This is a genomic window from Fulvivirga ligni (assembly GCF_021389935.1).
Lineage (GTDB): Bacteria > Bacteroidota > Bacteroidia > Cytophagales > Cyclobacteriaceae > Fulvivirga > Fulvivirga ligni.
Genome location: NZ_CP089979.1, coordinates 3,066,364 through 3,181,706 on the forward strand (window position 1 = coordinate 3,066,364; position 115,343 = coordinate 3,181,706).

The 115,343-nt window shown below is 39.4% G+C and carries 86 protein-coding genes and 1 tRNA gene (2 of these 87 only partly in view); 37 read left to right on the top strand and 50 right to left on the bottom strand.

The features are described 5' to 3' along the window. The 4 genes from LVD16_RS13105 to LVD16_RS13120 all read left to right on the top strand — a co-directional run. Nucleotides 1-289: the 3' portion of a DUF420 domain-containing protein gene (locus LVD16_RS13105; RefSeq protein ID WP_233774398.1), read on the top strand. Its footprint begins 242 nt before the window's first position; only the last 289 of its 531 coding nucleotides appear in the window; its start codon lies off the left edge, out of view; it ends in the stop codon at nt 287-289. Between the two features lie 36 nt (nt 290-325). Continuing rightward, nucleotides 326-595 carry a CAMCR motif-containing small membrane protein gene (locus LVD16_RS13110; protein WP_233774598.1) on the top strand — a complete coding sequence of 90 codons (270 nt, stop codon included), beginning with the start codon at nt 326-328 and terminating at the stop codon, nt 593-595. Between the two features lie 123 nt (nt 596-718). Further along, nucleotides 719-4,402 carry a sensor histidine kinase gene (locus tag LVD16_RS13115; protein ID WP_233774399.1) on the top strand — a complete coding sequence of 1,228 codons (3,684 nt, stop codon included), beginning with the start codon at nt 719-721 and terminating at the stop codon, nt 4,400-4,402. Beyond that, the gene (locus LVD16_RS13120) at nt 4,392-7,829 is read left to right on the top strand and encodes a DUF8818 domain-containing protein (RefSeq protein WP_233774400.1); all 3,438 of its coding nucleotides are present in this window, start codon (nt 4,392-4,394) and stop codon (nt 7,827-7,829) included. Before LVD16_RS13115 ends, LVD16_RS13120 begins: the two co-directional genes overlap by 11 nt. Here the strand turns inward: LVD16_RS13120 and LVD16_RS13125 are convergent. Together LVD16_RS13125 and LVD16_RS13130 are read right to left on the bottom strand one after the other, a co-directional pair. Beyond that, on the bottom strand, nt 7,826-8,578 hold the full coding sequence (locus LVD16_RS13125; protein WP_233774401.1) for an ABC transporter ATP-binding protein: 753 nt from the start codon (nt 8,576-8,578) through the stop codon (nt 7,826-7,828). The genes LVD16_RS13120 and LVD16_RS13125 overlap by 4 nt on opposite strands. A 1-nt stretch (nt 8,579) precedes the next feature. After that, a complete protein-coding gene (locus tag LVD16_RS13130) occupies nt 8,580-9,308 on the bottom strand; it encodes an MlaE family ABC transporter permease (RefSeq protein WP_233774402.1) in 729 nt (242 codons plus the stop codon). A 139-nt stretch (nt 9,309-9,447) separates the two neighbouring features. Here LVD16_RS13130 and LVD16_RS13135 point away from each other — a divergent pair, with 139 nt between their 5' ends. The 6 genes from LVD16_RS13135 (at nt 9,448) to LVD16_RS13160 (ending at nt 15,197) form a co-directional block, all read left to right on the top strand. Beyond that, nucleotides 9,448-10,152 (top strand): SDR family oxidoreductase, encoded by a 705-nt coding sequence (locus LVD16_RS13135; RefSeq protein WP_233774403.1) that lies wholly within the window; start codon nt 9,448-9,450, stop codon nt 10,150-10,152. Nucleotides 10,153-10,224: 72 nt separating this feature from the next. Next, the gene (gene ispG, locus LVD16_RS13140) at nt 10,225-12,213 is read left to right on the top strand and encodes a (E)-4-hydroxy-3-methylbut-2-enyl-diphosphate synthase (RefSeq protein ID WP_233774404.1); all 1,989 of its coding nucleotides are present in this window, start codon (nt 10,225-10,227) and stop codon (nt 12,211-12,213) included. Between the two features lie 19 nt (nt 12,214-12,232). After that, nucleotides 12,233-12,439, top strand: a complete 207-nt coding sequence (locus tag LVD16_RS27875) for a DUF6728 family protein (RefSeq protein ID WP_233774599.1) — start codon at nt 12,233-12,235, stop codon at nt 12,437-12,439. Nucleotides 12,440-12,442: 3 nt separating this feature from the next. Continuing rightward, nucleotides 12,443-12,799 carry an MmcQ/YjbR family DNA-binding protein gene (locus tag LVD16_RS13150; protein ID WP_233774405.1) on the top strand — a complete coding sequence of 119 codons (357 nt, stop codon included), beginning with the start codon at nt 12,443-12,445 and terminating at the stop codon, nt 12,797-12,799. Nucleotides 12,800-12,932: 133 nt separating this feature from the next. Continuing rightward, nucleotides 12,933-13,703 (top strand): hypothetical protein, encoded by a 771-nt coding sequence (locus tag LVD16_RS13155; protein ID WP_233774406.1) that lies wholly within the window; start codon nt 12,933-12,935, stop codon nt 13,701-13,703. Beyond that, the gene (locus tag LVD16_RS13160) at nt 13,704-15,197 is read left to right on the top strand and encodes a YfcC family protein (protein WP_233774407.1); all 1,494 of its coding nucleotides are present in this window, start codon (nt 13,704-13,706) and stop codon (nt 15,195-15,197) included. Here LVD16_RS13160 and guaC read toward each other — a convergent pair. Both guaC and LVD16_RS13170 read right to left on the bottom strand, forming a co-directional pair. Beyond that, entirely contained in the window at nt 15,194-16,234 is a 1,041-nt protein-coding gene (guaC, locus tag LVD16_RS13165; RefSeq protein ID WP_233774408.1) for a GMP reductase, read from the bottom strand. The genes LVD16_RS13160 and guaC overlap by 4 nt on opposite strands. A 90-nt stretch (nt 16,235-16,324) precedes the next feature. Continuing rightward, nucleotides 16,325-17,326 (bottom strand): substrate-binding domain-containing protein, encoded by a 1,002-nt coding sequence (locus LVD16_RS13170; protein WP_233774409.1) that lies wholly within the window; start codon nt 17,324-17,326, stop codon nt 16,325-16,327. A 176-nt stretch (nt 17,327-17,502) separates the two neighbouring features. Here LVD16_RS13170 and pyrR point away from each other — a divergent pair, with 176 nt between their 5' ends. Both pyrR and LVD16_RS13180 read left to right on the top strand, forming a co-directional pair. Beyond that, on the top strand, nt 17,503-18,045 hold the full coding sequence (pyrR, locus tag LVD16_RS13175; RefSeq protein ID WP_233774410.1) for a bifunctional pyr operon transcriptional regulator/uracil phosphoribosyltransferase PyrR: 543 nt from the start codon (nt 17,503-17,505) through the stop codon (nt 18,043-18,045). Beyond that, nucleotides 18,046-18,972, top strand: coding sequence for an aspartate carbamoyltransferase catalytic subunit (locus LVD16_RS13180; protein ID WP_233774411.1), 927 nt, complete (start codon nt 18,046-18,048; stop codon nt 18,970-18,972). It abuts the gene before it with no gap. Between the two features lie 51 nt (nt 18,973-19,023). Here LVD16_RS13180 and LVD16_RS13185 read toward each other — a convergent pair whose 3' ends face one another. From LVD16_RS13185 to LVD16_RS13205, 5 genes are all read right to left on the bottom strand, one after another. Then, a complete protein-coding gene (locus tag LVD16_RS13185; protein ID WP_233774412.1) occupies nt 19,024-25,644 on the bottom strand; it encodes a PKD domain-containing protein in 6,621 nt (2,206 codons plus the stop codon). 178 nt (nt 25,645-25,822) lie between these two features. Then, nucleotides 25,823-27,367, bottom strand: coding sequence for a RagB/SusD family nutrient uptake outer membrane protein (locus tag LVD16_RS13190; RefSeq protein ID WP_233774413.1), 1,545 nt, complete (start codon nt 27,365-27,367; stop codon nt 25,823-25,825). A 9-nt stretch (nt 27,368-27,376) separates the two neighbouring features. After that, nucleotides 27,377-30,814, bottom strand: coding sequence for a SusC/RagA family TonB-linked outer membrane protein (locus LVD16_RS13195; RefSeq protein WP_233774414.1), 3,438 nt, complete (start codon nt 30,812-30,814; stop codon nt 27,377-27,379). A 145-nt stretch (nt 30,815-30,959) separates the two neighbouring features. Further along, nucleotides 30,960-32,006, bottom strand: coding sequence for a FecR family protein (locus LVD16_RS13200; RefSeq protein WP_233774415.1), 1,047 nt, complete (start codon nt 32,004-32,006; stop codon nt 30,960-30,962). 99 nt (nt 32,007-32,105) lie between these two features. Continuing rightward, complete coding sequence (locus tag LVD16_RS13205) at nt 32,106-32,726, bottom strand: RNA polymerase sigma factor (protein WP_233774416.1); 621 nt, start codon at nt 32,724-32,726, stop codon at nt 32,106-32,108. Nucleotides 32,727-32,916: 190 nt separating this feature from the next. On the opposite strand from LVD16_RS13205, the gene LVD16_RS13210 reads away from it, so the two are divergent. Continuing rightward, entirely contained in the window at nt 32,917-33,240 is a 324-nt protein-coding gene (locus tag LVD16_RS13210; protein ID WP_233774417.1) for a DoxX family protein, read from the top strand. 17 nt (nt 33,241-33,257) lie between these two features. Here the strand turns inward: LVD16_RS13210 and LVD16_RS13215 are convergent, their stop codons facing one another. Then, nucleotides 33,258-33,503 (bottom strand): hypothetical protein, encoded by a 246-nt coding sequence (locus LVD16_RS13215; protein WP_233774418.1) that lies wholly within the window; start codon nt 33,501-33,503, stop codon nt 33,258-33,260. Between the two features lie 70 nt (nt 33,504-33,573). On the opposite strand from LVD16_RS13215, the gene LVD16_RS13220 reads away from it, so the two are divergent. Next, the gene (locus LVD16_RS13220) at nt 33,574-34,497 is read left to right on the top strand and encodes a cation diffusion facilitator family transporter (RefSeq protein ID WP_233774419.1); all 924 of its coding nucleotides are present in this window, start codon (nt 33,574-33,576) and stop codon (nt 34,495-34,497) included. Here LVD16_RS13220 and LVD16_RS13225 read toward each other — a convergent pair. Then, a complete protein-coding gene (locus LVD16_RS13225) occupies nt 34,487-35,047 on the bottom strand; it encodes a peroxiredoxin-like family protein (protein ID WP_233774420.1) in 561 nt (186 codons plus the stop codon). The two genes, LVD16_RS13220 and LVD16_RS13225, sit on opposite strands and share 11 nt — an antisense overlap. A 261-nt stretch (nt 35,048-35,308) precedes the next feature. Here LVD16_RS13225 and LVD16_RS13230 point away from each other — a divergent pair, with 261 nt between their 5' ends. Together LVD16_RS13230 and LVD16_RS13235 are read left to right on the top strand one after the other, a co-directional pair. Then, complete coding sequence (locus LVD16_RS13230; protein WP_233774421.1) at nt 35,309-37,225, top strand: transglutaminase-like domain-containing protein; 1,917 nt, start codon at nt 35,309-35,311, stop codon at nt 37,223-37,225. Next, a complete protein-coding gene (locus LVD16_RS13235) occupies nt 37,215-39,377 on the top strand; it encodes a DUF3858 domain-containing protein (RefSeq protein WP_233774422.1) in 2,163 nt (720 codons plus the stop codon). The genes LVD16_RS13230 and LVD16_RS13235 overlap by 11 nt, the downstream gene beginning before the upstream one ends. Before the next feature lie 57 nt (nt 39,378-39,434). Here LVD16_RS13235 and LVD16_RS13240 read toward each other — a convergent pair whose 3' ends face one another. The 3 genes from LVD16_RS13240 to LVD16_RS13250 form a co-directional block, all read right to left on the bottom strand. After that, nucleotides 39,435-41,438: a DUF3352 domain-containing protein gene (locus LVD16_RS13240; protein WP_233774423.1), complete on the bottom strand. Its 2,004-nt coding sequence runs from the start codon at nt 41,436-41,438 to the stop codon at nt 39,435-39,437. A gap of 119 nt (nt 41,439-41,557) precedes the next feature. Continuing rightward, entirely contained in the window at nt 41,558-41,998 is a 441-nt protein-coding gene (locus LVD16_RS13245) for a PepSY-like domain-containing protein (RefSeq protein ID WP_233774424.1), read from the bottom strand. Between the two features lie 138 nt (nt 41,999-42,136). Then, nucleotides 42,137-43,000, bottom strand: a complete 864-nt coding sequence (locus LVD16_RS13250) for a hypothetical protein (protein ID WP_233774425.1) — start codon at nt 42,998-43,000, stop codon at nt 42,137-42,139. 189 nt (nt 43,001-43,189) lie between these two features. Between LVD16_RS13250 and LVD16_RS13255 the strand changes: the two genes are divergently transcribed. Further along, complete coding sequence (locus LVD16_RS13255; RefSeq protein WP_233774426.1) at nt 43,190-43,531, top strand: hypothetical protein; 342 nt, start codon at nt 43,190-43,192, stop codon at nt 43,529-43,531. Here LVD16_RS13255 and LVD16_RS13260 read toward each other — a convergent pair. Continuing rightward, nucleotides 43,528-44,091: a hypothetical protein gene (locus LVD16_RS13260; RefSeq protein ID WP_233774427.1), complete on the bottom strand. Its 564-nt coding sequence runs from the start codon at nt 44,089-44,091 to the stop codon at nt 43,528-43,530. The genes LVD16_RS13255 and LVD16_RS13260 overlap by 4 nt on opposite strands. A 297-nt stretch (nt 44,092-44,388) precedes the next feature. Here LVD16_RS13260 and LVD16_RS13265 point away from each other — a divergent pair, with 297 nt between their 5' ends. Then, nucleotides 44,389-47,274: a T9SS type A sorting domain-containing protein gene (locus LVD16_RS13265; protein WP_233774428.1), complete on the top strand. Its 2,886-nt coding sequence runs from the start codon at nt 44,389-44,391 to the stop codon at nt 47,272-47,274. A gap of 295 nt (nt 47,275-47,569) precedes the next feature. On the opposite strand, the gene LVD16_RS13270 is transcribed toward LVD16_RS13265, so the two are convergent. The 5 genes from LVD16_RS13270 to LVD16_RS13290 all read right to left on the bottom strand — a co-directional run bounded on the left by LVD16_RS13270 (nt 47,570) and on the right by LVD16_RS13290 (nt 55,243). Beyond that, a complete protein-coding gene (locus LVD16_RS13270; protein ID WP_233774429.1) occupies nt 47,570-47,953 on the bottom strand; it encodes a response regulator in 384 nt (127 codons plus the stop codon). 133 nt (nt 47,954-48,086) lie between these two features. Continuing rightward, nucleotides 48,087-51,491 carry a CheR family methyltransferase gene (locus LVD16_RS13275; RefSeq protein WP_233774430.1) on the bottom strand — a complete coding sequence of 1,135 codons (3,405 nt, stop codon included), beginning with the start codon at nt 51,489-51,491 and terminating at the stop codon, nt 48,087-48,089. 18 nt (nt 51,492-51,509) lie between these two features. Then, a complete protein-coding gene (locus LVD16_RS13280) occupies nt 51,510-52,112 on the bottom strand; it encodes a response regulator (protein WP_233774431.1) in 603 nt (200 codons plus the stop codon). A gap of 2 nt (nt 52,113-52,114) precedes the next feature. Continuing rightward, nucleotides 52,115-52,552, bottom strand: coding sequence for a response regulator (locus LVD16_RS13285; protein WP_233774432.1), 438 nt, complete (start codon nt 52,550-52,552; stop codon nt 52,115-52,117). Between the two features lie 3 nt (nt 52,553-52,555). Next, nucleotides 52,556-55,243 carry a PAS domain-containing sensor histidine kinase gene (locus LVD16_RS13290; RefSeq protein ID WP_233774433.1) on the bottom strand — a complete coding sequence of 896 codons (2,688 nt, stop codon included), beginning with the start codon at nt 55,241-55,243 and terminating at the stop codon, nt 52,556-52,558. Between the two features lie 243 nt (nt 55,244-55,486). Between LVD16_RS13290 and LVD16_RS13295 the strand changes: the two genes are divergently transcribed. From LVD16_RS13295 to LVD16_RS13325, 7 genes are all read left to right on the top strand, one after another. Then, nucleotides 55,487-57,256 carry a sensor histidine kinase gene (locus LVD16_RS13295; protein WP_233774434.1) on the top strand — a complete coding sequence of 590 codons (1,770 nt, stop codon included), beginning with the start codon at nt 55,487-55,489 and terminating at the stop codon, nt 57,254-57,256. Further along, entirely contained in the window at nt 57,253-57,900 is a 648-nt protein-coding gene (locus tag LVD16_RS13300; protein WP_233774435.1) for a response regulator, read from the top strand. The genes LVD16_RS13295 and LVD16_RS13300 overlap by 4 nt, the downstream gene beginning before the upstream one ends. Nucleotides 57,901-58,016: 116 nt before the next feature. Next, nucleotides 58,017-59,522 (top strand): PAS domain-containing sensor histidine kinase, encoded by a 1,506-nt coding sequence (locus LVD16_RS13305; protein WP_233774436.1) that lies wholly within the window; start codon nt 58,017-58,019, stop codon nt 59,520-59,522. 198 nt (nt 59,523-59,720) lie between these two features. Continuing rightward, nucleotides 59,721-65,693 carry a putative Ig domain-containing protein gene (locus tag LVD16_RS13310; protein WP_233774437.1) on the top strand — a complete coding sequence of 1,991 codons (5,973 nt, stop codon included), beginning with the start codon at nt 59,721-59,723 and terminating at the stop codon, nt 65,691-65,693. Between the two features lie 77 nt (nt 65,694-65,770). Then, a complete protein-coding gene (locus LVD16_RS13315) occupies nt 65,771-66,694 on the top strand; it encodes a PorP/SprF family type IX secretion system membrane protein (RefSeq protein WP_233774438.1) in 924 nt (307 codons plus the stop codon). Nucleotides 66,695-66,716: 22 nt separating this feature from the next. Continuing rightward, nucleotides 66,717-69,029 carry an OmpA family protein gene (locus LVD16_RS13320; RefSeq protein ID WP_233774439.1) on the top strand — a complete coding sequence of 771 codons (2,313 nt, stop codon included), beginning with the start codon at nt 66,717-66,719 and terminating at the stop codon, nt 69,027-69,029. A 231-nt stretch (nt 69,030-69,260) separates the two neighbouring features. After that, nucleotides 69,261-71,648, top strand: coding sequence for an ABC transporter permease (locus tag LVD16_RS13325; RefSeq protein WP_233774440.1), 2,388 nt, complete (start codon nt 69,261-69,263; stop codon nt 71,646-71,648). Here the strand turns inward: LVD16_RS13325 and LVD16_RS13330 are convergent. Further along, a complete protein-coding gene (locus LVD16_RS13330) occupies nt 71,645-72,562 on the bottom strand; it encodes an AraC family transcriptional regulator (RefSeq protein WP_233774441.1) in 918 nt (305 codons plus the stop codon). The genes LVD16_RS13325 and LVD16_RS13330 overlap by 4 nt on opposite strands. A gap of 192 nt (nt 72,563-72,754) precedes the next feature. Between LVD16_RS13330 and LVD16_RS13335 the strand changes: the two genes are divergently transcribed. Together LVD16_RS13335 and LVD16_RS13340 are read left to right on the top strand one after the other, a co-directional pair. Next, entirely contained in the window at nt 72,755-74,278 is a 1,524-nt protein-coding gene (locus tag LVD16_RS13335; protein WP_233774442.1) for an aldehyde dehydrogenase family protein, read from the top strand. 114 nt (nt 74,279-74,392) lie between these two features. Beyond that, entirely contained in the window at nt 74,393-74,770 is a 378-nt protein-coding gene (locus LVD16_RS13340) for a DUF779 domain-containing protein (RefSeq protein WP_233774443.1), read from the top strand. Here the strand turns inward: LVD16_RS13340 and LVD16_RS13345 are convergent. Together LVD16_RS13345 and LVD16_RS13350 are read right to left on the bottom strand one after the other, a co-directional pair. After that, nucleotides 74,767-79,350, bottom strand: a complete 4,584-nt coding sequence (locus LVD16_RS13345) for an MG2 domain-containing protein (RefSeq protein ID WP_233774444.1) — start codon at nt 79,348-79,350, stop codon at nt 74,767-74,769. The two genes, LVD16_RS13340 and LVD16_RS13345, sit on opposite strands and share 4 nt — an antisense overlap. Nucleotides 79,351-79,355: 5 nt before the next feature. Continuing rightward, a complete protein-coding gene (locus tag LVD16_RS13350) occupies nt 79,356-82,181 on the bottom strand; it encodes a carboxypeptidase-like regulatory domain-containing protein (protein WP_233774445.1) in 2,826 nt (941 codons plus the stop codon). Between the two features lie 150 nt (nt 82,182-82,331). Between LVD16_RS13350 and LVD16_RS13355 the strand changes: the two genes are divergently transcribed. Continuing rightward, a complete protein-coding gene (locus LVD16_RS13355) occupies nt 82,332-82,778 on the top strand; it encodes an RDD family protein (protein WP_233774446.1) in 447 nt (148 codons plus the stop codon). Between the two features lie 170 nt (nt 82,779-82,948). On the opposite strand, the gene dapA is transcribed toward LVD16_RS13355, so the two are convergent. The 12 genes from dapA to LVD16_RS13415 all read right to left on the bottom strand — a co-directional run bounded on the left by dapA (nt 82,949) and on the right by LVD16_RS13415 (nt 94,538). Then, nucleotides 82,949-83,836: a 4-hydroxy-tetrahydrodipicolinate synthase gene (gene dapA, locus LVD16_RS13360; protein WP_233774447.1), complete on the bottom strand. Its 888-nt coding sequence runs from the start codon at nt 83,834-83,836 to the stop codon at nt 82,949-82,951. A 5-nt stretch (nt 83,837-83,841) separates the two neighbouring features. Further along, nucleotides 83,842-84,354, bottom strand: coding sequence for a DUF6913 domain-containing protein (locus tag LVD16_RS13365; protein ID WP_233774448.1), 513 nt, complete (start codon nt 84,352-84,354; stop codon nt 83,842-83,844). A gap of 2 nt (nt 84,355-84,356) precedes the next feature. Next, nucleotides 84,357-86,363, bottom strand: a complete 2,007-nt coding sequence (ligA, locus tag LVD16_RS13370) for an NAD-dependent DNA ligase LigA (RefSeq protein WP_233774449.1) — start codon at nt 86,361-86,363, stop codon at nt 84,357-84,359. 105 nt (nt 86,364-86,468) lie between these two features. Further along, nucleotides 86,469-88,340, bottom strand: a complete 1,872-nt coding sequence (locus LVD16_RS13375; protein WP_233774450.1) for a M1 family metallopeptidase — start codon at nt 88,338-88,340, stop codon at nt 86,469-86,471. 95 nt (nt 88,341-88,435) lie between these two features. Next, nucleotides 88,436-88,633: an exodeoxyribonuclease VII small subunit gene (gene xseB / locus LVD16_RS13380; RefSeq protein ID WP_233774451.1), complete on the bottom strand. Its 198-nt coding sequence runs from the start codon at nt 88,631-88,633 to the stop codon at nt 88,436-88,438. Continuing rightward, the gene (gene xseA, locus LVD16_RS13385) at nt 88,614-89,867 is read right to left on the bottom strand and encodes an exodeoxyribonuclease VII large subunit (protein ID WP_233774452.1); all 1,254 of its coding nucleotides are present in this window, start codon (nt 89,865-89,867) and stop codon (nt 88,614-88,616) included. Before xseA ends, xseB begins: the two co-directional genes overlap by 20 nt. A 39-nt stretch (nt 89,868-89,906) precedes the next feature. Continuing rightward, the gene (locus LVD16_RS13390) at nt 89,907-90,812 is read right to left on the bottom strand and encodes a hypothetical protein (RefSeq protein WP_233774453.1); all 906 of its coding nucleotides are present in this window, start codon (nt 90,810-90,812) and stop codon (nt 89,907-89,909) included. Continuing rightward, nucleotides 90,813-91,316: a hypothetical protein gene (locus LVD16_RS13395; protein ID WP_233774454.1), complete on the bottom strand. Its 504-nt coding sequence runs from the start codon at nt 91,314-91,316 to the stop codon at nt 90,813-90,815. It lies immediately after the preceding gene. Nucleotides 91,317-91,353: 37 nt separating this feature from the next. Then, entirely contained in the window at nt 91,354-91,821 is a 468-nt protein-coding gene (locus tag LVD16_RS13400; RefSeq protein ID WP_233774455.1) for a hypothetical protein, read from the bottom strand. 32 nt (nt 91,822-91,853) lie between these two features. Next, nucleotides 91,854-92,393, bottom strand: coding sequence for an RNA polymerase sigma factor (locus tag LVD16_RS13405; protein WP_233774456.1), 540 nt, complete (start codon nt 92,391-92,393; stop codon nt 91,854-91,856). Nucleotides 92,394-92,466: 73 nt separating this feature from the next. Continuing rightward, nucleotides 92,467-93,387: a universal stress protein gene (locus LVD16_RS13410; protein WP_233774457.1), complete on the bottom strand. Its 921-nt coding sequence runs from the start codon at nt 93,385-93,387 to the stop codon at nt 92,467-92,469. Nucleotides 93,388-93,455: 68 nt separating this feature from the next. Next, nucleotides 93,456-94,538 (bottom strand): aminotransferase class V-fold PLP-dependent enzyme, encoded by a 1,083-nt coding sequence (locus LVD16_RS13415; RefSeq protein WP_233774458.1) that lies wholly within the window; start codon nt 94,536-94,538, stop codon nt 93,456-93,458. Between the two features lie 210 nt (nt 94,539-94,748). On the opposite strand from LVD16_RS13415, the gene LVD16_RS13420 reads away from it, so the two are divergent. The 3 genes from LVD16_RS13420 to LVD16_RS13430 are packed head-to-tail and all read left to right on the top strand — an operon-like array spanning nt 94,749 to nt 97,284. Further along, entirely contained in the window at nt 94,749-95,606 is an 858-nt protein-coding gene (locus LVD16_RS13420) for a UDP-2,3-diacylglucosamine diphosphatase (RefSeq protein ID WP_233774459.1), read from the top strand. Continuing rightward, nucleotides 95,603-96,595 carry a glycosyltransferase family protein gene (locus LVD16_RS13425; protein WP_233774460.1) on the top strand — a complete coding sequence of 331 codons (993 nt, stop codon included), beginning with the start codon at nt 95,603-95,605 and terminating at the stop codon, nt 96,593-96,595. The genes LVD16_RS13420 and LVD16_RS13425 overlap by 4 nt, the downstream gene beginning before the upstream one ends. After that, on the top strand, nt 96,592-97,284 hold the full coding sequence (locus tag LVD16_RS13430) for a response regulator transcription factor (protein ID WP_233774461.1): 693 nt from the start codon (nt 96,592-96,594) through the stop codon (nt 97,282-97,284). The genes LVD16_RS13425 and LVD16_RS13430 overlap by 4 nt, the downstream gene beginning before the upstream one ends. Here the strand turns inward: LVD16_RS13430 and LVD16_RS13435 are convergent. From LVD16_RS13435 to pdxH, 3 genes are read right to left on the bottom strand one after another with little or no spacing between them, the layout of a single operon-like run. Continuing rightward, entirely contained in the window at nt 97,281-97,646 is a 366-nt protein-coding gene (locus tag LVD16_RS13435; protein ID WP_233774462.1) for a hypothetical protein, read from the bottom strand. The genes LVD16_RS13430 and LVD16_RS13435 overlap by 4 nt on opposite strands. Then, nucleotides 97,646-98,893 carry a glycosyltransferase family 2 protein gene (locus LVD16_RS13440; protein WP_233774463.1) on the bottom strand — a complete coding sequence of 416 codons (1,248 nt, stop codon included), beginning with the start codon at nt 98,891-98,893 and terminating at the stop codon, nt 97,646-97,648. The genes LVD16_RS13435 and LVD16_RS13440 overlap by 1 nt, the downstream gene beginning before the upstream one ends. Further along, nucleotides 98,893-99,537: a pyridoxamine 5'-phosphate oxidase gene (gene pdxH / locus LVD16_RS13445; protein WP_233774464.1), complete on the bottom strand. Its 645-nt coding sequence runs from the start codon at nt 99,535-99,537 to the stop codon at nt 98,893-98,895. Before pdxH ends, LVD16_RS13440 begins: the two co-directional genes overlap by 1 nt. Before the next feature lie 88 nt (nt 99,538-99,625). Here pdxH and LVD16_RS13450 point away from each other — a divergent pair, with 88 nt between their 5' ends. From LVD16_RS13450 to LVD16_RS13475, 6 genes are all read left to right on the top strand, one after another. Beyond that, on the top strand, nt 99,626-100,210 hold the full coding sequence (locus tag LVD16_RS13450; RefSeq protein WP_233774465.1) for a MiaE family protein: 585 nt from the start codon (nt 99,626-99,628) through the stop codon (nt 100,208-100,210). Continuing rightward, nucleotides 100,210-100,785, top strand: a complete 576-nt coding sequence (locus LVD16_RS13455) for a YqgE/AlgH family protein (RefSeq protein WP_233774466.1) — start codon at nt 100,210-100,212, stop codon at nt 100,783-100,785. The genes LVD16_RS13450 and LVD16_RS13455 overlap by 1 nt, the downstream gene beginning before the upstream one ends. A gap of 46 nt (nt 100,786-100,831) precedes the next feature. Next, nucleotides 100,832-102,892, top strand: a complete 2,061-nt coding sequence (locus tag LVD16_RS13460; RefSeq protein ID WP_233774467.1) for a DUF349 domain-containing protein — start codon at nt 100,832-100,834, stop codon at nt 102,890-102,892. A gap of 127 nt (nt 102,893-103,019) precedes the next feature. Continuing rightward, nucleotides 103,020-103,093 (top strand) — tRNA-Thr (locus tag LVD16_RS13465). 155 nt (nt 103,094-103,248) lie between these two features. Beyond that, nucleotides 103,249-103,473, top strand: coding sequence for a hypothetical protein (locus LVD16_RS13470; RefSeq protein WP_233774468.1), 225 nt, complete (start codon nt 103,249-103,251; stop codon nt 103,471-103,473). A 107-nt stretch (nt 103,474-103,580) separates the two neighbouring features. Beyond that, a complete protein-coding gene (locus LVD16_RS13475; protein WP_233774469.1) occupies nt 103,581-104,135 on the top strand; it encodes a hypothetical protein in 555 nt (184 codons plus the stop codon). 115 nt (nt 104,136-104,250) lie between these two features. Here LVD16_RS13475 and LVD16_RS13480 read toward each other — a convergent pair whose 3' ends face one another. The 12 genes from LVD16_RS13480 to aceA all read right to left on the bottom strand — a co-directional run. Continuing rightward, complete coding sequence (locus LVD16_RS13480) at nt 104,251-105,405, bottom strand: hypothetical protein (RefSeq protein ID WP_233774470.1); 1,155 nt, start codon at nt 105,403-105,405, stop codon at nt 104,251-104,253. A gap of 285 nt (nt 105,406-105,690) precedes the next feature. Beyond that, nucleotides 105,691-106,026, bottom strand: coding sequence for a DMP19 family protein (locus LVD16_RS13485; RefSeq protein ID WP_306309405.1), 336 nt, complete (start codon nt 106,024-106,026; stop codon nt 105,691-105,693). A 451-nt stretch (nt 106,027-106,477) separates the two neighbouring features. After that, entirely contained in the window at nt 106,478-106,843 is a 366-nt protein-coding gene (locus tag LVD16_RS13490) for a hypothetical protein (RefSeq protein WP_233774472.1), read from the bottom strand. 152 nt (nt 106,844-106,995) lie between these two features. Beyond that, entirely contained in the window at nt 106,996-107,433 is a 438-nt protein-coding gene (gene arr, locus LVD16_RS13495) for an NAD(+)--rifampin ADP-ribosyltransferase (protein ID WP_233774473.1), read from the bottom strand. A 590-nt stretch (nt 107,434-108,023) separates the two neighbouring features. Then, a complete protein-coding gene (locus LVD16_RS13500) occupies nt 108,024-108,263 on the bottom strand; it encodes a hypothetical protein (protein ID WP_233774474.1) in 240 nt (79 codons plus the stop codon). A gap of 953 nt (nt 108,264-109,216) precedes the next feature. Further along, nucleotides 109,217-109,705 carry a hypothetical protein gene (locus LVD16_RS13505; protein WP_233774475.1) on the bottom strand — a complete coding sequence of 163 codons (489 nt, stop codon included), beginning with the start codon at nt 109,703-109,705 and terminating at the stop codon, nt 109,217-109,219. A gap of 95 nt (nt 109,706-109,800) precedes the next feature. After that, the gene (locus LVD16_RS13510; protein WP_233774476.1) at nt 109,801-111,021 is read right to left on the bottom strand and encodes a tetratricopeptide repeat protein; all 1,221 of its coding nucleotides are present in this window, start codon (nt 111,019-111,021) and stop codon (nt 109,801-109,803) included. A 292-nt stretch (nt 111,022-111,313) separates the two neighbouring features. Then, a complete protein-coding gene (locus LVD16_RS13515) occupies nt 111,314-112,036 on the bottom strand; it encodes an SMI1/KNR4 family protein (RefSeq protein ID WP_233774477.1) in 723 nt (240 codons plus the stop codon). 800 nt (nt 112,037-112,836) lie between these two features. Further along, complete coding sequence (locus LVD16_RS13520) at nt 112,837-113,298, bottom strand: hypothetical protein (RefSeq protein WP_233774478.1); 462 nt, start codon at nt 113,296-113,298, stop codon at nt 112,837-112,839. 146 nt (nt 113,299-113,444) lie between these two features. Further along, nucleotides 113,445-113,876 carry a hypothetical protein gene (locus tag LVD16_RS13525; protein WP_233774479.1) on the bottom strand — a complete coding sequence of 144 codons (432 nt, stop codon included), beginning with the start codon at nt 113,874-113,876 and terminating at the stop codon, nt 113,445-113,447. Beyond that, nucleotides 113,869-114,096 (bottom strand): DUF7660 family protein, encoded by a 228-nt coding sequence (locus LVD16_RS13530; RefSeq protein WP_233774480.1) that lies wholly within the window; start codon nt 114,094-114,096, stop codon nt 113,869-113,871. Before LVD16_RS13530 ends, LVD16_RS13525 begins: the two co-directional genes overlap by 8 nt. A gap of 218 nt (nt 114,097-114,314) precedes the next feature. Next, nucleotides 114,315-115,343: the 3' portion of an isocitrate lyase gene (aceA, locus tag LVD16_RS13535; protein ID WP_233774481.1), read on the bottom strand. The gene runs 255 nt beyond the window's last position; only the last 1,029 of its 1,284 coding nucleotides appear in the window; the start codon falls outside the window, past its right edge; it ends in the stop codon at nt 114,315-114,317.

Here is a 115,343-nt window from a genome sequence, read left to right on the forward strand (position 1 = left end):
TGGCCTGTCGGCTGCTTTCTTGGTCATGTACGTGTTATATCACATGACCAGTGATTCTACTCACTTTGGTGGTGAGGGTTTCATTAAGTATCTCTATTACTTTATTCTGGTATCACATATTATCTTATCAGTAGCCGTAATTCCTATGGTGTTATTTACCTTTGTAAGAGCGCTTGCTGAGAGATTTGATAAACATAAAAAGTTAGCTAGAATCACGTTTCCCGTTTGGCTGTATGTGGCAATTACGGGAGTGATAGTGTACTTTATGATCAGTCCTTATTACGTATAAACTATTATTTTTCAATTCTTGTTTGTAAAAGTAATGATGAAAAAACTATTAGTATCTTCTTTTCTTATTGCCGCAATGGTGCTGGTAAATAGTGTGGGTGCATTCGCACAGTGTGCTATGTGTAGGGCTACTGTAGAGAATAATGTGAGCAATGGTGATGTTGGCATTGGAGCAGGACTTAATTTCGGCATTATGTACTTATTTGTAATGCCTTATTTGGCAGTGTCAGTGGTAGCTTACTTCTGGTATAAGAAAAGTAGAGCTAATGCCAAAGCCAAGCAAACCAGAAGCCGGGTAGCCTGGTAATTTATTGACCCTGATCATCTCTGGATAATATTTCATTCTTATATTAATGGTATAAATTTTGAGCCTTTGAGGGTAGTTGTATTAAATCACTATCTTTAGCCACCTAACTCTTGTATTATATCATTGCTTGCTAATTATAAAAAGATCCTCCTTGCCAGCTCACTGATTTGTTTTCTATCAGCTACGGCCTTATATTTTCTACATGAATCAGATTCTCCTTCTCAGGAAGAATTTACAGCTCATATTACCAGTAATATGCAGGAAGAAGCTCTGGAGCTTCAAAGGGAGGTGGTTCCGATACTTGAGAATTTAGAGCAAAGTAACGAACTTCTTTTTTCATCTATACCTCATCCTTCTCATCCGTTTTATGTGTATAAAAGTGGCCGCTTAGTATATTGGTCAGATTACCGGTTTGTACCTGAATACAGGTATCTGGCGGGTGACTATACTTATAAATTCGTAAAGTCTTTAAGAAAGGAATATTTAGTAAGAAAATGGTCTGTTGACGAGACTGATTACGAAGTGTATGGTGCCATAATGCTTCATAGTACTTATAAGATAGATAATAACTACGTGCACTCGGGGTATAATCCCAGTATTTTCTCCAGCCAATCATTGAAGCTTTTCTCCACAGATATGACTGTCGGGCAGCCTGTATGTATCGATAATGATAATTGCATATTCAGAGTGCTTTATGGTGAGAATTATACAGAGGCTCAAAGACATGTTAATTATATAATTGCAGCATTGTATGCTTTAAGTATAGTGTTTTTATTAGGCTACTGTATTTCATTTTTCTATTCAGAGAAGCCTGGATTTTTAAAGTTTGCTCTGCTGGTCATTATCCTAATAGGTCTTAGGGCTTTGATGTTATTGCTGAATTTTCCAAACGGTCTGGTAGATATAGGTCTTTTTGATTCGCGCTACTTTGCTTCTTCCAGCCTAAACCCATCTTTTGGTGACTTATTGATCAACCTGATTTTTGTGCTAATCATCTCGCTTTACTATTTTCTGAATAATGATAAGATGGTGCCTCAATATTGGCTTGATAAACTAAATGTGCAAAGCCGATTTATAATGCTGGTACTCATTTCCGGGATGATGTTGCTGGTATTTCACTTTCAGTACCTGGTGCTCCAAACCATTTATCATAACTCTCAGGTGAGCTATGATGTGAACAGAGGCCTTGAAGTTGACGGGCACAGATGGGTCGCGCTCATAATCTTTGTGTTAGGCTCTGCTATTACTTTCCTGCTCTTCCATATTGGATATAAGTGGCTTTTCGTACTTAGTGGAAAGCGTAGAAGGATATTACTTGCTTTCGGGGTGAGTAGCCTGCTGTTTATAATGATTAATTTTTTCGTGGGCCAGGTCTACGTGTATAGCTTCATAGTAGCCACCTCTTTGTTTATTGTACTGTTGCTGTCTGGCCTTCCTGATTATGTAATTAAGCTCAGTTATAATACCTTCCTTTATTTCTTTACTTTCCTGATAGCTTCAGCAGTAATTGGAGCATTGTCTATAGACCATTTTGAAAACGAGCAGGAGAGGGAGAAGAAACTTAAATTTGCCAATCAGTTCTTAATTGAGAACGATAACCTGGCTGAGTACCTGCTATCTGAGGTTAACCAGAACATAAAGCAAGATTTATTCATTCAGGGAAGGATGTCCAGTCCATTTTTCTCAAAAGATGTTATCAAGTCAAAGATTAAACAGGTTTATCTGGGGAGCTATTTTGATAAGTATGAAATCAAAATCTACCTGTATAATGCGAACGGCAAGTCTTTTGATAATACTGAGAATCAACTTTCTCCCGAGGAAATTAATGAATTTGATGTAGCAGAGTATAAGACCAATTATGACGGTATATACTTCATTAATAGGCTCGGTATCAATGCCTCAAAGAGGTATTTAGATTTCATTGAGATTAAAAGAAGGGGAGTACTGATGGGGTACGTGATTATGGATCTTAACCTGAAAAGAATCATTCCTGAAAATGTATATCCTGAGCTGTTAGTAGATAATAGATTTTTAACTCCTTATCAAAATGCCAATTACAGTTACGCTGTATATTCTCAAGGTGTAATCACTTATCATTCAGGTGATTATAATTACATTACGGATTTTGATAAGGAGCTGTTGAGCGAAAGCGAATTGTTTGCGGGCGCACTGAGTCATGGTGGTTATTTGCACTTAGCGGTAAAGGATAATCAGGGGAGGATCATTGTGATAAGCTCAAATAATCATCCTTTATCGGATATATTTAGTAATTTTTCATTTCTCTTTCTTACTCAGGTATTTGTTTTCCTAATCATAGTGGCATGTTTTGCTTTATACTACAGCTTCCAGAAAGTTACGCTTAACTACTCAGCCAGGATACAGCTCTACCTGAATGCAGCATTCTTTTTACCACTTATTGCGGTAAGCATCACTACCCTAAGTGTCATCAATTCGTCATTCCGAAAGGAGGTGAATGAGGAGTATTTCAAAAAAGCAGAGAGCATAAGTGCTAATCTGAGTGATCCATTAAAATCATTTATACAGCAAAACACCACGGATCATGATGAGCTAAGGAGCAAAATTGCTGAGGTGGCTAAATATGCTGGAGTAGATGTAAACTTGTTTAGTATACGTGGGCGGTTATTGGCCAGTAGCCAGCCTCTGATTTATGAGAATGATTTACTTTCTCAGTACATAAACCCAAGAGCGTTAGGTAAAATACGGGAGCAGGGAGAAAATGCTTATGTAACTACAGAGGCTGTTGGCAACTTGGATTTCTACAGCACCTTCTATGCCGTAAAGTCATTTGAAAGTGGCCAGTTAATTGGAATTTTGAGTATACCTTTCTTCCAATCAGAATATACCATTCAGCAAAATCAGGTAGAGGTATTGACAACGGTAACGAACATTTTCTCAGTGATCTTTTTGTTCTTTCTACTGGTATCTTATTTGGCCGCAAAGTGGTTAACCTTTCCATTGGTATTGATCACTCAGAAGCTGAAGAAAACAACACTTACAGGATTTAATGAACCGCTCACATGGAAAGCTGATGATGAAATAGGGCTAATGGTGAGTGAATATAATCGAATGCTTCTCAACCTTGAGGATAGTAAGAAGGCTCTGGCAAGGACTGAAAAGGAATCAGCATGGAGAGAGATTGCGCAGCAGGTAGCCCACGAAATCAAGAATCCTTTGACTCCGATGAAGTTGACTTTACAGCATTTAAGAAGGCGTATTCAAGGTACAGCTCAGGATGGAGACTTCGAAAAGCCGATAGATAGTTTGCTGGTTCAGGTGGATACTTTGAATGATATTGCCTCGTCATTCAGCTCCTTTGCTAAAATGCCTATTCCTGAAAATGAGGTGTATGAGCTTGGAGCTGTAGTGAAAAATACGGTAAGCCTGCTAGAGAATACCGAATTCACTGAGATTTTCTTAGAATTGCCAGCAGATCCGGTGTTTACCAGAGGTGATGAACAGCTTATGGGGCGAATAATTTCTAACATTATTATCAATGCTATTCAGGCAAGAGAAAAAGATAGCTTGACTGTTCATGTAAATCTTACTATTCTTAACAAACAGAAGCTGTTACTTGAAATTAGAGATAATGGCCCTGGAATAGACGAATCAATTCACAACAAGATTTTTATTCCTAATTTTAGTACAAAGGAAACTGGGTCTGGCATAGGCCTGGCAATAGCAAAGCACGGTGTAGAGCATGCAGGAGGAAAAATATGGTTTGAGACTGAGCAGGGAAGTGGCACCTCATTTTTTATTGAATTGCCCATTGTCCCTAATGAAGGCTAGTGCAGTAGCCTTTGCTATGCTGTTTTTACCATTTTTATCTCATGGTCAAGATATTGAGCCCAAAAGATGCAAATGGGTTAAAATTGCCAATCAGCCTTTCGTTTTAGATACTCTATCCATCACTCCGAATTCCATTGAGCTTTCGGTAGATACAGCATTAGTAAAACCTGTTTATAATTTTAGTACCGGAGAGCTGGAGCTGCAAACTACTGAGAATATTGATTCAGTGCAGGTGTGCTATTCTGTACTGCCATTTAATTTAGCTCAGAAATACTATCACCGTAGCCTGGATGTATATGACTCTAATGCTGTATTCAAAGATCCGGTGAAAGAGGAAAGTCTACTGCAGCGCGATCAATTATTTGCAACAGAAGGCATTAATAAAAGCGGGAGCATAAGTAGGGGGATTTCGTTTGGCAATAATCAGAACGTTTTTGTCAACTCTACACTTAACTTAAATTTAGATGGTAAGCTCACCGATGATCTGAATATCAGAGCGGCAATTACAGATCAGAATGTGCCTTTTCAACCCGAGGGCAACACGCAGCAGCTTCAGGATTTTGATAATGTATTCATTCAGGTCTATAATGATAAGTTCTCTCTTACCGGAGGTGATGTGGTACTTAAAAGCCGACCTTCTTACTTTTTAAAATACTATAAAAATGTACAGGGTGGCCTGGCAGAATTAAATTATAATGTAGGCAATTCAGAGATATCAAATACGTTAGGAATTTCGGTGGCTAAGGGAAAGTTTGCATCTGTACAAATTACACCCAAGGAAGGTATTCAGGGCCCCTACAGGGTGCCTGGAGTTTCAGGGCAGGGCTTTATCATCATACTGGCTAATTCTGAGAAAGTGTTTCTAGATGGTAAACAGCTGGTTAGAGGTTATAATAATGACTACACCATCGATTATAACAGCGCTGAGATTACTTTCACTAATAATATTCTGATTACCCAATTCTCACGCATCAGGGTAGATTATGAATATTCTGATCAGAACTACAGCCGTACTATTACTACAGCCAGTCACTATCAGAAAAGTGGTAAGCTGAGTCTGTTTGCCAATGTATACAGTGAAAAAGATAATAGAGACAGACCTTTGCTGGTTGACCTGTCAAATGAGGACAAGCTACTCCTAAGTGAGGTTGGAGATGATGTGAATGCAGCGGTAATTTCTGGAGTTGATAGTGTTGGCTATAATGCTGATCAGGTTCTGTATGCCCAGAAAGATACAGTGGATAACGATGGACTTACCCAACAGATTTATTTATATAGTAATAGTGCTCAGAATGCTTTTTACCAGGTTACATTTAGTGATGTAGGCTTGGGTAATGGTAATTATGTATTAGAAACTACCACTGCTAATGGCCGAGTATATGCCTGGGTTTCACCTGAAAATGGGCAACCACAAGGGCAGTACGAACCAGTGCAGCAAATACCAACGCCTACTAAAAAGCAAATGGCAAATGTGGGGGCGGAGTACGCAGTTTCAAAGCATGAGACAGTGTATGTAGAAACAGCTTTTTCCGATCAGGACCTTAACCTATATTCTGATGTTGACAATGAAGACAATACTGGTTTTGCTATAAAAACAGGCTTACACTCAGAAAAAAGGAAAATCAGCTTTATGAAGGATTATCTCTTTGAAAGTCATTTATCCTTTGAATATGATGATCAAAATTTTGCCCCAATAGATCGATTTAGGTATATAGAGTATGACAGAGACTGGGGTTATAACCCTAATATCCAAACAGATACTTATAGTGATTACATCTCAACAATATCTTTGGGTGTGAGGAAAAATGCTGATAATGGCTTGAATTACGAAGCTGTTCATAGGAAGAGAGGTCTACAAGTTGATGGTTTCCAACAAACTGCTCGTTTGGATAAGCAAATTGGAAATTTTCAGCTGCGAAGTGATCTGTTTTTAATGGATAGTGATCAGGACTCATTAGATATAACCTGGCAACGATTCAATGGCGATTTGTCTTACAAAACAAAGTGGTTAATTCCTGGGTATCAGTATAGTATAGACCATAACCTGGTGAATTACTCAGCTGCAGACTCATTAGTGAGCACAGCCATGTATTATGATGCACATACCTTTTATGTAAGAAGTGTAGCCGATAAGAAGTTGCAGTTTCTGGCTCAGCATAGTTATAGAACAGATAAAAATGTTCTGACAGGAAAATTAGAAGATTTCACCACTTCTAATACTAGTCGTTTTACGGTGAGCAGGGATTTTGAAAATCATCATCTCTCGGTTCTTTTTACCTACAGAGAGCTGGAGTATGCTGAAACAGATCAGCTAGAAGAAACTGTTTCAGGTCGTCTGGATTTGCAGAACAATCTCTTCAAGAGGCATGTTGTTTCTAACCTCACTTATACCATTGCCAATAGCCAGGAGCCAAGAAAGGAGTTTGTTTACATAAAAGTACCAACAGGAGAGGGTATTTACACTTGGAGAGACCTGAATAACGATGGCATAAAGGATCTGGATGAATTTTTTGAAGCCATTAATCAAGATGAAAAGAACTATGTGCGAATTTTCACACCTACCAATGAGTTTATTACAGCCTTCCAGAATACGCTGACGTATAGAATTAACCTTCAAATGCCGAGGACATGGAAAAAGGAGGGAGGCATAAAAGAGTTGCTCAGTCGGTTTTCAAATAATACCTCCTGGGTAGCAGATGTAAAGACTACAGATGAGTCTTTAGATAGTCGGTTACTAGGGTTTGTGAAAGAAGTGCCTGAAAATGATGTGATTGCAGAAAAAAATGTGCTACGATCCACTGTGTTTTATAACAGAGCCAGTGTGAAGTATGGTGCCGATTTTAGTTATTTCAGTGCTGATCAAAAGCAGCTATTGACAGGTGGCTTTCAAGGGAGAAATATCGATGAATATACTTTAAATGGAAGGGTGAATTTTTCCAGGCAATATAACCTGAGGGTTCAGGTGATAAAGGGAGATAAGCTTATCACTTCAGACTTTCTGGATGGCCGAAACTACAACATTGCTTCCAGAGGTATCAATCCGGAATTAGCCTGGCAGCCTAGAGGCAATTTTAGGTTTTCTGTTCAGTACAATTACCAGGAAAAGAGAAATACATTCAGTGCGGAAAGCAGTGAAAGTGCCTTTATTAAAGAAGGCGGTATGGATTTTAAGTTTAATAAAGCAACCAATAGAACTTTTAGTGCTCAGTTTAGGTGGGTACAGATAGATTTTACCGGAGAGGAAAATTCACCCATCGGCTATGATATGCTCAATGCTTTGAAACCTGGCAGAAACCTGACCTGGAATATCAACTGGCAGCAGAAGATAGCTTCTGGATTGCAGTTGAATATCAGTTATAATGGGCGTAAATCAGAAGATACTGATATTGTGCACGTAGGTAGAGTGCAAATAAGTGCACTCTTTTAACGTTCTGCTTTCAGCTTACTCATCACCTTGTTAGCAAATACGAAATCATCAAATTCCTTCACATTGGAATACATGATATCATTCTTATTGCCTTCCCAGAGCTTGTGCCCTTTGTATAAGAACATAATCTTCTCTCCAATACCAAGTACCGAATTCATATCGTGAGTTACCACTACGGTAGTGATATTAGATTCCTCGGTGATTTCTAAAATAAGGTCATCTATAAGGATGGATGTTTGTGGATCAAGGCCTGAGTTAGGTTCATCACAAAATAGATAGCTGGAGTCGTTTACAATAGCCCTGGCTATACCTACACGCTTTTGCATACCACCACTTATTTCAGATGGCATCTTACCATTCTGGCCTTCCAATCCCACTCTTTCAAGCGCGAAATTTACACGATCGATCTTTTCACCACGAGGCATCTTAGTCAAAACATCCAGTGGAAACATCACATTTTGCTCTACCGTTTTAGAGTCGAATAACGCTCCACCCTGGAAAAGCATGCCTATTTCACGTCTGATTTCTGTTTTTGTATCTCGGTCAGCGTTGGTAAACTCTTTGTCATCATAAAAAACATGACCTTCATCAGGAGCCACCAGGCCTACGATAGTTTTTAAAAGCACACTTTTTCCTGTACCACTGGAGCCAATGATCAAATTAGGTTTTCCCCTCTCAAATACACCACTTATGCCTTTGAGTATCTCCTTATCTCCAAATGACTTTCTTATATTTTCTATTCTGATCATATTACAATAATAATTGAGCTAATAGATAATCGGCCAGAAGTATAGCTATAACACTTTGGGTTACAGCAGCAGTACTGGCTTGTCCTACCTCTACAGCTCCTCCCGTAGTAAAATAGCCCTTGAATGCTGATATGGAGGATACTAAAAATGCAAATGCAAATGATTTTATTAAGGCAAAGGTTACTGTGTATTCGTTAAAATCGAATCTTATTCCCTGAATGTATTCTGTTGGTGTAATTACATTGGTAAGTACTCCTGCCAGGTAGCCACCTACTATGGCCAATAAGCCTGCAATAATTACAAGCATGGGGTACATAAGCACTGAGGCTGTAATTTTAGGTAATACCAGGTAAGAAGCAGAATTAATTCCCATTACTTCAAGGGCATCTATCTGCTCAGAAATACGCATAGTTCCTAATCCACTGGCCATACTTGACCCTACTTTACCCGCGTAGATAACACCGATAATGGTAGGAGCCAATTCCAATATGGTCATGTCTCTTACTACAAGAGCTATTACATAGTCTGGTATTAAAGGACTTACCAGGTTATAAGCCGTTTGAATAGTAGTTACAGCACCAATGAAAAAAGCTACCAGAGCCACCAGAAAGACAGAGTTAATGCCTATACTGATACACTCCTCCATAGTGAGTTTGAAATATGTTCTAAACGTTTCTCTGTTTACGAAAAGTGAGCCTAAAAAAATAAAATACCTGCCTAGTGTTTCCATTAAATATGATAAATTCTCGCCATCAAGGTGTTTAAATTTTATACCTTTAAGCGTCAATGCCGAAAAGATACTAATATTATCATTAATGATATGGCTTTGAAAATGTTTTGGTAAAAATAAGTAAAGATTTAGAAGTAGTATGAGCAAAACAGCAATAATCACAGGTGGGACCAAGGGAATAGGCAAATCGCTGGTGAAATTATTTTCTTCCAAAGGCTTTAATATAGGCGTTTGTTCCAGAAATCTGGAAGAGCTTCACAGTCTAAAAGATGAGATTACCGAAGCCTATGGCAATGAGGTATTTGTGATGAGAGCAGACTTATCAGAGCGTACAGAGGTAGAGTACTTTGTTAAATATATCAAAGAGCATACTAAAGAAGTAGACGTGCTGGTGAATAATGCAGGTCTTTATATTCCTGGTCAGGTTCATAATGAAAAGGATGGTGCGCTCGAAGAGATGATTAATACTAACCTTTACAGTGCATATCATCTAACCAGAGGTTTCATTGGTGATATGAAAAAGAGAAAGAAAGGGCATGTGTTTAATATGTGTTCTACAGCTTCTATCATGCCTTATGTAAATGGAGGTTCATATTGCATATCTAAATATGCTATGCTAGGTATGACCAAGGTTTTGCGTGAAGAAATGAAGGAGTTTGGAGTGAGAGTAACAGCCGTAATGCCTGGCGCAACACTTACTGCCAGCTGGGAAGGTACTGATTTGCCAGAATCACGCTTCATGGATCCGGATGATGTAGCTGATGCCGTTTGGAACGCCTATGAGATGTCTGACAGAACGGTTATCGAAGAGATTCTGATGAGACCGCAACTTGGTGATCTTTAACAGAATTATAATTAAAGCTGGCCATTAATATCTATACATATCCGCTAACTTTGCGGGTAGAATTTTGAGCATATGTTAGATTCGACATTTATAAAAACTAAGAAATATTGTAATAGTCTGGTATCCTATTCACGCAGAATTACGCGTGAGGTGAAAATTGGTGATCTACCAATGGGAGCGCATAATCCTATTAGGGTGCAATCTATGACTACAGTAGACACCATGGACACCATGGGCAGCGTAGAGCAGGTGATAAGAATGGTCGAGGCTGGCTGTGAGTATGTGCGAATCACAGCACCTAGCATCAAAGAGGCTCAAAATCTGGAAAATATTAAAAAAGAGCTAAGAAGCAGAGGCTACTCTGTTCCGCTTATTGCTGATATACACTTTACACCAAATGCGGCTGAGTTAGCGGCTCGTATTGTAGAAAAGGTGCGTGTAAACCCAGGCAATTATGCAGATAAGAAAAAGTTTGAGCAGATAGAGTATACTGACAGCTCTTATAACGCAGAGCTGGAAAGGATAAGAGAGAAATTCACTCCTTTAGTAAATATCTGTAAAGAGTATGGCACTGCCATGAGAATTGGTACTAACCACGGTTCTCTTTCTGATAGGATCATGAGCCGCTATGGTGATACGCCATACGGTATGGTAGAGTCAGCTCTGGAGTTTTTGCGTATATGTGATGATCTTAATTATCATGACATTGTACTATCTATGAAAGCCAGCAATACGCAGGTGATGGTAGAGGCTTACAGGCTGTTAGTGAATAAGTTAGGAGAAGAAGGGTTGCAGCCATATCCGTTACACTTAGGGGTTACTGAAGCTGGTGAAGGTGAAGACGGCAGAATTAAAAGTGCGGTAGGTATAGGCTTACTTCTGGAAGATGGGCTGGGTGACACGGTAAGAGTGTCTTTAACCGAAGAGCCAGAAGCCGAGGCCCCAGTGGCACAGGTGATGGTAGACCGTTACCAGGACAGGCAGCCACATAGTGCTATTCCTGAGGTAGATGAGAATCCAATTGATCCTTTTCAATATAGCAGAAGAAGCACTGAAGAGGTGATTAATATAGGTGGGCAGAACGTGCCAAGGGTAATTGCTGACCTTAGTGCAGTTTCTATAGATGATTATAAAGACCTCAAGGCTATCGGACATTTTTACTTGCCGGAACCGGATAAATGGAGAATGAACGATCTGGGCGCTGATTATATTTACTCAGGCAGCAATGCTATTCCTTTCATGCTACCTAACGGATTAAAGGAAATTCTGGATTTTGAAACCTGGAAGAGTGTAAGTGGAGATGTGAATAAGGTGCCTCTTTATAAAGTGTCTGAATACGTTGACACGACTGATCGTCATACAAGTATTAATTTCGTAGAAGTAACTATTGATGACTTAACTGCTTCGTTTACAGAGCTACTAACTACAGATTCATCGGTAGTGTTAATTCTAAAAACTGAAAATAAGCATGGCCTTGCAGAGCAAAGAAGGGCTATTTTTAAGTTGATAGAGCAAAATGTAAAGACTCCGGTAATTCTAAAAAGGAGTTATGGAGAATTAACTGAAGATCAACTTCAGATCTATTCAGCTACAGATATTGGAGGCCTATTGGTTGACGGGCTGGGAGATGGTGCTATGCTTGGCATGGATAAGTTATCAGATCAGTCGGAAAAAACAGCTCAGTTGGAGTTAGTAGAAAGGTATAATAATATTGCCTTTGGTATTTTACAGGCGGCCAGAACCCGTATGACTAAAACGGAGTATATCTCATGTCCATCATGCGGTAGAACGCTTTTCGATTTGCAGGAAACCACCGCCATGATCAGAAAGAGAACTGATCATTTGAAAGGTGTGAAAATCGGTATTATGGGCTGTATTGTAAACGGACCTGGAGAGATGGCTGATGCTGATTACGGTTATGTGGGTTCAGGAAAAGGTAAGATTACCCTTTACCGAGGCCAAGAGGTGGTAAAGAGAGCTGTGCCTTCAGAAAATGCTGTGGATGAATTGATTGAAATTATCCGTGAAGATGGGAACTGGATTGAGAAAGAACAGGGTTAATGCCTAAATAATGAATAACATGACAACAGAATCTAACGATAAGAGGAGCCGAAATACATTTAAAGAGTATTTCCAACTAGGAGAGGTGTTTGGTTATTTTTTTAGAGGAAAAGACCCCAACAGGCCTAGAAGTTTCAGCCTTAGAATGATGCATGGAATCAACAAAATATCTTTGTTAATCTTTCTTATAGCCCTCATAATACTGATATCACGCCATATTTTTTAAAAAATGAATATAGAATGGTTCCGTGATTATTGTATATCCTTGAAAGGCGTTACTGAAGAGTTTCCTTTCGGTGAAGAAACTTTGGTTTTCAAGGTAATGGGTAAAATGTTTGCGTTAACAGATGTGGACCTATTTACAAGCGTGAACCTAAAGTGCGACCCGGAAAAGGCGGTGCAGCTTCGAGAGCAGCATGCAGCCATTCAGCCGGGCTATCATATGAATAAAAATCATTGGAATACTGTGCTCATGGATGGCACGCTTTCTGATAAGTTTGTGAAAGAACTGATCAATGATTCATATACGCTGGTTGTAAGCGGGTTAACTAAAAAACTGAAAGGCGAACTTGAAAAGTTGCCTTAATTATATTCATTAATCAGTAATTTTGTAAATTACTTTAAGTTACGATTTTTTAAAACTACCTTAGAAGTTTGATAAGACGTATGCGAAGTGAGCTAAAAAAGCGTTAAACTGACCTGGTCACTTTATTGTTTGCATGGTAAAAATCTATCACCTCATCATAGGTTTATTTCTTTTCTGTTGTATACAGGGCTGCACTGAGCGAGCTATATGCCCCGCTTACCAAAGCGCGTTTATATATGACGAAGAGGCATTACAAAGACGTTTCAGTTACTTTGAAGAGGATTCTACACCCAAAATTTTAGAGGCAGATAAGGATAAATTCCTGGTGATAAAGCCTATGTCATACCGCAAGAAGATGCGTAGTATGCGTACGGTACCTATGGTGGACGTTTACCCTGTTAAAGAAGATTCTCTGGAGTATAATGATGAATTTTACCTGGCCGAAAGAGATGGCTATGATTCTACAGCAGTAATTTCGGTAGACACACTGGCCGCGCTGACTCCTTTAGATATTGCCTATAAGATATCGATCAAGAAGGAGACTTTTAATACTGAACAAGAGCTCTACTTATATTATCTGAAAGATTATATAGTTTATCCAGACACTCGTTTGCAGATGGAAGGCAGTGCTGAAATGCAGGGTGGTAAAAAGAAAAAAGAAGGCTTCTTTAAGAGACTGTTTGGTAAGAAAAAGAACAAATCTGATAGCAGCCAATTTGATGTAGAGACCTCCGCTACTGAGCTGGATGATAGTGGTAAGAAGAAGAAAGGCGGCTTCTTTAAAAACCTGTTTAAGAAGAAAAATAAAGAGGGTACGCCATCCGAGGGTGTGAAAGAAGATGAAGGGGTGGAAGAAGATGAGGACCTTGAGCCTGAGATAGGTATAGATGAGGGCGAATTCTAAATGAAAACCTCATTTCGTTTTCCAACCCCTTACACCGTCTTATTTATTGTAATAGCTATCTGTGCTGTAGCCACTTGGTTATTGCCGGCAGGTAGTTATGATTATCTAAGCTATAATTCTGATAAAGATCACTTTACTGTCACTACTGAGGATAGTACCTATGCTTTGCCAGCAACAGACAGTACCTTAAAAGCTTTAGCCATTACTATAAAGCTGGAGAAGTTTAAGGATGGCAGCATTAGAAAGCCCATTTCTGTTCCTAATACTTTTAAAAGCAGTGAAAAAAGACCTCAAGGAGTAAAGGAAATTCTTTTTGCCCCCATTAAAGGGATTTATGAAACAGTAGACATTATGCTGTTTGTCCTGGTTTTGGGTGGTTTCATTGGTGTATTTAACAAATCAGGCGCCTTTGATGATGGCATTGCCATGCTAGCTTATCGATTGAAAGGGCGCGAAGGAATATTGATTATCATAGTCACATCATTGGTGGCAGTAGGAGGGACTACTTTCGGTATGGCGGAAGAAACCTTTGCTTTCTACCCCTTTTTGATACCCGTATTCCTGGCCGCTGGTTATGATTTGTTAGTGCCTGTAGCTGTAATTTATGTGGGCTCTTCCATTGGTACGATGGGCGCTTTAATCAACCCTTTCGGAACCATCATTGCCTCAGACGCAGCCGGTGTGAGCTGGACTATTGGTTTTTATAGCCGATTAGCCATGTTACTTCTGGGTACTACCATTTGCGTTCTGTACATACTTAGGTATGCAAATAAAGTGAAGAAGAATCCTTCGGCCTCTTTAGTGAAAAATAATCTAAAGGATGCCCCGGCTGATGTGTCTGAAAAGAAAATAGTAACAACGCTTAAACCTGTTACAAAGCTTCTGTTTGTGATTTTTGCCCTCAGCTTTGCTGTAATGATTTATGGAGTTTCTCGATTAGGCTGGTGGTTTGAAGAGATGACTGCTCTTTTTCTGGTGGCTTCATTAGTTATAGGGCTGATACAGAGAATTAATGAAAGAGATTTTGTGAAAGTATTCATTGCTGGCGCTCAGGAGCTTTTAGGTGTATCATTTATTGTGGGTGTGGCTCGTGGAGTTACTTTTATCTTAAATGAAGGCCATATTAGCGACACTATTCTTTATTATGCCACCGGTGTGGTGGAAGGTATGCCAGCTATGGCTTTCATACCAGCATTGATGGGTGTTTTTGCTGTAATGACCTTATTTATTAGTTCTACATCTGGTCTGGCGGTGGTGAGTATGCCAATACTTAGTGCATTAGGCCCGGTGGTGGGAGTGCCTCAGGAAGAAATAGTAAATGCCTATTTATTTGGTTGCGGGCTTATGACCTTTGTAACACCTACAGGACTTATTTTGCCTTCATTGGCTATGGTAAATGTTAACTACAACACGTGGCTAAAATTTATATGGCCACTACTACTCATGTTAGCAATAGTGGCCATAGGAATACTCTGGATCGGAGTGTTATTTTAATCCTCCAACCACTGGTTATGCTGCTCTTCCACACGTATGAATGTGGTTCTTTTTGTTAGCTCCTTAAGCTGTTGAGCGCCTACATAAGTACAAGTAGATCTTATTCCACCCAAAATATCAGTTACGGTAGCTTTTACATCTCCTTTGTAAGGGATTTTTACGGTTTTACCTTCTGATGCACGATATTCTGCAACACCACCTACGTGTTTGTTCATGGCCGTTTCAGAGCTCATACCGTAAAACAGCTTGTATTGCTTGCCATTCTCTTCAATAAGATCACCGCCACTTTCAGAGTGGCCAGCCAGCATTCCACCTAACATTACAAAATCAGCGCCGGCACCAAAAGCCTTAGCTACATCACCAGGAGCCTTGCAGCCACCATCAGATATAACGTGTCCACCAAGTCCGTGAGCTGCATCTGCGCATTCTATGATGGCAGACAGTTGAGGGTAGCCTACACCTGTTTTTATTCTTGTAGTACATACAGAGCCAGGGCCAATACCTACCTTCACTATGTCTGCACCCGAAAGCAGTAGTTCCTCTACCATTTCACCTGTAACCACATTTCCAGCCATGATGATCTTGTCAGGATATTGATCTCTGGTTTGCTTTACAAAGTCTACAAAATGCTCTGAGTAGCCGTTAGCCACATCTATACAGATAAACCTTAGGTCTGGAAATTCAGAAAGGATGGTATTTAACTTTTTAGCATCCTCTTTTCCGGTACCAGTACTAATGGCTATTCTGTCATATATTTTACTCTCAGCTTGGTTAAGAAATGCTCTCCACTCATCGTTAGAGTAGTGCTTATGGATGGCTGTAAGCAGATCGTGCTCAGCCAGTGCTGTGGCCATTTCAAAGGTGCCCACGGTGTCCATATTTGCAGCGATTACAGGAATGCCTTCCCATTCGCCATTACCATGAAGAAATTTATATTTTCTGGATAATGAAACCTCAGATCTGGACTTCAATGTAGACCTTTTAGGCCTTATCATCACATCTTTGAAACCCAACTTAACATCCAGTTCTATTCGCATATTGATTATGATTTTATTATTTCAAAACCAGTAAAATAGACCAGAAGCGTTGCTTTAGCAACTAAAAGATCATAAATAAATTGGCTTGAACTATTTTTTTTCCATCACCTCCGAAAGCGAGATGTGACCATCCTGAACTACCGTTTCTCTGTAGTTTGTTTTGTCCACCAAAACAGGAGTCAGAAGGATGGCATTTACAGTGATATCACCATTTTTGAGTGGCACAATATCTTCGTTAGTCGGTTGCTCATCTTTACCTAACATCATGGCAATTTCAGCTGCTTTGAAAGCTAATGGCTGAATTGGCTTATAAATAGTCATACTCTGTTTACCACTGATGATGTTCTTAATGGCTTCTAATTCAGCATCTTGTCCTGTAATAATAACGTGTTTTAACATTTCTGGCGGCAAAGCCTGCATGGTTCCTCGTGCCAGGGCGTCATTGGCAGCTATGATCGCATCTGGCTTTTTATTGAGGTTGGCGAATATCTCATCTATCTTGATCAAAGCCTCTAGCTCACTCCAGTTATCCAGCACTACATCAGAGATTACTTTTACCTTGCCAACTTTTATGTATGGTTGTAGCGCCTCCAACTGCCCTTCTCTAAACAGAATGGCATTGTTATCTGAGGTAGGCCCGTTGATCAATAGGTAATTTCCACCTTTGGCGTGATCTACAGCATACTGTGCTTGCATTTTACCTACTGTGAGGTTATCATAAGAAATATAATAATCTATCTTATCTGAGAGCACTAGCCTGTCATAGGAGATTACAGGCACGCCGGCACTTTTTGCATAACCAACAATCTCTACGGCTTTCTTGGCATCTGTTGGTACCATAACCAATACATCTATTCCTTCATCAACCAGCTTTTTTCCTAATTTCACCTGTTCATCTGCATCACCATAAGGTACTTCTACAAGGCACTGGCCGCCTAGCTCTTCTATTTTCTTTTGAAATAATCGCTGATCTAAGTACCATCTGTCTATAACGTAACTATCCATGAGCAGCCCCACTTTTTGTGACCATGCGGGAATACTTAAGGATGAGATAAATAGTAGAAATAGAGCGAGTTTGATTGACTTATTCATGAGTAGTAGCGTTTTAAATTGATGACATTAACATTTTAATATACTTAAATATCGGAATCTTTGGAAGTTTCTAATATGAATATTGATGCTGTAGATATGAGTTATTCTTATGGAAAGAATGAGGCAATCTTTTCACCTCCATTAAAACTTTTATATATATTTGCATGAGTTTGGCCATGCAAAAAAAACTAATACTCGATACTCACCTCCTGCACATCACAGTGGACAGGCTTTGCCAGCAGCTGATTGAAGCTCATGGTAATTTCGATGGTACTGCTATTATAGGCATGCAGCCTCGCGGTATTCACTTAGCAGAAATGATTCACCAAAAATTAGAAGAGGATCTAAAGACCAAGATTGATCTGGGTTATTTAGATACTACCTTTTATCGTGATGACTTTAGAAGAAGAGATACGCCCGTAAAGGCCAATGCTACCAAGGTGCCTTTTATTATTGAAAATAGAAATGTAGTGCTTATTGATGATGTGCTTTTTACAGGTAGATCAGTGAGAGCAGCATTAGATGCTATGATAGCATTTGGAAGGCCCAAAAAAGTAGAATTACTAGTTCTTGTAAATAGAAAATATTCCAGAGACCTGCCTATTGAACCCGATTATATAGGGAAGGACGTAAATACCCTTGAATCTCAACGTGTTTTAGTAGAGTTAGAGGGCGGAAAGCATAATAAAATTTGGTTGATAAATAAGGAAGAAAAATAGATGTCACAATTAAGTCAAAAACACCTTCTTGGCATTAAAAATTTAACAGAAAAAGACATTCAACTTATTTATGAGACCGCTAAGACCTTTAAAGATGTAATTAACAGACCTATTAAAAAGGTCCCATCTTTAAGAGACATTACCATTGCTAACATCTTTTTTGAAAACTCTACCAGAACCAGACTTTCGTTTGAGCTGGCTGAAAAGCGTTTGTCGGCTGATGTTGTAAACTTCTCTTCATCAAATAGTTCTGTGAAAAAAGGGGAGACCTTGCTGGATACCGTGAATAACATCCTTGCCATGAAAGTAGATATGGTAGTGATGAGGCACAGCAGCCCTGGAGCGCCACATTTTCTTTCAAAACATATAGACGCTAACATTGTAAACGCTGGAGACGGTACTCATGAGCACCCAACGCAAGCGTTATTAGATACCTATTCTATCTTAGAAAAGCATGGTAAGCTGCAAGGTCTTAAAGTGGCTATCATCGGAGATATTTTACATTCCAGAGTGGCCATATCTAATATATTTGCCCTACAGAAAATGGGAGCAGAGGTGATGGTTTGCGGACCTAATACATTATTACCTAAATACATCAGTTCACTAGGTGTGAAAGTAGAGCTAGATGTAATGAAAGCACTACAGTGGTGTGATGTAGCTAACGTATTAAGGATTCAGCTGGAAAGACAGCAGATCAAGTATTTCCCTTCTTTAAGAGAGTATTCACTTTACTACGGCATCGATAGAAAAATGCTGGATAAGCTAGATAAGAAGATCACGATTATGCACCCAGGGCCAATAAACAGAGGTGTGGAATTGAATAGTGATGTGGCTGATTCTGAGCATGCTATTATCCTTGATCAGGTTGAAAATGGTGTGGCTGTGAGAATGGCTGTGCTTTACCTTTTAGCTGGCGTACATAATTAAAAGAGATTGCTCCAGAGGCGAACCCCTGAAGCAATCCTCCTAACTTAAACCCTACTTAATAGAGATTTTTGAATGCATGATACTATCTCCTGAAATTACTTTCAGTAGATAGATTCCTGCCGTCATATTATCTGTGTCCACCTGAGTGTGACTTCCCGTTAAGGCACCTTCTTTTACTGATGTGCCTGATAGGTTATAGATTACAAATGATGCATCATCACGGATATCACTATCTACGGCTATGGTAAACTCATTTTCTGCCGGATTAGGATATACATTGAAAGCCTCAGAAAGCATGCTATCTGATGAGCCAACTCTGGCTGATATGCTTACAGGTTCCAATACCCACTGAGCGCTTTCCCACTGAGGATAGATAGTGCCATGTTGAGCATTTCCTTGAAGGTTCTCTACATTAATGTATTGATTACCCTGCCATACATTTCTGATTCTTACAAATCCGCCACCTGCGTCTTCCATAGCCCATCTTGAGCTCTGCCATCCGAAAGTTCTTGGCGTACATTGCACCTGTCCTGTCAGATTCTCAATATGCATGTAATGACCTGTAGCCACATTTCTGATTTCCTGACCGTTATTTACATCTTCAAGCACCCATAGATAAGAATCACCAGATGAAGAATTAGTGTACTGTACTCTATCACCACCATCTCTCAGGTAAGTGTTCTGCCATCTGTTCTTAATTCTATAGGCAGTAGAGCCGGTGTTGTCAGGAGTTACAGTAATAGTTACATCATCAGTGCTGCTTAGAGAACCATCGCTCACCGTTAACCTGAATACATAGCTGTTTCCGCTGGCCAGGCCATTCACGGAAGTGCTTGCTGCGTTAGCATTGCTGATAGATACAGAAGGTCCATTGATTTGGCTCCAGCTGTAAGTTAAGCTGTTGCCATCAGGGTCAGTACCTGAACCAGATAAATTCGCACTTCCTGTACCGGCAGGTAGATTTTGATCATTTCCTGCATTAGCAGTAGGAGCCTGGTTCGTATTGCCTTGCTGCACTGTGATAGAAACATCATCGCTGCTGCTCAATACTCCGTCACTCACGGTTAGACTGAATACATAAGTGTTGCCGTTTGATAAACCGGAAGCGGAAGCATTTGCTGCCTGAGCATTATTTAAGGTAGCCGCAGGACCACTAATCTGACTCCAGCTGAAAGAAACATTATCTCCGTCAGGGTCTGTTCCAGAACCACTTAAGTTGGCTGTGGTTGTTCCTGAAGATAATGATTGATCGCTGCCAGCATTAGCCGTAGGAGCCTGATTAGATGGATTACCATCAATTCTCACTTCAAAATCACCATTGTTGTTGAAGAAAGCGATGTCTTCACCCGCAATGTTGGTGAAAGTGGTGTTTGACAATTCCATCCATCCGTCAAAGGTATTAGTAGGAGAGAAGTTCGCTACATAAATTCCATGACCTCCTGATTCTCCTGAGCCTGTGGTGTACTGAGGTCCGTTGTTTACATCTAGGGCAACTCCGGTTCCATCAATATGTACATTGTTGAAAAAGATATTATCAATCACTCGGTCATTGTTAGAAGGCATGTAAGAGTGTACAAAAACAGCATCATGCTGAGAGTTGATTACATCTATATTGGTAAAATTGGCATATTGAAGATCATAAGCCTGACCTTGTGTAGGTTCAGGTAGTTCCAGCTCAATGGCTCCAAATCTGTACGTCCAGATGTTCTTGGTGGTACCGCAACCAATAACGGTAACATCATGAATGTTTATGGCTTCAGAAGCATTTGATCCAAACGGGTAAGCCGGGAACTGGGTGTTTAACCTAATACCAGGGCCGGCGAAGTTATCCTTAATGATCAGGTGATGTGCCTCATGGCTATGACCACCGAAGAAGCCTAAACCAGCTGCTCTTAAGTTATTCTCAACAGTGTTATATCTGAAAATATTACCATAACTAGGAGTTGGAGGTACAGCTTCAAGATAATTTACTGACCATGTCGCCATGGCATCATCAATACAGTTTCTAAAACTGGTATGCTCTACCACAGTGTTACGGGTTCCTTTGGCCAGATTCACACCATCGGCATATACGTTTCTGATTCGGCAGTTACTGATGACCAATCCATCAGTCACATTCCATCCTCCAGACTGCATGGAAGATATCCAGAAGCCTGTTTCAAAGTGCTCAGCCCAGACATTTGTAATGGTAGAACCAGATCCTACACTTCCGTTCACTGCTTTGTTACCAGGTATACGAGAGTTGGTAGCACTGTTCATATAGAAGTCTTGAAGGTGGATGTTATTCGCATCGAACAAGAATCCTGCACCATTTTGCGAGGTGCTGCTGAAGTATATTTCAGTATGCCACATACCAGCTCCCTGGATGGTTAGACCATCGTTAGGGACCCACATGTTACCAGAAGGAGAACCGTTTCCTTGACCATTAATAAATCTACCTGCTGGAATATAAATACCTTGAATGCTAGGATCACCATTGGCTAAATCAAGACACGTTCTAAAGGCTGCCGCATCATTGGTTTCATCATTTGGTGTGGCTCCATAGTCCATAATATTAAGATATCCGGCTGGTTGACTGATTGGTGCGGGCACATTTTCAAGTTCAATGAAGTCGATGCCATAAGCGCCGCCACCACCATCTTTCTGCAATCTGATCACATCTCCTGAATTCAGAGCATTTGCTAGTACCACGTGCACTTCATCAAACCTCATTCTTGGCTCAGGGTTTGATCCTTGAGGAGTATTTGACGGGGTTCCTGTAGTAGATGGGCTGATATCAAAATATTGCCATGCCCAGTATGAGCTTAAGCTAATATCTCTTACCTTACTTCCATTTACATAAACGCCCATAGTTCCGGTGCTATTGTCTGATAATGAGAATCTTAAGTTAAGTCCATTAAGGCCTGAGCTAGAAACAGTCCACTCTACATAGCTGCCATTTGAAGGTAAGCTTACAAACTTTCTGTCGCTGGCTTCTGAGGCTAGCTGTGCCATATCATAAGTAGGTCCTTGTACAGAAGCACCATTACCAAGTGTGGCATTTTCTGACTCATAGCGAGTATAAGGAGCATCATAGTCACCACGGTCAGTTGGGTAAACTGGCTCTGAGCTCACTGTAAGCAGTACTTCATCACTAGCGGATGCGTTGTTATTATCCGTGGCTGTTAACCTGAATACATAACTACCTTCTACAAGATTGGAAGCGTTCAATACTGCTGTGTTTTGTCCGGTTAAGCTGGCGTTTGAAGGGCCGCTCACCTGTGTCCATGCGTAAGAACTGATGGTGCCATCACTGTCAGTGGCAGATCCGCTCAAAGTGGCGCTGTTGGTAGGTAGCTGAATGCTTAGGTTATTACCGGCATTTACCACCGGTGGCTGATTAGAGCCAATGCTTATAGCTACCACATCTGTGGCAGTGGTTCCGTTGCTACTCACCGCTAGTTGGAAAGTGTAGCTATTGCCATCACTTAGACCACTAACGGTTGTATTTACAGCATTAGCATTTGCAATACTTACCGAAGGACCATTTACCTGAGTCCATGCATAGCTTAAAGTGCCAGGACCAGAGCTTCCTGCACCTGATAAATTAGCTGAGGTTGTACCTTTTGGAAGAGACTGATCTGTTCCGGCGTTGGCCACCACTACATCACCACACGTGGTTAAGTAAACAGTACCAAACAAACTAGGGTTTGACCAGGCCATCTCAGAGGTAGAGAAGGCTGCGATCTGCGCATCTCTGGCGCCACCGCCATCATCGTCATCAATTTGCACATCTATACCAATTTGGTTACCGATGGCTGGTGTTACGCCAATGGTAGACCATGGAATAGAAACTTCCATAGCATATCCATTACCGGTACTGTACATCGAGTGGTTAATGCCTGAAGCGTTTTGAACAGAGTTGCCACCCAGGTGAACAGTGCCATCATTCCAACGGAAACCTAACTGGAAGTCATTCTGCCCGTCATAACTGGAACCTTTGCTGTTATCGCCATCAATGAAGATGTTCATAACGTCGTCATTCCACCATTCACCACCAGAATCATTGTTAAGTGAATTGTCAGTAGACTGGACTAATAGATACAGGTTATTGTTGTCGTAAAGTGCTTTATAGCTTCCGCTGAAATCTCCAGGCATGCCGCCCAAAGTCACATTTGAAATGTTCACAGCACCTACATTATTCCAAACAGCATCTACATTTTGATCGATGGTTGGAGGCGTACTGGTAAGTCCAATATTCGGAGCAGAACAAGGTGCATTATCATTATCGGTAATGGAAATGGATGCGGATGTACTTCCTCCTAACTGATACCCAGAACCAGATTGAAGCGTAAGGGTAAGTGTTTCAGTATCTTCAAAGTCAGAATCATCTAAAGGGGTTATAATAATGATTCTGGATGTATTTGAAGGTGTTAAAGTAATCGATCCACTTAGTGAAGGATTGGCCGAATAATCTGATGGTGAGGCTGTTCCACTGACAGAATAGTTCACCGTTACATTCTGGCTGGTTTCTGAAATACTGATGGTAAACTGTCCTGTGTCACCGTTTTCGTCTGCTTGATCGTCATTAGCCACAATGTTTACTGCAGAAACTACCGTTACCGTAATCTGTGCGGTATGTCCACCATCAGCAGAGGTTACAGTTAAAGTCGCTGTACCTGTGCCATGCGCTACCACCTTACTTTCTACCTCATCATAAGTGGCTACTGAGGCATTAGAAGAGCTCCATGATACGGCCTTGTTAGTGGCGTTGGTAGGGCTATAAATAACCGATAGCGAAGCACTTTGTCCCGCAGCTAGATTAAGGTTGTTTTCCGAAAGTGAAATACCTGTTAGTGGTACATTGATATTTTGTAGTATCAGATTAAAATTTTGGTTAGCCTGGAAAATTGGAGGATCCCTTTCAATATTTTCCATACTGAGGTTATTGAAAACTGCTGTTCCCGAACCTCCAAAGGTAAGAATAGCGGCTCCTTCTGAGGCTACTGTGTATAAGGATGCCGTGTAAGGATCTAAACCAGTGCCATTGACACTTATATTGTCAAAATGAAGGTCAGAGCCATTTCCACCAATTTGTATACCATGGCGCTGAGCATCAATTACATTGATATTTTCAAAATAAACACCTCTCACAGCTCCACCTGTAGAATTAACTTCGATAGCACCACGATGGAAGTTCCAAAGGTCATTACTGGTTCCGCAGGCTATGATAGTGTTTTCATAAAAGCGAATCTGATTTGTATTGTCAAAGTGATATCCTGGGAAATCAGTAGTAAGCCTAATACCTGATCCTGCCATGTTATCTTTGATAATACAATGGTGTACTTCATGACCATCACCACCAAAAATGGCAGCTCCACCGGCTCTGTATGTGTGCTCTACAGTGTTGTATCTGAAGATGTTGTTCACTGCCATAGGTGCTCCAAAGTCACTATTTGGCCACACAGCCATGGCGTCATCACCATTACTTCGGAAGTTGTTCTGAGCCACAATAGTGTTAGAAGTTCCCTGACATAAATTGATTCCGTCAGCATAGTTATTCCTGATCCTGTTGTTGGAAAAGTTCAGATTCTGAGTGATATCAATAGGGTAGGGAGGATCATATCCTGCTATCCAGGCACCACACTCAAAGTGAGTAACCCATACATCATGGATGCTGGAATTATTACCATAAGTTCCCATGAAGCCTTTGTAAGTAACATATTGGCCGTTAAGGAAACGCTGATTGTTAACCGTGTTTAGGTAGAAATGTGAGAACTCTACATTTGAGCAACGAGCCAAAATACCTCCGCTAAATACAGCTTCAGTGGAAAAATAAAGTTCCGTGTGCCACATGCCAGCACCAGTTACGCCGATATTGTTTTCATTTACGATCAACTTCTGACTAAGCATAAAGCGGCCTTGAGGAATGTAAACCCCTGTACCTGCATTCTGCGCAGCTGTTAAAGCAGACTGGAAAGCAGCTAAATCATCAGTTCCATCATTAGGAGTAGCTCCATAATCGGTTACAGAGACATAACCAGAAGGCTTTTGACGTGGCGCGGCTACATTTTCAATTTCAACGAAATCCACTCCATATTCAAATCCATCTCCATTGTTTTTCTGGATACGTAGCACGTCTCCTGGAGATAGTGGATTGTTAAGTAAGAAATGAACTTCATCAAATCTCATTCTAGGCCTGTTTCCCGGATGATCTTCAGGTTCTGAGCCAGGGAAATATTGCCAGGCCCAGTAAGAAGTGAGGTTTACAGTCTGTGATAATGATCCGTTTACGTAAACATCTAACGAACCATTGTTTCCTTCACCGCCCGGTGCATCCGGCATGGTGAATCGCATAGTTACACCATTGGCGTTTTGGTTTACGGTCCATTCTACGTAAGCTCCGTTATTAGGTAAGCCTACATACTTTTGATCAGAGGCTTCTGCTGCAATCTGATCTTGCAGAAAAGTGGGGTTTTGATAGTAATTAGCTCCACCACCTCTACTTCCAGCTTCCGATTCATACCTTACATAAGGCATTTGAAAAGCGCCTCGTGGTAAGCCGTCGCTTTGCGCGAATGATAGTAAAGGGCTGAAAATCAGGGATAATAGCAGAATGTTGAGTATGCCTGGTGGTGAAAAAGTAAAAAGGTCTCCCCAGACCCTTTTGCAGGGTAGTTTTAGTTTTTCCATGAGTAATAGGTTTAATGAACAAATTGATAAAAGCCAACTCATCAACTTGGGTGGTACAGTAGTGTCTCTAAATTTTGAGCATATTTATCCTTCCAATTAATGAGAATATTAAAAGTTAAAGCTCAGACAAGAAGTAAGATCTGCCTGAAAGCGTTAATTCAGGCAGACCTTTGTGGTATTATTTAGCCATAGTGGCTGCGTCGAAATATTGCTGCAATTTTGGGTTTAGCGATATCTCTTGTTGTGGTATTGGGAATGTCCAGTTAGCAGGATCATTAGGATCACCTAAAGGCATGATGTCATTGGCATCTTTAAGGTTGCTGGCATTAGCCACGCCTAACATTTCTCTTCGCTGTAAATCCCAGAATCTTGGACCTTCACCAGCTAGCTCTAGCATTCTTTCATTCAGAACGGCGTCTATGAATTCAGCTTTGCCCAAGCCAGGAGTTAGATCCGCAACTCCAGCTCGTGATCTCACCATGTTTACGGCATCATAGGCAGCGGCTCCAGGTCCATTTACTTCAGCTTCCGCCTCAGCGTATAAGAGAAGCAAATCGGCATATCTGAAAACCATCAGATTTCTAAACATCACGTTTTGATCTCCTACTTTTTGTGCAATGGAAGTCCATTTTTTATAAGTAGGTTTTTTATAACGAGAGTTTTCGAATGAAACCACATTACCATTGTTATCGGCACTAGGCCATTCTGTAAGGAATGTGATTTCCTTTCTAGGGTCAGTGTCAGGATATCTATTGTAAAATCCTATCTCTGCATTATGATCTTGCCAGCCAGGAGCATTATCTCCTGTTGATAAATCTTCAGGGAACATTCCTTGGGCTAGCATTGGCCCTAATGAGGATACCCCAGATTCAACTTCTGCCGCGGAGAACATGAATTCAAAGATTGATTCGCCATTGGCATCATACATCTCGTTGTTATTCCAAAGCGCTGCAAAGTCATCAGTATCTTCGTCACCATCAGCGTCTACATCCAGGCTGAACGGACCATTTACGATTTCCTGAGCATATTGTCTGGCTAACTCATATTTGCTGTTATCCTTTACTGGCCAGCCAGCCCAGGATATATACAAATAAGTTAGGCCGGCCTTACCAGCCCATGTAGTTGGTCTACCGATATCCGCCCCATAATTATCTCTAGAGTGCTCTACTACATATTGAAAATCTTCTTCAATGAGTTTGTAAATATCTACTGTAGAAGCTCTTAAGTCACTTCCGTCGGTTTGAGGGGTGGTAATTAATGGCACAGAACCAAAATTTCTGGCTAATACCAGGTAAGCATAACCTCTTAAGAATCTCATCTGTGCTGTTTTCTCCATGAGCATTTCAGGGCTCACTTCAGCATCAGCAGATTCGGCCAGGAAGGTATTCACGTTGTAAATAGCATGCCAATACTCACGCCATGTTTTCTTATAGAAAGCATCAGCTTCGTCAGTAGGTGCATTGAAGGCATCTACATTAATTCTGAAGGTTTTCCCTGTTCGGGTAGATAGATCATCACCCATCAGAAACTGATAGAAGTAGTGATTCATCATGGTGTGATAAGTGAAATCTTTATAAGCACCACTAATGGCAGCATCCAGATCTTCTTCGGTTTCGTAGAAGTAGGCTGTAACCATGTCATACTCAGGCTCATAGTCCATGTCGCATGATGTAGTGGTGATTGTTAGTGCTGTAAGAAGGTATATATATATCTTTTTCATCATTCATCCATTTTAAAATGTAGCAACTAAACCGAAGATAAACGCCTTAGGCAGTGGTACTAGGCCGGTGGCGTGAATGCCCTGATCAATATCGCTAGGATTTGAAGGGTTAATCTGAGAAGAGATCTCAGGATCGTAGCCTTTAAAGCCAGTAAGCGTCACCAGATTGTTGGCTGATACATAAAATCTCAGTTGTGAGATCCTGGCCTTAGAGATGATGCCTTCTGGAATAGTGTATCCTAATGTGATATCTTTAATTCTTGTAAAGCTGGCATCTTCAACATATTGGCTGGATAAAAGCTTGTTAGCATTGGCTGAAGTAGCTGTATAACCTGAGGTGGTATTGCTTGGGTTGGTCTCTGTCCAGCGGTCAAGAATGGATCTGTCTACTGGTTGTAATGTTTCAGGGAACCATCCTTGTCTTATGCCTTTTGAAAGATTATAGATCTGACCACCCACTTTACCATAGATAACTATGTTTAAATCGAAGTTTTTGTAAGTCAATCCTCCTGTCAAGCCCCAGGTGAAATCAGGGTTAGCCGAGCCAATAATCGTTTTGTCATTGGCATCTATACCATTCTGCCCATCAATATCTACATAACGAGGATCTCCTGGGTTTAACCCGTACTGAGCAGCCTCATCAGCTTCGTCTGACTGATAGATTCCATCAAATTGATAGCCATAGAACTGACCTAGAGGCTTACCAACTTCCAGGATAGTGGCTACACCACCACCAGAACCAGGGTAGAACTCACTGCCCAAAGACAGGCTTCTTTCTACGGGTATAAGGTTGCCATTTTCATCTACAATAGATCCCAGGTCTAATACCTTATTTCTGTTGACAGATATGTTTCCATTAACATTCCAGCTAAGTGCATGTGATGCATCACTTCTTACACCCAGGGCAATTTCAAAACCTTCATTTTGAATAGAACCAATGTTATCAGTGATATTAGCTACGCCCGCGTAGGAGGGAAGCTGTCTGGTAAGAATGAGGTCTTCTGATTTTTTGCGATAGTAATCAATACTAGCCGTAAATCTGCTGTTGAAGAATTCTGCATCTAAGCCAATATCGAACTGCTTGTTAGATTCCCAGGTTAAACCATTGGCCCCGGCAGTAAGTGTAGGTACAAATCCTCTGATAGGTACACCATTCGAAATAGGATAGCTGTAGCTGGTTTCTGGCCAATCGGCTTTTACATCACCCCAGCCTGGGAATTCACTATAAAATGTAGTGTATAGCTGATTGGGATTACCCACGTTTTGATTACCTGTAACACCATATGAAGCCCTTAGTTTTAAGAAGTCCAGGCTCTGAACTGATTGCAGAAAGCTTTCTTCTGAAATAACCCACGAAGCACCGATAGAAGGGAAGAATCCCCATCGGTCTGACGGAGCAAAATTAGAAGAACCATCATATCTGCCAGTAGCAGTAAGGCTGTACTTGTTTTTGAATGAATAATTCATCCTAAACATAAAGGAAGTAATCATTTCTTCCCATCCACCAGGGGTTGCGGTGATGCTTTTCGCGTATTTAAGACCATTCTCTTGCAATTTCTCTGAGATTAAGTCAGATCCGTTGGTATTTAAAGTCTCGATTTTGAGCTTCTGATATTCCTGAACGGCATCTACCTTCAGGCGATGATCATCATTAAGAGATAAGTCATAAGTTAGCTGATTAGTAATGTTGAATCTCGTATTTTGCCCATCAAACCATCTTATTGCTATTGATCCAGGCAGAATGCTTGGTGTAAAAGTCTTATTCTGACCGTTGTATAACTCGGTTCCTCCGGTTGTTCTCCAGGTAAGATTCTCAAGTAAGTTCACCTCAAAATAGGCGTTAGCGAATATTTTTCTCTGATCCGCAGTATAAACAGTCTTGTCTGCAATGATTAGCTCATTGGGGTTGATGTTCCCAACACTTTTTGGACTACCTAGGCTGGTATTTAATGACTCCTGATAGGTAGTAGTAGGGTCAAATGTTAATGCATTATCCATTTGAACCAATGTGCCGTCTACCAGCTCTCTGTTGATAGAGATATTAGTACCAATTTTAACCGCATCGCTCATTTGTGAAGCTACATTGGCTCTCAGGCCATAGCGATCATAAGTTCTGTTTTTTACTACACCCTCTTTATCCAGGTAATTAGCGGATACAAAATAAGTAGTTTTAGAGGATCCTCCGCTCACTGATAAGTTAAAGTTCTTATTCCAAACATCATGGTTAAGCGCATCGTCTTGCCAGTCAGTACCACCGCCGTTTCTTAAAGCTTGTATTTCAGCATCAGAATAGATTGCGTTGGCACCCAGAGCCTGGTTTTTGGTGTTAGCCTGCTCTGCAAATTCTGATGGAGAAAGCAAATCCACTGTACGGCCGGGGTTAGTTACACTGTAAAATCCTCTGAAATTGATGTTGAAGCTATCTTCTTTCCCTTTTTTAGTGGTAATGAGTATAACACCATTGGCACCACGAGATCCATAAATGGCTGTGGCAGAGGCGTCTTTAAGAATCTCCATAGATTCAATGTCGTTAGGGTTAAGCACATTGATATCTCCGATCACCACACCATCCAAAACATAGAGAGGGCCATTGGAGAAGTTTATGGAGTTGTTACCTCTTATTCTTATTTTCATGCCAGCAGCAGGATCTCCTGTAGTTTGGGTAAGCTCTAAACCAGGAGTTCTACCTTGAAGTGCATTATCCACATTTGTAACAGGTAAGTTTTCATAACTTTCGCTGCTTACAGAGACGATTGAGCCAGAAATATCACTCTTTTCCTGTGATCCGTAACCTACAATTACTACTTCATTCAGGCTTGTGATGTCGGCCTCAAGCGTGATGTCAATGCGTGCCCTACCAACGATAGACACTTCCTTTGAGGAGTATCCAACATAGGATATGACCAATGTCTCTGCATCATCCGGCACGTTGATGCTAAAATCTCCCATGGCATCTGTTACCGCACCAATGGATGTGCCTTTCAGCATAATAGTGGCTCCAGGAAGTCCTTCACCAGCTTCATCTTTTACTGATCCGGTAATAGTTCTTTCAGGTTGAAGGCTCACAGTCACTTTTTCGGCCTCCTTCTTCAATCCTTTTTTTACACTTATGCTTTTATTGACCTGCCTAAACTCCAAATTGGTTTGCTTGGCAATTTCAAGCAGAATATCTCCGACACTTTGCGTAGAGGTGGAGAGCTTCACCTTGGTGTGATTGTCAATTTCTTTAGAATAGAAAAAGCTATAATAGGTCTGACCTTCAATGTCAGAAAATATTTCTTTTATAGTAGCATCTGTAACGTTTAGCTTTATACTTACCTCCTGTACGCTCTTTACTTGAGCAGTAGTACCCTCAGCTAACACGGAGGATAGCGTGAGGTAGATAAGGGAAAGGCTATACAGAAAATATTTTGTTACCATTATAATGGTCTGTAAAATTTGATATTTCATATATTTATAGTTGAGTAAAACATATATACTGGGGCATTATACAGGTGGCGGCCTGGGAAAATGCCTTTAAAATTATGTTCACCGGGGGCCTTGCTCCCGGTTTTTTGTTTATAAGAGGGTTTTAAGTAATCATGTTAAGCCAGTTTTAAGGGTTAAAGTGTATGTTAACTACATTGTTATCTATAGTGTAAGTAAAGTCTAAGGAGAAGCCGATGCTATGTAAAACATTGCTGAGATACTCATTTTTGAACCTCCCGGAGCATATCAGCTCTCTGTCAGGCATATTTTCCACCTGAATATCTACATCATACCACCTCTCCAGTGTATGTATAACTTTCTTAAAATCAGTATCCTTGAAATACAGTATTCCATCTTTCCATAGAATGGCCTCAGGTTCATTAAATTTTGATTTCTCAAAGTGATTGTCACTCTTCAGTTCTACCTGGAATCCGGGCTCAAGTAAAATTTTGCTGGCATTAGTGTTGTTTACTACTTCCACACTGCCATTGATCAATGTAACCTGAGTGGGAACATCTTCATAAGATCTTACATTAAAGGCTGTACCCAGCGCGGTAGTACTAATCTTACCCGACCTTACTGTAAAAGGGCGTGACTTATCATGAGCTACTTCAAAGAAAGCCTCTCCTGCTAGCTCTACTTCGCGGAAAGTTTTACCAAAATCTTTATTGTAGGCGATTGAACTTTCGGAGTTGAGGTTAACCACAGTGCCATCTGGAAGGATAACTTTTGATTTTTGACCCTTTGGATTTTGCTTAGTAATAAATTGAATGGTGGAGGCAGGTGTTGGCTCATCATTTAAGTTGAAATATATTGCAGAGCCTGAAATTACGAGCAATACGATGACACTCGCCACCTTGAGTAAAGTAGTAGGACGTTTCTTAGTAGCCACATCTTCTTGTAGCGGTAATACTTTTTGTTGAGGTTTAGTAGAATCAATTTCATTGGAAATTCTATTCCATAACTGATTCTCTTGTTCAGTAGTGAATGGCGCCTCAGAAAAGCGAATGTTCTGAAGGATCAATTTGGCCTCTTTAATGGTCTCGGATTTTTCCGGATTCTGTAAAAGCCATTTTTCCCAAAAGAAATTCGTTTCAGGATCAGTGTTTAAAACCCATTTCCTGAAGCGCTCATCATGTATAAATTCTTCTGTAGTAAAGTCTTTGTAACTCATAACCAATAGTTGGTAACGATTGCAGTTTTAATAATAGAGACAGAGACTTATTTGATCTTATCAAAAAGAGGAGAAAAAATTAAAATAAATTTCAAAAACTTAGCTGAAGCAGTAGAAAAGGCCAATTAAAAGAATAATATAAGGTAAAATTTCCTTCAAACTTTTGATCGACTTGGAGGTGAGTACATAAATAGAATCAACAGAAATTTCCATGATAGAGGCTATTTCTTCGTATTCAAGTCCTTGGAAAAATCGCAGATAAATGACTTCTCGCTGTCTTTTGGTGAGTTTTTTTAAAGCGTTTTGAACCCGCTTCTTGAGAGCAGCGTTTTCATTTTCATTTATGATCACATCTTCTCTGCTTTCACACTGGAATTCAAAGTTATGAAGTGATTCAGGGATTTTCTTTCTGGTATTGGTAATGACCCGAAAAAGACGCCTTCTAAATGAGGATATGAGGTAAAATCTGAGAGAGGAGGTTATTTCAATGTGATTTTTCTTGTTCCATAAATCCACAAATAGATCATGGATATTATCTTCCACCAAAAGCTTATCCTGAGATAGCTTCATCCCATATTGATATAGGATTTTTACATATTTCTTATAAATATCAGAGAAAGCCTTTCTATCTCCACTAGTTACTTTCTGCCATAGAAGTAACTCAGGAGAATCATTCTCCTTAGCGTTGGAAAGGTTGCTATGAGATAAGTATAGGTTCACGTTGAGGTTGGTCGATTTTATAAATTTATTAAAATAAATAGCAGTATTCCAAATTCATTGAGTTTTAAAGTGTTAAATCAATGTCAATATTGTAATTATCAATCGTTTTCAGGTTTTATATTCACTCCGTGCGAATGGCGAGTGTGACATTCATCAGATAATCTGTTAGCTTTGATATATGTTATATCTCATGGCTTCCTTATACTGCATTGCAGGAGTGCTGCATTTTATAAAACCTAAAATGTATAGAGGAATTATTCCTCCGTATTTTCCTTCGAAACAACTGTTGGTTTATCTCAGTGGTGTGGCTGAAATTGTGCTTGGTGCGGGCCTGTTTTTTGAGGCGACTCGTTCTATTTCTGCCTGGGGAATTATACTTATGTTGCTAGCTTTTATGCCCGTTCACATCTACATGTTAAGGTCTGATAAGTTTGCTCACCTTCCACAATGGCTTTTATGGCTGAGACTGCCAATTCAGCTTATTTTGATGTATTGGGCGTATTTATATGTATAAATTAACTCGAGTAAAGTTTATTTTTTGAATTTATCTTCCCAATAACTGGCTTCTTGCCCTAACTTTATTTTGCTTTTGTTATCAGATGACTTTAGGCTATTGTGCACATCACCTTTAGAGGTAAGATGGTAAGCATGGCAGTAGTCACATCTATAAAAATTCACTGGACCTTGATGGTGTTGATACTGCATGTGTGATCTTAGCAAGGCATCTTCTGCCTGCTCCGCAGTGTCGTAACATCTTTTGTTTGAAATACAGTCCATCCGTTTAAATTTTACTGTGAAATAATAAACAAATCAAATTCATTAGAGTTAGTGGATATAAATTCGATTTATGAATACAGGTTCTTCAAAGTTACCCATTTATGGCGCATTAGCAGCCAATTTACTTATTGCCATAACAAAATTTGTAGCTGCAGGATTCACTGGTAGTTCGGCTATGATATCTGAGGGTATACATTCAGTGGTAGATACTGGTAATCAATTGCTTATACTGTTAGGCCTGAGTAAGTCGCAGAAGCCAGCAGATAAGAAACATCCCTTTGGGTATGGGAAAGAACTTTATTTTTGGTCATTAATAGTAGCAATATTGCTGTTTGCCATAGGAGGAGGAATGTCACTATATGAAGGTATACATCATATGGGGCAGCCAACAGAGCAGACAGACCCCACCTGGAATTATGGTGTGCTGGCTGCCGCTTTTTTGTTTGAAGGTACATCGTGGGTAATAGCCATGAAGAACTTTTTAAAGAAGAAGTCTAAGCTAAGCTTCTGGAGGCGAATACAAAACAGTAAGGACCCTTCAATCTTCGTAATCATTCTAGAAGATTCAGCCGCGTTGTTAGGTATAATTGTGGCCTTTGCTGGTGTTTATTTAGGACACACCTACGAAAATCCGATGTGGGATGGTATTGCTTCAATAACCATCGGTGGTATACTTGCTCTTGTGGCTATATTCTTAGTTATAGAAAGTAAGGGCCTTCTTTTGGGAGAGGGAGCCAGTCCGCTAGTGATTGATGGTGTGAAGAAAATATTTCAGGAGAATGCATCAGTAGATAGTTTGGAAGAGCCACTTACCATGCACTTTGGGCCTCATGAAGTTTTGCTGGCCGTGAACGTTCAGTTTAAAACTGGCCTTTCAGCAGAAGAGATTGAGCACAGTGTAGATGATTTAGAGACCACCATAAAGAAGGAATTCCCCATTATTAGAAGAATATTTATTGAAGCGGAGTCAATATCCAGAAGTATTAAGAAATAACGGGATTTAGTAATCCAAAACTTTTCACTTCTTCAATATCCAATCTTTCATTAAGTCTTTTCGAATAGAGAACCTTTTCTATTTTAAGATCATAACCTATTAAAAACTCGGCGGGCATAGTTTTTATAGACTCGTCAGCTGCCATCATGTGTATAGGAACGTTCGCCTTTCTTGCTTCCCAGGCGGTCTTGACAAATGATGATAAGTGGCTTATAGCAGATTGTGAACCAGATTCTTCCAATCCATACCTCTTATACCATATCTTTTCAGGATCTGCAATTAATGGAATAGGAGATACTTCCTGGTGAAAACTACTGCGCAATAAAACTCTTTCAGGAGATTCAAAGAAGAAAATCATTTCAGTGCCAGCTTCTTTTAATTCTTCATGAATCTTCGTTAATGCATGCACCCTAAGATTGCAAAATGGGCAGCCGGCATGTCTAAAGAAACCAATGAATAATTTTTTATTCCTGTAGTCATTAAGATCTATCTGGCGGCCAAAAATATCTTTGAGTTGAAAAATCGGAGCTTCTATATTGGTTGATAACATATCTTTTTTGTTTATACCAAATACGAATTCTAACCAATCCCCGGATTTATAGGTACTTATTCCTCTCCCGTTGGTGCTTAATCTTAATCAGCTTAATTACCAATATGGCTTGATTATTTGCTGGAGATTAGTAAGACTTAGCTCAACGTTCGGCTTTTTAAAAGTTTAAATAAGTAAAGTTTTTCAGGTCACATATTTGAATTATCTTGTATATAATTCAGGTTCTGGTTCAATTAAACTTACTTTTTTTAACTTTTTATTGTGTTTTACACTTGTTTGGCTTTCCGAATTAAAGCAATATTTCTTCTTTTTATTGCTTCTACCGCTTGCTTAGCTCAGAAGATAGATCCTGAGAGAATAAAGCAGGCTAAAGATATTGCTGTAGATTATGAAGATGCGTCTGTCGCAGCAATCACATCATTTCAAAATTTCACCTTTTTTCTGGATAAGAGAGAAAATAGTCTCAGAGTAAAAAATGAAGAGCTTGAGCGCCTTATTGCTTTGAAAGATGGTGAAAAGTTCATTAAGCGCATTTTTTACAATGATAAAATTGAATTAAATCACAGCGCGGTTTTAAATGAAAAAGGCAGATCATATGACCATAATAAATTCTGTGGGCATTATCAGTCAGGAGATATATTTTACTCAGATGCTCAGATTTGTGCCTTCCGAATGCACATGGGGCAGCAAGGTCAGATTGTTGATTTTGAGGCCACCACTACCTATCTGGATCCTAAATACCTCACTTACGTTTTCTTTCATGAAGAAACTCCTGTATTAAAAAAGGAGATTGTTTTTGAAATCCCGGTAGGGGTGGATGTAGAGCTTAAAGAGATGAACTTTGAGGGGTACAACATCACCAAAAAGACGGTAGGAAATAAATACATATTTACAGTCAATCAATTAGAACCAATTAAAGAGAATTCAAATGATCCTGGTCATTTACATTATCTGCCTCATATCCTGATCTTAACAAAGAGCTTTAAGGCATCAGATGGCTCTAAAGTGCCAGTGCTTGCTTCTACCAATGATTTGTATAAATGGTATCACCATCTCACATTGAATCTTGACAATAAACCATCGGAGCTAAAACAGAAGGTGGCTGAAATAATTCAGGATAAGCAAACTGACGATGAGAAAATAAAGGCCATATATTATTGGGTGCAGGATAATATTAAATACATAGCCTTTGAGAATGGTCTTGCAGGATTTCAGCCAGACCCTGCCAGTAAAGTATTTTATAATAAGTATGGTGATTGTAAAGGAATGGCCAACCTTACCAAGGAAATGCTCAAATTGGCCGGTTATGATGCCAGGCTTACCTGGATAGGTACTAACAAAATTCCTTATACCTATGATATTCCTACCTTAGCTGTTGATAATCATATGGTTTGTACCGTCTTTTTGAATGGAAAGAAATTCATTTTAGATTCAACAGAAAAGTACAATCCTATGGGGTTCAATGCTGAGCGCATACAAGGAAAACAGGTTTTGATAGAGGATGGTGACAATTATATTATTGAAAAAGTAGATGAGCAACCTATTGAAGATTATCTGGTTGAGAACAGCTGGGATTATACAGTGAATGAAAATCAACTACAAGGTAGTGGTTCTGTAAAAGTGCGTGGCGAATACAAAAAGGTGCTTTTAAATTATATCAATACCGTTGATAAAAGTGATAAAGATAAGTTTTTGAAGGCAGTAGTCTCAGGTGATAGTGAGCCTGATTATTTCTCAATAAGTGACTATACCGGATTAGATAGGAAGAGTCCTACCTTGGTGAATTATGATATGAATCTGGCGAATCAAGTAAGCAGTTTCGGTGCTGAAATGTATTTGGATATAGATTTCAATGACGACTATAAAGGATCCTTGATAGAGGATGATCGTAAGGTGCCATATTCCTTTGGAAGTAAAAAATTCAGTAAGACAACCGCTAAGTTGTCCATACCGGATGGGTACAAGGTAGAGTACCTTCCAGAGCCATTTCAAATGGCAAATGATTATTACTCATTTACCGCAAAATACGAGGTGCAACAGGGTAGAATACTTTACACAAAGGAAATCAAATTATTCAAGACCATTCTGCCTACAGATGGTTTCGGTCAATGGAACGAGACTATCAAAGACCTAACTAAATTTTATGATGACCAAATAATTCTTAAACGTGAGAACTAAATTTTTTAAATCATTATTACTTCTAGCATTTTTTTTAACCACTAATCTTTCTTCCCTTTATGCAGTAAATGATAACCCAAAGCGATCAGCTGAGGTAAGGGAATCTATGTGGAATGGAAAAGACGAATCTTTTTATGTAACTGATATTCCTGACAAATGGAAGGATGAGTCAGCTGTGATTATCGCCAAGCTTAATTTACTCAGTTACAAGAAATCTGTTATGGTGTCTAACTTAAGTTATGATAATTATAGTCATTACAGAATCAAACTTTTAGATAAAAAGGCAGTAGAAGAGTATTCTCAATTCACTATACCAGAAAGTAGTTCGGAATTAGGTAAGAGATCTGAAATATATGTAGGGTTTAAGGTGATTAAGGCTGATGGCACTGAAATGATTATCCCTATGTCACAAGCGGTGAAAGAGGAGGCTAACCTGGATAAGAAAGGCTATAATAGCCTGAAGTTGGCCATACCTAACCTGGAAGTAGGTGACATTATTGATTACTATATGGGAGAAGATTTGAATTTTAACCCTTATTCTCAATACTACAGCTTTGACCCAGTGATATTTCAGCTACATGATAGTTATCCCATTATGAAGCAAAAGATCTCGTTTGATGTAATGAGAAGGTGTTTCATTAATCTACGCACGCTAAATGGAGCCCCATCTTTCGAGTTTGTTGAAGACGAAGAAAACGACAAGAACTATTACCTACTTGAGGATGGAAATAGGGAAAGTGTTGATGGTTTGAGATGGTTCTATCCATACAGACAGCTGCCAGCAGTGAAATTCAAGGTTATATATGCAGGCCCAAAAGCAGATTCGGGTCCTATGTTTTTGGGTAAACCAGGGGTTTTAAAATCTGAGATTTCTGAAATGGAAGTTTCTAAACTATGTAAGTACCTCTACAATAGTATGTACCTCACAGGAGACTTTGCGGGTTATATGAAGGAGCATTTTAGAGATGAGAAGGATAAAGATAAACTGGCTAGAGAAGCCTATTATGTCTTACGAGGCTTGAGGTATATCAATTATGAAGAAGATCGTACCATTCATAGGTTACGTTTTCCGAAGCAGGGTAGCCTAACAGAACATATTTTCATGTTGTCCAGATATTATAAAAGAGCGGGTATAAAACACGAAATGCTCATTGGCATTCCAAGAAGCATTTCCGCTATTGATGATTTAATATTAGAAAATGAGTTGGTCTTCATGCTTAAGGTGAATACTGAAAATCCCTTCTATGTGAGTGAATTTGGAGTGAATAGAAGTTTAGGCAACATCAATCCTATGATGGAAGGAACTAAGGTATATACTTGGGATATGAATGATGAATACTCGGATTTTGGCTTTTTTAATGTTCCTGTAGCTCCATCTAGTGCTAATTTGACGAAATCTGAGACCAATGTACAAATAATGGACTTCGATGAAGACAAAGTTCAGTTCCAGCTGAAAAGATCCGTCAGAGGAGAAAATAAATCCTATTATCAGGACTTACTGATGGACTTTTATACTTATAAAAAGGAAGAAGCTAAGCGCTTTGAAATAAAAGATATTTATGATACCAAGAAGAAAGAGGCAGAACGATTAAAAGCAAAGAAGTCGAAGTATATGGAGGATCGTGAAGCCGAGCTTAATGAGGCCTTAAAAACTGCGATGGGCTATGATTATGACATGGAGCTGCTTACGGTGGATAGCCTTGAAGTACTTAAAACCGGTAGATATGGAAGCGATCAGGACTTTGTATACACCTGTAACGTAGAAGCAAAAGGTGCCGTGAAAAAAGCCGGTAGAAATTATCTTTTTGATATCGGTAAGTTCATTGATATGCAGATTAAACTCACTGACGAGGATAGAAGTAGATTTTATGATATATACATGCCATACGCCAGGTCATTTGAGTATACTATCACTTTTGATATTCCTGAAGGCTATTCTGTGGAAGGTGTTGAAGACCTTAATGTAGATGTTAACAATGAAGCTGGAGGATATTACAGCAAGGCCGAAGTAAAGGGTAATAAGTTGATCATCGATACTAAGAAATATTATAACCATAATTTCGAAAAAGCTGATCAGTGGGGAAATATGGTGGCATTTCTTGATGAAGCTTATAACTTCACTCAAAAGAAAGTATTGCTAAAGAAGCTTTAAAACAAAAAAGAGCAGCCCGATTCAGGCTGCTCTTTTTGCTTAATATTCATATAATTATTATTCTTCCTCTAACTTTCCTTCATCATATCTGAGCTTGGCTATGATGTCTCCCTCTTCATTATAAACCCTCCAGGTACCGTCTTTCTTATCATCTTTATATCGGCCTTTAAACTGGGTTTCACCATTCTCGAAATAGCTTTCAAATTTGCCATGTTTCCAGCCATTTTTAATGCTGAAGTCATACTGTAATTTTCCATTTTCATAGTGAGATTGATATTTATCCTCAGAAAGATTGGGGATTACGATCTTATCAATCTCTTCAAGTGCTTTCATATACCTCTTATCCCAAGGGAGTTCTTCCTCAGGTATTCTTTGAATTTTGACTTTATAGGGTTGTGGACTGGGTTTAACTACTTTTCCATCAGCGGTTAATTCGGCTGGATTTTGAAACTGAGCCTGGAAGGTGGTTTCAAAAATATTATCTTCTTCTGGTGAAAGTTGTAAACTTAATTTTGAAAAGCATTTAATGTACTCCTGATTCTTCTGCATGCTTTTCCACTCCTGTATTTCCATTAAAGGTTTTAGATCGTTAAAGATCTCTATCATATTTACATAGGCATAAACAGCACTTTTATTACTAATCCTATCATAATGATCTCTAAATAAATCATCGTAATACAACGTGTGTTCTTCCTCTTTGGCATCTATAATGTTCTTAATGGTTTGAGGGTGATTTGAAAATACCACCCAATCATCTATTATGCTATAATATGGTTTGTCAAATTTATCGAACAGCTTTCCTAGAAAGACTTTAAAGAAGCCTTTCATAGCCATGTAGTGAATAGGATGACCTTTGTAATCAATACTTCTGATTTTAACAGGGGTCCTTTTTTTGATTTGCTCTCGTATAATGTCCAGACCTTCAGTGGCTTCACCTGCATCTTTAGCCTTGATTAATAATGCATATTCCTGGAAACCAGACGAGCTGCTAGGCTCCGTTTGCAGCATTACTATTTCATTATCCACCCACTTTACGAAAGTCTCATCCAAATCAATTTTTAAGAATTTCTCAGTGAGATCTTTGTTTTCGGTGTAACTCTCTTTCTGTTCCGGATTGCTGCTCAGGGCGCCCTCCAGGTTCTCTACGAACTCAGGAAAGCTCTTAAACCCTAAAGAAATGAAATAAGGCGATTGTGTGGGTACCATTTCCAGGAAATCATGAGAGCCGTTGCCTGATGTGTACAAAGCTTTTAAGTAGGAATTTACAGTATCATTGATGTTAGTATAGCCTTTCAGGTTAATGCCATCATTCTTTATTTCACCTTTGAAGCCGCTGTACCTTAATGACTGTTTTAGCATATCTATGCCAGCATTATCCAGCGCAAACTGACCCAGGTAATCCATAAAGCTGCTATAATTAATGTAAGCCCTGATCATACCGCCATAGCCCAGCTCATTAGTCACTTCGCTGAGATAAAGATCTTCCGGCTCAGGAGCAACATACTGATCTACAATGTGCTCGATGGGGGTAGAACCCATGCTCATCACCAACAGGTTTTCTAAAAAGCATAAATGAATAGTTTGCTTGTAATAGCTATCATAAATTTCAGTGATGTCAGTGCCTTTGTAATTTCTATAAGTCACCTTATAGCCATCGTCAAGAATACTCTCTAAATAAAACTGGACACTTTTAAGACGTGATACCCGGCTGAGGTCCATGATGTACGCGTAATCATAGGTGTTTTGTACCGGTAGCGCCGCAATAAGCAATTCTTTATTACCCACATAATCAAGCCAGTCATTACTCTGCACCAGCGAATCCATATAGTTCGCATAGTCAGTGATTAAGGCAAATTCAGGGTTTTTCTTAAGATGCTTCCATACCTGACTGTTACTAATATCTTTCCAGCTTTTTATGGGTTGATCACTGGCAAGAACAAAGGCAGCGTTAGAAGGGAGTACCTTCATGGGTTTAAGCCTGTAAACGGGTGACCAGTATAGATAATAAAATAATGCGCCGGCTACGATAACCAGAACGAGAGCAATAATGACTTTCTTCATGTAAATGGTGTACTTATTCTATTAATATGAATAGTAACGGCCAATTTATCCTCATATTTTGGAAAATAAAAACCCGAAGACTAAAAGCCCTCGGGTTCTTTATTTAATGCTATTAAATCTTAAGGATTCTTAATCAGATTTCCTGATTTGTCGAATCTCATAGGATCTTGACCATCTACGTTTACATCATAATATGTTTCATTATTGGTCTCTATCTTATGTATCCCTGAAATGGAGCTTGATTCGTACTCCCCTAAATTGTTTTTTAAATTTGTTGGCACAGTGGTCATATTCATGGGCTCTGAGGTTTGCATCCAGTTTCCATTTTCATCAAACTGGGTGGTTAGCTCTCTTCCCTGATAATTAAAGGATCCTTCATAATAACCATCAGTGGTACTTTGCCATTTGATGTTATTGAAATCAACCCCATTGTATCTGGTATTGATAGTGGTTTTCATTCTGCTGTTTTGCTTTTCATTAATAGTGGAGGTCTGAGCCATTGAAAGGTTGACCATTAAAAAGCAAAAGGTTCCGGTTATTAAAATATTGCGAAGCTTCATGTGTTTAGTTGGTTTAGTTTAACATAAACTAAAGCAGGCAAATAACATGACAAACTTCAGAATGCTATTTAAAGCATTTCTATAGCAATATATTAAGAAGTGATGGGGTGTTTTTGTGAAAGGTGTGGAAAAACGAGTTTAATCGTATACACCATTCAGCCATGCCCAAAATCTTTTAATTGGATTTTTATGCTTTATAACTTCCTTTTTACTCTTTGCGAGCTGCTTTTTCTTTTTGGCTTTCTTTTTTCCTGCACTATTATTGGTGTTAACTTGAAGTTTTTCTTCGTAGTGCTTCTTTTTCTTCGCTTTCTCTTTTCTCTCTTTTTGCTTTTTCTTTCGAGCCTCTTCTCTAGCTAACTTTTTCTGCTTCTGTTCGTAAGTTTCGGGTCGTTTTCCTCTTCTGCTGTTTCCATTACGATTATCATAAGGTCGTTTTTTACGATCTCGGGATGTTTCGTTTTTTTCTTTTTCTTCGGCAGTCTTCTCTCTGACTACAGGTTCTGGCAACTCTATTTTACCGAGAACTTTAATACCTTCTAATTTTACCTTTTTAGCCCTGATAATCTTTACATTCGGCTTTTCTGCCTCTACTTCAGGATCATCTATTTGGTCTGGATCTAAATGTTCGATAGGCTCCGGTGCTGGAGGAGGCGTGATTTCAGCTTCTATGCTGGTGCTTTCTGAAACTTCCAGTTCTACTTCCACAACAGTTTCTTGTTCTGCTTCCTCTTCTACGATCACATTGGCGGTAGCCATTATTGTTTCGGTAGTATCAGATTCAGGTTGAACATCTTCTACTGCGGGTTCTATTGTTTCAATTTCCAACTCAGCAGGGGTAGGGCTATCCTGATAATCGAAATGCTGATAAATGGAGGGAAGGGAGTCATCAGGAATTTTAGTGTTGCCGTGCAACTTTACTTCGATTCCCTGATCAGATAGAAAGTCTACAATTTCCTGCTGTGATTTCCCCAGCTTGCGTGAGAGCTGCATCAATCTCATACTTACAAATAATTTTTAAAACAAAAATAGAATGTTTAATTATTTGATGCTACCATCCGGTTAATAAATTATCATTTTTTTTGATCTTTTCCGTTCTGATCTGTAATTAAAACGGAGGCTCATTATGTTTTTCTGAAAAAAAACTTATTATTGTTGAATTGTTGGCATTAAAAACCTTGTAAAATTAACATGTTAGACTCTATTCAACTTCAACATTTTAGAAACTTAGTTTCATTAGCAGCAGCAGACGGGAAGGTGCAGGAAATTGAAAGAATTACGTTATCAAAAATTGCTTATGACCAGGGAATACCGTTGGATAGGTTGAATATTATGTTGAAGAAGGCCGATGAGTACATCTACCTCATCCCTCAGAACAAGGAAGATAGAGAGAAGCAACTGAAGGATATGATAAAACTGGCCATGGTAGATGGTGACTTTGCCACAGCAGAGTATAATCTGATCCTTTTGGTGGGAAACCGCTTAGGTTATACTAAATCCGAAACGGAGTCCCTGATAGAAAAGTATCGTTAATAATTTCTGGAATATATTTTCACATCTTTTAGTATACTCTTACTAAAAGCATATGATAATCCTTTATTGGTAAAAGATCTTGATGGTTGTTTAGCAAAGAATGACGCTGAATTAGGAACTTTTAATCCCCATGATCCTGAAGGTTGTAATGTGCCTGGCAGTATCATTACTACGTGGCCTACACCCTCTTGATTTACATACACCGCTACAACGGCCTTATTGCTGTTAGCATGCTGCTGTGCCTTGCTCAGCACATCCTGGCTGTAGGCAGGCCCCAGGTTAGTCCATGATTTGTCAGATGCTAATAAATCATTAATTTCTCCCACACCCATATACTCTTTGGCGGCGTTATCATAAAAATCATTCAGTTGATAAACCGTATTGAGTGATTTCCCCATATACTGATGACAATCCTCACTTGCTGATTCACAAGTTTGGAATGATGAAAAGTCTTTTTGTAAATCACTCTTCCAATTCTTGTTCACAGATTGGCCATAAGTGAATGAAATGCTAAAAATGAATAGAACAGGTAAGACTACCCCACGTTTTAATCTGCACATATAAAAAAGGTTTCTTTCAAGTTAATACGATCTACGCCAAATTGGACACTCCCTTAATAACTGTTTTTTGAGGTTGATGTAAGAATCACAGTCTAATTGCAGTATGTGGCGATGAATGGTAGTATATCACCGATGAAATAACTGTTAAATAATGGCTCATGTAAGTTTATAAATATTTATTATTCTTTAATAAATGTAATTTTGGGTATATATTGTGTTGAATTCTTTAGAATACGTATTTCTATAGTGGATGTAAAGGATTCTAATTATTTAAATCTTAATCTGAACCAACAAATTATGAAACGGCTGGCTTTAATTATCCTCATGAGTATTCCCTTGTGGGCTAATGCTCAAATTATTTATAATCAAGAGTTTAATGATGAAACTGGGTGGGGTGTGCTAACAGAACCTTCCTCATATGATTACTTTTACATAAAAAATTTCGGAGGTGCATTGGGTAAAGTTTTCTATGTCAATGACACCAATGGCGAGGAAGGAGTCTGGCGATCTTCTGTTATAGATATTAGTAGTTATTCAGAGGTGGCGATTAGCATAGGGCTTTTAGGTGTCTACTATACAGATCCGAATACCGATTACATACGTAGTTATTATGTGCTTAATAGCTCGGATACAGTGCTTTTTGATGAACAAGTTGGCCAAACCGATTTGCAGTATAATTCGGCAGCTAGTGCCATAGTTTCGGGCTCCACCTTGCAGATCATGATTGCAGTGAATGATGAATCTACCGGAGTGGGAGGGCCATTCAACTTTGCCCGCTCTTTTGGTTTCGATAAAATTACAGTTTCCCCCATCACCTATCTGTATTCCCGTAATTCTGGTAACTGGAATAATGGTAACACCTGGTCTTATGAAAGCCATTCTGGAGTATCTTGTGGTTGTACACCAGATGAGGATACGCATGTTTTTGTAGGCGGTAATGATATAGTAAATCTAAATACCAACGCTACCAGTGCAGGTGTAACTATTGAAAATACGGGTAGAATTAATTATACCGCTAATGCCCAGTTAAATATCGTACGAAGTGGAGTGCTGGAAATAGAATTTGGTGCAGAACTCAATAAAAATGGTAAAAATGGTTCATCTCTTCGTTTCTCCGATTACAGCTATCATGTAGAAATAGATGGTGCGCTAAGCGTAGGTACCATCACAGTAGATGCGGCTGATTTGACTATTGAGGGAACAGGAACATTAACCACTAATGGAAATTTCACATTTAATAATTTATCATCTAATAATATTCTCTTCGCAAGTGCTGGTGTAGCCATTGGGGGAGAGCTTATTTTTAGTTCTTCATCTAGTGATGTAGACTTTAACATTAATACTCAGCTTGCTATAAGTAATAGACTTAGGTTGGATGCTGAAGATGTAGTCATTTATAATTCTGGGCTTCTTCAATCCATCAATAATGGCATCTATGTTTCAGGTTCAGGTAACTCTATAACGAATGCAAGTACCTTTAATTTCAGCACGCTTAACCTTAATAATCAGGACTTTGCGTTGAATAATCTTGATGAGATAAGTCAGACAGGTAATTTTTCTAACATGGGAGGCGCAGTGTCCTTAATAAATGGAGATGGGGCTGCCTGGTCTTACGGAGGTGCTTCTACACCTTCTCAGTTTGACCTTTCGGCTACAGGAAATACCTTCACTTATAACGGTACAGATCAATCTGTATTTACGCCAGCCAATGGATCATATGAGAATTTGACCATACAAAATACAGGCACCAAGACCTTGCTAGCGCCTCTAGATATCAATGGCAACTTTAATATTAATGGTACTACCAATTTAGATGTTTCAGCTAATAATTATTCAATTAATTTAGGAGGCAACTGGACAGTAAGCTCAGTTCTGGATAGATTCATAGAGAGATCGGGTAGCATTACATTTGATGGCACCGCTGACCAAACCATAATTGTGGCCAAGGGAAATGAGACTTTCTATGATTTGGTAGTGAATAAAGCTTCAGGAAGATTACTTCTCGATGGTGCTACTACAAATCTGATTATTGGCAATAGTTTGAGCCTTGAAAATGGAGAGTTAAATAGTAATGGAAGAGATATAACCCTCAATAATGGCAGTCATTCCGCACTAAGTAGAACCAATGGTTATATAAAGAGTGAAAGTACTATATTTCCCTACAGTCCATTTAACTGGGTGGTGGGTAGTGGTACTGGTAACTTTGTTTTTCCTTTTGGAAAATCGGATTCCGAATATATCCCTTTCAGTTTTAATATTTCCGTACCCGGTGCAGTCGATACTCAAGTATCTGTGGCCACTTATGGAACGGGCTCTGATAATAATCCTTATCCGAATGGCGTAAGCAACCTTAATAGTTCTGATGGGGTGAATAATAGCTCCAATGTGGCTGACAGATTCTGGCAAATAGATGTGGCTAGTTCGGGAGCTACTCCTACAGCTGACATTGTTTTTACAGCTACAGCCGGTGAAGTTGGAAGTTTGTCAGGCCTAAAAGCACAGCGATATAATGATTCTGGAGGCTATTGGGATCAGCCTTTAGGTGGGCAGAGTAACCCTACGCCGTATTCTGTTATGGTGCCTAATGTCACTCACTTTTCTCCCTGGACATTAGTGGATAGCAATAGTCCGCTGCCGGTTGAGCTTGTATACTTCAATGCTGAATTAGAAAGGGGAGGAGTGAACATCGAGTGGAAAACTGCCTCTGAGATTAACAATGATAAGTTTATAGTTGAAAAAACCATTGATTTTAAAAATTATGTAGAGGTTGGGATCGAGAAAGGAAACGGTACCTCAGAGCAAGAACACAACTATCGTATTGTCGATTCTAAACCTTTTACAGGAGAATCTTTCTATAGGCTTAAGCAGGTAGATTTTGATGGTACAATAACTATTTATAAGCCTGTGAGAGTGAAGAATCTTAATTCCTTTGATGAACTAAGAGTATTTCCAAACCCTAATGATGGCGATAGCTTTACTATAGAAATGCCTGCCAATAATAGGGGTGAGGAAGTTAAAATTCAAATATTTACCTTAGCAGGGAAGTTGGTTGAAGGTAGGTCATTAGTTTCTAACTCAGATGAGCTGATCCAGTATACAATCGATTTTAAAGATACTTTGAGCCAGGGAGTTTATATGATAAAAGTAGGCTCGTATGCAATGCAAAAAATGGTAGTTCATTAAAATTTCTATGCTTTTTCACATCTTATAACCTTTTTTAACATTGTTAACTTTCATTCCAAACCATTAAGCATTAGCATTGTGAAGATGATTTCTTCAAATGTTTTGTTAAGGTTTCTAAGTTTTAGAAACCGGTTTGGTGTTAACGAATTATACGTTAGCACAAAGTTGATAAATTGGTTTTGAATCAGGATTACAGCCATATTTACAGTAAGTAGCTTTAGCTTTTACTATAAATATGGTTCTGTCCTGATGTCATCAAAAACAATTGAATACCTAATAGCTTCTCAAGTAGAATTTAGGCAAATGTAAAATATTGATTTATTATTCTATTAGAGAGAGGTTTTTCGATGTAAGCCACTACATCTTCGAACATTCCAGCTCTATCTTTTTCCTTTTTACGGATAGAGGTGGTAAACATCATGATCTTTGAGGTTCCTTTGTATACACTGCTTTCATACCAGCTCAGAAACTCAAAACCATTCATCAGCGGCATGTTGATGTCTAAGAGTACATAGTCGGGTGATTCATTCGGATGTTTCTTGAAAAACTCTATTGCTTCCATGCCATTAGATACAGTCATTACCCTAACGTCACCGAAGCGAGCTTTAAGTGCTTGACTGGCAACATAATTACTCGTTTCGTCATCATCAATAATTAAAATGTTGCTTTTCTCCTTCATACGCTTTTTCCATTTGATTTTAGTATCATATATTAAGTAAGCAAAAATAACTGTATAATGCTATACCTTAATCTACGTATTTTTGAAAGAAAAGTGCTGTTTTATTAGTTAGAAGTATGATTTCATGTAAGTATTAACGCTCTTTTAAATAAATTTGGAATGTCGTTCCTTTACCTTCTATACTAGAGACTTCAATTTTTCCTCCATATTTTTCAATGATTGACTTGGTGATGTGAAGGCCTATTCCTTTGCCTTCAATATCGAGGTGAAATCTTTGGAATAACCCAAAGAGTTTATTGCCATAGTTTTCCAGATTAATACCACGACCATTATCCTGAATACTAATGCAACAGTAGCCAGCTTCCTTGCTACTAATGATATCTATTTCGGGTTTCACCCCTAATTTTTTGTATTTGATGGCATTGGTAATCAGATTCTGCAAAATGTTATGCAAATGAACAGGAGGAAATAGGGCGGTGCTGCATTGATCCAGGTTAATGTTAATATGGGCCTTGCTGCTTTTTATCTCTTCTTCTACATCTTCAAGAACATCATCTAGTAGCTTTTTCAGTTCTACCTTTTCCGATTTCAAGTCCAGATTTTTTTTAACCGCAATTACCTCATTAAGTGTAGAGATAGTTTTTTGCATCCTCTGAACTGCATTTTTTAGTTTAGAAAACACATCATAACCATCTTTCTTCATAAAATCATTTTCCTCAATGATTTTCATTAAAGAATCCAGATTGGTAATGGGTGCTTTTAAGTCATGTGAAGCCAGGTAGGCAAACTGTTCAAGTTCTATATTGCTGCGCTCCAGCTCTTCCGCTTTGAGCATGAGTTGAGACTCTATTTTCTTTAATTGGTTAACATCTACAAATGTGAATACAACGCCTTTGATTTCTTTCTTTGATGTTACATAGGGTAATGCCTGCATCAAGAATACTTCATCTTTTTTAGTGACCACTTCTTTCTCTATAGCGGTGAAGTTTCTGAGTACTGATTGAGATATTTCAGATAAATTGAAATCTTTAAATTCATTGCTAAAATCACCAACGTATCTGCCTATATCGTTGCTGTTTAATTTGATTAAGCTAGTTATGGCATTAGTGAATCTCTTAATATTCAGATCGTTATCAAGGAAGAGGGTGGCGATGTGTGTACTTTGCAGGAAGTTTTTCAAGTCATCATTGAGCTCTGTCATCTCAATGAGTTTATTTTCAAACTCATTATTCACCGTATATAACTCTTCATTAACACTTTGCAGCTCCTCATTACTACTTTGCAGCTCTTCATTGGCGGCCATTAATTCTTCATTGGTGGCTTGAAGTTCTTCGTTAGAGGTTTCCAGTTCTTCAATGGTGGATTGCAAATATTCTTTGGTTTCTTTTAGTTCTTCCTCAAGTCTTCTAATGTGAGCGTCCTTTTCCTTTGACTGGTCGGATTTTACACTTTTTGAATCACTGCTGGTGGAAATGGTAGTGGTGTGCTCTAACTCATTAAAGCTGACTATGATATATGAGTTTTTAGAATTTGGTTCGGTATAAGGTTTGGATACAATTTTAATGTATTTCTTTTCATCATTATAGTTGTACTCAACTAATGGTGAGATGAATTTTTTCTTATGTGATTTTACTTTTGAGATGGCATTGCTAAGACTCACATAGATCTGCTCGTCTACCATTTTTAATACATTCAGTGTAAGTTGTTTACGAGGTAGTTTTATGTATTTGTCTACATCTCCGGCCACGTGAACGACATCCATACTCTCGTTTATAAAAACTGTGGCAGGAATCATGTCTTCCAAAAGAGCGTCTTTAAAGTTTGATACTATTTTGGTTTCATTCAGTAATCTGGGAGAGGTTTTCTTTATAGGCTCAAGAGTTGGTTTTTTACTCTTCTCAAAAGGATTAAGACGATGGACATCTATAATCCTTGTGGTCATACAGTTTTTATAGATTTTATACTTTTTGTTAACCTCTTCAAAAGCGTTTGATAACATTCCGGGAGTTTCGCTACTGCCCAGGAATAAGTAGCTGTTGGCATTGAGAGAGAAATGGATATAGGTTAAAATTTTCTCTTGCAGTGGTGGTTCAATGTAGATTAGTAGGTTTCTGCAGCAAGCAAGATCAATGTTATTAAATGGAGGATCTTTGGAAATATCATGTCTGGCAAAGATCACCATTTGTCGGAGCTCTTTTTTTACATGGTATGTTTCATTCACTTTTGTGAAGTATTTGAGTAACAGTGGTTTGGGTATTTCTTCTATCACTGTTTCTGCATATATCCCTTTGCTGGCTCTATCTATGGCTCGCTGATCAATATCTGTGGCAAATATTTTTACGCTTGGCGATTTTCGCTGTTTCCTAAACTGCTCTTTCAAAAGCATAGCAAGAGAGTAAACCTCCTGTCCGGTTGAGCAGCCTACTACCCAAATTCTGATGTCTTTGTCTACGGCATCTTTTACAAGCTGGTATAAAACCAGTTTATCCAAAGATTCAAAGGCTTTGGTGTCTCTGAAAAACCCTGTAACACCTATCAGAATGTCGTTACCAAGTAGATCGAGTTCATCAGGGTCATCTTTCAGGTAGCGCAGGTATAAATCCTTATTGAGTATATTTCTAATGCTCATACGGCGCTCTATGCGGCGTATTACAGTAGCTTTTTTGTACAATCTGAAGTCTAACCTTGTTTTTTGATGTAGTAAGGTTAATATCTGATGTAAAATATCTCCTTTGTCTCCATCATCACCACTAAGATGTTTTAATTCCTTAATGTAGGGATGTTTTACGTACTTAATAATGGCATCTGGCATTCTGCTGGGGTGGAGAATAAAATCCACCAGGCCAGTGGCTATGGCACTTTTAGGCATGTTGTCAAAAGCTGCACTGTTGGGGTCTTGGGCCATTACCATGCCGCCATTTTCCTTTACAGATTCTATTCCTAAAGTACCATCACTGCCGGTCCCGGAAAGTACTACTGCAATGGCTCGTTCTTTTTGATCTTCTGCCAGAGACTTTAGAAAGTTGTTAATAGGAAGGTTTAATGATTTTGGGTTGCCTCTGGCTTCAAGATAAAGCCTGCCTTTATTTATGAATATGTTATTATCAGGAGGTAAAGTGTATATGCAGTTTTGTTCTACTTGCATATTATTCACCACCTTGGAAATTTTCAATTTGGTATGCTTGGCCAGAAGCTCAGGCATCATTGATTTATAGTCTGGACTAAGATGTTGTACCAAAACAAAACTTAAACCGGGGTTATCAGGAACTTTATCAAAAAAAGCATTGATGGCCTCTAATCCTCCAGCGGAGGCTCCTATACATACTACATTTAGCTTTTCTGTGTTGCTGCTGCTTCTTTTTGATTTCTTTGTAGGTAATTTTTGACCGTTTTCTGTTCCATCATCAGCTTTTGTATCATTATCGTCTGCTACATCTAAATGATCCTCATTAATGGCAACTTTAGCTTCATTAGGTTCAACGGTTTTTTCTATTTTTTTATCCTCAGTTTTTGTTTGTTTTGGGGCTTTTTCTTTCATGGTCAATCGATTTTAAGATTAAGCATTGTCGTCGTCTTCCGAGATGAAATCTTCATGAAGATCTCGGAGATCATTTAGTGTGGTAGTTAAATCATCGGAAATTTCCAGAGGTGTGGTTTCATGAACTTTTAAAAAGTCCTGAATTCGATCCAGGGCTTCAATGTTTTTCTGTATCCTTTTGTGAATTCTTCTGCTTACCCATTCCAGGCGTTTGCTATACCATTTTCCCCTCTCATCTAGTATGCTTTGTACCACGGCAGGAAGCTTGTTTAAATTAGATTTTAATACTAGACCTGAGGCGCCATTAAGAATGGTTTCAGCGGCTATTTCTTCACCTATGGTTCCGGTTACGAATACAAAGGGGATGTCAGGATATTCCTCTTTTACAATAGCAAGGGCTTCAATTCCGTTAATTTCAGGTAAACTGTAATCTGCCAGGACTATATCAGGGCTAAAATGTATGAGTTTATCTGTAAAGCTGGGTCGATTGTCCGTGATTTCAGCTTCTATGTGCATACCTACTCTATCTAATTCATCGAGAATTAATTCTGCATCTTCTGGAGAGTCTTCTAACACTAGCACCCTCAAATTCTTGTACTCATCAAAAGCATTTACTTTCATAATTAGTTTTTTACAGGTTTATTCAGTAGTAGCCAGTATAAGGCCATTTTGCTTATTGTTTCTGTGAATTGCATGAAGTTCACAGGTTTTACTACATAACTATTGGCGCCAAATCTATAAGCGTCTACTATATCAGAGTTTTCGTTAGATGAAGTGAGTATTATTACTGGTACATCTTTATATTTCTCTGATTTTTTCAGTTCTCTTAGTACTTCAAGACCATTTACTTTTGGAAGCTTGAGGTCTAAGACAATAAATTTAGGATTTGGTCTGTTGTTCTCAGGTTGATTGAAGAAGTAGTCCAGGGCTTGTTGGCCATCTTCCAGCACATGAATTGGACCCTGAACCTTGTTGATCTCTAATAACGAATCAATAGTCAGCTCCATATCTGTGGGGTTGTCTTCAATAAGGATTATTTCATTGTATTCTTGTTCTCTCACGGTTTAAGTGTTAATGGTGAAATAAAAGGTGGCACCTTTGCCAGGCTCACCTATGCCCCAAATCCTCCCGTCATGTTTATTTATTATAAGCTGAGCAATGGCTAGGCCTACGCCTGTACCCTCAAATTGGCTGTCACTATGTAATCTTTGGAATACTCCAAACAGCTTATCTTTATGTCTCATGTCGAAGCCTACGCCATTATCCTTGACATAGAAGGCATTTTTTGCCTCAATGCTATTATAACCTACTTCTATAATGCTGTATTCTCTTGTCTTGGTGTATTTTAAGGCATTAGAGATTAGATTACTTATTACTTGTCTTAACATTACCTCATCACCTATGATCTCAGGTAATGGATCTATGAATATTTCAATGTTTCGGGTTGGTTTTTGAATCTGCTTCAGCTCATTATAAATATGAGAAAACAGCTGATGCATGTTTATTTTGGATAACGCAATATTTTCTCTAGTAATTCGCGAAAAGGCCAAAATATCATTGATAAGGTTGTCCATCTGTGTAGTGTTCTTGATGATGATATCAAGAAGTCTTTTACCTTCATCATTCAACTGATGACCCTCTTTCCTTAATAATTTATTACTAAATCCGGTTATGGCTCTTAATGGTGCCCGTAAATCATGTGATACTGAATAGCTAAAAGCTTCCAGTTCTTTGTTGGATTTTAGTAGATCATCATTCAGTTTGTTTATCTTCTTCTCATTATGTTTTTCCTGAGAAACATCTTGCTTTAAGCCAATAGCCTTTATGGCTCTGTTGTTTTTAAACTGGAAATAACAACTGTTTTTTATGTATAAAACTTTTTTGCTTATTGGATTATAGACACGGTATTCTGCAGTGAAGGAAACGTCCTTTCTTTGCGCTTGTTCAAACTTTCTTATTAGTTTAGAAACATCATCATTGTGAACATATTGAACCAATTCTGAAACTGGCATCTCTTTTTTCGAGATGCCAAACAGCCTCATGTAATTTTCAGAGAGATACATGATGTCCTTTTCTAAATCGGTTTCATAATACCCCATTTTTCCGATAACTTGAGACAGTTCTAAATTTCTGAGGTATTCGCGATTTTCCTCCTCTCTTTTTAATCGCTCTGTAATATCTCTTATAGCTGCTACTACTTCTGTTTGATCGGTATCTTCAATGGGCGCCAATGAAACTTCTACTGGAAACTCGACCTGATTTTTCCTAACACCTTTAAGAGGCAATCCATTGCCCATATTTCTTATTTGAGGGTCTTTTATGTACTTTTTCAGATGCTGCTGATGATTATATCTTAGCGGTTTAGGCAGTAGCATTTCCACAGGCGAGTTGATCAGTTCCTCTTTGTTATAGCCAAAAGTATTTTCAGACATATTATTCGCATAGGTTATTATACCATCTGCATTAGAAATGATCATAGCGTCTGGCGTAGAATTTAATAGTTTGCGAAATCTTTTTTCTGAAGTTGCCAGTTTTTCTTCTGTAGCCTTTTTCTCAGTCAGATCTTGAGTCACTTTCACAAAACCTGTAAGAATTTCATCGGCATCGTATAGAGGAACTATTGTCGTATGAACCCAATATTTTTCGCCATTCTTCTTGATCCGCCAGCCATCATCAGACGACCGGCCTTCTGCTAGCGCTTCGGTGAGTAATATTTGAGGTTTGGTTTTGTTATCTTCTGGATAAAATATCGAAAATGATTTTCCTACAATCTCTTTTTCCTGATAGCCTGTGATGGCTTCAGCACCTTTATTCCATACATCTATTTTTCCATTCAGATCGAGACGTATGATGGCGTAGTCTTCTATCTGATTTACCAGCTGATGATACTTTTTCTCTGAATCAGTTAGAGCCTTGATGAGACCTTCGTTCTTAATCTCCTGTATGCGGATAACCTTTACAGTGTAGGTTACAACCACCGTAGTCAGCGCGCTAAGAAGGGCGAATGAGGAAATGACCTTCAGAGCTATATTGGGAGTGTTGTCATGAAGATGAATCCCTATAAAGCCGCTAAAAGCCAAAGGAAGTAAAATGGTGAACGGGAGTAATATTCTCAGGATTTTTCCACCTAGAGATTGAGTTCTTAAAATAGAAATGACCCCCATGGTAGAGGTGCTATCGATAATGGCTAAAAAAATCATTAGAAAGGCAGCCATGGTAATAGGAGACATACCAATGCCTGATGAGGGGGCAAAAGAGTAAAAGGGTATAATTATTCCAAGGTAGCCATAAAGGGCAATCCATGGAATACATAATCCTGCAATACTTAAGATTATAGAGATTGTATTGAGCTTCTTATTACTAAAAGAAGATAGTACGAGTGCAATGGCTGCTAATGATAATGCTGCCAAAGTACGAGGAGAGGGGCGCCCAGGATATAATGCTAAATGCTTTTTGTTAAGAGGCCCAAAAATAAGATTTTCTAGTGCGGGAATCTTATCATAAACATACTCCAGGGAAATCCAAATGGTGAAAAGTAAAACTATAACACAGCAAATGGGAATATACTTCCTTTCCTTCAAAGTTAGGGATATGCCCAAAAATGAAATGAGCAATGCCGTCATAGGCACGGTTCTAGGATAGGCCTCACTAATACTAGTTAATGCACCTATATTGAAAACCCAACCGATCAATACCAATAGACTCAATGCGATCACAGACCAGCCGAGTATAAATATATGGTGAAATTTCATTGATATAGGTTAAGTATAATTAATGCATGAAGTTAATGATTTTTTCTCATATATGCTTCTATTTCATTAAGGTGAAATGTGAAGGTGTATTTTTTATATGAATTGTCACATGAGTGGATTTTACCAATAAAATTTTATAATTTATATAAAGATATACTTAAGTGAAAGGGGTGGACACTTACTGTATTATACTTAGAATGGTTGCTTGTACTAGTTAATCGATTAAGCATCAATTAATTGCATATGATAGTTGAAGATGAACGTATCCATGAGGAACACTCCTTGCTTAAAATGGTAGCAGACAATACTACTAATTTAATAATTTTTACAGATGCCGCTGGGTACATTACCTGGGTAAATAAAACTTTTGAAAAGGTAACAGAATATAGATCTGCAGAGGTTCTTGGGAAAAAACCAGGACATTTTTTGCAAGGACCATTAACGAACCCGGATACCCAAGACTACATAAGAAATAATTTACAAAGACAGGTTCGTTTCAAAGCAGATATTGTCAATTATACCAAGAGTGGTAAGGATTACTGGGTAGAACTAGACATAATGCCTTTAAAGACGGTTGAGAAGAAATTGATTGGTTACATGTCTGTACAGAGTAATGTTTCCAATGTAAAGATGATGATTGGAGAGATGCTTAGTGCAAAAGGCATTTTAAGAACCGTGCTGGATACGGTGCCATTTCATGTGTCAGTAAAAGACCCCCAAGGAAGATTTATATTTTATAATAAAGCTTTTAGTAAGGATTTTAGACATAATGAAAACGGGAATGATTATGCTAAGGGGTTGAACAAACAAGAGAAGGAAGTTCTTAAGGGAAGAAGGTTGGTGTTTGATCAAAGTATGAGAATTAACGATCAGGTACGTACATTTCTGACTTTAAAATTCCCAGTTGAAAATTCCGGAGGCCAAACCTATGCTGTAGGCAGGGTTTCTATTGATTTTACAGAGCTTAAACATGCCAGAGAGAATCTGCGAGAGCGAGAGCAACTATATTTCTCTACGGTAAAATCTATAAATGACGCTGCTATAACGGTGGGCAAAGATTTTAAGATCATCTTCCTGAATAATAGTGCTGAACGTCTCACCGGGTTTAATCTGAAGAACGCTAGATCAAAGCTTATTCATGATGTTTTTAAAGTACAGTCATTAGATCGAAATATAGCTATCAATCCCTTGCAATGTATGATTCAGGAGCACACGGACATTCTCAATGAAGAGTTGCTGATGATATCTAAAGATGGTAGAAAGATACCTATAGAAGGTAGCCTTACCGAAATGCAAGATTCAAATGATGATTTTGCAGGCATAGCTATTTTCTTCAAAGATGTATCAGACCGGTTTGAAAGGAGGAAGCTCGAACGAGATATGGAGGTAAGGCGTATCTCAGCTGTAATTGAGGGGCAGGAAAGCGAGAGAGATCGCATTTCTAAGGAGTTGCACGATGGGCTGGGGCAAATGCTTAACCTGGTGAAGATGAGGGTATATGTAAATCTTGAAGATAAAGAGCCAGAGCTTACAGAGTTAATGGATGAAGCTATCCAGGAGGTTAGACGCATGTCAGAAAACTTAATGCCTGCCAAACTCAGGGATTTTGATCTGCCTACGGCTTTAAATTCTTTAGTGAAGCAGCTCAAAAGAATTTATGATATAGATATATCCTTCTATTCTTATCTTTCAGAAGACCTCGATGATAGTAGAAAAATCAATCTCTACAGAATAGCACAAGAAGCCATTAATAACGCACTGAAACACGCAGAGGCCAATCATATTTCTGTATCACTTATAGAAGATGAAGATAAAATTAGATTAGCCATAGAAGATAATGGTATAGGGCTTAATAGTGAAGATAATAATAATACGTCGGCCAAAAGTACCAGACACGGACTAATAAATATGCGAGAGCGGGCCAATATTATGGATGGCTATCTCATTATTGAGTCCAACCCAGGATTAGGAACATTGATTATAGTTGAAATTCCCAAATACGATAGGAAATGAAAAGATATAAAGTGATAGTTGCTGATGATCATGATTTATTCAGAGAAGGGATAAAGACCCTGCTGAAAAAAATGAATAACATAGTGGTGGAAGGCGAAGCAAAAAAAGGCTCACAGGTAGTTGAGTTGTATAAGAAGGCGAGTCCGGATGTGGTGATTATGGATATTTCTATGCCTGGTCTCAATGGCATAGAGGCTACGAAGGAGATTTTGAAATACGATTCGACTGCAAAAATAATAATCCTGTCCATGCACGATGATGAAGAATATATTGGCCGATGTCTTGATGCGGGGGTGAAGGGGTATGTCATAAAAAGTGAAAGTGGAATGGAACTGAGGCATACTATAGAGCTGGTACTACAGGGTAAAAGTTACTTCAGTCATTACGCTCAGGATGTGGTGCTGAACCGCCTTAAAAATTTCAGAACACAGAAAAACACATCGGTGGATCATCCTCACATAACCAAAAGAGAGTATCAAATATTATCATTAATAGCACAAGGGCTTACTAGTAATGCCATTGCTGAAAAGCTTTTTATAAGCATAAGAACGGTGGAAACGCATAGGACCAACATTATGAGGAAGTTAGGGGTGAAGAATGTAGTGGAGCTTATTAATAAAGCCTCTGACCTGAAGTTAGTGTAAGAGTATACTCGTAGAGAATTTTAAGTAACATCACCCATAATAATATACAACCAATTTGCGATTGTCGGAATATAGATAGAGGTCTACCTTTATATAAGATATAATGGAAATTGTCTATGAATGTTCTGCCAAATAGTAATGAATTTCAGGGAAAGCAAGAAAAGGAGATCTTTCAAACGATTCTTCAAAACGAGAAATTTGGCGTTGTCATCCTTAAAGAAAACAGAGAAGTAATCGATTATAATGAACAGTTTTTCGAGCTTTTTGGGGAAATTGAAACCATCGATGAAATTTTGCACAACCCTTTTCAAAATCAGTCTTTAGAAAAAATAGAGGAGTTTTTCTTTGCCTCGGATCAAGGTAGGTCCAGAAGCTTCAATATCATCATTAACGGAGGTTATATAAAACTCAACCTGAGTTGCTTTAAAGATGATGAGGGCAAGGTTTTTATCGGGGTTACAGAGAAGGCGGAAAGCCATCCTATAAACAGTTTGGTGAAAGAATCTTTAGCCTTTTCCAAGCTGATAGCCAGTAGTACTTTTGAACTAATATTTCGTTGTGATGAACAAGGGAAGTTGATCTATTTTAACCGCCTTTTTGCCAGAAGTTTGAATTATCCCTCCTTATTGGCAGCGAGAAAAGATGGAATTAAAGATATTCTTAGTGGCGACTTTGAACGCATAAAAGGTGAGCTGGAGTCTATAGAGGGAAATATACTTACAGAACAAGTGTGGCTCAGGAAACATAGTGGAGGTTTAATGCGTGGACTGGCCAATATCAGTATCCATAGAAATCGACAAGGCGAATACATCTATAACTGGGTAGTGCTGGATTTAACACAGTATACAGAATATGAAAAGTATCTGAAAGCTACCAATACACAGTTAAAGCGTGTTAGTTTTCAATTAGAGCAATTTTTATACAGTACCTCGCATGATTTAAGGTCACCATTGACTTCAATCATGGGCTTAGTAAATTTGATTAAAGGCGAAGTGAAAAATGAGGTGGTAGAAAAATATGTTAATCTCATAGAACAGACAGCCCATGGACTGGACACGGTAATCAAGAATATTGCATACTTAACCAGAATCAATTACTACGAGTCTAACTACGAAAGAATTGACATGAGTCAACTGATCTGGAAGGTAATTAGTGAATACTCAAAGGACCCTACAACGCAGCATATTAAGTGGGAGGTAAACGTAGATGAGAGCTTCTACTTTTATTCTGATGAGGAGAAAGTTGAGATTGTGCTTGACCAGCTTATAAAAAATTCAATTGCCTTTAGAGATTCTACCAAAGATAAGTCTATCATAGAAATTACCGTGGCTGAGCAGAATGATAATGTCATCATCACGGTATATGATAACGGAATAGGGATAGATGACAAACACATTAAGCGCGTTTGTAATCTGTTTTATAAAGCTACACCAGTATCCTCAGGCTCAGGTTTAGGACTCTTCATAGTGAAGGAAGCTCTTGATAATCTGGATGGTCAACTCAATGTGGTTTCCAAGCTAGGAGTGGGTTGCTGGATAACTATGGAAATACCTAATCAGAAACGGAAACACCTTACAAATGATAGGCCTGATAGGCATCAGGCTGCTTACGCAAGAAAGTAAATTTCAAATCCGAATTCACACCTGGATTTTGCTATATGTAAATCTGTACTTCTTAAAAACTACGAGTTTTCTCTGACGCTACGTAGTTTCCACTAGTTCCAATATACACCCTTTTCTCGATTGAGAAGTAATGGGTTCATTGATAGATTTACTATATAACGAAGCACCTAAAACTCATTTTTTAAAAAAATTGATAGCATGGCTTTCTTTCTACATAACAAGATTTCTGGGATTTTTAACCTGCTGGTTATCATTCTGTTAGCTGCTAATTTTAGTTATGCTCAAAACCGACCCAACAGCACTATCAGTACTAACACCGGAGGAATTTGTGTGTTATGTGGTGTAAACAATCCTGATAGAGCCTGGGATACAGATGAAAATTCATTTGGTTCTATTCTATTCGGAGTTTTGGGTGTGGCTGGTTTTGGAGAAGTTACCTATGGCTTTGCTAGCCCAGTGGCGGATAATAATATTGTAGCTATAGATCTGGAGTTTGACGGTTCAGTTTTATCACTATTAGCTGCTGATGTATTTCAAAGGCTTCAAATAAATTTCTATGATAACTCTGGCGCCTTGTTAGAGTCTTTTGATGATGGTAATCTGCTAGACCTTCGGATAGATGTGCTCAGTGCTTCGGATAACCGTTTTAGACTATATATCCTCAACAATAATCCCACCATGCAGCGTATCCGCATCCGGTCAGGAGATTTGGTTTCTCTTGGTCTGGTGGCTCATGATCTTCGCATTTTCGATATTCAAACCTTTGGTGATCAGGAAGCAATATACAGTGTTGAGCCCTTCAAACCTGTAAATGATTATGTAGATAGTGAGGTAATTGCCACAGCCACTGATGCTGACGGTGATATTGTAGCCGCCACCGTTACTTCTGGCTCTTTACCGCCAGGCACCGTTTTAGAAAGTGACGGAACTATTCGTGTGAATGACGCTTCGTCACTAGTGGCCGGTTCTTACGCCTTCGAAGTAACTACTACAGATGAGCACGCCGGAACTACAGTTACTGAGCTTACCATCATTATTAATCCCACAGATATTGAAGCCATTTATATAGTAGCACGAGCTAAGCCGGTGAATGATTATACTAACGGGAATGTGCTGGCATCAGCTACAGATGCCAATGGAGATATCATATCAGCCAGTGTAAGTAGTGGTAGTTTGCCGCCAGGAACTACCATGCTTTCAGATGGCACTATTTCAGTGAGTAATGCCAATGCTCTGGTGGTGGGAAGCACTACCTTTCAGGTCACTACCACAGATGAAAACGGAGGCCAGACCGTAACAGAATTGACCATTATTATTAATTCTGCCGATATAGAAGCAGTATACGTTGTTGAGCCTGCAAAGCCTGTAAATGACTATGCTAATTCAGATATTTTGGCCACAGCTACAGATGCCAACGGGGATATTGTGGCGGCTTCTGTTACTAATGGAAGCCTTCCTCCGGGACTAACTTTAGCTTCGGATGGTACCATTTCCGTTTCTGATGCTAATGCTTTGGTGGCCGGAAGCTACACTTTTGAAGTGACCACTATTGATGAAAATGGAGGTGAAACAGCCACTGAACTTACGTTAATCATCAATCCTGCGGATATAGAGGCTGTATACACTATTGCGGACCCCAAGCCAGTGAATGACTATGCAAACTCAGATGTACTGGCTAGTGCTACAGATGCCAATGGAGACATCGTTTCGGCCACGGTAACTAATGGCTCTTTGCCTCCGGGTACATCGCTGGCTGCTGATGGAACGGTTACTGTTTCAAATGCTGGTAACTTATCTCCAGGAGATTATACATTTGAAGTAACCACGGTAGATGAAAACGGAGGCGAAACCAGCAGTGAACTTACCATAACCATTAATCCGGCAGACGTGGAGGCGGTTTATGTGGTAGAAGATCCAAAACCTGTGGATGAATATGCTGATAATGATGTATTGGCCACTGTTACAGATGCTAATGGAGATATTGTAGATGCCGTGGTAACAGGGGGTACTTTGCCTCTCGGTGTTGATTTGGCCACAGATGGCACCATTACCGTAGATGATGCTGATAATCTGGTAGATGGCAGCTATACTTTCGAGGTAACTACCACGGATGAGAATGGTGGGCAAACATCTACAGATGTTACGATTATCATCGGATCTCCTGATAATGAGGCTGTTTATGTGGTTATGGATGCGAAACCGGTAAACGATTATGCTAATTCTGATGTGGTGGCTACGGTCACTGATGCCGACGGAGCAATTGTTTCTGCTACCGTTACCTCAGGCTCATTGCCAGCAGGTTTAAGTATTGCTTCGGATGGTACAATAACAGCATCTAACTCAGGTAGCTTAGTTCCTGGATCTTATGCTCTGGGCATTACTACTGTAGATGAGAAAAATGGTACTACAGTGAGCAATATCACCATAGAGATTAATCCGGCAGATATTGAAGCAGTATATGTGGTAGAAGATGCTAAGCCGGTAAATGACTATGTGGCGGCCGAAGTGTTAGCCAGTGCCACTGATGCCAATGGTGATATAGTTTCCGCTACTGTTACTGACGGTTCATTGCCTCCCGGATTAGTGCTGGCTCCTGATGGAACAGTATCTGTCTCCAATCCGGGCCTTTTGGTGCCGGGTAGCTATACTTTCGAGGTGACTACAGTTGATGAATTTGGAGGGGAAACTACCACGGAATTAAATATTAATATCAATCCTGCTGATGCAGAGGCGGTTTATGTTGTCAATCCTTTCAAGCCCAGAAATGATTATAGCAATTCAGATATTCTGGCTACCGTGACAGATGCTGACGGGCCTATAGTTTCTGCAACCATTGTGTCTGGCACTTTGCCACCGGGTACCACCTTATTGGCGGATGGTACCATTCAGGTTACTAATGCCTCTTTGTTGGTGAGTGGTGTTTATAATGTAGATATAAGAACCACTGATGATAAGAATGGAACCACTCTCAGTAATCTGGTTCTCAAAATTAACCCGAACGATATAGAGGCCATTTATACGGTGGCCACTGCCAAACCAGTTAACAACTATACCGCGGGTGAATCCATCGCTACGGTTACTGATGCTAACGGAGCCATAGTATCTGCTACAGTAACTTCTGGTGTGCTGCCTCCGGGGACTATTTTGGCTTCAAATGGAGAAATTACAGTTAACAACACCGGCCTTTTAGCGGCTGGAACCTATAGCCTTCAAATAACAACTCAAGATATATTAGGGGGCGAAACTACCAGTAGTATTACCATTGTGTTCAATCCCTTCTCAGATCCTGATAATGAATCAGAGTATACGGTTTTTCCCTCAAAGCCTGCTAATGAGTATGAGAGTGATGATGTGCTAGCAGAAGCCTCGGATCCTGATGGCGATATTGTAAGCGCAGTGGTAACTACTGGTAGCCTTCCTAGCGGAGTAATTATTGAAAGTGACGGTACCATAGTGGTAGATGATCCTTCGCAGGTAGTGGAGGGGACATATCCTGTTACTATTACCACCACTGATGAGTTTGGTGGAGTAACTATCAGCAATGTAACATTGGTTATAGATGCTCCACATATTGATAATATCACCGTGGGTTTGGCCAAGTCTGTCAGTACTCCACAGTCGCAAAGCTCAGGTAATTATCGGGTCACAATTACTTTTGTGGTGGAGAATATGGGTGATGTTCTTATAGATAAGCTGAAACTCAATGATGACCTCTCGCAAACATTTCCATCTCCGGCTACTTTCCAGATTACCTCTTTGGTAACTACGGGTCAGTTAGTAGCTAATCCTGCTTATGATGGTTCTTCAGATGTTAATTTGTTGAGTAGCAGTAGTAAAATAGACGTTGGTCAGCAGAGAACGGTGGTATTAACACTACTTGTAAATGCTAATGGTGGCGATACCAGCTTTAGTAATTCAGCTACCATTGAGGCTGAAGACAGTAAAGGAAATACGTTTACTGACATTTCAGATGATGGTAATGAGCCAGATGCCAATAACAACGGAGATCCTACAGAAGTAGGTGAGAATGATCCTACCATAATTAACCTAAATGCTGTGCCTCAAATTGGAGCCGCCAAGAGCTCAGCAGCACCCCAGTTTCTGGATGATGGTAGTTATTTGGTGAACTACACAATTACAGTAGAGAATTTGGGTAACGTCAATCTGCAAAACGTTCAGGTTCAGGATAATCTGGAGCTTACTTATCCGGCACCTGTTTCTTTTGAAGTAAGTTCAATCTCAGCTACAGGATCATTAATAGTGAGCAATACCTACAATGGACACAGTGATATTGATCTGTTAGAGAATAACAGCACTTTAGGTATAGGAGATAAGGAAACCATAAGTCTGAGTCTTATAGTATTTCCAAATGGAGCAGTAGGACCTTTTGTAAATTCAGCCATAGCTAGTGGAAATGGTGCTGGTGGCACAGGAAGTACCACTGATACCTCAGCTCCCGGCAGTGATCCTGATCCGAATGGCAATGGATATCCTGGTGATCCTGGTGAAGATGGAGGAACAACTACTTACTTAAGCCTTTCACCAGTAATAGGTGTGGCAAAGGCTGCTGGAGCACCGCAGCCAATGGAAAACGGCCATTTTTCAGTGACTTACCTTATTAATGTGAAAAATCTGGGTAATACTTCACTTCATAATGTTTCGGTTTTCGATGCCTTAGCGTCCTTTACATTTCCACCTGATGTTCATTACAGTGTAACTGATCTGAAATCAGAGGGAACTTTGGTAGTGAATCCAAATTACAATGGAGATGATGATATCAACCTGTTAGATCCCCTGGTAAGTACTCTTGCGCTGGGGGCTGCGGATTTGATTACTCTGACCATTGATATTGATAATGGCAATAAGGTAGGGCCATTTCTAAATTCCGCCATAGCATTTGCCTACAATGCGGATAGAACAGTGAGCTACAGTGATGTGTCAGTAAACGGGATAAATCCTGATCCTAATGGTAATGGAAATCCGAATGATGAAAATGAAAGTACCCCAACACCAATACTATTAAAAGTGCTTCCTAACATAGGAATAGCCAATAATGCTGCAACGCCTGAATATCAAACGGATGGTACATATCTGATAGATTTCACTATTACAGTTCAGAACTATGGCAATGAGTCACTGCAGGATCTTGAAGTAATATCTGACCTGCGAAATGCTTTACCCGATCCTATGACTATAGCTATAGAAAGTGCTCCAACATCATCTTCTGATAATCTATCCATTAATCCAAGTTATGACGGAGTTACCAATAAGGTGCTCATTAGTGCTGGCACCCTGGATATAGATGAAAGTCAGGAGATCAGTTTTACGGTGAGGTTAGATGCAAAAGGTGCTTATGGCCTTTATCTACATCAATCATCAGTAGCAGCCACAGGTAGCATTAGTACCGAGAAGACCTCAGATCTATCGCAAGATGGTCTTGATCCTGATCCTGACGGAGATGAAAGGCCAGACGAAAATGAACCCACTCCAATAAGAATTGAACCTAATAATATACTTGGTATCGGTACATACATTGAATCTTCAGAATGGCTCTCCACATGTGAGCTAGAGTTGGAAATGGTAGTAGTTGTGAAGAATTTTGGTATCGACGTATTGGAGCACCTGCAGCTTACCACGGACCTGAGAAGCATATTCCCTTCACCAATAGAGTTCACTATCACCTCTTTAGAATCAGATGATGTTGCTGTTAATCCTGACTTTGATGGCGCCATAGATATAGAGCTTTTAGATAAGGTGATTGACCTGGAGAGTGGCGAAAGCTTTAGGATCTCTTATACCATTCAGGTAGCGCCATCAGGCTCATTTGGAGATTTCTTAAATGTGGTGAGAGGTTCGGCCAGCTATTTAGGTGACCCGGTTACTGCCGTGTCATTTCATATAGATCCTGATGAGGAGTTTAATGGAGTACCTGCCGAGAGAGATGTAACGGTAATTACGATCAATCCTCCAGAGCAATTCATTCCCGATGGATTTTCGCCCAATGGTGATGGTATTCAAGATGCTTTTGTCATTCAATTGGCATGCGGACTCACGGCACAGTTGGATATATTCAATAGATGGGGAGATGTGGTTTATCACAGTGAGACCTACAATAACGATTGGGAAGGGGGAGACCAACCAGGGTACGCTGATTGGGAATACTTTGCCTAACGGAGTGTATTACTACTCTATTAAGATTAGCAACGGTCAAACTCTAAAGAGCTTTTTAGTTATTAACCGATGAAATTATGTTAAAACTCTACAGACATATCTTACTGCTGACATGGTTACTCATCATGAGTGGCACCGCCGTTAATGCCCAGCAGGACCCAATATATTCACAGTATATGTTTAATATGCTCACCATAAATCCGGCTTATGCTGGTAATAGAGAGGTGCTGAGTGCTACTTGTCTATACCGCTCGCAGTGGAGGAAGATTGAGGGCGGTCCCAGCACCCAATTATTCACGGCAGATATGGAGCTGAGAAATAAGAGAGTAGGTCTGGGCGTGCAGATATTTAATGATAATGTGGAGGTGATTAACAATACCGGATTTTATGGAATGTACTCCTACAAGGTTTATTTCAATAAGGGAATATTAAGCCTGGGACTACAGGCCGGCCTTTTAAAATTTAAAGCTAATTACAGTCAGCTGGCCCTTTATGATTACAATGACCCTGCTTTTATGGCTAACCAAAATGAGTTTAGATTCAACTTTGGAGCGGGTGCTTTATATAACACAGATCGATTTTATATAGGATTTTCAGTGCCACATTTAGCCGGACAAGGTAAAGTAAATGCTGCGGAGGGTAATAAAAACCTCTATGAACAGAATAATCACTGGTTTCTTACATCCGGTTATGTGTTTGATGTAAGTCCTGATATTGACCTGAAGCCTTCCTTCTTGATGAGAGCGGTTAATGGTGCCCCTTTACATTACGATGTAAGTTTAAACGTATGGTTATTGAATCTGGCGGCGGTAGGAGTTTCGTATAGATCTAGTGAGGCGGTAGTAGGAATGCTAGAGTTACAGGTGCTTCCACAGCTAAGAATTGGTTACTCATATGATCTTACTTTATCAGAGCTGGGGCAGCAGAGTACTAATGAATTTATGTTACGCTACGAGTTTGGGTATTCTAAAAAGGACTTGGTATCGCCGAGGTATTTTTAATGAAGATTAAAAAGGAGGTAAAATGAAAAATTCAATTAGAATAACATGTACAGTGATACTAGCCATGTTGGCCTTCGAAACTGTTTGGGCACAATCGGTGGCTAAGAAAATAGCTAATAGAAAGTTCGAGCAGAAAGGATATGCCGAGGCAGCCTCTTTGTATGAAGATATAATTAAAAGTCATCCGGATGATCAAGAATCGTTGTTGAAATTAGCAGAATGCTATCGTGCTACAAATAATTCTGCTAAAGCATTAAGTCTGTATGCAAAATTGGCTAATGTGGAAAATCCTGAACCAGGTAATGTTTGGTACTATGCTTCCATGTTAGCAGAATCTGGAGATTATGAAAGTGCGAAGGAATGGTATTCTAAATACTCAGATCTTGTTCCTGAGGACACCCGGGGGCGGAAGTTTGCACGAGCTTATGCGTCTATGAACGAATTTTATAAGGATTCTACTAAATATTCCGTGAGATACCTGCACGGAGTTAATTCCTGGCAATCAGATTTCAGTCCATTCTTTTATGGAAAGGGGCTTGTGTTTTGCTCAAATAGAAGTGAAGATGTGGGGGTGAGAAAAGTATCAGGTTATGACAAAACCCCGATTGTAGAATGGTACATTATTCCAGATACCAGCGCATTGCATAATGATATATCTTCAGGCCTTCAGAGCGCACAGTATACTGTAGAAACGAAGAATGCTAAAAACGCCAATTTTACCAAAGCCAGCAGTGTGGAAGCAGACGTTATAGCTACCTACGGTTCTACTTTTATGCATGATAGCGTACGTTACAATATTCGCCCGTCGGCGAAGGTCAAAAAATTCGTGTCCCCTTCTAAAGGTATGCACATAGGACCCGCTTGCTATTCAGATGATCTGGAAAGACTCATATTCACCGCAAATGAGAGAGGAGAGAAGATCAAGAGGCTTCACTTGTTTTCGGCCAAAGTTAAAAACCATACATTGTCTGATGTTCAGGAGTTACCATTTAATAATCCAAACTATTCTGTCGGACACCCATCATTTACTCCTGACAGCAAGCGGTTATATTTTGCTTCTGATATGCCTGGTGGCATGGGTGGAGCGGATATTTATTATTCAGATTATACTAATGGTGCCTGGTCAGATCCTGTAAATGTTACAGAGATTAATACTGCCGGTGATGAGCTCTTCCCTTATGTAAGAGGAAATGGAGACCTTTATTTTTCATCAGACGGTCACCCCGGTCTTGGAGGTTTGGATGTATTCATGGCTAATTTTACTAATGACAAGATCACCGAATTCAAGAATGTAGGTGCTCCTATAAACTCCGAAAAGGATGACTTCGGTATCATCTATCTGAGTTCTACGCATGGATACTTCAGTTCAAACAGAAAAAGAGGACTATCAGATGATGATCTTTATTATTTTAAGAAACAATGTTTTCCTATAGAGCTTACCGTGTACAATGGTGAAAATAACCGAGTACTGGAAGACGCTTCAGTGAAGATCAATGATATTGAAACTCACAGGACTAATTATAACGGTAAGTTAGAGCTCTGTGTAGATGATGGTAATAATAGTTTTGTAGTAAGCAAAGAAGGGTTTGAGTTTCAGAATATTACCAGCAATGATTCTTATGTAAGCGTCATGCTAAAACCATTGGTGTTCAATGTTAGTGGCAATGTACTTAGCGATGCTACGCGACAAAATATGACAGGTGTGCAGGTGCAGCTCATAGAAAGTAACGGAAATGTGCTCAGAGAAGAGTTTACCACTGCGGAAGATGGTAAATACAATTTCTCCTTAGAGCCTCAGAAAGACTATGAAATAGTGGCCACTAAAAAAGATTGTGGCATAAACTCTATTAGAATTAGCACTAAAGGAGTGCATAAATCAACCAATTATAAGGAAGATTTAATTATGCTTTGTACTGGCGATGTGGTGCAGGTAAATAATATCTATTACGAATTGAATAAAGCGGAAATTACAGAGCAAGCAGCAGAAGAGCTGGATAAATTAGCAGACCTCATGTATAAGTATCCAGATATGAGAATAGAACTGAGAGCTCATACTGACAGCCGTGCAGACTCAGATTTTAATCTAAGACTATCTGCAATGAGGGCACAGGCAGTGGTGGACTACCTCACCGGAAAAGGTATTGTTCCCTACAGAATGAGAGCTTCCGGATATGGAGAATCCCAGCTGCTTAATGACTGTGGTGATAATGAAGATTGCTCAGAATTTGAACATCAACAAAATAGAAGAACCGAGTTTAAAGTGTTATCAATCAATCAGGGCATATTAGATGTAGACGGAAATCAAAACTTCCACATCGGTAAGTCCACTAATTAACATTTACGATGCTTGATAGTAGATGAATAGTAGTTTAAGTTAGATAACTGATTTTTTGCTGAAGAATAAGATCCCGGGCTTTTTGGCCGCGGGATTTTTTATGCCGTCCGATATCGGAATTGTGAATGTTCGAAAAGGAACGTCTATATCTCTCAGTTGCCTTATTTTGATGATTACTGAGATGGCATCTGCTTTGTAAACAGTTGATTACCTTTACAAAACAGAATGGATATGATCAAAAATTACCTGACCTCCGCACTTAGATATTTTCTTCGACATAAATTCTTTACCGTTATTAACATACTTGGCCTGGCTGTTGGCTTTGCCAGTGCTTTGCTGCTATCTATTTTCGTATGGCAGGAGACTAGCTATGATAAGTTTCACGAAAATAAGGAGCGAATAGCTCGCGTAGTGATGGAGTATTCATTCTCGGGAGAGAAAAGCAAGCATGCTGTAAATGGATCCATAGTAGGTCCCACTTTTTCCAGAGAATTTCCTGAAGTAAAAGCAGCTGTTAGGTTTGATGTATATCCGCGAACAGTTAAGTACAAGGACAAACTGTATGAGGAAACTAAATTTCTCCATGCAGATTCTACCTTTTTTGAGGCATTCTCTTTCGATCTGATTTCGGGTAATGAAAAAACTGCACTCGCTAGCCCTAATAAGGTGGTGCTCACACCTGAGTCTGCTAACAAATATTTCGGAACCACAGATGTGCTGGGCGAAACTATAAAGGTAGGAACCAAAGATTATGAAATCACTGGTGTTATTAAGCCAGCGCCAGCTACATCTCAAATAAAATATGATTTCATAGGCTCCTTTTCGTCATTATGGGCTTACCAAAACGAACAATGGAGCTCTGCTAATTATCCTACCTATCTATTGCTCAACCAGGCTGGGGACTTCGCAACCCTTCAACAAAAGATAGATGACTACATGCTGAGCAAGAGACAGGAAATGCGAATGGATGCTGAAAATCATTTGGGCTTTATATTAGAGCCGCTCATTGACGTGCATTTAAAGTCTGAAGTATCCGGTTTAGAGCCAAATGTAAATATCACGTATATCTACCTTTTCAGCGTAGTGGCTTTCCTTATCCTTTTAGTGGCCTGTGTCAACTATGTGAATCTGGCTACAGCCCGATCTGTTGAAAGAGGCACTGAAGTAGGCGTGAGGAAGGTGCTTGGAGCTAGTAAAGGGCAGTTGTTTGTTCAATATATCAATGAATCAGTACTCAGCGTATTTTCTGCCGCTGTGTTAGGTATAGCTTTAACCACGGCTGTTTTACCTTTCTTTAACCAAACGCTTAATAAAACCTATTCAATTGGGCTGATCATGGAGCCACAGGTGATAGCTGTTATCTTAGCTGTATTGGTGGTAGTGGCAATTTTAGCTGGAGTATACCCGGCATTTGTATTATCTAGGTTTGCCCCGGCTAAAACCCTGAAGGGAGCGGTAAAAAGTTCTAAAGGCGGTGTGGTTTTAAGACGTTCATTGATTGTTTTTCAATTCATTGTATCAGCCATGCTTATTATCTCTTCTTTAGGTATTTATAAGCAGCTTAACTATATCAAAACCACAGACCTGGGGTATCAAAGGGATCATGTCATCGCCTTGTCTATCAGTGGAAAGGATTCAAGGAAATTTCAGACGTTAAAATCACAGCTTATCCAATTTCCTCAGATTGAATCCATGACTATGGCCTATGAAACTCCTACCGAGATAGGCTGGGGAGATGGCATAGAAACCTCTGATGGTAACAGTCTCATGATTACCGCCAATCCGGTAGAATATAATTATCTCAAAACGCTTAATATCAAGCTATTGGCAGGCAGAGATTTTGATGAAAGAGATCAGAAACAGGCCTTTGCACCAAATTCAGATTCACTTCAGGCGCTTCATATGAATGTAATATTTAATGAGGAAGCAGTAAAGCAGCTTGGCTGGACAGCGGAGGAAGCCGTGGGGCAGGTGATCAATTATAAATCTGAAAACACTGAAATTATAGGAGTGATGGATGATTTTCATTTCGCTGCCTTACATGAGAAAGTGGGGCCACTGGCACTGTTTGTAGATGATATTTATGGACAGGTAATGATAAGAATTAATGGAGATGATGTGAGTGGTGCACTTGCCAATATCGGAAATGTTTGGTCACAGGTGTATCCAGACTTACCTTATAGTCCTATTTTCTTGAACGATGAATATAACGGACTCTATGAAACTGAGCAGCAATTAGGGAAGTTGTTCGTGTTTTTTACCTCATTAGCTATCTTTTTGGGCTGTATTGGTTTATTAGGCTTATCAGCGCTTATGATCAGTCATAGAATAAAAGAAATAGGTATAAGAAAGGTGTTGGGAGCGTCTTTAAGTAGCATTGTTACGCTTCTGTCAGCAGACTTTGCCAAGCTGATTTTGGTAGCTGTGGTAATAGCCGCACCGCTGAGCTGGTATATTATGAGCAGATGGCTTCAAGGCTTTGCTTATCACATAGATATGCCTTGGGAGGTGTTTATTATCTCGGGTGTGGTTTTGGTGGCTGTATCGTTACTTACCATTAGTACTCAAACTATTGGTGCTGCCATGCGAAACCCTTCAGATGTAATTCGCAATGATTAATTATTCTGCTGATAGCTTTTAGGGGTGCAACCCACTTCTTGCTTGAAGGCGCGAATAAAATGAGATAGATTTTCAAAGCCCGAAGAGAAGCATACTTCTGTTATATTCTTGTCAGAAGATTCTAAATCTCTTTGGGCTAGCTTTATTCTTTCTTTCAAAATGTACTGACTAGGTGTTTCACCCATGGTCTCTTTGAATTTCTGGAAAAAGCTGGTTCTGCTCATGCAAGCAATTTTGGCTACTTCATCCAAGCTTATTTTTCCTCTTAAATTCTGTTTCATATATTGGATGGCGGCAGCCAGAGGATTTTGGTTAGACCATAAAGAGTGAGAAGATTCAAACAAGGATCTGGCCTGGGTCTGCATCAGTCTGATCAGCATTTCCTGTAAGGTGAGCTGCACCATGATGTCCTTTACCTTTCCCTGCTCGCTCTTGGTTATCTTAATGATCCTGTCAATAGTGTCGGCCAATTCCTGGGTATTGTTTAGGTGTAACGAAGCTAAATTGATTTCCCACTCACCCCAACCATCAGCTTTTGGGTGATATTCTGCGAGACGGTTTACCGTGTTTTTTATAACATCCTGCGAAATGGTTAAAGCAATACATCGGGTAGGAGTATCCATTTCAGCATCTGGAAAATCTATATGCATATGTTCACCAGGAGGTAAAATCACTGACTCTCCGGGCAGATATTCAAAGGCTGGAGTTGAATCCAGCTTCATTATTTTTCTACCACTGAGCATACTTGTTAGTACAAAGTCATTGAACATAAGGTCCACATTATGAGCCGTTTGGTGCGTTTCAAACAAATTTAGCTCACATACATCGAAAGAATAAGAGCTGCGGTTTTCCACTAAAGTGAATAATGACTTCTCTTTTCTATCCGGGAGGGTGTTGATCAGGTTCTTGTTCATAGTGGTAGCAGTAGGGGAGTTTGTATGAAGTTAATCAATATTGGCATGATTTCGAACTCATTTCTATACTTTCAATCGTTTACGAAGCTTAAAAGTTTGGTTTTGTACACACAGCAAACTGGTTTGAACGCTCGGCAAAGATTTTTTGATATAAAATTAGCAGCTTGGACTTATTGAATAAACCCCGCTACTATGGATACTTTAACAAAAGAAAGTAAGGCCGTAAAATGGCCAGAATTTAAACCCCACTATGATCATTTCATTGGAGGCAAATGGGTTGCCCCCAGCAGTGGAGAGTATTTCGATAATATAAGTCCTATTAATGGACAACCATTTACAAGATCTGCCAGAGGTAATAAAGAAGATATTGAAAAGGCACTGGATGCCGCTCATAAGGCTTTTCCAAAATGGTCTAAAACAGCTGCTGCTGAAAGAAGCAGAGTACTACTGAGAATAGCAGATATCATAGAGGATAATCTTGAGTATTTGGCTCAGGTAGAAACCGTTGATAATGGTAAAGCCATCAGAGAAACACGTGCGGCCGACCTACCGTTATGCGTAGACCATTTCAGATACTTTGCCGGAGTAATCAGAGGTGATGAAAGCAGCATGTCTGAGCACGATGCCAATACAATAAGCATTAACCTTCAGGAGCCGCTAGGTGTGGTGGGTCAGATCATACCATGGAACTTCCCGCTACTGATGGCCACCTGGAAAATAGCTCCGGCTTTGGCCGCTGGATGTTGTACCGTGGTGAAACCAGCTGAGCAGACACCTACAAGTATTATGGTGCTGATGGAGCTCATTCAAGAAGTGGTGCCAGAAGGTGTAATCAATATAGTAACAGGCTATGGTCCAGAGGCAGGTAAGCCATTGGCAACATCACCAAGAGTGGCCAAAGTGGCATTTACCGGTGAAACTACTACTGGTAGACTGATCATGCAATATGCTTCAGAAAACCTCATTCCAGTGACCATGGAATTAGGAGGAAAATCACCTAATATATTCATGCCGAGCATTTTAGAAGCTGATGATGAGTTTTTTGATAAATGTATAGAAGGAGCTGTTATGTTCGCCCTAAATCAAGGTGAAGTATGTACTTGCCCTTCAAGAGTTTTAGTGCATGAATCTATCGCTGATCAGTTTTTAGAAAGAGTGATCGAGCGAACCAAGGCCATAAAAATGGGACATCCACTGGCTGATGATACTATGATGGGAGCGCAGGCTTCTAATGATCAGTTTGAAAAGATACTCTCGTACCTTGATATAGGTAAAAAAGAAGGTGCTGAGGTACTTTGTGGAGGTGAAGCAGCCAAGCTGAATTCCGGATTGGAAAATGGCTACTACGTACAGCCTACCATTTTCAAAGGCCATAATAAAATGAGGGTTTTTCAAGAAGAGATATTCGGACCGGTAACCTCTGTTACCACCTTTAAAGATGTAGATGAAGCATTGACCATAGCCAATGACACGCTGTATGGCCTGGGAGCTGGTTTGTGGACTCGCGATGCTCATGAAATATACCAAATGCCAAGAGCTATTAAGGCTGGCCGTGTATGGGTAAACTGTTATCACGCTTATCCGGCACATGCACCATTTGGAGGTTATAAAAAGTCAGGTTTTGGAAGAGAGAATCATAAAATGATGTTAAACCATTACAGGAACACCAAAAATATGCTGATCTCTTATGATAAGAAGAAGTTAGGCTTCTTTTAGTGTAGGGGTAAAATGATATGAGATTGTTCAGGCTCTATCATTAACGTAGATGGTATGCCGGTGAGGGTTGATCTGCAGGTCAATCCTGCACCGGTATATTTGATTTTAAAGGTTATGGAAGTTAAAAAAGTAAGTAGAATAGATATTACACCTACTGCCCTGGAGGTAGTAGATCAACTCAAGCATAAATACGGCCCCCTGATGTTTCATCAAAGTGGAGGCTGTTGTGACGGTTCGTCCCCCATGTGTTTTGAAGATGGAGAATTCAGAATAGGTGACAGCGATGTGAAGCTGGGAGAGGTGAGAGGCTGCCCATTCTATATGTCAAGAGATCAGTTTGAATACTGGAAGCACACCCACCTTACTTTAGATGTAACGCCTGGGCGTGGTTCCAGCTTTTCATTAGAGATACCGCTCGGTATCAGGTTCATTATCCGCTCTCGCCTTTTTACAGATGAGGAGTGGGAGGTGCTAGAAAAGAATCCGATTTAGTGAACTGTTACCGAACTCCCTTTCTCCCAATCTTTAAATTCTTCAGTATAATATAAATAGGCGGAGCTGGCAGGTGCAGTGAAAGTACCTTTCAGTTCGGCTTTTAAATCAAGGTCTACAGATTTGGTTTCAGCAGGTCCCATTTCTGTGTAGTAAAGAATCAGGTTGTCATTGATGATCTCATAAAAATCAAACACTTCTTTTTCCTGTAGTTCTTTCAGTTGCCATGGTTGCAAGCTCAACCCCGCCGGAATGCCGATGTTGGCAATAGTCATAGGTAGGCCATTTTGCTTTTTGTTTTTAATTTCGATGTGAAGCCTTACCGTCTCATTCATGTTCACATCATTCGCTTGAAGCTGTTGTTTTAGGGCTACGCTGCAGTTTTTATCAGATACCGGTGTTTTCGTATGCCATACAAAGTTTAAACCATATGGAATAGCCTTGCCGGTTTCACTAAACTTTACTCGTATCGGCGTTGCTCCTTTACTGGATAACTGATGCTGATCAATGTCAAAATGTACCAACTGCATGCTTTCTTCCTTATATTTTTGTGTATTAAGCAACTGATTCTGAGCATAAAGCTCAATCACGCCATCAGAATTCTGAGTGTTTAAGAGTTTCGCATATTGGGTAAAGGCCATTAATGTGAGGGTAGTAGCCTGTGTACTGCCATAGCCGTAATAACCTCTTTGAGATACTAAAAACTGAATACATTCATTGATCAGATTGAGATTGTGTTGATTGTTTTTGAGCAAAGCAACGGTCCAAAAAGCTACAGTTTCAACCTTCAGAGATTTGCCATAGCTTCTAACTATTGATTCATTTGCTTTGAGTTCGCCAATACCTTGAGTAGCCACTGCCTCTTGAAATTTATCCACCAGAAACTGATAGTCTTTCATTAGGTTAAAGTTGTAAGCTGCACTAGCTAGCAGCGCCATTTTATACATGTCCTTGCTTTTGAGAGCTTCTTTTAAGGCAGTATCATATTCATCCTTTACAGATTCAAGGCTCCCTGTTTCACTCATTACATATACGATGTAAGCGTTGTTCACTTCCTTGGAGGCGGCAGAAAAACCATATTTGCCATGCTTCTGTTTGAAGCCCCCTTTTCCATCTTTTCTGCTCATTAGCCAATCCTGGGTTCTCTTTATCATGCTGCTGCTAACTCCGGAATATACTTTAGCCATTTCATGAAATTCTAACAAACCATAGGCTGATAGGGCTTCATGGGCTGCCGGGTGACCGAACCACTCGAAACCACCACCTTTAATTTCATAAGCCATTAATCGCCTGTAACCATCTTGAATAAGTCGAGTGGCCCTATTCCTTACTTCCATATTAAAGCTACCCGTTTCTTCCATAAACTGTAATGCCAAGATATTGGGGAACGTGCTGGAGGAAACCTGTTCAAAACACCCATGTGGAGTTCTCAATATGGATTCAATGCCCTGGGAGATATCATTTAACAGGCTAGGGTAAGCATTTAATTCGGCCTTGAAAGTGCCTTTTTCTATTTCGCCTAAGTCTATCATGTATGTGCTGTCCATTACACTGGCTGCATGGCTAAGGTGTCTGGGGAATCCCACAGATTTAATGTTCAGCTTCTGATGGATTTTGTCTGAATAGCTACCACAATCTAGGGTTATGTCTATCAGGTATTGACCTTCCATTTGGTTGGTTAGCAAAGTGTACCACACTGTAACTACCTCATTTGGTGGAACATTGATCGACTGAGATGCATCTTCAAGTAAATGAAAACCATTCGACGCATTCACCTTTAATGTGGCTTCTTTTATCTTTTTGGTTTCATTTTTTACCTGCACAGGTATTCTTAGGGTATCTTCAAAACCTAAATATTGAGGAAGTTTCGCATATAATGACATGGGTAACTGAGTAAAATAGCTTTTCTCAGCTCTACCTATCTCACCTGTAGTGCTAAAACCTTCTGCGGTAATCTTAAAACTGCTCACCTCATCATTGTTGTAAAATGATACTTCAGCTTCACCTTTTGTATTGGTAATAATGTTGGGGTTCCAGTAAATGGTGCTTCTGAAATCACTTCTTTCTTCTTCTTTTGATGGGGGCGCTACATAAAACTCCCTTGAAGCGGAGAATTTTTTAGGTCCTATGCTGATATGATTGTAAACGGCCTTTTTCTTTTCTGACTTCAGGTTATAGTATGGGGTGGACTTCAATGTTATGAGAAGTGCCCCATTGGCTCCACGGCTACCATAAAGAGCTGAGGCCATTTGCGGACTCAATATCTCAACGCTCTGAATATCAGTGCTATTGATAAAGCTGCTATTAAGAAAATTTTGATTTGCACTAGAAGCCAATGGATGCCCATTAATAACATAAAGTGGCTCTGTTTCTCCAGAAATTGAGCCTACTCCTCTAATTCTTATATTCGGGGTGGGCATTGGTTCCTGCCTGGTTATCTGAACACCGGCTACCTGACCTTGCAGCGCCTGGGCTACATTGGTGATTTCAGGGTTAGTATAATTTACTACAGATACAGACCCCGTTAAACTGGATTTTGTCACTGTCGCATATCCAGTAACTACCACCTCGCTAAGCTGCTGTACATCAGAAGATAAACTAATATCTAATTGGTCAGATTGAGGTGTACCCACTACCTTATTCCTTTTTTTAGATTCTGGGGTTAAGATTTCTCTATCTTCATAGTCAAATTGGAAAGAGCTATTATCTGATGAGCCAAAATCATTGTTCTCTTGCTCATCTAATATTATCTTATTGGGCTGCTTGGTAAGGAGCATTTTTCTTACCGTAGCATCAGCATTCTTAAAAAGAAAGTGGCCTTCCGTGGTAGTAGTAACATTGATGATTCGATATGCGTTGCCCAGCTCCATAAGCGTTACCTCTCCATGGATAGGTTTGTCATGTTTATCCACAATCCTACCTGCAACATTCTTCGCTTTTTCAGGGATATAAGTGATGCTTTTATTAGGATTTTGAACCTCGGCCCACTTGAACCTTCTCCAGCCCTGTGTGAGTAAGAGGTAGTCCATGGCTTCCGTTGCTTTTGGTTCATCGGGGTCAAAATAGAAAGAGGGCTCCTGTATTTCTCCCTTTAGTTCTGAAGATAATAACAGTGACGAAAGGATGTTATCCTGCTTATCATCTGCAAAGGTCAGCAGCTTGTCGTCTACCACGGCTAACGAAAGCTTTCCCTGCACAGGCTGGTTGTCACTATCCAATGTTCTGATTTTGAGCTTAACTTTCTCCCGAGGCTGATAGTCATCATGATTGGTTTCCAGTTGTATTTTAAGGGTTTTGTGAGGGTTGATGAATACCAGGCGTTCGCACTGCTCCAGGTGTTTTTCATTAAACAGTGTGAATACTGCTATGCCTGCAGGAAAGTCTTCCGTGTTTACTTTTATACTATTTGAGCCAGCGGATAAGCTGATCATTTCTGAATAGTATAAAGCGCCATGTGCCTGACCTACCAAATATCCCTGGGTTTTGTCGGGAGAATAAATCTCCCACTGCAGCTGAGTATCATCATGATTTTTCAATTGCAGCGTGTACCCACCTGATTTGGTTGTTGGTAATGGTAAATGATCTTCATTACCACTTGGTGAGCTGATTTTAGCAAAGTATTGCTTTCCCGCTCTAGGAGTGAACTCAAAAGCGCCCATTCCCATATGAAAGCTTTGGAAACTAGTAACTAAAAGCCCATCATTATCAATGATTTCACCACTTATATCAGCTCCTTTATTCATTTCATTTAAAGCCTTGAAGCCCATCTTAGTCGGTTGATTGACTACCATGTCACCACCTTCCGGAAAGAACTGAACTGTCACCTTATTCAAAACAATGGGGATAGATCTTGAAATAGATTCTTCAATTCCTTCAGTGCGAACTATGGCATTAAAAAGACCGTCATTACTTGATAGACCATCAGGCAGCTGGAAGGTGATATTGGCTTCCCCATCCTGGTCAGTATAAGCGGTAGAATCCAGATGCTTACTTCCATTGAGTGAGATGGTGTATTTTATCTCAGCGTTTGATACTTTTTCATTCTTTAGGTTAGAAACTTTAAGTTCTGCTCTCACCATATCACCAGGTCCATAGGCTTCTTTTTCAAAGTCGAGCTTGAGCAGTAGTCTGGGAGTAATTATATGTTGAACTTGTAACTTCTTGCTGAAGACCATCTCTTCGCCGAAGTTTTTCATCCACTTGGTGTAGGCTTTCAAGGTGTATATGCCGCCCGGAGCCTGGTCAGAAAGCTCAAAATCACCTTTGCTTGTTCCTGACTGAATAAGAAGTTTTGAGGTATTTACCACGGTACCACGAGCATCAATAAGCTCTACATAGAGCACTTCACTTGTGGTGCTCGGCTTATGGTCTGTGCTGTTGAGAATAAAGGCATTATACCAGATAGATTCTCCAGGTTTGTAGAAAGGCTTATCGGTCTGCAGGTATATCTTTTCTTCAGGATATTGCTGATTGTAGAGATGTAATTGCTTTTTAAGATCATCCAGGAATCCATCTTTTATGAAGATGAAGGACGAAAAACAAAGTAAGCTGATGATGGATATTAGTAATGTCTTTTTCATGAGAATTAAAGGTTAGCCGTGATTTTCAAGTGATATGATCTGGTAGGAGGTGCGTTAAATACATCCAAACCAGCAGTTTGTCCATACAAATGAGATTGTGGATCAGAACCTTTATATGGAGCAAAAAGCAACAGGTTATGCCCGGTCAGGTGTAATTCGAGTCTTTTAATGAAAGAAGAATGATTATTAAAGGCTCTGTATGTAAATTGAAGAGAGCTTAAGCGCAAGGATGAGGCATCTTCTATATATGATTCTCCTACGCCGTCCCAGCCGTATCTCACCCAACGGTTTTCAGTTACTGGTAATTCGGGATTTGAAAAATTGACTGGTGTAATATTCTTAGAGCCATCCTCAGTGGCACCAGGAAATATGTAATTGCTTGTATTTCTGTCGTTACCACTAGTTTCTGACCTTCCCAGATAATCAAGAATAGCTTTTGTCCCATTGTATATATCTCCACCTTTACTCCATTCCCAAACCATAGAGCCGCTAAATTTGCCATAAGTGGCTGTAGTAGACCAACCTAAAATCCAGTCGGGTAGGGGATTACCTATTTTTTTGATTTGCTGATTTTCAATAGGAAAGCCATCATTGTTAATGAGTATTTCTCCATTATCATTTCTTAAGTAAGATGTGCCATAAATAGCTCCCAGCTGTTCTACTTCGGCTATCACAGATTGCACAGTTTTAAAACCACCTATGGGAATAGGTTTGTTGTCATAGACTTTTTTGGCAATAGTATTAAATGTGCTCCAATGCAATGTAGAACTCCAATCACCGCCGGCAAAGTAGCCAAAATAACCCAGGCTTGTATTTATACCCTTGTTAAGTAAATCAGCCACATTTTGGAGTTGGAAGTTGTCATTGCTATAGACCGGTGCTAAATAGTCTTTGGTCATATTTTGAAAGTAATCAAATGAAAAACTTATACCTCTCAGATAGAGTTGAGTCCCTGCTTCAAAGTTATGATGCCGCTGCGGCCTGGTAGAACTATCAAAAAACAGCTCTGAAGATTCATAGTAATGATTATAGTTTTGCAGCTCTAATATAGTAGACTGGTGGGCCCAACTTTGATAGACTAACGGCGATTCAGATACGTTTTGGTTATAGCTGCCGTAGAGGCTCAAATTATGGATTGAACCCAGATATAGTAACTCATTTAGTTTTATTTTAACAGAGGCCTGTGGCAACCAGAGTTCTCTTCCTGTGAGCGTGTTAGAAAAGTATAGGTTGTTACCCGCTTTTATATAGATTCCCTCATTACTATTTTCATAACTTAACTGTGCCCCAGGCTCGTGTGCTATTCTGTCTATTGATTGGTTCATGAAGGCCAGGGAATCAGCAGATTCGCCTTGAAAAATGGAGGATGACAATCCATACCCGTCAGTTCTATGGATGTCAGAGTTCCAATACTCATTGATATAGCTTAATCTGAGCTTGAGTGTGTTCCCATATTTTTTAATGAAATCATAGTAAGGTGATACATTCAGGTAAGAATAGGCCTGAGATGATTTTCTATTGGTAAATCGACCTTCGGTAAAAGAAGCATAGCCTAACGGTATTCCATAAGTCCTTTTTTCCGATTGAACGTCGAGGTTGACTTTAGCACTGACACCAAATTTTTTATCGTTAAAGCTGTAGCTTAATGAGCTTAATGTGCGGTTAATTTTCTCATTATCAGGTAATTGGTTGACGATTCCGTAAGGATTATCAACAAGGCCAGGAGCATGGTTGCGGAGCCGACCAATCTCAGTAAGGTAGCTTTCATGATGATCTTCTGGGTTATTAAGGCCGTTGGCATTGTCAAAAGTTACAGGTGTTCTATATATACTTCCTATGATATTACTCCAGTTGGATCCCCGCTGTAGCAGCTTGCCTTCAGAATGACTATAATGAAAGTCAGCGGAAAAGTGAGATTTCTTAGTCGATGCATCACTAATGCCTGTAGAGAATTGATAGGTCTGATTGCTATTATTCGGTAAGATTCCAGATTTAGTTTCCTGGCTTGCTTTAATGTCAAGTATACCCCCTAAAAAGGCTGGCAGGGAAAGACTTACATCATTCTTTAATGATACAGCATTTTTAAAGATCGAAGTAGGATCATACTTTCCAGCAGGTATGCCGTTGCCAGAGCCGCTTTTAACCAGTCTGCCCTTAGTATCATAGGCGTAGTTGCTGCCATCATACTCAAGGGCTTGTACGGCTGGCCCCCAGGAGAATATCTCACCCTGATCAGCCCCACGCCAGACATACTCGCCGTTTTCTGGCCTGCCTTGTGCATAGTTATTTTGCAGATCGGGTAGCCTGAAAACACGGCTTAATGAAAAGCTGCTGGAGAAGTTCAGTACGTATCCACTTCTTTTAAAGGGGTCTTTGTAATTTTTCACTACAAAATGGTCACCATTGCGTTCTATATTTTTAATAATGGAAGGATCAAGCCGGTTAGATGTGTAATATGTAGGTGTATTCTCATCTAAAACCGCCGTTCCGGGCGATGAGGCGCTGGTAGTATCCATGTAAAAGGAGGGTGGCAATGGCTCTAAATGGTGTTCACGATCGCGTTTCTTAGCCATGGGGTACCCAGTGACTATTACTTCTTTTGTAGCCATCCCTACAAAAGAGAAAACCAGTGTAGATCCGATAGGAGCAGTGATAGTGTAATAACCATTAATATCAGTTACAGTGCCCGTATTGGTTCCTTTTATGACTATGCTAATGCCAGGTAATGGCTCTCCATCATCATCAGTAAGCTGACCAGAAATAGTTCTTTCCTGGGCCAGTGCTGAGATGCAGATGAAAGATATGATTAGAGTAGTAAATATTGTTTTCATAGGCCGTGTTAATGTGTTCTACACTTATGATGCAGCGGCTATGAGGATTCCATAAATTAATTTTGATTATTGCATTCAGGTTACAAATTATCGGTATCAATCATTCATGATAAATTGAAACATTCCAATAATTTAAATATCATCTGACGTATGGAAGGTATACTTGATAGTTCACTTCATGAATCACACGGCTCTCATGGAGAAGAATATGTGAAAATTCATTTGGCCAGTACTGGTAAGAGGTTGGCTAATTATATTATAGATATCGTGATAAGCTATATCATATTGATTTTAGCTCTATTTATTTCTGATGCGATATCTATTTACGGAGGCCGTCAGGAGCTTATAATGTTTTTCTTGGTTTTTATGATCCCTGCTTACTATGTAACGATGGAAGCTACATTAGGAAAAACCGTAGGAAAATTCATAACTAGAACTAAGGTAGTAACAGTTGACGGAGCGAAGCCCTCATTCGGACAGATACTAGGACGAACAGTCTCTAGAATAATACCTTTTGAGCGTTTTTCTTTTTTTGGTTCTGAGCCTGTAGGCTGGCATGATTCATTACCTGGTACCAGAGTAATTGATGATAAATAATTAACTCATAAAAAAGCGGCTGTCTCAAAAGTAATTTTTAAGTCAGATTGAGGCTCTCGAAATCTTTATTATTTTGAATACAGAAACATTTCGAGCACCTCAATGTGACCTACAATAATCACGTAACTACTCTTGAGACAGCCGCTTTTTTATTAAATATCTATCTGATTTTAGGCTGTGACAGCCTGCATTTCATTGAGCTTCTTAATAATACTCGCTTGTAATGATTGGGAAGCGGGTAGGAGAGGAAGTCTCACATTATTGCCGCAAATTCCCATTTCAGCAAGCACTTGTTTTACCCCTACAGGATTGCTTTCAGCATACATTAGTGGATTAATGTCTAAAAGTTTAAATGCTTCTCTACTGGCTTTACCGAAATCACCTTCTAATACTGCTTCTTTCATTTTATAGAAGATATGTCCGAAGGCATTGGCTAATACAGAGATAACACCCACAGCCCCAATAGAGTACAAAGGAACGGTAAGCATGTCATCTCCAGAAATAAGCATGAAGTCTTCAGGCTTATACTTGCTGATGGTTAAGGCTTGCTCCATATTACCACTTGCTTCCTTTACACCAATGATGTTCGGGTGCTCAGCGAGTCTTAAAGTAGTTTCTGCAGTAATGTTAGAAGCCGTTCTGCCGGGCACGTTATAAAGTATTACCGGTACCGGGCATTCATCAGCTATTCTGGTGTAGTGCTGAAATATGCCTTCCTGTGAAGGCTTGTTGTAGTACGGACTCACAGAAAGTATAGCTTCCACACCGCTGAGATCAGTTTCTCGGGCTATTTTAACAGTGGCCTTTGAATCATTCACACCAATGCCGTAGACAATGGGTAAATCACTTTCATTATTGGCTTTAGTGAATTCTAGTATCTCAGCTTTATCAGCCAATGAAATAGTAGAGCCTTCACCGGTGGTTCCAAGTACCACATAATAGTCTACACCCTGCTTGGCGGTGTAGTTCAATAGATTTTTATAGCCGTTAAAATCTATATTTTCATCGTTGTCAAAAGGTGTAACCAGGGCTACACCTGTTCCATATAATCTAGACATAATCTTTAATTCAAAATCTTGGTGTACTTATACATCTCATCCGCTAATCCCTTCACATTGCTGTCATGAGTATTGATCATCAATTCAAAAAATGAATCACCCTTCTCATTATATTTTCCAACACGGCATTTGGCTTTACTCATAGCCAATATATTTTGTGTTAGGTCATTGGTCTCTATATCCAGATAAAACAAATAATCGAACGTTTTGTCTACAAAGCTTTGTACTTGATCTGAAGTAAAGCTGCCCCAAAAGTTCACATCATTATTGGTGAAAAAGTCAAATAGAAATTCGAAATTCTCCTGATCCTTAGGTAGATAAGCCAGCACTTTTACCTGCTTGCCATCTTTTTCCAATATCTTTTTAAATTCCTTTACTATTTGATGTTTTTGCTTTCCGTCTATACTGAATAATATACCGATACTCTCAGCATCTTTATAATCTGTGCTTATGCGCTTAGCATTGTTCTTTTTAATGAACGAGCGTGTTTTATATGAGAGCATTTTTTTGTTTAACATATCTATTTTATCATGGCATCAAATTCATCTTCTGAGATAATTTGAACGCCTAGTTTTTCAGCCTTTTCTTTCTTTGCGGGGCCCATCTTATCGCCAGCCACCAGATAATTAAGCTTGCCGGAAATAGAACCGACAACCTTGCCACCGTGCTGCTGGATTAACTCCTTCAATTCGTCCCGCTCGTAATTGGCAAATACTCCCGAAATTACGAAAGTTTTACCGTTTAGTACATCAGAAACAGAAGTAGATTCTTTTTCTATGATCTCCATCTGCACACCAGCCTGTTTCAACCTCTCTATTTCTTCTTTATTTTCGTCATTCTCAAAATGAGCGAGAAGGCTGGAGGCAATACGATCACCTATCTCCGGTACTGAAATTAACTCATCATAACTGGCCTTTATTATGTTGTCAATGTTTTTAAAATGTGCTGCCAGCTTTTCTGCTACGGTTTTACCCACATAGCGAATACCTAAACCGAATAATACACTTTCAAAAGGCACTTCCTTGGAAGCTTCAATACCTTTCAGGGCATTTTTCGTACTCAGATCTTTAAACCCTTCAAGCTGGAATATATCATCATAAGTAAGATCATATAAATCGGCAGGGCTCTTTACTAAATCCTTTTCATAGAGCAGGTTAATAGTTCTTTCACCCAAGCTATCTATGTCCATAGCTTTACGCTGAATGAAATGCTCTATCCTACCTTTTATCTGAGGAGGACACCCTTGTGAATTAGGGCAATAATGTACCGCTTCACCCTCTAAACGGATAAGTTCTGTACCACATTCCGGACAGTTTTTAATGTATTCTACCGGTGTCAACTCCGGAGTTCTTGCCGTAAGTTCTACGCCAGTTACTTTAGGTATAATTTCACCGCCTTTTTCTACAAATACCATATCACCAACGCGGAGATCAAGCCTTTGAATTTCATTGGCATTGTGTAAGGAGGCCCTTTTTACAGTGGTTCCTGCCAGCTGTACCGGGTCCAGCTCAGCTACTGGCGTAATGGCACCTGTTCTTCCTACCTGATAAGTGATGTCTTTTAATCTTGTAGCTGCATTCTCAGCTTTGTATTTATAGGCAATGGCCCATCTAGGGCTTTTAGCGGTGAAGCCCAACTTTTCCTGCTGCGCAAAGCTGTTCACCTTGATCACTATACCATCTGTTTCCAGTGGTAATTCCTGACGCTTGGTATCCCATTCTTGAATATAGGCTAAAACCTCGTCTATGGTCTTGCACTTGCGGTAAGTTGGAGATACGTTAAAGCCCATCTCCTGAAGTTTAGCTATGGCTTCAGCGTGGGTATCAATGTTTAGGTTGTCTCCGTTCATAGCATAAAGGAAGCAATCCAGCTTACGTTTAGCTACGGCCGCTGAATCCTGCATCTTAAGTGAGCCTGAGGCGGTATTTCGTGCGTTGGCGTAGGTCTCTTCACCTACAGCAGCACGCTCTTCATTAAGGGCGGCAAATACCTTCTTGGGCATAAATGCTTCACCACGAGCTTCAAACTCTTCTGGAAAGTCACCTTTAAGTTTTAAAGGCATGCTTCGGATGGTTTTAACGTTGAAGGTGATGTCATCTCCCTTGGTACCATCACCGCGGGTAACGCCACGGGTAAGCACACCATTTTCATAGGTAACGCTAAGGGCTACACCATCAAACTTAAGTTCGCAAACATATTCATATGGCTCATCTCCCAGGCCTTTGGCCACTCTTTTATCAAAATCTTCCAGATCCTCTTTAGAGTAGGTATTACCTAATGAGAGCATGGGAGTTTTATGAAAAACGGTGTTAAATTCTTTAGTTACTGTGCCACCTACACGATGAGAAGGGGAGTCCGGGTAGTTGAACTCCGGAAAATCTTTTTCTAAGGCTATGAGCTTGTTGAGCAACATATCGAACTCATAATCAGAAACCTCTGATTTGTCATTCATGTAGTACTGCTCGTTATAGTGGTTTATCTTTTTAGTGAGCTCAGCTATTTCTAATTGTGCTTGGTCTTTGGTCATCGGTGGCGCTTATGAAATGAGCGCAAAAATACTCAATCTCTATAAAAAAAAGAAAGATGAACTCCCGGGGGAATTCATCTTTCTTCTTAAGGTTTTTTAATGCTATTACTTCGTAGGATCTTCATAGGCTGTAGTAGCTCCTTTAAGCTCTACAGAGTTATTTGCCCTATCAATATCTGCCATTCTTTGAGTTGAGTCAATCTCAATTTTCTTAATAGCAGAAGCTTTGTTACTGATTTTTAAAGTATAAGTAGGGTAAGTCCATGGCCACGCTGCTTCTGTGATTCTTGAAGCAGATTTATCTTCCACAGCTTTTTCTCCTAACATTAATCTTAACGGAATGTAATAGATTTCAGTGCTACCATCTTCGTATTCTACATATAGATCTATAGGCATCATCATTTCGCCTACTTTCTCTAAAGTTACGTAGGTGGCATCTCCATCACCCACTACGGTTTTAATACCATAATCAATCTGATCTGTAGTCTGACCGAATTTTTCTAAATACCAGTCAAGCTGAAGGCCTGATGTTTTTTCGATACATCTGATGAAGTCGGAAGCAGTAGGGTGCTTGAATTTCCAATCGTAGAAATATCTTTTCATACCTTTCATGAAAGTTTCCTGACCTACCACATAACTCAACTGGTGAGCAAATACGGCTCCTTTAGCATAAGAGTTAATGCTGTAAGATCTGTTGGTGTGATAATGATCCGCGTGTGTAGTAAGAGGCTCTTCATCACCACTGTTAGCCATCATGAAATAAGCTCTGTAAGAGTTCATGTGAGGATCATCAGTGCTGTTAGGATCTCTTAAGTGCTGCATAGTTACTGAAGAGGCATATGAAGTGAATCCTTCATCCATCCATGAGTACAGGCTTTCGTTAGTAGCTAAAACACCCTGATACCAGCTGTGTAGTAATTCATGTACTGCTGTTCCTAAAAGACTGTTGATATTTCTATCACCGGTAATTAAAGTAGCCATTGGGTACTCCATACCACCATCACCACCCTGGATGAATGAGTATTTCTCATATGGATATTTACCAAAGTTATCGCTGATAAAGCTCATGGCTTTTGTCATGTACTCAGGTAGTTGCTCCCAAGCATCTTTGTTATCATCATTCGCCTGATAGAAGAAGTGAAGAACTGGTCCGTTAGGTACCTGTGCTGTAGTGTGCTTGTAGTCAGGATCTGCCGCCCACACGAAATCATGCACTTTTTGAGCTTTGAAGTTCCAGGTGATAGGCTTGTCTGAAGTTTTTACTTCTACACCAGCTGCTTCATAACCATGACCAATTTTATCAGGTTCTTGTAAGTATCCAGTAGCAGCTAGTGTGTACGTAGGATCTATCTTTATTTTTACATCAAAATCTCCCCATACACCGTGAAATTCACGACCGATATAAGGATCTGTGTGCCAGCCCAGCTCATCATACTCAGCTAATTTAGGGTACCACTGACTCATTGAATAACGAATGCCCTCAGAGCTGTCTCTACCTGATCTTCTAATCTGAATAGGTACCTGAGCTTCAAATTCCATTTTGAAAACAGCTTTCTTACCAGGAAGAATAGGCTTGGCCAGTCTTACAGTAAGTATGGTTCCGTCTACTTTGTAAGTAACATCCTTACCATCTTGTTTTAATGATTTAATGTGCTGATATCCAATCTCTTCTGGGGAAAGTTTAGAAATTCTGTCTCCAACTCTTCTGTCAGGATCAGCAATATTTAATGAGCGTACATCCATCATACTTCCAGGCTGGAAAGCATTGAAATAAAGATGGTAGTATACGTTATTTAATGTGTCTGGTGAGTTATTGTAGTAAGTGAGTTTTTGTTCACCGGTAAACTGATTGGTATTAACGTTCATGTCAATATCCATTTCATATTCCACCTTCTGCTGCCAGTAGGTAGTAGAGCCGGATTGACTTTTACCTATCAAAGGGATAAGCAAAAAGATTAATGTCAGTTTTTTATACATGTTCATATAATCTGTTATTTGTTTTTTGAATAATCTTAATGACGAAACTAAAGGTTTGAGGTTTGTAATCAAATTACATTTATAAGGACGGTAATTTATTCTAATTCTTCTAGTGTTTCAGAAAGGTTTTCCTCGGTACTCTTCAGTTTTTCTTTACAGTCTTTAATCAGTCCTGCAGCTCTTTTCACAAGCTCTGAAAGCTCATCTACGTCAGGCTCTCCATTTTCTATTTTATCAATAATAGACTCTATCTCTTCTACTGCGTTTTTATAACTAATCTTCTTTTTTGCCATGTTTTTTTCTGCTTGATTCTACGGTACTGGTAATGATATCATCCTTGCTTTCAGACACTATCACATCACCGGCCTTTACTTGAGTATTTTTTAATAACTTCCCATTAACAGTGGTTATGGTATAGCCTCTGTTCAACACGTGCTGAGGATCTAGAAATTTGATGGTGGTATCTGCCAGATCCAGTTTTTTATTTTGCTGGTTGAAAAAGTTTTTAATTCCTGTTTTAAGGTTGAAAGAAAGGTTATTCACCAAATAGCTGCTTGCTGATAACTTTTCTTTGCTGGCGGCTTTCAGGTGATATCCCAGGCTATTTAGTCGTTGGCTCTCCAGGTTGAGTTTCTGGTTCACATTATGGTGAATGCGAGCGTAATAATCTTCTAGCTGTTCTTCAAAAACCCTAAGCCCACTGATAAGAAACTCAGCCACTGCTGTGGGAGTTTTTACTCTGGTATGCGCTACCAGATCCGCTATGGTCTCATCTCTTTCGTGTCCTATTCCGGTGATAACTGGTAAGGGAAACTGTGCAATATGAGAGGCCAGTTCATAGTCATCGAAACAATCAAGATCTACCTGGCTACCACCACCTCTGATGATAATGAGTACATCATAGTCATCTATCTTTTCAAAAACCTGCATCATGGCGCTGATAATAGATTCGCCAGCTTTATCTCCTTGCATGGTGGCCTTGAATAGCCTGGCGTGAAATCTATAACCATGAGCATTTCGCTTTACCTGATCTATAAAATCACCATATCCTGCTGCCGTAGGGGAGCTGATAATGGCTATTCTCTGAGGCACCCGAGGTAGGAGGTGAGTCTTATTCATTTCAAAGACACCTTCAGCTACTAGTTTGTCGATGATTTCTTTTCTACGACGAGCTCTTTCGCCAAGCGTGAAGTTGGCGTCAATATCTTTAATGTTGACGCTAAGGCCGTAAAGTTCATGAAATTGTACTACAACATTGCAGAGCACTTTTAGGCCGGGCTGCAATGCCTGGCCAGTCATGCCTTCAAACCACGTGGAGAGGTTGCGGAAGGTGTAGGACCAGATAGTGCCCCTCACTTTAGCGGTTATTCTGTTCTCTTCTTTATCTACCAGCTCCAGATAGCAATGGCGGTTCTGGGTGGTTCTCATTTCGCCGATTTCTGCCACTACCCAGTAAGATGGCTCCAGGTTGGAGTCCAGGGTGCGCTTGATCAGGGTGTTTAGTTCATGTAATGATAGGTGCTCCATAGTGCGGAGCTCAAAATTATTTAATTATTGCCAACATCTTCAAAGTTTAATGGAATATGATGCGTTCATGCCGAAGAAACTGTTGTTGTTCAGGTCGAACTCTTCCCCAGGAAGTTCAACAGGTATGTTGTATTGATAGGTGAGTAGGAAGCCGAAATTGCCTTTCTTTAAACTTATGGGTAGCGTAATGCCATAGTTCATAAGCCCGAATACATTATTCTCTTCGATATTGATGTTGAGCCTTCTGTTTTCTCTGGAAAAAGTGGTCAGTAAAATGCTGGAGTTGCCCAATAGCATGCTAACCGTCGGTCTGATGTAAAGCTTGTCAAAAAACCAGAAGTCCTTTTTGTTGATATTGGTATTGATGCTCCAAATGATCTTATGGGCTGTCTGTGCTTGTCCGAAATTCACAGAATAGCTAATGCCCGTATCAAAGACATCTTTACTACAATAAATGGCTCCGATTAATCCATCAGAATAGGGCGCCTGAAAAGCAGAGTCAGATTGCGTATAGAAATAATGATCATAGGAGATAATGTAGCTCCAGGCCTTATTGATGGCTCCAATATAGCCGACAGATGTGTTAGTGAGATAATATTTTGGGTCCGATTCACTGTTCCAATAGCCAGAAACATCACCATAAACCCCTGAGTGATGATAATATGATACACCGTAACTCAAGCCATACTGCTCGATGCCGAGATCTCGGCCTGCCGTCACAATTTGGCTCATATAGCCGATCTTAAAAGATAATTGAGACTGTTTAAAATCACTATCATCCAAATGAATTAAACTATCCAGCAGGCCCATGAGCATGGTGCTGTCCTCATCGAGCAGCTGCTCCAGTTCCTCAAGATCCTCCCAGGAGATGTCATCATCCTGGGCACTGAGGTTGCTGAATAAGCCCAGGCAGATCAGTGCCGAGAAAAGTAGCTTTCTAAGCATTTAGTTATCTCGTGGTCTTATTCTGTCTGTGTTATTCTCTCTTATCTGCTGGCGTCTCTCCATTCTGTCCCTTCTGCGCTCTAGCTGCTCCAGTAGCATTCTTCTAAAGTCTTCTTCAGCCTTTCTCAGAGCCATTACCTGTTGTGCAGAGATTACTTTCATCATACGCTCAGAGTAATTCTTTTCTAAATCTACCTGTCGCTCCTTTAACTTCAGGCCCAGGTTGAGCAGGTCTTTCTTTTCCTGTTCGCTGGCCGTGTTGGGATCTAGTTTGCTCTTGGCAGTATTGTATTCGTTTCTGAGACCTTTACGTTTTTCAATAAACTCATTATAAAGCGGCCAGAATTTCTCTGCTTCATCAGGAGTTAATCCCAAGCGTTCGGTGATCAGGGCTATCCTGGCACTTTCTATCTTGCTGCGCTGGTCGGCATCTAAAGCAGTGTCTTGAGCAAAAAGGTGCCCTAATGGTATTACTAATAAAAACAGGACTATAATATTTTTCATATCAGTAAAAGTTAATCGAGCAGAGCCCGTGATAATTTTATATTTCCTGAATACCTGAGTATTCATCTATAAGGTCGTTTAGTTGGTTTTCATCCAAATCGAAATCATCGAGGAGGATGGTGTCATCATGTTCAAAGTCAAACTCAGTGGTGCTGAGGTCTATATTCTCTAGAATCTCTTCCGTAGTTATATCGGTATCTTCAAGGTAGTTAATGATCTCTTCACTGCTTACCTGTGCTAACAGCTCCTGAGCATTAGGGCCTTCTATTTCTGTGGAAGGCTTTAGCCAAATAATATAAACAGCCACCAATAAAATAACTAAAGAAGGAAGTGCCAGCCTCACCGCCGATGGTGTAAAAACCCATCCTCGCTTTTTAGAACTTTCTACAGCTTGCTCCTGAATTTTATGCGGCAACTGCTCAAAGTAATGGTCAGGCACCTTATAAACATTCTCTTTTTTCAGAGCGTCCAGTTTAAATTCTTTATGTTTTCTATCTTCAGCCATTTGATCCTTAGATTATAATTCACCCTTAAGGTTTAATCAGCAGTCATTATTTCTTCTATTTTTTTTACTGCATGGTGGTAGCTGGCTTTCAGCGCACCTACGCTAGTATCAGTAATCTCAGCTATTTGCTCGTACTTCATTTCATCATAATACTTCATATTAAACACAATCCGCTGTTTATCAGGCAGTTTTAGTAGTGCTTTCTGAAGCTTGAGCTGAATTTCATCTCCACTGATATAGTCAGAGCTTTCCAGCTTGGCCGTAAGTTCTCCTTCTACATCTCCTATAGGTAATAAGAATTTTCGCTTTTTTTTGTTGAGGAAGGCCAGGCATTCATTGGTGGCAATACGATAAATCCAGGTGTAGAGCTGAGCATCTGCCCTGAATTTATCAATATTTTTATACACCTTAATGAAGACATCCTGCACCAGGTCATCGGCATCATCATGGTCAATAACCATCTTACGAATGTGCCAATAGATTTTTTCCTGATACTTGCGTACCAGTAGGTTAAAGCCGAAGTTGCGGCTTTCAGCATGCTTAAGTTTTTCTATTAATTCCTTATCCTCCAAAGAAACGATTTCTTAGTTATCGATGCTTTGATTCGAAAATACTTTGAAGGTTTAATTAAGCAAAGAAAAAAAATTAGATTTCTCTTAAAGTTTCTATCAAACCAGCGTTCTTCCCTTTAAATCTCACTACTAAAAGAGGCTGATTCATTTTTTCATTCACCATTTTTTCCGCCAAACTACCAAGGAACAAGGCCGCAGCGGCTGTTCTACCTTTAGCGCCGATAATCACGAAATCTACCTTTTCAGAATCTGCCAGTTCATAGATGTCGCTGGCCAGGTTATCATTGGTATCCAAATCATATTCCGCACGAATAGGAATGTCTCTGGTTTTAATTTTCTTAATGAATTTTTCGAAGTTTTCCTGTGCATTCTTCTTCATGATCTCACCAAACTCTTCGAAAGTCTTTCCAGTGTAGTGATAGCCCGCAGGCACAGTGTACACATTTTGGCAGATGATCTCACTTTTGCTTCCTGTTCTTACAGCAAAGTCAATGGTTTGCTCCACAGCCAGTTTAGCATAGCTGGAGAAATCAACTGGTACCAGAAGTTTATCTACTTTAGGCTCCACATTATCAGGAACTATAAGCAGGTTACAGCTGGCTCTACGCGCTAACCTCATAGTGGTAACGCCGGTAGCATCTGGTCCTTTTTTCTGACCTATGATAATTAAGTCAGCTTTACTCTTATTAGCCACATCTAAAAATGTACCCGTTTGTCCTTTTTTGATCAGGTACACTACTTTAACCTTCTTCTCTGGTTTAAAATGCTCTTTTACTGTTACCTTAATTTTGTCCTTTCTTTCCTTTAGAGCAGTCTCCTCTATTTCAGGAAACTCCTTTCGTACATTGGCAGGAATGTTAAGGTTCCTCACAATATTTACGAAAGTGATTTTTTCAGCAGAGGTGTGGTCAGCCATGAATGATGCAAACTTTACAAGGGTTACATCTATTTCACTGGTGTCAAGACCTACAAATACATTTTTAAAAGGTTCCATAGTGTGGTTTAAATTTCGGGTGCAAAGCTATTTATTTGCTTCCATTTAGAAACTTAAATAAAACTTAATTATTTAAAATTTCTAACTAATTCATCGGCAATAAGTTCTGCACTTTCTTTAGAATGTGTTGGGAAATTAGCTATTCGTATATGTTCTTTTTTGTATTTACCATATCCAGAGCCTAAAACAATACCTTTTTGAGCTAAGGCGCCTATCACTTCACTGCTATCAACCTTGGTTTCAGCTACTAAAGTGGTTTTAGATCTGTATTTTTCTTCTTTTACAAAGGGTGCCAGCTGGCTACATTCTTCTATAGCCTGGTAAAGTACGGCTGACTTATATTCTGTCTCTCTTCTTATCTGATCAATGCCTTTGGTGAGCATATCTCCAGTAACCTTGCCTAATAAGTCTATGCCTAGCACATTTGGAGTTTCAGAGGTCTGGTTTTTCTCTGATTTCTCAAGCATGGAAGGTAAGCTATGATATGAGCCTATGATCTGGTCGTTATTCAGTTTTTCCAAAGCTTTTTCTACACACGCTACGTTCACTATCCATACACCCAAACCGGCAGGTAGTCCAAAGCACTTTTGCACTGAGAAATAGGCGGTATCTACCTGGCTATAGTCCATAGGAATATATGGAGCCGAAGAAACCACATCCAGTGAGAGCAATTTATCAGGAAAAGCCTTTCTAATGGCATAAATATCTTCTAATGGCTGGGCAGCACCGGTGCTGGTTTCGTTTTGAGTCATAGCAATCAATTCGCATGATTGTGGAATCAACGCTTCTTCCGGAGCTACCACTTTGCCATCTTCTGCTTTTTTAGCAAGCGCATTGATTTTGTAATTCTCAGCAATGTCATGAAAACGATTAGAGAAGGAGCCATTTACAAAGTGAAATGATTCAGATACAATTAAGTTCTGTACTATGCGCTCCCAAATTTCATTAGCCGATCCGGTGAACAACACATGATAACCTTCTGGAAGTTGTAATAACTCCTTTATGTTTTCTACAGCTCTCTGATGAATGGCCTCATAAGCCTTACTTCTATGCGAAATGGAAGCAACATTATCTTTAAGAGCGCTTTTAAGGTGCTCTTCTACAGTGAAATAAAGTTGTGAAGGTCCAGGTGTGAAAAAGATTTTCTTCATTTGATTAATCGGCTTTTTTGTGTTGAAACCAAATTTAGTTAACAGAATTCATATTGAAATAATATAAAAGGAATTAATCGTAATACTAAAGTAATCGGGCAGTCAAAGTGTAGTAATGTTTGAGCTATACATTTGTAATGTATGGGTTTAACAAAGATACCCTGAAGGTTTAGGTTGAATCTCTCCAGGGTATCTTTTTCAAATTTTTTTATGAAAGAGATAGCAAAACGCCCGGTAGATGTAGTTGTAATATCTGATGTGCACTTAGGAACTTACGGTTGCCATGCAGAGGATCTTCTTCGCTATTTAAAGACCATCAAGCCCAAAAAACTCATTCTCAACGGTGATATTATTGACATCTGGCAGTTTAGCAAGCGCTACTGGCCTAGCTCTCATATGCAAATAGTAAAACACATCACCAGTTTGCTCAGCAAGGGCACTGAAGTAGTGTACATTACTGGTAATCACGACGAAATGCTGAGAAAGTTTGTAGGCTTTAAGCTGGGTAAGTTCAAGATTGTGAACAAGATAGTGCTGAGGCAAGGTGGTAAAAAGACCTGGATCTTCCATGGCGATGTGTTTGATGTTACCATGCAGCATTCCAAATGGCTGGCGAAGCTGGGAGCAGTGGGGTATGACTCATTAATATTACTCAATACGCTAGTCAACTTCATCTCTAAAAGCATGGGCCGGGGTAAAATTTCCCTTTCTAAAAGAATAAAAGACAGCGTAAAATCAGCTGTAAAATTTATAGATGATTTTGAAGGGACAGCCGCTGATATCGCTATCAGTAATCAATATGATTATGTGCTTTGCGGCCATATTCATCACCCTCAACACAGACTGGTGACTACCGATAAAGGACAGGTAACCTACTTAAATTCAGGAGATTGGGTGGAAAACCTTACAGCTCTTGAATATAATGATGAGCAATGGTCAGTTTATCATTATTTGCAAGATCCCGTGGCCATGGCAGTGAAGCTGAACAAGAAAGAAAGACAGAAGCAATTCAATAATCAGGATATATTCCAGAGTATGGTCAACGAATTTTTAACGGTGAAGGCATGAAGATTTTATACGCAATTCAGGGTACAGGAAACGGCCACATTAGCAGAGCCATGGACGTAGGGCCGGCTTTTGAGAAGCATGGTGAAGTGGATTATCTGGTAAGTGGAGCTCAAGTAGAAATTAATCTGTCTAAAGAGCTTACTTATCGTTCGCCAGGTATGAGCTTCTACTTTGGTAAAAAGGGAGGTATCAATTTTGGCAAGACTTTCATGAAAAACTCTTCCATCAGGTTTTATAAAGAGATTAAGGACTTCCCCATTGAGAAATATGACTTGATTATCAATGACTTTGAGCCGATCACTGCCTGGGCAGCCAGAAGAAAAGGAATGAAATGTATTGGCCTGAGCCACCAGGGAGCTCTTTTGTCTGAAAAATGCCCCAAGCCTGATTCTAATGACATTGTGGGTAAGATGATTTTAAAAAGATATGCTCCAGTCACCCAGAACTACGGCTTTCACTTTGATGCTTTTGATGAGAATATTTACACTCCTGTGGTTCGCAAATGCATCAGAGAAGTGAAACCTACGGATAAAGGTCATTATACTGTATATCTACCTGCTTATGCAGATGAGAAAATTATAAAAGTGCTGTCTCAGGTAAAAGATGTGAAGTGGCAGGTATTCTCAAAGCATTCATCTCAAGCTTATGCTCAGGAGAATGTGAGTATCACACCCATTAATAACGATGCTTTTATTAACAGCATAACCTCAAGCACCGGCGTATTGTGTGGAGCAGGCTTTGAAACACCTTCTGAAGCCATGTTTTTAGGTAAAAAGCTGATGGTTATACCCATGGAAGGTCAATATGAGCAGCACTGCAATGCCGCTGCTCTGAAGGCCATGGGAGTTCCGGTGTTGAAAAAGCTCAAAAAGAAAAAGGCCCATAAAATAGAGGAGTGGGTGCAAACAGATCACCAATTTCAAATAGAATATCCGGATGAAACGGAGGAGATAGTGAATAGCATTATTGAAAAGGAAATGACAGCATGAAAAACGCGCACCCGAATAAGGTTTTACTGGTAGATGACGATAAGGATATTTTAGATTTATTAAGGTACAATTTACAGAAGGAGGGATATACCGTTGAAGTAGAGCGGAAAAGCACCAAGTCTGTAGAAACGGCCACCAAGTTTCATCCAGATTTGATTGTTTTAGATATTATGATGCCCAAGGTGAATGGTATTGAAATCTGCCGACAATTGCGTGAGCTGCCTGATTTCAAAAACACCTACATCTTTTTCCTCACAGCCAAATCTGATAAAATGCTACAGACTCAGGCGCTGGATACAGGAGGGGACGATTACATAGAAAAGATCACTGGCTTAAGGGCATTAACGCATAAAATAAGCACCGTGCTAAAAAATAACCTGATCATCCGCAAAAGCATCAAAGAGATCAAGTTTGAAAACCTGAGAATAGACAGAGCTACTAACACTGTTTATCATAGAAATAAGGTAGTAGAGCTGCCAAGAGATGAATTTGAATTGCTTTATTTCTTTGCACAGAATCCGCAGAAGGCCATTTCGTCAGATAGTCTGTTGAATAATATCTGGGGTTCAGACATTTACATCTTTTCCAAATCAGTAGATACTTACATTGCCAGCATTGCTAAAAAGCTGGGTAAGAAACTGATTTCCAAAGTGAATGATAACGAATATCGCTTTGAGGTGATGGCTTAGAAATCTGAGTCTAACACGTCATAGAAATAATCATTGCCATCCTTTTTCCAATTATCAACATTAAAGAAATTTCTTTCTTCATGGTAAATGTAATGATCCTGATCTACAACAGGGTTAATGTAGAGAGTTGAATCATTGCCTCTGATAAATCTGACGGAATCAACATCTAACTGCCCACCGCCATCACCGTCCTCAGCATTATTGGGGGCTAATTGTAGGTTTGCCACAGTGTTTCCATTATTATAAAGAAGGAATGTGATATCTTCAGTAGCAAGATTTCTCACTCTGTACTTAGGTTCACTATTGTATGGATCAGTACAGCTGAATAAGATAAGAAGGAGGAGAGAGATAAGGTATTTCATTAGGAAAATTTACGATCAATTTCCCTAATCATTTCTAATAACATCCGGTTATTTTCATCTCCCTTCAGTTGCTTTCCAAGCTGGTTGAGTAGCAACTTCGAGCAGTCATTAACTGGCAAATTCGGGTAATGATGGTCCCTCGCATAGTGCACATACTTCAACACTTTGAAACCATCGAACCAGTGGTAGAATTGCTTGATAAATGTATCATAGGTTTTTGAGTGTTTCTTTATTCTATCTAACTCTTCTTCGAAGTTATTATCGGCTAAAAAACTGGAAATGGAAGCAGGCATTGTGGCTATCAGGGGAGTGATCAAAGGTTCTGAATAAAGTTTCGGGACTATGTCTAAAAACTGCTTAAGCTCATCAAATATCTGCACATCATAGGTGAGGAGTTGGCCTTCTCTAAGCCAGTCGTTTACGGCTTTTCCGGTGCCGAAGGGTACCCGATCAGATTGCCGGGGTGAGGGCATCACTTTGGTGCTGTTAATCTCACCGAAATGGCCCATTGGAATGATTTTGTGGAGGAAGTAAAAGTCTTCTCCCGCCTTGCGCTTATTCATGCCACCTTGTTTCTGGTAGGCATTACTTCTTACAGCCATGCTAGAGCCGATGGTTTCAAAGGCATAAGGAAAGCCTGCATACCTCAGCGCATTTACGTAATACCTGAGAAATAGCTCATAATCGATGATCGCTTGGTATATCTGGTCCGAATAAGGGCCTTCCAGAGGGTGCTCAAAATAGATGGAGGCTCCCGGGCACTTCGGGTGGTTGTTGAAAAAGCCGACCACTTCCTGCAGGTAATTTTTATCGCACGAGCTATCAGCATCATAGCAAATGATGATACCTTCAGGTTTTGAGATGGATTCAAACCTCCTTACGGCCTCATCCATAGCTATCTTTCTGGCCAGGCCTACTCCGGCATGCTTCCGTGGTAAATCATTTTTAAAGAAAGGGTATACCTTAAAACCCGACTCATCATTTGCAAGACTCCATTCTAAAGCATTGTCAAAGGCCTTTGTATTAATCTCATTCACGCTTTCATCAGCATCTTCCGACTGATTGATCACGATGATTACCTCAATGCTCAGCCCCTCACGATCGCAGTTCTTTAAAGCCTGCAGGCTGGAGATCAAATCTTCTTCCTTATAGCACGGAATAGTGACAATGGCATCTAAATTATGATCGGGCGCATCGTTAATTAAGGCTTCGCTAAAGGCATACCTTTCTAAATACAGGTTTTTCATCAAGGAGCCAGCCTGTTGATTTTCCAGTTGTCGTCTTGTAAAGTATAGAGCAATCTGTCATGCAATCTGCTCGGTCTTCCTTGCCAAAATTCTATAAGGAAAGGCTTCACCAGATAACCACCCCACTGCTTAGGCTTTGGAAGTACCTCGTCATCACTAAACTTTTCTGTAAGTGTTTTTTGACGTTCCTCCAGAAGGCTACGGTCCTCTATTACAGCACTTTGTGGTGAGCACCAGGCACCAATCTGGCTTCCTTTTGGTCTGCTTTGGAAGTATTCTGTAGACTCTTCTTCGCTCACTTTTGCGGCAGTACCCTGAATGCGCACTTGTCTTTCCAGCTCTGGCCAGAAGAAATTAAGCGCTACGGCAGGATTAGCCTCCAGTTCGCGACCTTTACTACTCATATAGTTGGTGAAAAAAGTGAATCCTTCAGCGGTAACACCTTTTAACAGAATAATTCTGGAAGAAGGTAGGCCCTGCTCACTTACAGTAGCTACGTTCATAGCGGTGGCCTCTTTAATGTCGCACTCTAGGGCTTCATTAAGCCATTTTTCAAACTGTTTGATGGGGTCTTTAAGCACATCTTTTACATCTAATGCCTTTAAAGCATAATCCTTTCTTATATCTGCTATATTTTTATCCATGGTCTTAAATTTTAGCCCAAATTTAAAATCTTTGTTAATTTAAAGTCCATCGAATTTTAATAAATCAACGAATAACGTATATTAATTAATGAAACTAAGTATAGAGTTGGCTTGTGAGAGCAGTCCGGAATGGGTAGAGGCAGTAATGGGAGATTTCGACTCCTTTTTGCAAGACCACGCTAACTGTGAAAGAAAAGCCTCTGCCATGGCCATGAGCTTTGTGGCCAAATACCCGGATCGGGTAGAAATCATCCCTGAGTTAATAGAAACAGGAATTGAGGAGTTGGAGCATTTTCAGGCTGTATATCAGATCATGCAGGAGCGAGGTGTGCAGCTACCCCCAGAAATGGGCCAGGATATTTATGTAAAGAAGCTTATTGACCAGTGCTATACTGATGTGGAAAGAAGGTTTTTGGATCGCTTGTTACTGGCATCGATCATAGAATGTCGTGGTGCGGAGAGGTTCAGGCTGGTGTATGAAGCTTTGCCTGTGGGCGAATTGAAGACATTTTATCATAATTTGTGGGCATCGGAAGCTAAGCATGGCAATATTTTCGTAAAAATGGCCTTAAATTATTTTGATCGGGACCTTACATATAAGAGATTAGAAGAATTGAATTTAATTGAGGCCCAGGTGTTACGGTCTTTGCCACTTAAACCCGCTTTGCATTAATGGAATACTTCAGATACAAAAACAATTTTAAACCAGAGAAAGGGAGCTTGTTAATTTCTGAGCCTTTTCTTCCAGATCCTAATTTTGAGCGTACGGTCATACTTCTGTGCGAGCATAATCAGGATGGTTCATTTGGTTTTGTATTGAATAAAGCATCAGCCGTAATGCTCGACGAGATTATGGATGATGTGGCAGATTTCAATGAAAAGGTTTATATCGGTGGGCCAGTGCAGCAAGATACTTTGCACTTTGTACACCGGCAGCCAAACATAGAAGATAGCATCCAGATAGCCGAAGGGCTTTTTTGGGGAGGTAACTTTGACCAGGTTTTGTCATTGATAGACACAAAGCAGGTGTCAGGCAGTGACTTTCGCTTTTTTGTGGGTTATTCTGGTTGGGGAGAAGGTCAGCTGAACGATGAGCTGCAGGCAGACTCATGGATAGTGGCCAATTATGCTACCTCTGATCTGGTGTTTAATACACACGAAGATGAGCTATGGAAAGTGGTGTTAAAGGAATTAGGAGGGCGTTTTAACGTCTATTCAAATTATCCTATTGACCCACGCTTAAATTGAATGATTTTGTTACATTTACGGTTATACAGTTCGAAAACTGCAAAAAATGGATAAAGAGAAGGATATCAAGGAAGTCGACAACATGAACACTGAACAGGAAGCAGCGAAAGAAGCGCGAGAGCCTGAAGCCAGTGATCAGGAGAAAGCTGACAATCAAGAGTCAGAGAATGAAGTGAATGCTGCTGAAGAAAGCGCGGAAGAGAAAGTTGAAGCCCCTGCTGAGGCGTCAGCCAGTGAAGATGCACCTGAAGAGGAAGCATCAGAGCCAGCTGCACAGGTAGAGGAAGCTACTGAAAAGGCTGAGCCTACTTCCAAAGACAAGCAGCTCAACTCAGAAGAAGACCTCTCCGAAAAAGATCACGAAGACGACCATGATGACCACGATGAGCATGAAGATGTAGACTACAGTAACTTTAACAAAGAGGAACTGGTAGAGCTCATTAAATCTTTAGCCAAAGATGATAACCTACAGAAGGCTGACAGAGTAGCCAAAGAAATAAGACCTTTATTTGAAGAAATCAGAAACCACGAAAGACAGGATGCGCTGGATAAATTTGTGGCCGATGGGGGTGAAGAAGGCGATTTTGATTACAAGCCTACAGAACTAGATAACAGGTTCGACGCTAACTTTAAACTGATCAGAGACCGCAGACAGCAAGACCTGAAGAGTAGAGAGCAGCAGAAGGAAGGCAACCTGAAGAAAAAGCAGGATATATTGGAAAAACTGAGAGAGTTTGTAGACTCTGAAGAGACCAATATCAGCTTTGAAACGTTTAAGAACTTACAGACCGAGTGGAAAGAGATAGGTGCCGTGCCAGGTGCTTACGCTAAAACACTTTGGGCTAACTATAATGCGCTAATAGACAGGTTTTATGATAACAGGAGCATCTACTTTGAGCTTAAAGAGCTGGATAGAAGAAAGAACCTGGATTCTAAAATAGAGCTTTGTGAGCGTGCTGAGAAGCTGAAGGAGTTTGAAAACCTTAAAGATGCTATAAAAGAGCTTAATGAGTTACATCATGAGTTCAAACACATAGGTCCTGTACCAAAAGATGATCAGGAGGCCTTATGGCAGAGATTTAAAGGAGCTTCAGATGCCATCTATGCAAGAAGGAAAGAATATGTAGAGCAGCTTAAAACTGAGCTGGATGCTAACCTGATTGTAAAAGAAAAACTGGCTGATGAAGTGCAGGAATTCTTGAGCTTTGATTCTGATAGAATTAAAGAATGGAACGCTAAGACCAAAGAGATTCTTGATGTACAGAAGAAGTGGGAGGCCACCGGAGGCTTGCCAAGAGCGAAAGCCAAAGAGGTGAACAAGAAGTTCTGGGGTACTTTCAAAACTTTCTTTAATAACAAGAGTGCGTTTTTCAAGAGATTAGATGCGCAGCGCGAGCAGAACCTGGATAAGAAGAAAGTGCTGGTAGCTAAAGCCGCTGAAATTAAAGACAGCAAAGACTGGCAAAAAACTGCAGAACAGTTCAAGCAGCTGCAGAAAGAATGGAAAGAGATTGGCCCTGTTCCTGAAAAGTACAGAGAGTCTATATATAAAGAGTTTAAAGAATCAGCAGATCATTTCTTTGAGAAAAAGAGGTCTAATAACAGTGAGGTAGAGAAGGAGTACGAAGATAACTTAAAGCAGAAGGAAGACATCTGTAACCAGATAGAAGCCCTTGCAGATGGTGATACGGAAGATCTTGATGCCTTAAGAGACCTGCAGGATAAATTCAATGAGATAGGCTTTGTGCCAAGAAGAAGCATAGGTAAGATCAAGAACCGATATGCAGAAGTGGTAGATAAGTTTATCAACAGCATTGAAGGCCTGAGTAAAGAAGATAAGACTGAGATCAAAATCGAAAATCAGGTTAATAAACTGCTTAACGAGCCTAACGCTAACCAGAAGATCTACAGAAAAGAGCAGGCGCTTAGAAAGCAGATCAGCAAGGTGGAAAATGACATAGCCGTTTGGAAAAACAACCTGGAATTTTTTGCAGTTTCTAAAACAGCAGATAAGTTAAAAGATGAATTTAACAACAAGATTAAAGCCGCTAATGATGAGCTTAAACTGCTCAAAAAACAGCTTAAGATCTTAAGAACTGCTACCTGATAAAAAAAATAAAAATTTTTCCGTCTAGTATTTGCAATTAAAATCTGTTGCATTACATTTGCACTCCATTACGACAACAACGGCTCATAAGAGAGCTGAAACGGTCGAAAAAGTGATGGAAAAATAGGCCCCCATAGCTCAGTTGGCCAGAGCAACTGACTTGTAATCAGTAGGTCGTTGGTTCGAATCCGACTGGGGGCTCACAGAAAAAAGCCACTTATAACTTGTAGTTGTAAGTGGCTTTTTTGATTTATGATTAGGTGCTTTTAATATTGATTCGGTTCATGGCGTCGACTTCATTTAATTGATCTAAAATTCATTAAATTTTGTTAAATTGTAATAAAAGAGATCTCGCTATGAGTAACACACAATTACAAAAGTTGGAATTGCTGGAATGGATAGCCTCACTGCAAGATAAATCACTCATTGAAAGACTATCTCAATGGAAAGAGCAACATCAAAGGGTCAGTATTGAGCGATATAACGAGGAGCTTTTGGAGGCTGATAAACAAATTGAACAGGGCAATTTCTTAAGTCATGAGGAAGCGATTAAAGAAGTCGGTTCATGGCGAGAAGAATAGTTTATAGTTCCATTTCATTGAAGTGTTTACTGACCATTTGCTTTCTTCTTATATGTTCAGTTTTATTGGCTCAGAAAACAATCTGTGAATGTGCATCAGATTCACTAATGACTCAGAATATAGGTTGTGGACAGAGCCTGCTAAAGGATGGATCACAGCTGTACTATCAATTTAATTGTGACTCTATTTGGTTAACTCTGGAAACTAATGACTACCAAGAGATTATATTCTCAGGAAGTCAAGAGTTTTACGCCTATCATTATAGATTGGATCCACATCTCGTAAAGGAATTTTCTTCTGCATTATTATTTCGCTATGGCTGCTTGGCTAACGGCCCCTGTAGCTACTTCTTAATAGCTAAGAAGGACGGAACCAGAACTAGGGAGTTCGGTCAATTGATTTATGATGGCACTATTTACAAAGCTTCCATTTTGGTTTATATCTCAGAGAAAATGGACAATACTTTGGAGGTGTACGATGTAGAGCAGCAAAAAACCGTTCAAATCCCATTTGATTTGGCTGGGTTTACTGCTGTTATTCCGCAGCAGCAGTTTACTAAATCGGAGGTGAATGGTGATAATCTCATCTTGACTTATAAAATCTTCCCCAATAGCAACAAGGAAGCAGAGAAAGTATTGATGATCGATTTGGATAATTATTAATCCCGGTGCTGCGCACTCGCTTGGCTCCAGCCGAGTGATCTCTATGCTTTAGGCCCCTGGCCTATATGGCACGAAATGTCCTAACCTTAATACTGAAATGATAGAGAAGTTTTTTTTATTCTTTACAGTGTTTTTCTAATGCGTCTAAAACCATCCAATTATCATCTCCAAGCGAAACGGCTTTATTTAAATCAGCACAAATTTTAGTCAATTCGGATTCTGGTATTTCAGTTTCTTTTGAAGCGATGATTTGAACTTCTTTTGATTTCGATAAAGTGCGACCATTTCCAAGTTCGTATTTTCTTAAAAGTGCAAAAGCTCGATTGGAATAAGCCTTAGTGAAATATGGCTCGATCTCAAGAGTTTTGTTGAAATCTTTGATTGCTTCATCAAATTGAAAGTCATTTAATTTCATAGTGGCTCTTGCGAAATATCCGTCAGCCCAATTTGGTTCTAATTCTATTGCTTTATCTAATTTCTTAATCGCTCCTTTATAGTTTACTTGTTTAAACAACTCTTGAGATTCGTTGTATAATTTAAAAAGTTTATCGTTTACCTTACCCTTTTGGTAAACACCATTCTTAAAAACGTTTTTCCCTTTTATTTCTCCTGTCGAATAGTAAGAAACGGATTCTCCGTCCATTTTTCCGTTTACGAAATTTGTTTGTTGTTTTAATTGTCCGTTTGGATGATACATTTCCCAAATCCCAATTTCTAGTCCATTTTTAAATTCGCCTTTTTGCATCAAAGTTCCGTCTTCGTAAAATCGTTTTTCCATTCCGTTGGGAACTCCATTTATGTATTCAATTTCATCTGATACGTTTCCATTTAAATGATACATTAGACGTTTGCCTTGAAGCTTTCCGTTGAATAAAGTTCCTTCACTTTGTTTTTTTCCTATCAGGTAATAATCAATAAATTTACCAGAATAAGGTGTTGAATTACCTTTTAAATACCAAGCTCCATTTTTTTTAGTCATCAATTTGTTTGTTGGAATTGCTTTTATGCTATCAGGTCTTTTTACATATTCGTTTGTGAAAACATAAATAATTCCGTCCAAATCTTTATATCCAGTTTTCTCAATTGCTTCTTTATTCTTTACAACTTCAACTCTGTTAATTTCATTTTCGGTCAATGTTCCAAAACCTTCTTTGGGTTCTTCTATTATTGGAATTGAATCTACAACGTATAAGAGGTTCTCATTCTGGTTTTGACTGAATCCAATAATTGGTAAAATAGTCAGTAGTAAAATCAGTATTTTGTTTTTCATTCGTTTCTTTTCAGCTTGTTGCCATCATACATAAAAGGGAAGAAAAACATTCCCTTATTGATTTTATGCGTTGAATCTAGCCATTTTATCTAAAAACTCATAGTGAACGGTGGACGGTGTCTGGTAGCCTTTCATAGATTGACTTGACCAACAATAGTGCTCTTATCTTTTAATACCGTGTCAGAGACACTAGTGATCATTGGAAGGCTCGTAGTCGCAGACTACGAACAGCGAGGTCTCAACTTCTTTCGGTATTCCCTATACCATTAGCCAATGACTAATTTCCTAATTGGTTTGAAAAACAGTTAAATTTTTGATAATGTATTCTTTTAAATACATGTCCATAGATTTCTGCATGTTTCGAGAGTAATACCAATTATCAAAGTTTTTGAAGCTTTTTTCAGCTTCATCGAATTTCTTAGCTGTCAGTTCGCACATTTCCTCGAATGAGGAGGCAAGTTCGATTTGATTTAATGTTTTTAAGGCTATTATTATTTCTGAATTATACGAGTTTCCATAGTTGCTGAAATACTGATAGATACCCCCATTTAATATTTGCATATCTAGAATACATACATAATACAAGGTTCTTTCTTGCCTAGATTTTTTAGTAATTGTGATTTTAAATCATTATTCTCTTTTTCAAATGATAAAGCAATGTTGGTAAAAACTCTGTTTATAAGTTTGTATGGTTTTAAACTGTCTGCAATTTCTTTGTTAATGGGTTCCTTTTTATACATCATATTAGTTTGACTAATAGCGTAATTATAAAAAAAATAAAGAAAAATTGTTAATATAGTCATTTTATAAATTGTAATGCATTGTGTCCATATATGGTCTTGCTATTCTAAGTATCACCCAAGGGCGATTAAGGATTTTTAATAACCACGATTTTAAATTTGACACCTGCTTCATTTATTAAAACTCAATCTCTATCAATCCCGTATTTTAGCGTAGTCTTTTGGTATGATCAATAATAGTGCTCTGGCATTTCAATACCGTGTCAGAGACACTCGTGATCATTGGAAAGTTCGTAGTCGCAGACTACGAATAGTAAGGGTGGCTACTGCGCTTAGTTGGCGGTAGTTTTGCCTTTCTTAAAGTTCTCCAATTCCAAGATGAATTCTTGGAGTTTGATATTAAATTTCCTCTTCGTCATACTGATCGAGGCGATTAAGGTACCCGAATCGTTCCAACTCGTCAGAAGATCAGTCGATGCCTTAATATCATAAATTCCTTGTCCTTTGTTTCTTTCTCCTTCAAACATCGGATCTACCACGAAGCAGAGATAAAATTTAATTTCTGAATTATGTTTGAATTGGATAATCCAATGTTCATCATCCCACCATTCGTGATTCGAGTCAATTTCAATAATTTCCCAATTCCTTTTGATGAGTTCTTGTTCAATCTGATATTTATATCCCGATTGTTTTTTCATTGTTATTATCGTCAACGCTCTAGCTATGCACCTTGGCGTGTTTAAGTTCGTATTTTGTTTATCTAAGTAGCAAATTCGAGGCTGGCAAGTAACCACTGAACTATCCTAATCCATTATTATCCATGGAGTTATAGCCCTTGTAAGCGGTATATTTATTCATCATTTAGCGAATTCACACCCTGTTCATTTAGTTTTCTAATTCGGTCTCTCATTGCCTTAACTTGTTCTGGATCATGACCTGTCCAAGCCGTTACTTCCCCAACAATTCTGAATGGCTTTGTAGAACGATACGACATAGATGGATTACCTTTAAATTTTTGGTCAGTCAAATCCGGGTCGTTTTCAATTTCACCAGTAGGCTCAACTAAATAAATTCTTCCTCTACCTTCTCCAATTGAAAGCTCAGCTGCCCAAATTGCCGCATCCAACGTTGCGGTTAGGAATATGTACTTGGCTTTTTTATGTTGCTGATAATTCGTGCTGTAGCCCACTTCTATAAAATCTCCAATTTTCAGGTCAGCTTTCGTGCCGTGAAAATAGGTTTGGGCAAAGGGAGTTGCCGATTTTATATTATTTTTTGCTTCTGCCATTTTCGAATTTCGTTTTAGTTATTTCATTAATTCTTGAATCGAGTAGTGCAATAATCCTTTCACCATCAGAACTATAGTGACCTACTTTCTAACCCTTAACATCCTAGGCCGTCATGCTTGATTATACAATATAAGTGTAGGGTAAGCATCAAATTCCCTTATTTACCTTATTGATGAATCTAAACATTTTATTTAAAAATTCATAGTGAATGAGAGGTGGTGTCTGGTAGTGATTCATTGACTTGAGCAGTAATAGTGCTCTGGCTTTTTAATACCGTGTCAGAAACATGTGATCATTGGAAAGTTCGTAGTCGAAGACTACGCACAGCTAGTGGTGTAGCTTTAATTATTCGCTAATTCAGCCGATTCAATTATCATGACTTTGTCTTCCACTTTCTTAAGTAGAAAAATCAGACTTTGGCCAAACATGGTCACACTTTTCCAGTCCTTCTGTTTTTTTTGTCCAAATGCTACTTCGGCTAGAAATGTGTCATTTACTACATCCGAAAAGAATATTCTTAAGTCAGATTTTTTATTATCTGAAAGCTTTATAAGGTCAAGGTTTTTAGAGATTCTAATTGTGTCATTACTTAAACCGAAGTCATACCTGTTTGCTTTTGAAGTTCTTCTCGGAAAATGAATCCCATTTGGTTCAACGGAATAACTTCTGGCATTACTTGAAAATTCACATCTTTATTATCTGTGAAGCTTTTGAATTGGTCTGTGGTTTTAATTTCGACAATTGCCAGTCGATATAAATCCATACTATTGTCTTGGCAATAAGATAGGAGAGGTAAAGCAAAAAGTACTAAAATGATTAATCTCTTCATCTGGATAGCTACACACAACATCCGTATAAAGGGAAACAAAACATTCCCTTATTTATTTTATGCGTTGAATCTAACCATTTTATCTAAAAACTCATAGTGAACGGTAGATCGTGTCTGGTAGTCTTTCTCAGATTGACTTGGCTAGCAATAATGCTCTGGCTCTTTAATACCGTGTCAGAGACACTCGTGATCATTGGAAAGTTCGTAGTCGGAGACTGCGCACAGCTAGGGCTATCATCCTAACCTAAATACTGAAATAGTAGAGAAAGGGCTGACTTCCCTTAGTTTTACTCATAGTTATTGAAGTGTATCTGTACCTAACCGGCCGAGGCCTCAGTAATAGTCCGCGGCAGAGTTGGGCGACTGCGGGAGGTTGATCCACCTCCAAATATTTAAATCTTAAAACTGGATTATCTTTTATGTTAGAAAAGTTGAGAAGTTCGGACTTATCGTATCCCAGTACTCAGTTCGACTATTTGTGAATTTTTCCATATACTAAACCATCGCATCAATGTATTTTCTCATTTGTTCCTTAGTCAAACCTTGACGTTCAGCTTTTGAAATACGTTTAAGAAGAAGATTGAAGGGTACAATTTTCCGTGGGTAGTTTCTTGGACTAAATTCCCAGGAAACTCTTCTGCTACCAGAGTTAAACTTCTTGCGGTTGTTTATTCTAAGTTTTCTACTATATCTTGAATATGGTCTCATTTTCTCTGCGACATTTCGCCATAACATCCGTATAAAGAGAAACAAAACATTCCCTTATTTATTTTATGCGTTGAATCTAACCATTTTATCTAAAAACTCATAGTGAACGGTAGATCGTGTCTGGTAGTCTTTCTCAGATTGACTTGGCTAGCAATAATGCTCTGGCTCTTTAATACCGTGTCAGAGACACTCGTGATCATTGGAAAGTTCGTAGTCGAAGACTACGCACAGCTAGTGGTGTAGCTTTAATTATTCGCTAATTCAGCCGATTCAATTATCATGACTTTGTCTTCCACTTTCTTAAGTAGAAAAATCAGACTTTGGCCAAACATGGTCACACTTTTCCAGTCCTTCTGTTTTTTTTGTCCAAATGCTACTTCGGCTAGAAATGTGTCATTTACTACATCCGAAAAGAATATTCTTAAGTCAGATTTTTTATTATCTGAAAGCTTTATAAGGTCAAGGTTTTTAGAGATTCTAATTGTGTCATTACTTAAACCGAAGTCAATACCTGTTTGCTTTTGAAATTCTTCTCGGAAAATGAATCCCATTTGGTTCAACGGAATAACTTCTGGCATTACTTGAAAATTCACATCTTTATTATCTGTGAAGCTTTTGAATTGGTCTGTGGTTTTAATTTCGACAATTGCCAGTCGATATAAATCCATACTATTGTCTTGGCAATAAGATAGGAGAGGTAAAGCAAAAAGTACCAAAATGATTAATCTCTTCATCTGGATAGTTACACACCGCGCCAAGCTATGATGAATATGCGCCCCATCTGCTAGATCTGATAATGTTCCTATTTTCCGAATACTTTCCCCAAAGATCAGTTCGCATATTCATTTTTAGCATCTGTTATGTATCTCCATTTTTCTTTTGATCGTTCGTAAAGCGTTCGTTCGTCAATATCCAAAAGATCCAAGTTCTCTTCGACAAAATTTACATACTTTTCTGCCTTTTTATGTTCGTTGAGTTCATGAAAAGCTAATCCAACATAAATGGATGCGGCTAGAGTTTGGCTGTTAGGAAAATTAAAATCAACATCATTGATTAAAAGATTCTTTCCTTCCTCATATTTCCCCTTTTCTATTAAAACGGAAGCTCTCGTTCCTCGGATGTGTTCCGTATTCTGATTGGCGTTATATGCTAGTTCTGAATATTTGTCCGCTTCATCTAATTTATTTATTAACAAGTATTCCCAGGCAATGCCATTGAAAATGTAATTCTTTAACCATGCAAATCTCTCTTCATTAACTAATGGCAATAGTTCTTCCATCAGTTGAACAGCCTTTTCATAGTTGCCAAGTTTCATGTACGCTATACTGAGGTTGATATTTGCAGTTTTTGATCCTTCTGTCTTAGCTTGAAAGTTCTCATAAATAGCAATTGCTTCTCTATATTTTTTCGATTCGAAGAGGTCATAGGCATCAAGTAATTCATTCACTGAACTCAACTCAACCAAATTGGATTTTTTAAGAAACGGAATTCTAAGTATTGATAAACCATCAGAGTAAAGCCTTAAACCTTGATAACTCGAATAGTGAGGAATCAAAACAGAAATTCCAGTCAGCAAATTTGCAAGGACAATAGCAGATGAAAATTGAATTCCATCGGAAGCGTTCGTTGAAAAATCAAATGCTAAAAACAGTATAGAAGCAACAAAAAAGTTTGTTAGAAAGCCTCCAGAAGAGTAACTCAGAAGCCTTAGTCGTATCAACTTCAGATTGTCAAAAGCAGCATATGCAAGTCCAGAGTTGAAATTGGAGTTCAAAATAATCTTAACCCCCTTGAACCTGGTTTCAGCTACCTTATGACCTTTACCTAGTATCATTCTTCTTGGTGTTCCACCGACAATTCGAGCAAATAACAAATGTCCCAATTCGTGAATAAGAATAGCTAGTTTTAACCCAATTAGAAATATCAAAAAGTTAATTCCAATGTTCGCAAGTTTTAAGTATTCACCTCCAATGGCAGCAAAGGAAACTGCAACCGCGAGGATTATCCAGTAACCTTTAGGAATGATCGTGAAGAGTATTTTCTTGTTCAAATTTGCAGTTTATTATGAGTCTTGCGGTGATACATAACATCCGAATAAGGGAAACAAAACATTCCCTTATTTATTTTATGCGATGAATCTAACCATTTTATCTAAAAACTCATAGTGAACGGTAGATGGTGTCTGGTAGTCTTTCTCAGATTGACTTGATCAGCAATAATGCTCTGGCTCTTTAATACCGTGTCAGAGACACTCGTGATCATTGGAAAGTTCGTAGTCGGAGACAACGAATAGCTAGGGGATAAAAACCCATACATTCATTCATAGTATTTGTTAACAGTTTTTACTTTTCACTTCGGTTAAAGAATCTCGATAGAAATCCTTTTTTGATCTTCTTTTCAACGATCCAAATGGGTTCATCAGTTGGCCTTATAATCTTAGAATTGGCACCAAACTTCCCCCAGGCAAAACCTGTCTTTATTGGTTCGTTCGATAGGTCAGCGATTAAAAATGCCTCTGGAAGTTCTATGGTCGATTCAAAATCGTACTCACGTTCATTTCGTTCCATTATTCCGACCTTTTCGTTCCAGATGTCAAATACGATTTGTTCGTGAATTGTATCAAGGTTTGATTCTCCGCCTATACGTCCAAATTCATCCACGTGTTCGATGAATTGTGTTAGGCTGTCAGAGTGCTTTACAATGACGGCAGGGTCGTGGCAGACATAATATACCTGGTTCCAGTTGCCTCTAGAATCAATATCTTGAATCCAAAAATTACCAAATCCATCTCCTGCAAGTTGAATCGAGTTCGGGAAAACTTCTTCAAATCCGAAATGGCCAAACGAGTCAAATCTAACTTCCTCCAAACCATAAAATTCAAAGCCACGACTAAACTTAAGAAGTTCCTCAATTTCAGTTGGTAAGTGTTGGTTCGGCAAAGTCTTTTTGAGTTGTTCTATCTCAGTTTGATCCATGCCTTCAAGCAGATCTACCTTGTATGCATCACCGTCTTCAGATTCATACTGGTTGTCAAGGATGGATTTTAGTTTCTCAGTTGGAGTCATTTTCGTATTGCGAGTATTGCTGGTAACGACTAGCTATGATGAGTGGGATTAGAAACCACTAACCTCTCGTCTCAAACATAGCCACGCATTGATTTAAATTTAAAACTTGTAGCGGACTTTCCAATCCAATCTCCATGTAAATATCCTGACAGAGAAAAACCCATTCAATCCTGGCATATGTTGTGTGTAGTTGATTTTCATTCAATCGTCAGTTTACTTCTAAAGGCCACATTCATCCAAAGAAATAATGTGATTGTCCAGAAAACAGTAAGTACCGCATCATTAGTGAAGTGTTGCCGCCATGATAAGATTAGCGCTAATCCAGCAGCTAGAACAAGTCCATAAGTGAAATATATGGTTGTAATCCATTTTCTAATTCTTGTAACTTTACGTGAAATAATCACAGTAATTATCAATATAGGAATCAACCAGAAATAGCCATAAATCATTCCTAATCCGAGTCCAAATCCATTATTTACTTGGGGATAAAAAATAGCAACCGAGTAGGTAAGACTTAGTAAAAATCCGATTATATAGTATCTGTATTTGTTCAGCTAAATAATTTTTCGATCCTAATTACACACAACGACCATGTATGAGGCGTATGCTCTCACTTTGTGGACAGCACTAAAGTAGTGAAGTCTGCCGGTGCTTCCAAAGTTTGTAGAAAGGCAGTGGGTTCCACAAGTGAAAAAATCCCACGAACTGAAGTTTCCAAACAGCACAAAACTATCTCGGCGGCTGACTCAGTCTGTAGAAAGCACGCAAGCACATGCCTTATACATATTGTTGTGAGGCGTCTATTTCGTCCAATAGTAGAATTCCTTTTCTACGTCTTTAGAAAGTCGCGTAACGTTCCTTCGAAACCAGAAATAAGGCCAAATCAGAGTAAATACAAAAACTACAGCTAGCAAAGGAATTAGAATGTCCAACCGTTCATTGAGTTGTCCCTCAGTTATGGCTACAGTTGGAACGATGATGTTAAAAAGTAGCCCAAAGAGTAAGTAGGTGAAGAATATGTTGTTTGGAATTCTGGTCTCACCAGTTAGAGTAATTCCCGAGTTATTTGGTTCAATGGTTGCATAGGTCGTGGCGTTATTCTTCTGATATATGGAGATTGACTTCCAAATGGTTATTTCGTTTCCTTTTAATTTTCCTTGAAACTTCGTTCTGGGGGTTCCAAAGCCAACTACTGAAGGTGTTTTACCTACTTTTTGTTTAAAAAGGTTTTTGAATGAATCAACCGTTAGAGGAAGTTCCAAGTCAAATGTTTTTTGCAGTCCGATTTTCTTAAAGAAGTTATTTTTCATTTAGCAGATATGCCTCACAACGGTTTGGGTATGGTGCGTATCCCGAAGGGTATGCACTATACCTGTTGTTGTGCTTTCGTTTATTTTTTTCAGTTCAATCACAAGTATTGTTTGTAATCAATTTCTTCGAGTAGAATTCGTTTTTCTTCATCACTTATATTTCCACTCAATTCATTCTTTGCCTTTTCACCTTCTTCGATAATCATCAGCCATTTTTTGTCAGTTAATATGGCTTCAACATCATAGTCATCTTTTTTGGGCGAGTCATATTTGTCGAGTAGTTGATGCCATGCTGCTATCGAGTCAAGTTCCTTTTTTGTTATCCAACCTTTCTTTAATTGAAATTCGTAGTTATTATCGATTCCTAAGTCGTCAAAATAGCTACACATAAATTCCACGAAGGACCAATGTGGATTTGTATTTGATTTATCGACCCAAGACTTTCGTTGAAGTTCAAATGAAGTCAGTTCATTTATACAGCTTAACCATCTGTCTCTCCATAGTTTTTTCTGATTCTGGTTTTCATTCATAAACCGCTGCTCCTTTTAAAATTGTTTTGAAATTTTCCCAAGATGGCTCATCTGCGTTTATGTCCATTTTCATATTATCATAAAAACCTTGAACATCTCCTGTATAAGCTTGCATTGCTTCTAAAAAGTCTTCAAGAGTTGTGTTCTCCCAATTGGATTTATTCTTCTTAAGGTCATTTCTAAACTCTTCTAAAAACTCTATAAATTGAATTCTTGTCATTTGGTTATTCATAATGAAGCACAACATCCGAATAAGGGAGAAAAACATTCCCTTATTTATTTTATGCGTTGAATCTAACCATTTTATTTAAAAGCTCATAGTGAACTGTAGATGCGGGGGCTATCATTGTTGTTGACCCATTATAGCAAAAAAAAAGCCACACCAAAAGCGAATTTCACTTTCAGCGTGGCTTCTAACCATGCACATAATGATGGGTGCTATCCCTGCGTAAACTGTGCTTCTTCTGTGCTTCCTGTCATGGCGGTGGTGGAGGACTTGCCTTGCTGTACAATGTTCTGAACGGTGTCAAAGTATTGCGTGCCTACGAAGGCCTGGTGCTTTACTGCTTTAAAGCCGTCGGCCTGTAGAGTAAATTCTCTTTCCTGTAGCTCGCTGTAGCCTGCCATTCCTCTTTGCTTGTAGGCTCTGGATAGTTCAAACATGGAGGTGTTCAGCGCGTGAAAGCCCGCCAGGGTGATGAACTGAAATTTATAGCCCATCTCAGCCAGCTGTTCTCTGAAAGATTCCATTTCCTTTACGGTGAGCTTAGCGGCCCAGTTAAAAGATGGCGAGCAGTTGTAGGCCAGCATTTGCTCCGGATATTTCGCATGAATGGCTTGGGCAAACTCACGGGCCAGGCCAAGATCAGGGTTAGAGGTTTCCATCCATAAAAGGTCAGCGTAGGGAGCATAGCTTAATGCCCGGTCAATGCCCTGCTTTATGCCATTATGAACCTCATAAAATCCTTCGCTGGTGCGTATGCCTTTAATGAACTTATGGTCACGAATATCTACGTCTGAGGTGATCAGGTTGGCGGCTTCAGCATCGGTGCGGGCAATGAGTAGGGTAGGTGTACCCATAACATCTGCTGCCAGTCGGGCTGCTACCAGCTTGTTAATGGCTTCTTGGGTAGGTACCAGTACCTTGCCGCCCAAATGACCACATTTTTTAGCTGATGACAGCTGATCTTCAAAATGCACCCCGGAAGCTCCGGCTTCTATCATCATCTTCATCAGTTCAAAGGCATTTAGATTACCACCAAAGCCCGCCTCGGCATCTGCAATAATGGGTACCATCCAATCAATATTAGACTCACCAGTTACGCTTTGGATTTGATCCCGGCGCATCAGAGCATTATTGATGTTTCTCACCACCTTCGGTACTGAGTCTGCCGGGTAGAGCGACTGATCAGGGTACATTTCTCCAGCCAGGTTAGCATCGGCGGCTACCTGCCAGCCGCTAAGGTA

Excerpts from the sequence above, each read along its gene's own strand:
- dapA (WP_233774447.1), bottom strand. The coding sequence starts at position 83,836 with ATGTCTAGATTATATGGAACAGGTGTAGCCCTGGTTACACCTTTTGAC.
- LVD16_RS13470 (WP_233774468.1), top strand. The coding sequence starts at position 103,249 with ATGAGTAACACACAATTACAAAAGTTGGAATTGCTGGAATGGATAGCC.
- ligA (WP_233774449.1), bottom strand. The coding sequence starts at position 86,363 with ATGACCAAAGACCAAGCACAATTAGAAATAGCTGAGCTCACTAAAAAG.
- xseB (WP_233774451.1), bottom strand. The coding sequence starts at position 88,633 with ATGGCAAAAAAGAAGATTAGTTATAAAAACGCAGTAGAAGAGATAGAG.
- LVD16_RS13335 (WP_233774442.1), top strand. The coding sequence starts at position 72,755 with ATGGATACTTTAACAAAAGAAAGTAAGGCCGTAAAATGGCCAGAATTT.
- LVD16_RS13460 (WP_233774467.1), top strand. The coding sequence starts at position 100,832 with ATGGATAAAGAGAAGGATATCAAGGAAGTCGACAACATGAACACTGAA.
- LVD16_RS13225 (WP_233774420.1), bottom strand. The coding sequence starts at position 35,047 with ATGTTATCAACCAATATAGAAGCTCCGATTTTTCAACTCAAAGATATT.
- LVD16_RS13245 (WP_233774424.1), bottom strand. The coding sequence starts at position 41,998 with ATGAAGCTTCGCAATATTTTAATAACCGGAACCTTTTGCTTTTTAATG.
- LVD16_RS13475 (WP_233774469.1), top strand. The coding sequence starts at position 103,581 with ATGACTCAGAATATAGGTTGTGGACAGAGCCTGCTAAAGGATGGATCA.
- LVD16_RS13125 (WP_233774401.1), bottom strand. The coding sequence starts at position 8,578 with ATGATCAGAATAGAAAATATAAGAAAGTCATTTGGAGATAAGGAGATA.
- LVD16_RS13195 (WP_233774414.1), bottom strand. The coding sequence starts at position 30,814 with ATGAAATATCAAATTTTACAGACCATTATAATGGTAACAAAATATTTT.
- arr (WP_233774473.1), bottom strand. The coding sequence starts at position 107,433 with ATGGCAGAAGCAAAAAATAATATAAAATCGGCAACTCCCTTTGCCCAA.
- LVD16_RS13200 (WP_233774415.1), bottom strand. The coding sequence starts at position 32,006 with ATGAGTTACAAAGACTTTACTACAGAAGAATTTATACATGATGAGCGC.
- LVD16_RS13505 (WP_233774475.1), bottom strand. The coding sequence starts at position 109,705 with ATGAAGAGATTAATCATTTTGGTACTTTTTGCTTTACCTCTCCTATCT.
- LVD16_RS13325 (WP_233774440.1), top strand. The coding sequence starts at position 69,261 with ATGATCAAAAATTACCTGACCTCCGCACTTAGATATTTTCTTCGACAT.
- LVD16_RS13240 (WP_233774423.1), bottom strand. The coding sequence starts at position 41,438 with ATGAAGAAAGTCATTATTGCTCTCGTTCTGGTTATCGTAGCCGGCGCA.
- LVD16_RS13120 (WP_233774400.1), top strand. The coding sequence starts at position 4,392 with ATGAAGGCTAGTGCAGTAGCCTTTGCTATGCTGTTTTTACCATTTTTA.
- LVD16_RS13215 (WP_233774418.1), bottom strand. The coding sequence starts at position 33,503 with ATGGACTGTATTTCAAACAAAAGATGTTACGACACTGCGGAGCAGGCA.
- LVD16_RS13480 (WP_233774470.1), bottom strand. The coding sequence starts at position 105,405 with ATGAAAAACAAAATACTGATTTTACTACTGACTATTTTACCAATTATT.
- LVD16_RS13345 (WP_233774444.1), bottom strand. The coding sequence starts at position 79,350 with ATGAAAAAGACATTACTAATATCCATCATCAGCTTACTTTGTTTTTCG.
- LVD16_RS13330 (WP_233774441.1), bottom strand. The coding sequence starts at position 72,562 with ATGAACAAGAACCTGATCAACACCCTCCCGGATAGAAAAGAGAAGTCA.
- LVD16_RS13430 (WP_233774461.1), top strand. The coding sequence starts at position 96,592 with ATGAAAAACGCGCACCCGAATAAGGTTTTACTGGTAGATGACGATAAG.
- LVD16_RS13365 (WP_233774448.1), bottom strand. The coding sequence starts at position 84,354 with ATGTTAAACAAAAAAATGCTCTCATATAAAACACGCTCGTTCATTAAA.
- LVD16_RS13410 (WP_233774457.1), bottom strand. The coding sequence starts at position 93,387 with ATGGAACCTTTTAAAAATGTATTTGTAGGTCTTGACACCAGTGAAATA.
- LVD16_RS13455 (WP_233774466.1), top strand. The coding sequence starts at position 100,210 with ATGGAATACTTCAGATACAAAAACAATTTTAAACCAGAGAAAGGGAGC.
- LVD16_RS13265 (WP_233774428.1), top strand. The coding sequence starts at position 44,389 with ATGAAACGGCTGGCTTTAATTATCCTCATGAGTATTCCCTTGTGGGCT.
- LVD16_RS13315 (WP_233774438.1), top strand. The coding sequence starts at position 65,771 with ATGTTAAAACTCTACAGACATATCTTACTGCTGACATGGTTACTCATC.
- LVD16_RS13300 (WP_233774435.1), top strand. The coding sequence starts at position 57,253 with ATGAAAAGATATAAAGTGATAGTTGCTGATGATCATGATTTATTCAGA.
- ispG (WP_233774404.1), top strand. The coding sequence starts at position 10,225 with ATGTTAGATTCGACATTTATAAAAACTAAGAAATATTGTAATAGTCTG.
- LVD16_RS13180 (WP_233774411.1), top strand. The coding sequence starts at position 18,046 with ATGTCACAATTAAGTCAAAAACACCTTCTTGGCATTAAAAATTTAACA.
- LVD16_RS13350 (WP_233774445.1), bottom strand. The coding sequence starts at position 82,181 with ATGAAAACAATATTTACTACTCTAATCATATCTTTCATCTGCATCTCA.
- LVD16_RS13515 (WP_233774477.1), bottom strand. The coding sequence starts at position 112,036 with ATGACTCCAACTGAGAAACTAAAATCCATCCTTGACAACCAGTATGAA.
- LVD16_RS13395 (WP_233774454.1), bottom strand. The coding sequence starts at position 91,316 with ATGAAAAATATTATAGTCCTGTTTTTATTAGTAATACCATTAGGGCAC.
- LVD16_RS13420 (WP_233774459.1), top strand. The coding sequence starts at position 94,749 with ATGAAAGAGATAGCAAAACGCCCGGTAGATGTAGTTGTAATATCTGAT.
- LVD16_RS13295 (WP_233774434.1), top strand. The coding sequence starts at position 55,487 with ATGATAGTTGAAGATGAACGTATCCATGAGGAACACTCCTTGCTTAAA.
- pyrR (WP_233774410.1), top strand. The coding sequence starts at position 17,503 with ATGCAAAAAAAACTAATACTCGATACTCACCTCCTGCACATCACAGTG.
- LVD16_RS13170 (WP_233774409.1), bottom strand. The coding sequence starts at position 17,326 with ATGAATAAGTCAATCAAACTCGCTCTATTTCTACTATTTATCTCATCC.
- LVD16_RS13150 (WP_233774405.1), top strand. The coding sequence starts at position 12,443 with ATGAATATAGAATGGTTCCGTGATTATTGTATATCCTTGAAAGGCGTT.
- LVD16_RS13280 (WP_233774431.1), bottom strand. The coding sequence starts at position 52,112 with ATGAAAGTAAATGCTTTTGATGAGTACAAGAATTTGAGGGTGCTAGTG.
- LVD16_RS13490 (WP_233774472.1), bottom strand. The coding sequence starts at position 106,843 with ATGAAAAAACAATCGGGATATAAATATCAGATTGAACAAGAACTCATC.
- LVD16_RS13250 (WP_233774425.1), bottom strand. The coding sequence starts at position 43,000 with ATGAGATTGATGCAGCTCTCACGCAAGCTGGGGAAATCACAGCAGGAA.
- LVD16_RS13130 (WP_233774402.1), bottom strand. The coding sequence starts at position 9,308 with ATGGAAACACTAGGCAGGTATTTTATTTTTTTAGGCTCACTTTTCGTA.
- LVD16_RS13270 (WP_233774429.1), bottom strand. The coding sequence starts at position 47,953 with ATGAAGGAGAAAAGCAACATTTTAATTATTGATGATGACGAAACGAGT.
- LVD16_RS13530 (WP_233774480.1), bottom strand. The coding sequence starts at position 114,096 with ATGACAAGAATTCAATTTATAGAGTTTTTAGAAGAGTTTAGAAATGAC.
- LVD16_RS13500 (WP_233774474.1), bottom strand. The coding sequence starts at position 108,263 with ATGAAGAGATTAATCATTTTAGTACTTTTTGCTTTACCTCTCCTATCT.
- LVD16_RS13275 (WP_233774430.1), bottom strand. The coding sequence starts at position 51,491 with ATGAAAGAAAAAGCCCCAAAACAAACAAAAACTGAGGATAAAAAAATA.
- LVD16_RS13160 (WP_233774407.1), top strand. The coding sequence starts at position 13,704 with ATGAAAACCTCATTTCGTTTTCCAACCCCTTACACCGTCTTATTTATT.
- xseA (WP_233774452.1), bottom strand. The coding sequence starts at position 89,867 with ATGGAGCACCTATCATTACATGAACTAAACACCCTGATCAAGCGCACC.
- LVD16_RS13375 (WP_233774450.1), bottom strand. The coding sequence starts at position 88,340 with ATGTATAAAAAACTGACATTAATCTTTTTGCTTATCCCTTTGATAGGT.
- LVD16_RS13190 (WP_233774413.1), bottom strand. The coding sequence starts at position 27,367 with ATGATGAAAAAGATATATATATACCTTCTTACAGCACTAACAATCACC.
- LVD16_RS13210 (WP_233774417.1), top strand. The coding sequence starts at position 32,917 with ATGGCTTCCTTATACTGCATTGCAGGAGTGCTGCATTTTATAAAACCT.
- LVD16_RS13305 (WP_233774436.1), top strand. The coding sequence starts at position 58,017 with ATGAATGTTCTGCCAAATAGTAATGAATTTCAGGGAAAGCAAGAAAAG.
- LVD16_RS13340 (WP_233774443.1), top strand. The coding sequence starts at position 74,393 with ATGGAAGTTAAAAAAGTAAGTAGAATAGATATTACACCTACTGCCCTG.
- LVD16_RS13435 (WP_233774462.1), bottom strand. The coding sequence starts at position 97,646 with ATGAAATACCTTATCTCTCTCCTCCTTCTTATCTTATTCAGCTGTACT.
- LVD16_RS13290 (WP_233774433.1), bottom strand. The coding sequence starts at position 55,243 with ATGAAATTTCACCATATATTTATACTCGGCTGGTCTGTGATCGCATTG.
- LVD16_RS13185 (WP_233774412.1), bottom strand. The coding sequence starts at position 25,644 with ATGGAAAAACTAAAACTACCCTGCAAAAGGGTCTGGGGAGACCTTTTT.
- guaC (WP_233774408.1), bottom strand. The coding sequence starts at position 16,234 with ATGCGAATAGAACTGGATGTTAAGTTGGGTTTCAAAGATGTGATGATA.
- LVD16_RS13220 (WP_233774419.1), top strand. The coding sequence starts at position 33,574 with ATGAATACAGGTTCTTCAAAGTTACCCATTTATGGCGCATTAGCAGCC.
- LVD16_RS13450 (WP_233774465.1), top strand. The coding sequence starts at position 99,626 with ATGAAACTAAGTATAGAGTTGGCTTGTGAGAGCAGTCCGGAATGGGTA.
- LVD16_RS13425 (WP_233774460.1), top strand. The coding sequence starts at position 95,603 with ATGAAGATTTTATACGCAATTCAGGGTACAGGAAACGGCCACATTAGC.
- LVD16_RS13320 (WP_233774439.1), top strand. The coding sequence starts at position 66,717 with ATGAAAAATTCAATTAGAATAACATGTACAGTGATACTAGCCATGTTG.
- LVD16_RS13110 (WP_233774598.1), top strand. The coding sequence starts at position 326 with ATGAAAAAACTATTAGTATCTTCTTTTCTTATTGCCGCAATGGTGCTG.
- LVD16_RS13390 (WP_233774453.1), bottom strand. The coding sequence starts at position 90,812 with ATGCTTAGAAAGCTACTTTTCTCGGCACTGATCTGCCTGGGCTTATTC.
- LVD16_RS13255 (WP_233774426.1), top strand. The coding sequence starts at position 43,190 with ATGTTAGACTCTATTCAACTTCAACATTTTAGAAACTTAGTTTCATTA.
- LVD16_RS13135 (WP_233774403.1), top strand. The coding sequence starts at position 9,448 with ATGAGCAAAACAGCAATAATCACAGGTGGGACCAAGGGAATAGGCAAA.
- LVD16_RS13355 (WP_233774446.1), top strand. The coding sequence starts at position 82,332 with ATGGAAGGTATACTTGATAGTTCACTTCATGAATCACACGGCTCTCAT.
- LVD16_RS13415 (WP_233774458.1), bottom strand. The coding sequence starts at position 94,538 with ATGAAGAAAATCTTTTTCACACCTGGACCTTCACAACTTTATTTCACT.
- LVD16_RS13155 (WP_233774406.1), top strand. The coding sequence starts at position 12,933 with ATGGTAAAAATCTATCACCTCATCATAGGTTTATTTCTTTTCTGTTGT.
- LVD16_RS13260 (WP_233774427.1), bottom strand. The coding sequence starts at position 44,091 with ATGTGCAGATTAAAACGTGGGGTAGTCTTACCTGTTCTATTCATTTTT.
- LVD16_RS27875 (WP_233774599.1), top strand. The coding sequence starts at position 12,233 with ATGACAACAGAATCTAACGATAAGAGGAGCCGAAATACATTTAAAGAG.
- LVD16_RS13440 (WP_233774463.1), bottom strand. The coding sequence starts at position 98,893 with ATGAAAAACCTGTATTTAGAAAGGTATGCCTTTAGCGAAGCCTTAATT.
- LVD16_RS13310 (WP_233774437.1), top strand. The coding sequence starts at position 59,721 with ATGGCTTTCTTTCTACATAACAAGATTTCTGGGATTTTTAACCTGCTG.
- LVD16_RS13400 (WP_233774455.1), bottom strand. The coding sequence starts at position 91,821 with ATGGCTGAAGATAGAAAACATAAAGAATTTAAACTGGACGCTCTGAAA.
- pdxH (WP_233774464.1), bottom strand. The coding sequence starts at position 99,537 with ATGGATAAAAATATAGCAGATATAAGAAAGGATTATGCTTTAAAGGCA.
- LVD16_RS13525 (WP_233774479.1), bottom strand. The coding sequence starts at position 113,876 with ATGAATGAAAACCAGAATCAGAAAAAACTATGGAGAGACAGATGGTTA.